Origin of the sequence: Mesorhizobium sp. C416B, assembly GCF_030323165.1 — a bacterium.
Classification (GTDB): domain Bacteria; phylum Pseudomonadota; class Alphaproteobacteria; order Rhizobiales; family Rhizobiaceae; genus Mesorhizobium.
In genome coordinates this window covers 837894-952281 of the sequence record NZ_CP100471.1, presented here as the reverse complement: position 1 = coordinate 952281, position 114388 = coordinate 837894, and the positions used below count along the sequence as shown (strand labels likewise).

106 protein-coding genes and 4 pseudogenes (1 of these 110 running past the window's edge) are annotated in these 114388 nt (G+C 62.2%); 63 read left to right on the top strand and 47 right to left on the bottom strand.

Annotated elements, in window-relative coordinates:
* From epmA to lpxK, 7 genes are all read left to right on the top strand, one after another.
* A protein-coding gene (gene epmA, locus NLY43_RS04855; RefSeq protein ID WP_023712779.1) for an EF-P lysine aminoacylase EpmA crosses the window boundary here: on the top strand, positions 1 to 761 show its 3' portion. The gene continues 286 nt to the left of window position 1, outside the view; the window shows 761 of its 1047 coding nt (coding positions 287–1047); its start codon lies beyond the left edge, outside the window; it ends in the stop codon at positions 759 to 761.
* A 202-nt stretch (positions 762 to 963) separates the two neighbouring features.
* On the top strand, positions 964 to 2307 hold the full coding sequence (locus NLY43_RS04850; protein ID WP_023712780.1) for a TldD/PmbA family protein: 1344 nt from the start codon (positions 964 to 966) through the stop codon (positions 2305 to 2307).
* The gene (locus tag NLY43_RS04845) at positions 2294 to 3100 is read left to right on the top strand and encodes a 3'(2'),5'-bisphosphate nucleotidase CysQ (protein ID WP_023712781.1); all 807 of its coding nucleotides are present in this window, start codon (positions 2294 to 2296) and stop codon (positions 3098 to 3100) included. Before NLY43_RS04850 ends, NLY43_RS04845 begins: the two co-directional genes overlap by 14 nt.
* A gap of 68 nt (positions 3101 to 3168) precedes the next feature.
* Positions 3169 to 3414: a DUF4170 domain-containing protein gene (locus tag NLY43_RS04840; protein WP_023682943.1), complete on the top strand. Its 246-nt coding sequence runs from the start codon at positions 3169 to 3171 to the stop codon at positions 3412 to 3414.
* A 5-nt stretch (positions 3415 to 3419) separates the two neighbouring features.
* Positions 3420 to 4208 (top strand): lysophospholipid acyltransferase family protein, encoded by a 789-nt coding sequence (locus NLY43_RS04835; protein WP_023682942.1) that lies wholly within the window; start codon positions 3420 to 3422, stop codon positions 4206 to 4208.
* Complete coding sequence (gene waaA, locus NLY43_RS04830; RefSeq protein WP_023689593.1) at positions 4205 to 5521, top strand: lipid IV(A) 3-deoxy-D-manno-octulosonic acid transferase; 1317 nt, start codon at positions 4205 to 4207, stop codon at positions 5519 to 5521. The genes NLY43_RS04835 and waaA overlap by 4 nt, the downstream gene beginning before the upstream one ends.
* Entirely contained in the window at positions 5522 to 6550 is a 1029-nt protein-coding gene (lpxK, locus tag NLY43_RS04825) for a tetraacyldisaccharide 4'-kinase (RefSeq protein WP_023712782.1), read from the top strand.
* A gap of 227 nt (positions 6551 to 6777) precedes the next feature.
* On the opposite strand, the gene NLY43_RS04820 is transcribed toward lpxK, so the two are convergent.
* Entirely contained in the window at positions 6778 to 7011 is a 234-nt protein-coding gene (locus tag NLY43_RS04820; protein ID WP_023712783.1) for a DUF2093 domain-containing protein, read from the bottom strand.
* 113 nt (positions 7012 to 7124) lie between these two features.
* Between NLY43_RS04820 and NLY43_RS04815 the strand changes: the two genes are divergently transcribed.
* On the top strand, positions 7125 to 7730 hold the full coding sequence (locus tag NLY43_RS04815) for a hypothetical protein (protein ID WP_286460370.1): 606 nt from the start codon (positions 7125 to 7127) through the stop codon (positions 7728 to 7730).
* Between the two features lie 17 nt (positions 7731 to 7747).
* Here the strand turns inward: NLY43_RS04815 and NLY43_RS04810 are convergent, their stop codons facing one another.
* Positions 7748 to 8674, bottom strand: a complete 927-nt coding sequence (locus NLY43_RS04810) for a LysR substrate-binding domain-containing protein (RefSeq protein ID WP_023723491.1) — start codon at positions 8672 to 8674, stop codon at positions 7748 to 7750.
* Positions 8675 to 8765: 91 nt separating this feature from the next.
* Here NLY43_RS04810 and NLY43_RS04805 point away from each other — a divergent pair, with 91 nt between their 5' ends.
* Positions 8766 to 9659, top strand: coding sequence for a DMT family transporter (locus NLY43_RS04805; protein WP_023723490.1), 894 nt, complete (start codon positions 8766 to 8768; stop codon positions 9657 to 9659).
* A 136-nt stretch (positions 9660 to 9795) separates the two neighbouring features.
* Positions 9796 to 10551 (top strand): hypothetical protein, encoded by a 756-nt coding sequence (locus NLY43_RS04800; protein WP_023713083.1) that lies wholly within the window; start codon positions 9796 to 9798, stop codon positions 10549 to 10551.
* Between the two features lie 200 nt (positions 10552 to 10751).
* Here the strand turns inward: NLY43_RS04800 and mutL are convergent, their stop codons facing one another.
* Together mutL and NLY43_RS04790 are read right to left on the bottom strand one after the other, a co-directional pair.
* Positions 10752 to 12599, bottom strand: coding sequence for a DNA mismatch repair endonuclease MutL (mutL, locus tag NLY43_RS04795; protein ID WP_023713082.1), 1848 nt, complete (start codon positions 12597 to 12599; stop codon positions 10752 to 10754).
* A gap of 258 nt (positions 12600 to 12857) precedes the next feature.
* Positions 12858 to 13760: a LysR substrate-binding domain-containing protein gene (locus NLY43_RS04790; RefSeq protein ID WP_023713081.1), complete on the bottom strand. Its 903-nt coding sequence runs from the start codon at positions 13758 to 13760 to the stop codon at positions 12858 to 12860.
* 92 nt (positions 13761 to 13852) lie between these two features.
* Between NLY43_RS04790 and NLY43_RS04785 the strand changes: the two genes are divergently transcribed.
* The 7 genes from NLY43_RS04785 (at position 13853) to NLY43_RS04755 (ending at position 22130) form a co-directional block, all read left to right on the top strand.
* Positions 13853 to 15403, top strand: coding sequence for a trimethylamine methyltransferase family protein (locus NLY43_RS04785; RefSeq protein ID WP_023713080.1), 1551 nt, complete (start codon positions 13853 to 13855; stop codon positions 15401 to 15403).
* A gap of 61 nt (positions 15404 to 15464) precedes the next feature.
* Entirely contained in the window at positions 15465 to 17114 is a 1650-nt protein-coding gene (locus tag NLY43_RS04780; RefSeq protein WP_023713079.1) for an ABC transporter substrate-binding protein, read from the top strand.
* A 93-nt stretch (positions 17115 to 17207) separates the two neighbouring features.
* Positions 17208 to 17687 (top strand): DUF3828 domain-containing protein, encoded by a 480-nt coding sequence (locus tag NLY43_RS04775; RefSeq protein ID WP_023694426.1) that lies wholly within the window; start codon positions 17208 to 17210, stop codon positions 17685 to 17687.
* Positions 17688 to 18152: 465 nt separating this feature from the next.
* Positions 18153 to 19070, top strand: coding sequence for a right-handed parallel beta-helix repeat-containing protein (locus NLY43_RS04770; protein WP_023713078.1), 918 nt, complete (start codon positions 18153 to 18155; stop codon positions 19068 to 19070).
* A 481-nt stretch (positions 19071 to 19551) separates the two neighbouring features.
* Entirely contained in the window at positions 19552 to 20469 is a 918-nt protein-coding gene (locus NLY43_RS04765) for a right-handed parallel beta-helix repeat-containing protein (protein ID WP_081727438.1), read from the top strand.
* A gap of 160 nt (positions 20470 to 20629) precedes the next feature.
* Positions 20630 to 21232, top strand: a complete 603-nt coding sequence (locus NLY43_RS04760; protein WP_023698008.1) for a YqhG/Tai3 family protein — start codon at positions 20630 to 20632, stop codon at positions 21230 to 21232.
* A 28-nt stretch (positions 21233 to 21260) separates the two neighbouring features.
* Positions 21261 to 22130, top strand: coding sequence for an alpha/beta hydrolase (locus NLY43_RS04755; RefSeq protein ID WP_023713075.1), 870 nt, complete (start codon positions 21261 to 21263; stop codon positions 22128 to 22130).
* A gap of 7 nt (positions 22131 to 22137) precedes the next feature.
* Here NLY43_RS04755 and queF read toward each other — a convergent pair whose 3' ends face one another.
* Entirely contained in the window at positions 22138 to 22599 is a 462-nt protein-coding gene (queF, locus tag NLY43_RS04750; RefSeq protein WP_023713074.1) for a preQ(1) synthase, read from the bottom strand.
* Positions 22600 to 22739: 140 nt separating this feature from the next.
* On the opposite strand from queF, the gene NLY43_RS04745 reads away from it, so the two are divergent.
* Positions 22740 to 24785 (top strand): oxidoreductase, encoded by a 2046-nt coding sequence (locus NLY43_RS04745; RefSeq protein WP_023713073.1) that lies wholly within the window; start codon positions 22740 to 22742, stop codon positions 24783 to 24785.
* 218 nt (positions 24786 to 25003) lie between these two features.
* Here NLY43_RS04745 and NLY43_RS04740 read toward each other — a convergent pair whose 3' ends face one another.
* On the bottom strand, positions 25004 to 25411 hold the full coding sequence (locus NLY43_RS04740) for a hypothetical protein (RefSeq protein ID WP_023713072.1): 408 nt from the start codon (positions 25409 to 25411) through the stop codon (positions 25004 to 25006).
* A 192-nt stretch (positions 25412 to 25603) separates the two neighbouring features.
* Here NLY43_RS04740 and NLY43_RS04735 point away from each other — a divergent pair, with 192 nt between their 5' ends.
* Positions 25604 to 26008: a MarR family winged helix-turn-helix transcriptional regulator gene (locus NLY43_RS04735; RefSeq protein ID WP_023672921.1), complete on the top strand. Its 405-nt coding sequence runs from the start codon at positions 25604 to 25606 to the stop codon at positions 26006 to 26008.
* 21 nt (positions 26009 to 26029) lie between these two features.
* On the opposite strand, the gene NLY43_RS04730 is transcribed toward NLY43_RS04735, so the two are convergent.
* The gene (locus NLY43_RS04730; protein WP_023672920.1) at positions 26030 to 28096 is read right to left on the bottom strand and encodes a putative bifunctional diguanylate cyclase/phosphodiesterase; all 2067 of its coding nucleotides are present in this window, start codon (positions 28094 to 28096) and stop codon (positions 26030 to 26032) included.
* 310 nt (positions 28097 to 28406) lie between these two features.
* On the opposite strand from NLY43_RS04730, the gene NLY43_RS04725 reads away from it, so the two are divergent.
* The 3 genes from NLY43_RS04725 (at position 28407) to NLY43_RS04715 (ending at position 31402) form a co-directional block, all read left to right on the top strand.
* On the top strand, positions 28407 to 29594 hold the full coding sequence (locus NLY43_RS04725; protein ID WP_023694421.1) for a glycine C-acetyltransferase: 1188 nt from the start codon (positions 28407 to 28409) through the stop codon (positions 29592 to 29594).
* 131 nt (positions 29595 to 29725) lie between these two features.
* Positions 29726 to 30760 (top strand): L-threonine 3-dehydrogenase, encoded by a 1035-nt coding sequence (tdh, locus tag NLY43_RS04720; protein WP_023672918.1) that lies wholly within the window; start codon positions 29726 to 29728, stop codon positions 30758 to 30760.
* A gap of 18 nt (positions 30761 to 30778) precedes the next feature.
* On the top strand, positions 30779 to 31402 hold the full coding sequence (locus tag NLY43_RS04715) for a DUF4304 domain-containing protein (protein ID WP_023711623.1): 624 nt from the start codon (positions 30779 to 30781) through the stop codon (positions 31400 to 31402).
* A 31-nt stretch (positions 31403 to 31433) separates the two neighbouring features.
* Here NLY43_RS04715 and NLY43_RS04710 read toward each other — a convergent pair whose 3' ends face one another.
* Positions 31434 to 31877, bottom strand: coding sequence for a MarR family winged helix-turn-helix transcriptional regulator (locus NLY43_RS04710; RefSeq protein ID WP_023711622.1), 444 nt, complete (start codon positions 31875 to 31877; stop codon positions 31434 to 31436).
* Between the two features lie 120 nt (positions 31878 to 31997).
* Here NLY43_RS04710 and hmgA point away from each other — a divergent pair, with 120 nt between their 5' ends.
* From hmgA to NLY43_RS04680, 6 genes are read left to right on the top strand one after another with little or no spacing between them, the layout of a single operon-like run.
* Positions 31998 to 33311 carry a homogentisate 1,2-dioxygenase gene (gene hmgA, locus NLY43_RS04705; RefSeq protein ID WP_023711621.1) on the top strand — a complete coding sequence of 438 codons (1314 nt, stop codon included), beginning with the start codon at positions 31998 to 32000 and terminating at the stop codon, positions 33309 to 33311.
* 10 nt (positions 33312 to 33321) lie between these two features.
* Complete coding sequence (locus NLY43_RS04700) at positions 33322 to 34185, top strand: MBL fold metallo-hydrolase (protein ID WP_023711620.1); 864 nt, start codon at positions 33322 to 33324, stop codon at positions 34183 to 34185.
* Positions 34182 to 34526 (top strand): DUF7660 family protein, encoded by a 345-nt coding sequence (locus NLY43_RS04695; protein ID WP_023713593.1) that lies wholly within the window; start codon positions 34182 to 34184, stop codon positions 34524 to 34526. The genes NLY43_RS04700 and NLY43_RS04695 overlap by 4 nt, the downstream gene beginning before the upstream one ends.
* 15 nt (positions 34527 to 34541) lie before the next feature.
* Positions 34542 to 35555: a fumarylacetoacetate hydrolase family protein gene (locus NLY43_RS04690; protein WP_023711618.1), complete on the top strand. Its 1014-nt coding sequence runs from the start codon at positions 34542 to 34544 to the stop codon at positions 35553 to 35555.
* A gap of 12 nt (positions 35556 to 35567) precedes the next feature.
* Positions 35568 to 35864, top strand: coding sequence for a hypothetical protein (locus NLY43_RS04685; protein ID WP_023694415.1), 297 nt, complete (start codon positions 35568 to 35570; stop codon positions 35862 to 35864).
* Complete coding sequence (locus NLY43_RS04680) at positions 35861 to 36397, top strand: DinB family protein (RefSeq protein ID WP_023711617.1); 537 nt, start codon at positions 35861 to 35863, stop codon at positions 36395 to 36397. The genes NLY43_RS04685 and NLY43_RS04680 overlap by 4 nt, the downstream gene beginning before the upstream one ends.
* Before the next feature lie 3 nt (positions 36398 to 36400).
* Here NLY43_RS04680 and NLY43_RS04675 read toward each other — a convergent pair.
* Positions 36401 to 36559: pseudogene (locus NLY43_RS04675) on the bottom strand (type II toxin-antitoxin system Phd/YefM family antitoxin); the annotation flags it as partial.
* Positions 36560 to 36681: 122 nt separating this feature from the next.
* Entirely contained in the window at positions 36682 to 37797 is a 1116-nt protein-coding gene (gene hppD / locus NLY43_RS04670) for a 4-hydroxyphenylpyruvate dioxygenase (RefSeq protein ID WP_023711616.1), read from the bottom strand.
* Positions 37798 to 37932: 135 nt separating this feature from the next.
* On the opposite strand from hppD, the gene NLY43_RS04665 reads away from it, so the two are divergent.
* Positions 37933 to 38400: an Lrp/AsnC family transcriptional regulator gene (locus tag NLY43_RS04665; RefSeq protein WP_023689628.1), complete on the top strand. Its 468-nt coding sequence runs from the start codon at positions 37933 to 37935 to the stop codon at positions 38398 to 38400.
* 224 nt (positions 38401 to 38624) lie between these two features.
* On the opposite strand, the gene NLY43_RS04660 is transcribed toward NLY43_RS04665, so the two are convergent.
* A complete protein-coding gene (locus NLY43_RS04660) occupies positions 38625 to 38963 on the bottom strand; it encodes a protein tyrosine phosphatase family protein (protein WP_023689629.1) in 339 nt (112 codons plus the stop codon).
* A 207-nt stretch (positions 38964 to 39170) separates the two neighbouring features.
* Between NLY43_RS04660 and NLY43_RS04655 the strand changes: the two genes are divergently transcribed.
* Positions 39171 to 39515, top strand: coding sequence for a RidA family protein (locus NLY43_RS04655; RefSeq protein WP_023682919.1), 345 nt, complete (start codon positions 39171 to 39173; stop codon positions 39513 to 39515).
* 121 nt (positions 39516 to 39636) lie between these two features.
* On the opposite strand, the gene hutC is transcribed toward NLY43_RS04655, so the two are convergent.
* Together hutC and NLY43_RS04645 are read right to left on the bottom strand one after the other, a co-directional pair.
* Complete coding sequence (hutC, locus tag NLY43_RS04650) at positions 39637 to 40377, bottom strand: histidine utilization transcriptional repressor HutC (RefSeq protein WP_023711615.1); 741 nt, start codon at positions 40375 to 40377, stop codon at positions 39637 to 39639.
* The gene (locus NLY43_RS04645) at positions 40374 to 41726 is read right to left on the bottom strand and encodes a formimidoylglutamate deiminase (protein ID WP_023711614.1); all 1353 of its coding nucleotides are present in this window, start codon (positions 41724 to 41726) and stop codon (positions 40374 to 40376) included. The genes hutC and NLY43_RS04645 overlap by 4 nt, the downstream gene beginning before the upstream one ends.
* Positions 41727 to 41814: 88 nt before the next feature.
* Here NLY43_RS04645 and hutI point away from each other — a divergent pair, with 88 nt between their 5' ends.
* The 10 genes from hutI (at position 41815) to NLY43_RS04595 (ending at position 62197) form a co-directional block, all read left to right on the top strand.
* Positions 41815 to 43071 (top strand): imidazolonepropionase, encoded by a 1257-nt coding sequence (hutI, locus tag NLY43_RS04640; protein ID WP_502882152.1) that lies wholly within the window; start codon positions 41815 to 41817, stop codon positions 43069 to 43071.
* Positions 43068 to 44606, top strand: coding sequence for a histidine ammonia-lyase (hutH, locus tag NLY43_RS04635; RefSeq protein WP_023711612.1), 1539 nt, complete (start codon positions 43068 to 43070; stop codon positions 44604 to 44606). The genes hutI and hutH overlap by 4 nt, the downstream gene beginning before the upstream one ends.
* 1 nt (position 44607) lies before the next feature.
* Positions 44608 to 45420, top strand: coding sequence for an N-formylglutamate deformylase (gene hutG, locus NLY43_RS04630; protein WP_023711611.1), 813 nt, complete (start codon positions 44608 to 44610; stop codon positions 45418 to 45420).
* A gap of 28 nt (positions 45421 to 45448) precedes the next feature.
* On the top strand, positions 45449 to 47119 hold the full coding sequence (gene hutU, locus NLY43_RS04625; RefSeq protein ID WP_023705777.1) for a urocanate hydratase: 1671 nt from the start codon (positions 45449 to 45451) through the stop codon (positions 47117 to 47119).
* A 12-nt stretch (positions 47120 to 47131) separates the two neighbouring features.
* Positions 47132 to 47710, top strand: coding sequence for a HutD/Ves family protein (locus tag NLY43_RS04620; protein WP_023711610.1), 579 nt, complete (start codon positions 47132 to 47134; stop codon positions 47708 to 47710).
* Between the two features lie 313 nt (positions 47711 to 48023).
* Positions 48024 to 56603, top strand: coding sequence for a glycoside hydrolase family 94 protein (locus NLY43_RS04615; RefSeq protein ID WP_023723488.1), 8580 nt, complete (start codon positions 48024 to 48026; stop codon positions 56601 to 56603).
* A 343-nt stretch (positions 56604 to 56946) separates the two neighbouring features.
* Complete coding sequence (locus NLY43_RS04610; RefSeq protein WP_023672897.1) at positions 56947 to 58719, top strand: glucan ABC transporter ATP-binding protein/ permease; 1773 nt, start codon at positions 56947 to 56949, stop codon at positions 58717 to 58719.
* Between the two features lie 173 nt (positions 58720 to 58892).
* On the top strand, positions 58893 to 59645 hold the full coding sequence (locus NLY43_RS04605) for a heme ABC transporter permease (RefSeq protein ID WP_023672896.1): 753 nt from the start codon (positions 58893 to 58895) through the stop codon (positions 59643 to 59645).
* 201 nt (positions 59646 to 59846) lie between these two features.
* Positions 59847 to 60530: an outer membrane protein gene (locus tag NLY43_RS04600; protein ID WP_023672895.1), complete on the top strand. Its 684-nt coding sequence runs from the start codon at positions 59847 to 59849 to the stop codon at positions 60528 to 60530.
* A 77-nt stretch (positions 60531 to 60607) separates the two neighbouring features.
* On the top strand, positions 60608 to 62197 hold the full coding sequence (locus NLY43_RS04595; protein WP_023711608.1) for a tetratricopeptide repeat-containing sulfotransferase family protein: 1590 nt from the start codon (positions 60608 to 60610) through the stop codon (positions 62195 to 62197).
* 47 nt (positions 62198 to 62244) lie between these two features.
* Here NLY43_RS04595 and NLY43_RS04590 read toward each other — a convergent pair whose 3' ends face one another.
* The 3 genes and pseudogenes from NLY43_RS04590 to NLY43_RS04580 form a co-directional block, all read right to left on the bottom strand.
* Positions 62245 to 62541 (bottom strand): addiction module antidote protein, encoded by a 297-nt coding sequence (locus NLY43_RS04590; RefSeq protein ID WP_023672893.1) that lies wholly within the window; start codon positions 62539 to 62541, stop codon positions 62245 to 62247.
* Positions 62534 to 62838: pseudogene (locus NLY43_RS04585) on the bottom strand (type II toxin-antitoxin system RelE/ParE family toxin). Before NLY43_RS04585 ends, NLY43_RS04590 begins: the two are co-directional and overlap by 8 nt.
* Positions 62839 to 62907: 69 nt before the next feature.
* Complete coding sequence (locus NLY43_RS04580; protein ID WP_023711607.1) at positions 62908 to 63966, bottom strand: D-TA family PLP-dependent enzyme; 1059 nt, start codon at positions 63964 to 63966, stop codon at positions 62908 to 62910.
* A 150-nt stretch (positions 63967 to 64116) separates the two neighbouring features.
* On the opposite strand from NLY43_RS04580, the gene NLY43_RS04575 reads away from it, so the two are divergent.
* The gene (locus NLY43_RS04575; protein WP_023711606.1) at positions 64117 to 64803 is read left to right on the top strand and encodes a D-lyxose/D-mannose family sugar isomerase; all 687 of its coding nucleotides are present in this window, start codon (positions 64117 to 64119) and stop codon (positions 64801 to 64803) included.
* Between the two features lie 241 nt (positions 64804 to 65044).
* Here NLY43_RS04575 and NLY43_RS04570 read toward each other — a convergent pair whose 3' ends face one another.
* The 6 genes from NLY43_RS04570 to NLY43_RS04545 are packed head-to-tail and all read right to left on the bottom strand — an operon-like array spanning position 65045 to position 71001.
* Positions 65045 to 65911 (bottom strand): RDD family protein, encoded by an 867-nt coding sequence (locus tag NLY43_RS04570; RefSeq protein WP_023698034.1) that lies wholly within the window; start codon positions 65909 to 65911, stop codon positions 65045 to 65047.
* Positions 65898 to 66917 carry a stage II sporulation protein M gene (locus NLY43_RS04565; RefSeq protein ID WP_023711605.1) on the bottom strand — a complete coding sequence of 340 codons (1020 nt, stop codon included), beginning with the start codon at positions 66915 to 66917 and terminating at the stop codon, positions 65898 to 65900. Before NLY43_RS04565 ends, NLY43_RS04570 begins: the two co-directional genes overlap by 14 nt.
* Positions 66914 to 68224: a DUF58 domain-containing protein gene (locus tag NLY43_RS04560; RefSeq protein ID WP_023711604.1), complete on the bottom strand. Its 1311-nt coding sequence runs from the start codon at positions 68222 to 68224 to the stop codon at positions 66914 to 66916. The genes NLY43_RS04565 and NLY43_RS04560 overlap by 4 nt, the downstream gene beginning before the upstream one ends.
* The gene (locus NLY43_RS04555; RefSeq protein ID WP_023711603.1) at positions 68221 to 69177 is read right to left on the bottom strand and encodes an AAA family ATPase; all 957 of its coding nucleotides are present in this window, start codon (positions 69175 to 69177) and stop codon (positions 68221 to 68223) included. Before NLY43_RS04555 ends, NLY43_RS04560 begins: the two co-directional genes overlap by 4 nt.
* On the bottom strand, positions 69164 to 70372 hold the full coding sequence (locus tag NLY43_RS04550; protein WP_023711602.1) for a hypothetical protein: 1209 nt from the start codon (positions 70370 to 70372) through the stop codon (positions 69164 to 69166). The genes NLY43_RS04555 and NLY43_RS04550 overlap by 14 nt, the downstream gene beginning before the upstream one ends.
* On the bottom strand, positions 70369 to 71001 hold the full coding sequence (locus tag NLY43_RS04545) for a DUF4129 domain-containing protein (protein WP_023711601.1): 633 nt from the start codon (positions 70999 to 71001) through the stop codon (positions 70369 to 70371). The genes NLY43_RS04550 and NLY43_RS04545 overlap by 4 nt, the downstream gene beginning before the upstream one ends.
* A gap of 44 nt (positions 71002 to 71045) precedes the next feature.
* Here NLY43_RS04545 and NLY43_RS04540 point away from each other — a divergent pair, with 44 nt between their 5' ends.
* Both NLY43_RS04540 and NLY43_RS04535 read left to right on the top strand, forming a co-directional pair.
* Positions 71046 to 71933 (top strand): hypothetical protein, encoded by an 888-nt coding sequence (locus NLY43_RS04540; protein WP_245264537.1) that lies wholly within the window; start codon positions 71046 to 71048, stop codon positions 71931 to 71933.
* 63 nt (positions 71934 to 71996) lie between these two features.
* Positions 71997 to 72875: a hypothetical protein gene (locus NLY43_RS04535; RefSeq protein ID WP_023711599.1), complete on the top strand. Its 879-nt coding sequence runs from the start codon at positions 71997 to 71999 to the stop codon at positions 72873 to 72875.
* Positions 72876 to 72942: 67 nt separating this feature from the next.
* On the opposite strand, the pseudogene NLY43_RS04530 reads toward NLY43_RS04535, so the two are convergent.
* From NLY43_RS04530 to NLY43_RS04505, 6 genes and pseudogenes are all read right to left on the bottom strand, one after another.
* Positions 72943 to 73175, bottom strand: a pseudogene (locus tag NLY43_RS04530) (hypothetical protein); the annotation flags it as partial.
* A 123-nt stretch (positions 73176 to 73298) separates the two neighbouring features.
* The gene (locus tag NLY43_RS04525) at positions 73299 to 74939 is read right to left on the bottom strand and encodes an ABC transporter substrate-binding protein (protein WP_023711598.1); all 1641 of its coding nucleotides are present in this window, start codon (positions 74937 to 74939) and stop codon (positions 73299 to 73301) included.
* Positions 74940 to 75353: 414 nt separating this feature from the next.
* Positions 75354 to 76340, bottom strand: coding sequence for an alpha/beta hydrolase (locus NLY43_RS04520; RefSeq protein WP_023713599.1), 987 nt, complete (start codon positions 76338 to 76340; stop codon positions 75354 to 75356).
* A 3-nt stretch (positions 76341 to 76343) separates the two neighbouring features.
* Positions 76344 to 77021: an isochorismatase family protein gene (locus tag NLY43_RS04515; protein ID WP_023711596.1), complete on the bottom strand. Its 678-nt coding sequence runs from the start codon at positions 77019 to 77021 to the stop codon at positions 76344 to 76346.
* Between the two features lie 313 nt (positions 77022 to 77334).
* Complete coding sequence (locus tag NLY43_RS04510; protein ID WP_023705794.1) at positions 77335 to 78639, bottom strand: M24 family metallopeptidase; 1305 nt, start codon at positions 78637 to 78639, stop codon at positions 77335 to 77337.
* A gap of 320 nt (positions 78640 to 78959) precedes the next feature.
* Entirely contained in the window at positions 78960 to 79856 is an 897-nt protein-coding gene (locus NLY43_RS04505; protein ID WP_023713600.1) for a GlxA family transcriptional regulator, read from the bottom strand.
* 183 nt (positions 79857 to 80039) lie between these two features.
* On the opposite strand from NLY43_RS04505, the gene msrC reads away from it, so the two are divergent.
* The gene (msrC, locus tag NLY43_RS04500) at positions 80040 to 80537 is read left to right on the top strand and encodes a free L-methionine (R)-S-oxide reductase MsrC (RefSeq protein WP_023711594.1); all 498 of its coding nucleotides are present in this window, start codon (positions 80040 to 80042) and stop codon (positions 80535 to 80537) included.
* On the opposite strand, the gene NLY43_RS04495 is transcribed toward msrC, so the two are convergent.
* Entirely contained in the window at positions 80534 to 81568 is a 1035-nt protein-coding gene (locus NLY43_RS04495; RefSeq protein WP_502882042.1) for a YeiH family protein, read from the bottom strand. The two genes, msrC and NLY43_RS04495, sit on opposite strands and share 4 nt — an antisense overlap.
* Before the next feature lie 245 nt (positions 81569 to 81813).
* Complete coding sequence (locus NLY43_RS04490; RefSeq protein ID WP_023711592.1) at positions 81814 to 84540, bottom strand: autotransporter domain-containing protein; 2727 nt, start codon at positions 84538 to 84540, stop codon at positions 81814 to 81816.
* 743 nt (positions 84541 to 85283) lie between these two features.
* On the opposite strand from NLY43_RS04490, the gene NLY43_RS04485 reads away from it, so the two are divergent.
* The 3 genes from NLY43_RS04485 (at position 85284) to NLY43_RS04475 (ending at position 87705) form a co-directional block, all read left to right on the top strand.
* Positions 85284 to 85754 carry a GNAT family N-acetyltransferase gene (locus NLY43_RS04485; protein WP_023705797.1) on the top strand — a complete coding sequence of 157 codons (471 nt, stop codon included), beginning with the start codon at positions 85284 to 85286 and terminating at the stop codon, positions 85752 to 85754.
* 13 nt (positions 85755 to 85767) lie between these two features.
* Positions 85768 to 86151: an ACT domain-containing protein gene (locus NLY43_RS04480; RefSeq protein WP_023705798.1), complete on the top strand. Its 384-nt coding sequence runs from the start codon at positions 85768 to 85770 to the stop codon at positions 86149 to 86151.
* Between the two features lie 120 nt (positions 86152 to 86271).
* Positions 86272 to 87705, top strand: coding sequence for an aldehyde dehydrogenase family protein (locus tag NLY43_RS04475; protein ID WP_023711590.1), 1434 nt, complete (start codon positions 86272 to 86274; stop codon positions 87703 to 87705).
* Positions 87706 to 87767: 62 nt separating this feature from the next.
* Here the strand turns inward: NLY43_RS04475 and NLY43_RS04470 are convergent, their stop codons facing one another.
* From NLY43_RS04470 to NLY43_RS04430, 9 genes are all read right to left on the bottom strand, one after another.
* On the bottom strand, positions 87768 to 89078 hold the full coding sequence (locus tag NLY43_RS04470; RefSeq protein ID WP_023682885.1) for an HlyD family type I secretion periplasmic adaptor subunit: 1311 nt from the start codon (positions 89076 to 89078) through the stop codon (positions 87768 to 87770).
* Positions 89075 to 90811, bottom strand: coding sequence for a type I secretion system permease/ATPase (locus tag NLY43_RS04465; RefSeq protein ID WP_023672554.1), 1737 nt, complete (start codon positions 90809 to 90811; stop codon positions 89075 to 89077). Before NLY43_RS04465 ends, NLY43_RS04470 begins: the two co-directional genes overlap by 4 nt.
* Positions 90812 to 90845: 34 nt before the next feature.
* Positions 90846 to 91268 (bottom strand): hypothetical protein, encoded by a 423-nt coding sequence (locus NLY43_RS04460; RefSeq protein ID WP_023682883.1) that lies wholly within the window; start codon positions 91266 to 91268, stop codon positions 90846 to 90848.
* A gap of 72 nt (positions 91269 to 91340) precedes the next feature.
* Positions 91341 to 94682 (bottom strand): M10 family metallopeptidase C-terminal domain-containing protein, encoded by a 3342-nt coding sequence (locus NLY43_RS04455; protein ID WP_023672556.1) that lies wholly within the window; start codon positions 94680 to 94682, stop codon positions 91341 to 91343.
* A 291-nt stretch (positions 94683 to 94973) separates the two neighbouring features.
* Positions 94974 to 95477 carry a hypothetical protein gene (locus tag NLY43_RS04450; protein ID WP_023682882.1) on the bottom strand — a complete coding sequence of 168 codons (504 nt, stop codon included), beginning with the start codon at positions 95475 to 95477 and terminating at the stop codon, positions 94974 to 94976.
* A 143-nt stretch (positions 95478 to 95620) separates the two neighbouring features.
* Positions 95621 to 95860, bottom strand: coding sequence for a hypothetical protein (locus NLY43_RS04445; protein ID WP_023682881.1), 240 nt, complete (start codon positions 95858 to 95860; stop codon positions 95621 to 95623).
* Between the two features lie 203 nt (positions 95861 to 96063).
* Positions 96064 to 96696: a hypothetical protein gene (locus NLY43_RS04440; RefSeq protein WP_023682880.1), complete on the bottom strand. Its 633-nt coding sequence runs from the start codon at positions 96694 to 96696 to the stop codon at positions 96064 to 96066.
* Positions 96697 to 96798: 102 nt separating this feature from the next.
* A complete protein-coding gene (locus tag NLY43_RS04435) occupies positions 96799 to 98019 on the bottom strand; it encodes a tyrosine-type recombinase/integrase (protein WP_023711589.1) in 1221 nt (406 codons plus the stop codon).
* Positions 98019 to 98654 (bottom strand): hypothetical protein, encoded by a 636-nt coding sequence (locus tag NLY43_RS04430; RefSeq protein ID WP_023711588.1) that lies wholly within the window; start codon positions 98652 to 98654, stop codon positions 98019 to 98021. The genes NLY43_RS04435 and NLY43_RS04430 overlap by 1 nt, the downstream gene beginning before the upstream one ends.
* 113 nt (positions 98655 to 98767) lie before the next feature.
* On the opposite strand from NLY43_RS04430, the gene NLY43_RS04425 reads away from it, so the two are divergent.
* The 8 genes from NLY43_RS04425 (at position 98768) to NLY43_RS04390 (ending at position 102709) form a co-directional block, all read left to right on the top strand.
* Complete coding sequence (locus NLY43_RS04425) at positions 98768 to 98959, top strand: hypothetical protein (protein ID WP_023711587.1); 192 nt, start codon at positions 98768 to 98770, stop codon at positions 98957 to 98959.
* A complete protein-coding gene (locus NLY43_RS04420; protein ID WP_023713602.1) occupies positions 98959 to 99588 on the top strand; it encodes a YdaU family protein in 630 nt (209 codons plus the stop codon). Before NLY43_RS04425 ends, NLY43_RS04420 begins: the two co-directional genes overlap by 1 nt.
* Complete coding sequence (locus NLY43_RS04415; protein WP_084561145.1) at positions 99588 to 100664, top strand: toprim domain-containing protein; 1077 nt, start codon at positions 99588 to 99590, stop codon at positions 100662 to 100664. The genes NLY43_RS04420 and NLY43_RS04415 overlap by 1 nt, the downstream gene beginning before the upstream one ends.
* Before the next feature lie 371 nt (positions 100665 to 101035).
* Entirely contained in the window at positions 101036 to 101311 is a 276-nt protein-coding gene (locus tag NLY43_RS04410) for a hypothetical protein (RefSeq protein ID WP_023711582.1), read from the top strand.
* Complete coding sequence (locus NLY43_RS04405) at positions 101308 to 101514, top strand: hypothetical protein (protein WP_023711581.1); 207 nt, start codon at positions 101308 to 101310, stop codon at positions 101512 to 101514. The genes NLY43_RS04410 and NLY43_RS04405 overlap by 4 nt, the downstream gene beginning before the upstream one ends.
* Before the next feature lie 209 nt (positions 101515 to 101723).
* Entirely contained in the window at positions 101724 to 102044 is a 321-nt protein-coding gene (locus NLY43_RS04400; RefSeq protein ID WP_023711580.1) for a hypothetical protein, read from the top strand.
* A 154-nt stretch (positions 102045 to 102198) separates the two neighbouring features.
* A complete protein-coding gene (locus NLY43_RS04395) occupies positions 102199 to 102336 on the top strand; it encodes a YHYH domain-containing protein (RefSeq protein WP_198023167.1) in 138 nt (45 codons plus the stop codon).
* A gap of 73 nt (positions 102337 to 102409) precedes the next feature.
* Complete coding sequence (locus NLY43_RS04390; protein WP_348528045.1) at positions 102410 to 102709, top strand: hypothetical protein; 300 nt, start codon at positions 102410 to 102412, stop codon at positions 102707 to 102709.
* Between the two features lie 285 nt (positions 102710 to 102994).
* On the opposite strand, the gene NLY43_RS04385 is transcribed toward NLY43_RS04390, so the two are convergent.
* Entirely contained in the window at positions 102995 to 103318 is a 324-nt protein-coding gene (locus NLY43_RS04385) for a sunset domain-containing protein (protein ID WP_023711578.1), read from the bottom strand.
* 270 nt (positions 103319 to 103588) lie between these two features.
* Positions 103589 to 103882 (bottom strand): hypothetical protein, encoded by a 294-nt coding sequence (locus tag NLY43_RS04375; RefSeq protein WP_023711577.1) that lies wholly within the window; start codon positions 103880 to 103882, stop codon positions 103589 to 103591.
* A 265-nt stretch (positions 103883 to 104147) separates the two neighbouring features.
* Between NLY43_RS04375 and NLY43_RS04370 the strand changes: the two genes are divergently transcribed.
* From NLY43_RS04370 to NLY43_RS04360, 3 genes are all read left to right on the top strand, one after another.
* Positions 104148 to 104441, top strand: coding sequence for a hypothetical protein (locus tag NLY43_RS04370; RefSeq protein ID WP_023711575.1), 294 nt, complete (start codon positions 104148 to 104150; stop codon positions 104439 to 104441).
* Positions 104442 to 104445: 4 nt separating this feature from the next.
* Positions 104446 to 104709 (top strand): hypothetical protein, encoded by a 264-nt coding sequence (locus NLY43_RS04365; protein WP_023711574.1) that lies wholly within the window; start codon positions 104446 to 104448, stop codon positions 104707 to 104709.
* 154 nt (positions 104710 to 104863) lie between these two features.
* Positions 104864 to 106285: a recombinase family protein gene (locus tag NLY43_RS04360; protein WP_156936197.1), complete on the top strand. Its 1422-nt coding sequence runs from the start codon at positions 104864 to 104866 to the stop codon at positions 106283 to 106285.
* Between the two features lie 3 nt (positions 106286 to 106288).
* Here NLY43_RS04360 and NLY43_RS04355 read toward each other — a convergent pair whose 3' ends face one another.
* Together NLY43_RS04355 and NLY43_RS04350 are read right to left on the bottom strand one after the other, a co-directional pair.
* The gene (locus tag NLY43_RS04355; RefSeq protein ID WP_023711572.1) at positions 106289 to 106576 is read right to left on the bottom strand and encodes a helix-turn-helix domain-containing protein; all 288 of its coding nucleotides are present in this window, start codon (positions 106574 to 106576) and stop codon (positions 106289 to 106291) included.
* A gap of 155 nt (positions 106577 to 106731) precedes the next feature.
* A pseudogene (locus tag NLY43_RS04350) lies at positions 106732 to 107583 on the bottom strand (ATP-dependent DNA ligase); the annotation flags it as partial.
* A 123-nt stretch (positions 107584 to 107706) separates the two neighbouring features.
* Here NLY43_RS04350 and NLY43_RS04345 point away from each other — a divergent pair.
* From NLY43_RS04345 to NLY43_RS04335, 3 genes are all read left to right on the top strand, one after another.
* On the top strand, positions 107707 to 107892 hold the full coding sequence (locus NLY43_RS04345) for a DUF3606 domain-containing protein (protein ID WP_023711570.1): 186 nt from the start codon (positions 107707 to 107709) through the stop codon (positions 107890 to 107892).
* A 193-nt stretch (positions 107893 to 108085) separates the two neighbouring features.
* On the top strand, positions 108086 to 108259 hold the full coding sequence (locus tag NLY43_RS04340) for a hypothetical protein (protein WP_023713511.1): 174 nt from the start codon (positions 108086 to 108088) through the stop codon (positions 108257 to 108259).
* The gene (locus tag NLY43_RS04335; RefSeq protein WP_084561149.1) at positions 108225 to 108443 is read left to right on the top strand and encodes a KTSC domain-containing protein; all 219 of its coding nucleotides are present in this window, start codon (positions 108225 to 108227) and stop codon (positions 108441 to 108443) included. The genes NLY43_RS04340 and NLY43_RS04335 overlap by 35 nt, the downstream gene beginning before the upstream one ends.
* Positions 108444 to 108582: 139 nt before the next feature.
* Here NLY43_RS04335 and NLY43_RS04330 read toward each other — a convergent pair whose 3' ends face one another.
* Entirely contained in the window at positions 108583 to 109071 is a 489-nt protein-coding gene (locus tag NLY43_RS04330; RefSeq protein ID WP_023711567.1) for a hypothetical protein, read from the bottom strand.
* 4 nt (positions 109072 to 109075) lie between these two features.
* Positions 109076 to 110074, bottom strand: coding sequence for a hypothetical protein (locus tag NLY43_RS04325; protein ID WP_156935543.1), 999 nt, complete (start codon positions 110072 to 110074; stop codon positions 109076 to 109078).
* Positions 110075 to 110734: 660 nt separating this feature from the next.
* Here NLY43_RS04325 and NLY43_RS04320 point away from each other — a divergent pair.
* Both NLY43_RS04320 and NLY43_RS04315 read left to right on the top strand, forming a co-directional pair.
* The gene (locus NLY43_RS04320; protein ID WP_023711566.1) at positions 110735 to 110992 is read left to right on the top strand and encodes a hypothetical protein; all 258 of its coding nucleotides are present in this window, start codon (positions 110735 to 110737) and stop codon (positions 110990 to 110992) included.
* 150 nt (positions 110993 to 111142) lie between these two features.
* Complete coding sequence (locus tag NLY43_RS04315; RefSeq protein WP_023711565.1) at positions 111143 to 111877, top strand: hypothetical protein; 735 nt, start codon at positions 111143 to 111145, stop codon at positions 111875 to 111877.
* 40 nt (positions 111878 to 111917) lie between these two features.
* Here NLY43_RS04315 and NLY43_RS04310 read toward each other — a convergent pair whose 3' ends face one another.
* Positions 111918 to 112805 carry a DNA adenine methylase gene (locus tag NLY43_RS04310; protein WP_198025508.1) on the bottom strand — a complete coding sequence of 296 codons (888 nt, stop codon included), beginning with the start codon at positions 112803 to 112805 and terminating at the stop codon, positions 111918 to 111920.
* On the bottom strand, positions 112772 to 114079 hold the full coding sequence (locus tag NLY43_RS04305; RefSeq protein ID WP_023711563.1) for a hypothetical protein: 1308 nt from the start codon (positions 114077 to 114079) through the stop codon (positions 112772 to 112774). Before NLY43_RS04305 ends, NLY43_RS04310 begins: the two co-directional genes overlap by 34 nt.
* Positions 114080 to 114388: the final 309 nt, after the last annotated feature.

Here is a 114388-nt window from a genome sequence, read left to right as displayed (position 1 = left end):
TCAGCCTGGGCGCCGTCTGGCGCAACCGCGAGCGCGGCCCCTTGCACCATCCCGAATTCACCATGCTGGAATGGTATCGGGTCGGCGAAACCTATGACAGCCTGATGGCCGATTGCGCCGAACTGCTGAAGCTGGCAGCCGAGCGGGCCGGCGCCAAAACCTTCCGCTTTCGCGGCCGCGAGGCCGATCCGTTCGCCGAGCCGGAACGCGTGAGCGTGGCGGAAGCTTTTGCGCGTTACGCCGGCATCGATCTTCTTGCCACCGTTTCTGCCGATGGCGGCACAGACCGCGCCGCACTCCATGATGCTCTGATCAAGGCCGGCCTGCGCACGGCCGGCGATGACAACTGGGCCGATTTGTTCAGCCGGGTAATGGTCGAGAAGGTCGAACCGGTGCTGGGGCAGGGGCGGGCCACCATCTTGTACGGCTATCCGATCTCGGAAGCGGCGCTCGCCCGGCCGAGCGCGGAGGACCAGCGCGTGGCCGAGCGCTTCGAGCTCTATTGCTGCGGCGTCGAGCTCGCCAATGCTTTTGGCGAACTGACCGATCCGGCCGAGCAGCGCCGGCGCTTTGCCGCCGAGATGGACGAGAAGGAGCGCGTCTATGGCGAGCGCTATCCGCTGGATGAGGATTTTCTCGCCGCCCTCGCCATCATGCCGCAAGCCAGCGGCTCGGCGCTCGGCTTCGACCGGCTGGTGATGCTGGCAACGGGCGCGACGAGGATCGATGACGTGATCTGGACGCCGGCCGCCACTCCTTGACGGAAATCGGCCTCGGTTAAACTCACAAACCGGTCAAGCCGCGCGTCTCTGGCGGCCGCCGCCGCGGATAGCTTTCGCGCTCCGCTCGGGCGCTATGCCGCAGCGGGACAATTGTCCGTGCGCCATTGCACAAGCCGCATTGGGACAATAGATGGTGCAACAGCCGCTACCGCCCGGCGCGGCTTCAGCCAGGACCACGCGCATGACCGATACATCAGAGGCAGCGAAATTGACCGACCGCGTCGCGGCACTGGTCGAGGCTGCCAAGCGGGCCGGCGCCGACGCCGCCGACGCGGTTGCCGTGCGCGGCCGTTCGATCGGCGTGTCGGTGCGGCTGGGAAAGGTCGAGAACACCGAAGCGTCCGAGGGCGACGATGTCTCGCTGCGCGTCTTCGTCGGCAACCGGGTGGCGAGCGTCTCGGCGACGGCGGCATCGGACCCCAAGGCGCTGGCTGAGCGCGCCGTGGCCATGGCCAAAGTCTCGCCCGAGGACCCCTATCAGGGTCTCGCCGATCCGGCTTTGCTGGTTGGCAAGGTGCGCGACCTCGATCTGTTCGACGCCACCGAGGTTTCGGCCGATCAGTTGAAGGAAGCGGCCCTTGCCGCCGAGGAAGCGGCCCTTGCAGTCAAGGGTGTCACCAATTCGGCCGGCAGCGGCGCCAGCGCAGGCCTCGGCGGGCTGGTGCTTGCCACGTCGGACGGCTTCGTCGGCCACTATGTCGCGTCGCGCTTTTCGCGTTCGGCCAGCGTGATTGCGGGTGAGGGCACCGGCATGGAGCGCGACTACGAATACTCCTCGAACCAGCATTTTTCCGATCTCGACGCGCCGGAGCTGATCGGCCGCAAGGCCGGCGAGCGCGCCGTGCGCCGCCTCGGCGCCCGCAAGGCGGCGACCGGTCCGGTCAACGTGGTGTTCGATCCGCGCGTTGCGCGCGGCATTGCCGGCCATCTCGCCGGCGCCATCAACGGCGCTTCGGTGGCGCGCAAGACCAGTTTTTTGCGCGAGATGATGGGCAAGCAGGTTGCGTCGGCTGCCATCACCGTCACCGACGAACCGCTGCGGCGTCGCGGTCAGGCCTCGCGCCCGTTCGACGGCGAAGGCGTCGAGGGCGAAAAGCTGTTGATGGTCGAGAACGGCGTGCTGAAGCACTGGTTCCTGTCGACGTCCGCCGCGCGGGAATTGGGGCTGACCACCAACGGACGCGGCGCGCGCAGCGGCTCGTCGGTATCGCCGTCTTCGACCAATCTCGCCATCGAGCCGGGCGACAGGACGCCGGAAGACCTGATCAGGTCGCTAAAATCCGGCTTTTATGTCACTGAAGTGTTCGGCCAGGGCGTCGACATGGTGACCGGCGAATACAGCCGTGGCGCATCCGGCTTCTGGATCGACAATGGTGAGCTTGCCTATCCGGTGGCCGAGGTGACCATCGCCTCGAATTTGAAGACGATGTTCCTCAACATGGTTCCGGCGAGCGATCTTGACCGCGATTTCGGCACTGCCGCACCGACGCTGCTGATCGAAGGAATGACCCTTGCCGGAGCGTGACCCGGTCATATCGGCCGGGGCCTCGGAAGACCTCGATCTGCTGCGCGACGCCGCCCGCGAGGCGGGCGCGATCGCCATGCGCTATTTCGGCAAAAACCCGCAAGTGTGGATGAAGGGCGGCACCTCGCCGGTCAGCGAAGCCGACCACGCGGCGGACGCCTATCTGCGCGATACCCTGCTGGCGGCCCGGCCGGACTATGGCTGGCTGTCGGAGGAAACGACTGACGATCCGGCGCGGCTTCTGGCGCGGCGCACCTTTGTCGTCGACCCCATAGACGGCACCCGCGGCTTCCTCGAAGGTCTGCGCTCGTGGTGCGTCAGCGTCGCGGTGGTCGAGAATGGCCGCACGCTCACCGGTGTGCTCGAATGTCCGGCCAAGGGCGAAACCTATTGGGCGCTGCCTGGCCATGGAGCTTTCCGCAACGGCAAGCCGATTGCCGTGCGCGGCCTGGGCAAGACGGTCGAGATCGGCGGGCTGAAGCAGTTGATCGACCTGATGCCGGCGCAATGGCAGGGCCGGGTGCGGCGGGCGGCGCACATTCCCTCTCTCGCCTACCGGCTGGCGATGGTCGCCAACGGCACGCTCGACGCAACCTTCGTCAAGCCCAACGCGCATGACTGGGATATCGCCGCCGCCGATCTCATCTTGCGCGAGGCTGGCGGCGCCGTGCTCGACGGCCATGGCCGCGCGCCGCTTTATGCCGGGGAGATCATCCGTCACGGCGCGCTGGTCGCCGGCAGCGGCCAGTTGCTGACCGTGCTTGCCGGCGTCATTGCCGATACGGAAGCGTGATCGAAGGTTCCAAAGTCGGCAGCTTTGGGCTAGACCTGTCGCAAACTCACAATATGTGAAGGACCGAAATGGCCGCGGAAGACGGAAAGAAACAGCTTTTGCACCTGGTGTTCGGCGGCGAGCTGAAGAAGCTGGGAGGCACCGAGTTCCGCGATCTCGACGCGCTCGACATCGTTGGCGTTTATCCGGACTATCAAACCGCGCACACCGCGTGGAAGGCAAAGGCGCAAGCCAGCGTGGACAATGCCCATATGCGCTATTTCGTCGTCCATCTGCACCGGCTGCTCGACCCTGAAAGCAAGGCCGCCGGTTGACAGCGATGGAGCATGAAGCGGTGAAAGGGCAGCCCACCGGCGCCGCGGTCCGAAGAAGACGCGGCGGCAGTTCGAAGACATTCTGGCGCAAGATCCGCGAGCCGTTGGCGCAGTCGCGAATCGTCAAGAGCATGATCGTCAGCCTGCTCGCCCAGTTCGTCCGCCTGGTGCGCCTGACCAACCGCGTGGTCGAAGGCTCGGCTAAATTTTCAGGCGGCGACTACGCCGAATTCGAACCCGGCATCATCGCGCTCTGGCATGGCCAGCATCTGCTGACCCCAGCCTATTATCCCAAGGGACGGCCGCTGGTCGCCATGGTCTCGCGCAGCGCCGATGCCGAACTCAACGCGCTGATGATCGAAAAATTCGGCATCGAGGCGGTGCGCGGCTCCGGCGGGCGTGAAAGCACGAAGCATCTCGACAAGGGCGGCGCCAAGGCGCTCATCGCCCTGAAAAAGTCACTCGTGGCCGGCAAGAACGTCGCCATGATCGCCGACATTCCCCACGGCACGCCGCGCGACGCGGGGCTTGGTATCGTTCTGCTGGCACGCCTTTCCGGCCGGCCGATCATGCCTGCCGCCATCGCCACCAGCCGCCGCAAGGTGCTGGAAAGGAGCTGGGACAAAACCACCATCAACCTGCCGTTCGGCCGCTCCTCGATCGTCATCGGAACGCCGGTTTTCGTGCCGGCCAATGCCGACGAGGCCGAAATGGAGCGCAAGCGCCAGGAAGTCACGGCCGCGCTCAATGCCGCAACCGCCGAGGCCTATCGGCTCGTGGACGGCAGGCCATGAGCGTCGGCTGGGCGCGCGCCTTCCTGGCGGCCTACCGCCTTGCCGGTGCAGCCGCCTATCCGCTGATGGGTCCCTATGTCGCCTGGCGCACATCGCAGGGCAAGGAAGACCGCAGCCGCAGCCGTGAGCGCTACGGCGTTGCCGGGCGGCCGCGCCCCGAAGGGCCGGTGATCTGGATCCATGCGGCAAGCGTCGGCGAGACCCTTGCGGTCGTGCCGCTGGTGCAAAGCATCCTCGACTACGGTGTCAACATCGTGCTGACGACGGGAACAGTGACCTCGGCGCAGGTTGCCGACGAACGGCTGGGCGACCGCATCATCCACCAATATGTTCCGCTCGACCTCAAGCCGGCCGTCAGCCGCTTTCTCGATCACTGGCGGCCGGACCTGGCTATCATCGCCGAATCCGAGATATGGCCGATGACGATCCTCGAGCTCGGCGCCCGCCACGTGCCGCAGGTGCTGGTCAACGGCCGGCTCTCCGACCGTTCGTTCAAATCCTGGAAGAAGCGCGCCAACATCGCCGAGGCGCTGTTCGAGAACCTTGCACATGTCGTTGCCCAGTCGGATGTCGACGGCGAACGGTTTCGCGCGCTTGGCGCCCGGCCGGTCACCGTGTCCGGCAACCTCAAGGTCGACACCTTGCCGCCGCCCGTCGACGAACGGGCGCTGGCGACGCTGAAGCGCCAGATCGCCGGCCGCCCGACCTGGGCGGCAATTTCGACCCATGACGGCGAGGAGGTGGTCGCGGCGGAAGTCCACGCCACGCTCTACAAGCGCCACCATGGCCTGCTGACGATCATCGTCCCGCGCCATCCCGACCGCGCCGAAGCGCTGGCCGCACAGATTTCCGGCATGGGCCTGAAGCTGGCGCGGCGCAGCAAGGGCGACCGGATCACCGCCGACAGCGATATCCTGCTCGGCGATACGATCGGCGAGATGGGGCTTTATCTCCGGCTGACGGAAATCGCCTTTGTCGGCCGCTCGCTGACCTCGGAAGGCGGCCAGAATCCGCTGGAGCCGGCCATGCTCGACACCGCTGTGCTGGCCGGCCGCAACGTCCAGAATTTTCGCGAGGCCTATCAGCGCCTGCTCGACAGCGGCGGCGCCAAGCTGGTGCGCGACCGCGACATGCTGGCAGGCGCCGTCAATTTCCTGCTGAGCAATGAAGTTGCGCGCCACGAGATGATGGCGGCCGGTGCCGCCACAGTCGACCAGATGCGCGGTGCGCTGGCGCACACGCTGAAGTCGCTCGAGCCTTATATCCAGCCATTGATCGTCAAGTCGCGCCTGAAGGGCGCCGACGGGCGATAGGTGGCGTCGGAAGCACCACCTTTCTGGTGGGAAGCGCCGGACTGGCGGGTCTTTGCGCTGTCGCCGCTATCAGCCGTCTATGGCATCGTCGCCGGCCGCCGCATGCATCGGGCGGTACGTGAAAAGATCGACGCGCCAGTGCTTTGCGTCGGCAACTTCACCGTCGGCGGCAGCGGCAAGACGCCGGTCGCCATCGCGCTGGCCAAGCAGGTCAGGCGCATGCAGCTCAATCCCGGATTCCTGTCGCGCGGCCACGGCGGCTCGTTTGCGCAGCCGCATGTTGTCGATGCCAGTCACGACGCCGCCAAGCATGTCGGCGACGAGCCGCTGCTTCTGGCCGAGCATGCGCCGGTTGCGGTAAGCCCGAACCGCGCCGCCGGCGCCAAGCTGCTCATGGAAGCCCATGGCTGCGATTTCCTGATCATGGATGACGGTTTTCAGAGCGCGCGCATCCATATTGATTATGCGCTGGTCGTCGTCGACGCCCGCTACGGCATCGGCAATGGCCGCGTCATTCCGGGTGGGCCGCTGCGCGCCAACGTCGTCGACCAACTGGTGTTCACCGATGGGCTGTTGAAGATGGGCGAGGGCACCGCCGCCGACCAGGTCGTGCGCCAGGCGGCGCGCGCCGGCCGGCCGATCTTCGAGGCGCATGCTGAACCGGGCGGCAAGGAGCGGTTCGCCGGCCGGCGGTTCCTCGCCTTTGCCGGCATCGGCCATCCCGAAAAATTCTTCGAGACGCTGCGCGGCACGGGCGCGGAAGTGGCGCTGAGCCGGTCGTTTCCGGACCATCATTTTTATGCCCCCGACGAACTCGCCGAACTGGCGGCAACCGCGCGCCGTGAGGGACTGGGCCTCGTAACCACCGCCAAGGACGCAGCCCGGCTGCGCCATGGCGCTGCCCCGGCCGATTTCCTCGCTGAACTCGCCGTGCTGGAGATCGACGCCACGTTCGAACTCGACACTGTGCCGGAGCGCATCATCGACGAGACGCTGGATGCCTGGAGACAGCGCAAGCTGCGAGGGTAGGGCGTGCAGCGTCACGCGGAGATGCTGGCGGACAGCACCCCCCTCTGGCCTGCCGGCCATCTCCCCCGCAAGGAGGGAGATCAGCAGCTTTGCCAATGCGCTCATTCTGCAACGCTGGTGATTTGGCGAAAGCAAAGATGATCATCCAATCTCCCCCGTTGCGGGGGAGATGCCCGGCAGGACAGAGGGGGGTGTGAAGGAACGCGACCAACGGCTCTGTGCGCGCTTTAACCCCGGCTGCGCAGGTCCGGATGCATCTCGATCTCGCGGCGCAGCGAGGCGGCGGCGCTGACATAGGGCTCCTGCCTGGCGACGCTCCAATATTTGAGTTCGTCCAGCGGAATGCTCTCGCCGGTCACCGCGCAGCGCACGAACGCGCCGGGGTTGGTGACCTGGAAGTCGCCGTCGAGATAGCGAATCCGGGCTTCCTTGCCGCCAGGGCCTTCGAAGCGGTTCATCATGGGGTGGTGCCAGAGTTCATGCTGATTTCATCGCCATAAATTGCCGGCAAGGTCAAGCTTGACGCAATGCTGAGGCGCTATTGTCGGCTCCAAACCATTCTTTTGGGACCGGCATGGACATTTCATCCGCCCGCCTGACCGCGCTGCTACGCGAGGCCATGATATTGGCAGCGGTGCCGTCGGCGAAGGCCGATCCGGCGAAAGCAGCGCTGATCAAGGCGCTGGTTCAGCCGTCGGCGCCATCCGGCGCGCCTTTGCCGCCGGCAGCGGCGCCGGCGCTGCAGGCGCTGTTGTCCGCGGCCGCCGCAAACGGGCAGCAGGCAGGATCCGCCGAGATCCTGCAGGCCTATCTGGCAATTGCCGAACCGGGCGGCGAGACACCCGGCGAGCCCGCGCCAGCAGGGGCTGCCGCCGGCAAGGCGCCGCCAGCCAACGACGATGCACAGCGCGGTCTGCCGGTGCCGCCGGCCAGGGCCGATGATGGCGCTGCCGTAAAGCCCGCGGGACCGCCCTGGTTTGCGCTTCTCGCACCCGGGGTTTCGCCGCTGCGCCGCGCCTCCGCCACCGACGCGGCGGCGAAGCGGGGGCAGGCGATGCCTGGATCGAATGACCCGGTCCAGCCCGAAGGCCGGCAGCAGATGCGTGTCGGCCTGATGGCGCTGGCAGCCGGGTTTCTGGCCGTCGCCATTGTCGGGCTAGCCTTGCTGGTGCTTCGCTGAGCACCCAACGATCGCCGCTACCGCTCGGCTTCGAGGAACGCTTCCATCTTGTCCATCGCCAGCCCCGCCTCGACGGCGATGCGGCGAGAAAGTTCGGCGGCAGCCGTGCGCGGCCGCCCCAGCGGCCGGTCGAGCCAGTACGACACCGGGTTCAGCGCTGTGCGCTCATCGACGGCAACGATGCGGCCCGACTCCAGCTGATGCCCGGTCAGCGGCGGCCGCGCCAGCGCGATGCCGAGCCCATAGGCGGCAGCGTCCAGCACCAGATTATAGTCCTCGAAGCGGCGATCCTGCGGGCGCGGGCGGTAGTCCATGCCTTGCGCGGCAAACCAGGCACGCCAACCCGAAGCGTCGGAATCGTTGATCAGCGGAAATCTAAGCAGCCGGGCCGGGTCGCCACGACCGATCTCGCGGGCAAGGCCAGGCGCGGCGACCGGAAAGACGTGCTCCTCGAAGAGCTTCACCGAGATCCGGCCCGGAATGCCGCCGCGGCCGCAGCGGACCGACAGGTCGATGCCTTCATCGGCAAGGTCGGCCTGGCGGATGTCGACGTCGAGCACGATGCGCAGCTTGGTGGGATTGTTCTCCAGCGCCGCCATGCGCGGCATCAGCCACAGCCCGCTGACGGAGGGTATCGACGTCAGCCGCACGACGGCGGTGCCGCGCGGCTCGACCCAGCGGTCGGAATGGCTGGAGATCAGCGCAAAGGCTTCCGCCGTGCGCAGGTGCAGGCGGTTGCCCTCGATGGTCAGCGAGACGCCGCGCGCACCACGGTCGAACACTTTCAGGCCCAGCCAGTCCTCCAGCTTGGCGATCTGCCGGCTGACGGCGCCATGGGTGATGTTGAGCTTCTCGGCCGCGGCCGAAAAGCTCCCCGTTCGTGCCGCCGCATCGAAGGCGCGCAGTGTCTCGAGCGGCACCATTGTGTCTGAGCTGTGATCCATAGTCACAGGTGATCCTCGATTTGATCGTTTGTCAACGGCGCCGAAAAGGCGCTTTCTGCGGTTCATGACTGAAAAACGCGAGGACAGTGGGATGAGCGCAGTAACCGGCACATCGAATCAGACACAGCGGATGGACACCACAGCAGCCATCGCCGTGGCGCTGACGGTGGTCGGCTGGGCGTCTGCCTTTCCCGCGATCCGTGCCGGTCTTGCCGCTTTCGGGCCGCTGGAACTTGGTGCGCTGCGCTTTGCCATTGCCGCGGTGCCGGCGGCGATATTTCTTGCCGTCAAGCGCCCGGCGCTGCCGAGGCTCGATGAAGTGTGGCGCCTCGTCTTTGGCGGCGCCATCTTCGTCGCACTTTACACCGTCATGCTCAACTACGGCGAACTGACGGTGTCGGCTGGTGCCGCCGGCTTCATCATCAATGTCAGCCCGATCTTTACCGCCATCATGGCAATGGCCTTGCTGGGCGAGCGCTTCTCAAGCTGGGCCTGGTTTGGCACGGCGATTTCTTTCGCCGGCATCGGCATCATTGCGGTGGCCGACGGGAATGGCCTGCATTTCGACACCGGCGCGCTTTTGGTTCTCGGCTCCGCGCTGTGCTCGGCCGTCAACACGATTGTCCAGAAGCCGCTCTTTGCCCGTCATCACCCGCTGACCATCTCGGCCTCGAACATGATCCTTGGCGCTCTTTGCCTGGCACCCTTTCTTCCAAGCGGCTTTGCGCAGGCAGCGGTCGCCAACACGGCCGGGATCGGCGCCGTGATCTTTCTGGGCATCGTGCCCAGCCTGATCGCCTATGCCGCCTGGGCAACCGCGCTGTCGCGTCTGCCGGCCGCACGTGCCTCGAACTTCCTCTACCTGGTCTCGCCCATGTCGGCCTTGATCGGCTTCTTCTGGCTGGGCGAAGTGCCGACGCTGCTCGGCATCCTCGGCGGTGCGTTGGCCCTCGGCGGCGTGATCGTGGTGAATTTGAAGCGCTAGATCAGCGGGTTGGGCGCCTTTCCCGAATCAACGTGAGAGCCGTACAGGAATTCTCGGCGCAAGCGACTGCCGCTGCGGTGCAGACACGACCCCACCCGGTGGCTATGGTGAGTTGAATACACGGGGGGGGGTCGGGATGGTCAGGCAGTTCGTATCGGCCGTATTTTGCTTGCTGCTGCTCAGCGGCAAAGCCACGGCGGGTTGGTATCACGTGGAAAACTACGAAGGTTCCATTGGTCCCAACCCCGCCCATCTCTCCTTGCAGACCTACACGTTCGGCAGCAGCCTCACGGTCGAGGGCAGCTACTTCTACGACGACAAGCAAAGCCCGATCCCGCTCTACGGCAAAATCAGCGGCACCAGCATCGCACTGTGCGAGATTGCCGATGACGAGGAGTTTCAGCGCGTCATCGTCATGGGGTCCAAGACGCCAGCCGACACCACCGGCTGCCCGTTTTCCCTCGAGCTCGCCGACGGTGTCTTGACGGGCAGTTGGAGCAAAGGCGCGGACAAATTTCCGGTAAATCTCAAGAAGGTTGCGGGCCTGGACGACACCGGGGAGGGGAAGATCGACGGAAGCGTCGAAATCCCGTTCTGGGCGCAGACGGCCACCGACAGGTTTGCCGGGGTCTACACGAAAACCGACAACGGGATCTGCATGACGAAAATGCAGGTCATCAACAAGAAGCGGCAGAAGGTCGTACAGACCATCAAATTCGGCGGCGACCTCTGCAATGCGGGCATGCTGATGACACCCATCTACTTCAATGTGCAGAAGAGTGTTGAGCGAGGCAAGGACATCATATCCGTGAGTTTCTACGATGGCCGCGCCGGCTATGAGGAGGACTATGTCTTTGACCGCAAGACCAGGAAGTACCGCCTGAGGAAGTGAGGCTTGGGCTTGCGAAGGGACCGTTCCTGGCTCGAAAAGTGCCGCTGAGCGGCTCTTTTCGGACCCCCACCCCGCTGCTTCGCAGCGACCCTCCCCACAAGGGGGAGGGTGGGCGCGGCGTCTGCGGTTCAGCTCCTTACCTCCCCCTTGTGGGGAGGTCGGACCGCAGGTCCGGGTGGGGGTCTGCGCCCTGCAGTCTTTTACCGCCGCCCGAACAACCGCTCGATATCGGCGAGCTTGAGCTCGATATAAGTCGGGCGCCCGTGGTTGCAGGTGCCGGATCCCGGCGTCGCCTCCATCTGGCGCAGCAGCGCGTTCATCTCTTCGGGTTTGAGCAGGCGGCCTGAACGCACCGAGCCGTGGCAGGCCATTGTTGCCGCGATTTTGTCCAGGCGCTCTTTCAGCGTCTCGACCGTGTCGTTGTCGGCGATCTCGTCGGCAAGATCGCGCACCAATTGCTGGACATTGGTTTCGCCCAGCATTGACGGCGTCTCGCGCACCGCCACCGCGCCGGGGCCGAAGCGCTCTATGCCGAGGCCGAAACGGGCCAGCGTCTCGGAATGCATGGCCAGCCGCTCGGCATCCTCCTCCGGCAGGTCGACGATCTCAGGCAAAAGCAGCATCTGCGAGGGCACCGCGCGCGAATGCAGCGCATTCTTCAAGGCTTCATAGACCAGCCGCTCATGCGCGGCATGCTGGTCGACGATGACAAGCGAATCCCGGGTTTGCGCAACGATATAGTTGTCATGCACCTGCGCGCGGGCAGCACCCAGTGCGGTGCCAAGCAGCGTCTCGGCCGGCTCGGCTGTGCCGGCACGCGCATCGGCGCTGGCCAGCGGACCGGCATCGAAGGCCGTCTGATCGTTCTCGCGAAAGCCGTCAAAGCCCATATCCAGCGGCCGCTGCGGCGAGCGGTCGAAACCGGCAAAGCCCGACGCGCGGTGGGCGGCGTCGTAGTTGCGATGGCCGTTGGCCGGGCCGGCATGGGCGTAGGAAGCGGCCCCCGGTCGGAACGCCGCCATCATGCCGGCGGCCCCGCTAGTGGCGGCGCGGATGCCGGCATTGGCCAGCGCCTCGCGGATGGCGCCGACGATCAGCCCGCGCACCAGGCCGGGGTCGCGGAAGCGCACATCGGCCTTGGCCGGGTGGACGTTGACGTCCACGGTCGCCGGATCGAGCGTCAGGAACAGCACGGTCACCGCATGCCGGTCGCGTGGCAGCACATCGGCGAAGGCGCCGCGGATGGCGCCGGCGATCAGCTTGTCGCGCACCGGACGGCCGTTGACATAGGCATATTGCTGCAGCGCATTGGCGCGGGTGAAGGACGGGATCGAGACATGGCCGGCCAGGTGCACGCCGTCCCGGCTGGCATCGATGGCAATGGAATTGTCGGGGAACTCGGCGCCCATCACCTGCGCGACGCGGCGCAGGCTGCCCCCCGTGCTGTCGTCAGTCGCCGGCAATTCCAGCGTCGAACGGTCCGAGCCGGCGAGCGTGAAGCGCACGGCGGGGAAGGCGATGGCGATGCGCTTGATCACGTCGCTGGTGGCCGAGCTTTCCGCCCGCTCGCCCTTCATGAATTTCAGCCTTGCCGGCGTGGCGAAGAACAGATCGCGCACCTCGACCGTGGTGCCGCGGTTTGCAGCCGCCGGTTTGACCGCCGAAACCCGCCCGCCCTCGATGCCGATCTCGGCGGCTGCGTCGGCGGCGGCCGTGCGCGAGCGGATCGACAGCCGCGACACCGAGCCGATCGAGGGCAGAGCCTCGCCGCGAAAACCGAGCGAGCGGATGTCGTGAATGTTGTCGGCAAGCTTGGACGTGCAATGGCGGGCGATCGCCAGCGCAAGTTCCGGTTCGGGAATGCCCGAACCGTCATCGGTAACGCGGATCAGATTGAGTCCGCCGCCGGCAGTAACCACCTCGACGCGCGACGCGCCGGCATCGAGCGCATTCTCGACCAGTTCCTTCACCACGCTCGCCGGACGCTCGATGACTTCGCCGGCGGCGATCTGGTTGATCATCGTTTCGGAAAGCTGGCGAATGGGCATGGCGGCACTATAGGCGGATTCGAAGGGTGTGCGGAAGGCTTCAATGGAGATGCCAGCGGGACAGCACCCCCTCTGGCCTGCCGGCCATCTCCCCCTCAAGGGGGGAGATTAGCAGCTTTGGCGCTGGCTCTTCTTTTTGAACGTAGAAAATTGGCGAAAGCCGTTGTGACATCCAATCTCCCCCCTTGAGGGGGAGATGCCCGGCAGGGCAGAGGGGGGTGCTGTCCCGCCGACATCGAGGAGTTGCGCACACCAACCTCAAGCCTGCGCCGCCAGCCAATCCCTTACCTTGCGCGCATTCTCGCTCAACTCCCTGTTCTTCGGCCAAACCACATAAAACGCCTTGCCCGTCTTCAGCACATGATCGGTCACCGGCACCAGCAACCCCGTCGCCAGCAGCCGTTCGGCCAGATGCCGCCAGCCGAGCGCGATGCCTTGTCCTTCCATGACGCCCTGGATCACCAGGCCATAATCGTTGATGCGCAGGCCGCGCGCGGTGTTGTCGAGGCTGCCGCCGGCCGACCGGAACCATTCGTCCCAGCTTGCCGCCTCGCGGTAGGGCTCCTCGAGATGGATCAGACGGTGCGTCGCCAGCTCCGCGACGGTTTTTGGCATGCCGAATTTCGCGAGATAGCTGGCGCCAACGACCGGGAAAATCTCCTCGTCGGCCAGCGGCAGCGAATGATAATCGGCCCAGTCGCTCGGTTCGCCGCCGCGCACAGCGAGCGGGATGCCCTCGGCAATGATGTCGAGGTCGCGGTCGGCGGTCTGGATGCGCAGGTCGATGCCCGGCAGTTCGTCGCGGAACTGCTGCAGGCGCGGCATCATCCAGAACGAGCCGAAGGCGGTCGATGCGGCCAGCGTGACATGGCCGCCAGTCGCCTGCAGGCGCAGATCCTCGGCCGATTTGCGGATGTGCGATAGCCCCAGCGAGACATCGGCATGGAAGCGTTCGCCCGCTTCTGTCAGGATGACCTGGCGGTGACGGCGCTGGAACAACTGGGCGCCGAGCTGTTCCTCCAGTCCGCGCACCGCATAGGAGACGGCGGCCTGCGTCATGCCGAGCTCACGCCCGGCAGCGGTGAAGCTCGACAGCCGGCCGGCCGCCTCAAAGACGATCAGGCTGCCGGCCGAGGGCAGGAGATGGCGCAGGCTTCGCATAAGCTGAGCTTATACAAGAGATCAGGATTTTCCAGCGTCACATCCACACTTCGTCTCGCTAACTTGACTGGAACGGACGCAAGGGAGGCTCCATGAACGCACCGGCCGCTGAACTGACCGAGCAAACCCACCGCCGCGGCGGCGGTCGCCTCGGACGCAAGGCGCTGAGGAGCGCACCCGTCGCCTCGTTCCCGACGTTGGTCCGCGAGATCCCGACCTATCAGATGGTCCCGGACGAAGCGGTGGAACTGATCCACCAGGAGTCGCTCGCCATCCTCGAAGAGGTCGGTTGCGAGTTCCGCGACGACGAGGCGATCGCCATGTGGAAGGCGGCTGGCGCCGACGTTTCGGAAACACGTGTCCGCATCGACCGCGGCCTGCTGATGGAACTGGTCGCGAAGGTTCCTTCCGAGTTCACCCTCAACGCGCGCAATCCCGAGCGCACCGTTCGCGTCGGCGGCAAGAACTCCATCTTCGTTCCAATGTATGGCGCGCCCTATGTGCGCGACCTCGACAACAACAGGCGCTACGGCTCGCTTGAAGACCTCAACAATTTCCACAAGCTCGCTTACATGGCGCCGGCGCTGCACTCGTCGAGCTCGGTCATCTGCGAGCCGATGGAAATTGCGGTGCCGAAGCGCCACCTCCACATCATCCATTCGGCGCTGAAGCATTCCGACAAGCCGTTCATGGGCATCGTCACCTCGAAGGAACGCGCCGAAGACACGATGGCGATGGCGGGCATCGTCTTCGGCGAGGAGTTCGTCCGCGACAACCCGGTGCTGGTGTCGATCACCAACTGCAATTCGCCGCTGGTCTGGGACGCCACCATGCTGGACGCGATGAAGGTCTATGCACGCAGCAACCAGCCGCTGATCCTGGCGCCCTTTGCGCTGTGCGGCGCATCGACCTCGGCCTCGGCCGTCGGCGCGGTGGCGCAGGTCAATGCCGAAGCACTGGCCGGCGTCGCCTTCACCCAGCTGCTGCGCCCGGGTTCGCCGCAGATCTACGGTCAGTTCATGGTGACGGTCGACATGAAGACCGGCGCGCCGATGGGCGGCACCCCTGAAGCGGCGCAGATGATGTATCTGATGGGCGCGCTGGCGCGGAAGTATAAACTGCCGTGGCGCACCTCCGGCTTCCATGTCGGCTCAAAGCTGAACGACGCCCAGGCCGGCTACGAATCCAACATGCTGATGCATGCCGCCATCCTCGCCGGCGCCAATTACATCTGGCATTCCGCCGGCTGGCTCGAGGCCGGGCTTACCTGCGGCTATTCGAAATTCGCCACCGACTGCGAGCAGCTTGTCGGCTGGTACAAATATGCCGGCGGCCTGCCGTTCGACGACTTCAAGGAGGCCATGGCGGCGATCCGCGAGGTCGGGCCGCAGGGCCATTTCCTCGGCACAAAGCACACGCTCGATCATTACGAGTCGGCATTCTTCATGCCCACCATCATGGATTTCAACTCCTACGAACAATGGAAGGCTGGAGGGGCGAAGGACCACGACACGCGCGGCCGCGAGAAAGCCCGCAACATGCTGGCCGACTATGAAGAGCCGAAGCTCGATGAGGGCATTGCCGAGGGCCTCAGGGACTTTATCGCGCAGCGCGAGGAGAGGCTGCCCGACAGCGTTAGCTAAGAGAACGACGAATGAGTTGATAACGGGCGAAGACCCGATGGGAACCGCAAGGGAGAAAGACATGACACTTTTCAAAAGCAATGGCGATCGCGTGCCAACGGCCATCGAGGCGATGGCGCAAGAGACGCGTGCTGGCCGTATGGACCGGCGCGAGTTTCTTGCATTGGCAAGTGCGTTCGGCGCATCGACGGCGCTGGCCTACGGCATGATCGGCCTTGCCGCGCCGGGACAGGCTTTTGCCGAGGAGCCGAAGAAGGGCGGCACGCTGCACATATCGATGTCGGTCAAGGCCCAAAAAGATCCGCGCACCTATGACTGGGTGGAACTCGCCAACATCTCGCGCTGCTGGCTGGAGCCGCTGGTCCGCTACACCAGGGAATTCACCTTCGAGCCAGTGCTGCTCGAAAGCTGGGACATCAATGACGACGCCACGGAATACACGTTGCATGTGCGCAAGGGCATCACCTGGAACAATGGCGATGCTTTCAACGCCGATGACGTGGTCTTCAATGTTACCCGCTGGTGCGAGAAGAAGGTCGCCGGCAACTCCATGGCCGCTCGCGTCGGCGGGTTGATCGACGAAAAGTCGGGCAAGGCCAGGGAAGGCGCGATCGCCAAGGTCGACGACAATACGGTCAAGCTGACGCTCAGCGCGCCCGACATTTCGCTGATCCCGAACCTCACCGATTATCCCGCGCTCGTCGTCCACCGCAATTTCGACGCCGAAGGCGCCGACCCGGTCAAGAAGCCGATCGGCACGGGCCCGTTCGAACTGGTCTCCTACGATGTCGGCCAGAAGGCGGTGGTCAAGCGTCGTGAAAACGGCAAGTGGTGGGGTGGTGAAGCGCCGCTCGACAGCGTCGAGTTCATCGACTACGGCACCGACTTCAACGCTTCGATCAACGCCTTCGAATCCGGCGAGATAGACCTCAATTTCGAGACGCCGGCCGACTTCATCGACATCCTGGATAAGATGGGGCTGGAGAAGTCCGAGGTTGCGACGGCAACCACGCTGGTTGCCCGCACGAACGTTACCCACAAGCCCTATGACGACCAGCGGGTGCGCAACGCGCTGCAGATGGCGGTCGACAACAATGCGGTGCTGGAACTCGGCTATGCCGGGCGAGGGACGGTCGGTGAAAACCACCATGTCAGCCCTATCCATCCTGAATATTTCGCGCTGCCCAAGAAGACGCGCGACGCGGTCGGCGCCAAGAAGCTGATGGCGGATGCCGGCCAGGCCGATTTCGAGCACGAGCTGATCACCGTCGAGGACGACTGGCAAAAGAACACCGGCGACGCGATTGCCGGCCAGTTGCGCGACGCCGGCATCAAGGTGAAGCGCACGGTGCTGCCGGGCTCGACCTTCTGGAACGACTGGACGAAGTATCCGTACTCGATGACCATCTGGTACATGCGCCCGCTCGGCGTCCAGGTGCTGGCGCTGGGCTATCGCACCGGCGAGGCCTGGAATGAATCGGCCTATTCCAACCCGGACTTCGACGCCAAGCTGAAGCAGGCGCTGTCGCTGATCGACGTGGAGAAACGGCGTGAGGTGATGAAGGATGTCGAGCAGATCCTGCAGGATTCCGGCGTCATCATTCAACCCTTCTGGCAGAAGCTCTACAGCCACATGAACAAGAAGGTGAAAAACTACGGCGTCCACCAGACCTTCGAGATGGACCTGCAGAACGTCTGGCTGGATGGCTGAGACGGTGCAGCCGGGGCTTCATGAGCCGCAAAAAAGCCGATATGCAGGATGTCTGGTATTGCCGCCTTGCCGCCAAACTTCCGGAGATCCTGCATGAAACCGATAGTGCTTGCCGCTGTCTTTTCGATTGCCTTGCCAGCGACGGTGCTGGCCGGGCCGGCTTCCAACGCCGTGAAGTTCTTTTATGTGCCCGAGGTGAAATTCGAGGGAGATGCAAAGTACCGCGACCGCTTCACCGAGCCGGTGACCAAGCTGTTCGATCTCAACGACCAGGCAACGAAGAACAAGCCCGACGAAGTCGCCTGCCTAGACTTCGATCCCGGCCTCGACGCCCAGGATTTCGACCAGAAGTCGATTGCCAAGACATTGAAGCTGGCCGAGACCGTCAATGGCGATACGGCCGAAGTCACCGCCACCTTCAGCCTTTTTGCGGAAGGCGATGATTCCAAACGCGAAATGCTGTGGTCGCTGAAGAAAATCGACGGCAAATGGAAGGTCGCCGACATTACCTCCAAGACCAGCAGCTGGACGCTGAGCGCGCTGGAATGCATGCCCGACAAAGCGCCGGAGTGATCCCGACGCGCTGTTCCGGCGTCGCGGCTCGCCAGCATATTGGCAGCATTCAGACGTAATCGCCGCCGCCGGGTCCAGGCGAGGGTGTATTCGGCCCATTACAGCCGCAATTGTCGCGGCTTGCCGAATCGTGCAACGGTCAGCACCCTGGGTCAGTGATTGTTTTCATGCTGTAACGGCGGTCTCTCAGCGCGACAGCCATAAAATTGCTAAGCAAAATATCGTAACATCTTTTGTGATGGTCGCTATATTTTACGGCGATTCAGCATTATTTTGCGGTTGCAGAAAAGCCGGATCCAGAAACAGTTGCATCCGCACGGCCGGTCACATCAGTAGTTGCTTTTTTAGGGGTGGCGGGGTACGTTTCCTTGCTCGGCTGCAAGTATTAACTTGCTCAAAATTTGGAGGGTGGGGCATATGAAATCGATCACATATCTATTGTCATCAATTCTAGTTGCAATTGTAGTGGCTTGTCTTGCCACGCCGGCGTCCGCACAGGCGACCCGGACATGGGTTTCCGGTGTTGGCGACGACGCCAATCCGTGCAGCCGTACCGCACCTTGCAAGACCTTCGCCGGTGCGATCTCGAAAACCGCCGCCGGCGGCGAAATCAATTGCATCGATCCAGGCGGCTTCGGCGGGGTGACCATCACCAAATCCATGACGATCGCCTGCGAGGACGTTGAGGCGGGCGTGTTGAATGCGTCGGTGAATGGCATCATCGTCAACGCGTTGGCGACCGACATCATCGTTCTGCGCGGTCTCGATATCGACAGCGCGACGGCTGGGCCAGGTCTCAATGGAATCCGGTTTCTTGCCGGCGCCGCCTTGCATGTCGAGGATTGCGTCATTCGCGACAACACGGCTGCGGCGCCGAACGGCAACGGCATTTTGTTCGCACCGTCGGGCACAGCCGAACTTTATGTCAGCAACTCGTTCATCACCGGCAACAATGACGGCATTCATATCCAGCCGACCGCCGGCGGCGTTGCCAAGGTCATCATTGAGAACTCGACCATTGACAACAACAACCTGGCCGGTGTGAAGGCTGACGGCACAAGCAACACGGGCGGCTCCAACACGACGATCGTGAACAGCAGCGTGTCGGGCAACACCAACGCCGGCATCAGCATATTCAATCCGGCTGGTGGGCCGGTGATCAGCATGATGGTTGACGGCGTTGCCGTCGCCAATAACGGCGTGGTCGGCGGGCTGCGTGTCGATGGCGCCAACGCAACCATCCGCGTCGGCCGCTCGACGATCTCCGGCAATGGCACCGGCACGGTCATCGTCAACGGCGGGTTGATCTCGTCTTACGGCACCAACCAGCTCAACGGCAACACTGCTGACGGCCCCAATCCGCCAACCATCGCGCTGAAATAGCTGCAGGGGTTAACTGTTGATAGCAACGCTTGGCGCGGCAACACCGCGCCAAGTGCATTTTATGGCTGGACGCGCAACCAGTTTGAATGACCGGGCGGGTCCCGGAGTACTGCCACCAGTCCTCTCTGTCGTTGTCGACTGCCAGTCCTGATGACATGATCTCGAGGCAGGACCACGCGAAGTAGGGCGTGGCTGACAGCCAGATTACAAGACGACCGAAATCGATGTCTTGCCAAGGGCGCCCGATTTGTCGGTCCGCTCCACCGGGCTGTCAGTGAGACCATCGCAATCTTCGCGGGGATCGCTTTTGCCGGCCGAGAAACAGAGCCGATTTCAGATTGAATTGTGGTCTAGTTGCTCTTTTGGCTGTGGTGTGTTAGATTTCTATTACATATCTGCAATAGTAGTTGTTTTCCATTGAGGGGGTGAGAAGATGAATAAAATTGTATACATGGTATCTTCTATTTTAATCGCTATGGTGATGGCTTGTCTTGCCACGCCGGCGTCCGCGCAGGCGCCCCGGACGTGGGTTTCCGGCGTTGGCGACGACGTCAATCCGTGCAGCCGCACCGCACCTTGCAAGACTTTCGCCGGCGCGATTTCGAAAACGGCTGCCGGCGGCGAAATCAATTGCGTCGACCCGGGCGGCTTTGGCGCGGTGACGATCACCAAGTCGATAACGATCGCTTGCGAGGACGTCGAGGCAGGCATATCGAATGCGGGGACGCAAGTGACCATCAACGCGTTGGCGACCGACGTCGTCGTTCTGCGCGGTCTCGATATTGACACAGCGACGGCATCGCCTGGAATCAATGGCGTCCGCTTTCTCGTCGGCGCCGCCTTGCACATCGAGGATTGCGTCATTCGTGGCAACAGCTCTGCGGCGCCGAACGGCAACGGCATCCTGTTCGCACCGTCGGGCGCGTCCGAACTCTATATCACCAACAGCTTCATCACCGGCAACGGCGCGGACGGCGTTCATATCCAGCCGACCGCAGCCGGCGTTGCCAAGGTCATCATCGAGAACTCGACGATCGAGAACAACAACCTGGCCGGCGTGAAGGCTGACGGCACCAGCAACACGGGCGGCTCCAACACGACGATCGTGGATAGCAGCGTGTCGGGCAACACGAATGCCGGCATCAGCATCCTGAATCCGGTCGGCGGGCCTGCGATCAACATCATGGTTGACGGCGTTGCCGTGGCCAACAACGGAGCGGCAGGCGGCCTGCGTGCCGACGGCGCCAACGCGACCATCCGGGTCGGCAGATCGACGATCTCCGGTAATACGACGGGCACGGCCATCGTTAATGGCGGTGTCATATCGTCCTATGGCACCAATCAGCTCAACGGCAACACGGCTGACGGTCCGAACCCGCCAACCATTGCGCAGAAATAGGTTTGCGGATTGCAGCGCTTCGCGCGGGAACCACCCGGGCGAAGCAAGCAATCGAGGGCTTGTTAGCTTCCTCAAAGTCTGCATCTTTGCCGCCAGGCGCCGATGACATGGCTGAACGTTTCGGCCGGTATGTGACTGATCGGGCCTGGAGTGATGCGTGATGGCCCATAGCCGTCTTCCGACTTTGTTGACTGTATGCCTGCTGGCAGGATTGAACACGGCTGCCGCTCAAGGGCTGCTCGGTCCGCCACCTGCAAATGCCCCGGCCGAGACAGTGCCGGGCGGCGCAGCACCGCCCGCAAATCCACCCGGGACAGCGGTGGAACCGGCGACACCGCCGGTTGGGTGGCCGCCGGCCGAGCCGGCCGCGCCCGTCCTGGCGGGCTCGCCGACGGCTGTGGTCAAGCCGTTCTACGAACATCTCGGACTGGAGCTCGATCCGACCCAGCGCAAGAACTTCGTCGACCCGGCCAAGACCGTACTCGACAAGAGCGACGCGTTGCGCAAATCCGGGCAGGGCGAATGCCTCGACCCCAACATGGCGCTCGACAATGCCGATTACGACAAGCTTGCGATCGACAAGAGCCTGAAGAGCATCGAGGCCGTCAATGGTGATCAGGCCAAGGTGGTGGTCGCCTTCGTCGTCGAAGGCAACCAGCACCGGCTGGAGTGGAAGCTGAAGAAGGTCGACGGCGACTGGAAGATATCCGATCTGCTTTCGGTGACCGGTGAATGGGCGCTCAGCCAGTATCAGTGCGAATAAGCCGCCGATTGTTTCCGGGTGGTCGGCAATGAAGCTTCGCGTTTTGCTCGCGATCGCGTTGGTCGGGTTGGGCGCTGCCGGCTGCGGCCTCGACTGGCACATCGGCACGATGCTGATCGCCCGCGCGCCTTGGCAAGCTTTGGCGGCTCCCGGCGATTTGCCCGTCGAGCGCGTCGTGCTCGACCAGCCCGGCGCTCCTGATCTGGTCGGCTGGGCGGCTGATCGAAAGGGCAGCTGCGGCGCGGTCGTGCTGCTGCATGGGCGCGGCGCCAACAGGCTGGCCCTGGTTCAAAGAGCGAAACTTTTGTTCGACGCCGGCTATTCCGTCGTCCTGTTCGACCTGTCCGGGCACGGCGAGAGCGGCGGTGCCATTCAAGGTTTCGGCTACACGGAAGCGCAGGACGCCGCCCGCATCATTGCCTATGCCAGGCAACGTTTTCCTGGCCAGAAGCTTGGCGCTGTCGGCTCTTCGCTAGGCGCCGCTGCTTTCGTCTTTGCGGCACAGCAAGCGCCCGCCGACGCCTATGTTCTGGAGCAGCTTTACGCGAGTTTGCGCGAGACCACGGCATGGCGCATGCCTTTCAACTTCTGGCGCGGTTTTCAGGCCGATGTGCTTTTGGCGCAGATGCCGCTTCGTCTGGGGTTGAGCGCCGGCAATGTCAGGCCGATCGATCGCCTCGGCCAGATCGGTGAACCGCTGATGCTGCTTGCGGGAAGCACCGATCCCTTCATCGATCGCAGCCAGGTGCAGGCGCTGCACAGCGCTGCTGCCGGCTCACAACTGGTCTGGTTCGAAGGAGCGGGCCATGTGGACCTGCTGCGGTATGACCAGCCGCGCTATCGCGATGCCGTCCTTCCCTTTCTGGCGACAAAGCTCTGCCGAGCCGCCTATGGCTGACGTCAGTTCAGCCACGGCCGCGATAGGGGGCAACGCCGGTGTCGGGCAACCAGGCGCCTTCGGGCGGAGCGCCGGTCTGCCAGAAGACATCGATCGGAATGCCGCCGCGCGGATACCAATAGCCGCCTATGCGCAACCACAGCGGCTTCGTTGCCGCCACAATGCGGCGGCCGATCATCACCGTGCAGTCTTCATGGAAAGCGCCATGGTTGCGAAACGAAGTCAAAAACAGTTTGAGCGACTTCGATTCCACAAGGGTGGCATCGGGTGCGTAGTCGATGACGATATGAGCGAAATCCGGCTGTCCGGTTACCGGGCAGAGCGAGGTGAATTCCGGGCAGGTGAAGCGCACGATCGCCGGCGGTCCGTCGCCGCGCTGGAACGGCACGGTCTCCAGGACCGCAGTCTCCGGGCTCTGTGGCGTCTCGACGTGGGCGCCGAGCTGGGTGAGGGTTTTGGTATCGATCATCGTGGTTTTCCTGGGGATTTTCCGCGCTCATTAGCATCGGATCAAAAAGTGTGCAGCGATTTTCGGATAAATTCGATGCTTAAGACAAGAACTGGAGCAGCGCGCGCTGCTCCGACACAAACTGGAATGGCAGGAAGATGATGACCAGCAACGACCCGCTTCTCCAGCCTTACCAGCTCAAACACCTGACGCTGAAGAACAGGGTGATGTCGACCAGCCACGAGCCGGCCTATTCCGAGGACGGCATGCCGAAACAGCGCTACCGGCTCTACCACGCCGAAAAGGCCAAGGGCGGCATGGCGCTGACCATGACGGCGGGCTCGGCGATCGTCTCGCGCGACAGCCCGGCCGCCTTTGGCAATCTGCATGTCTATGACGACCGCATCGTGCCGTGGCTGGCCGAACTGGCGGACGCCTGCCACGAGCATGACTGCAAGGTGATGATCCAGATCACCCATCTTGGTCGCCGCACCGGCTGGAACAAGGCCGACTGGCTGCCGGTGCTGTCGGCTTCGCCGGTGCGTGAGCCGGCGCACCGCGCGTTCCCCAAAACCATCGAGGACTGGGACATCGAGCGCATCGTCGCCGACTATGCGTCGGCTGCGCAGCGCTGCCAGGCCGCCGGCCTCGACGGCATCGAGTTCGAATCCTACGGCCATCTGATGGACGGCTTCTGGTCGCCCGCCACAAACCATCGCGACGACGAGTTCGGCGGTTCGCTCGACAACCGGCTGCGCTTCACCGACATGGTGCTGGATGCCGTGCGGGCGGCGGTCGGCGAAAAATTCGTCGTCGGCATCCGTATGGTCGCCGATGAGGATTTTGACAAAGGCCTGTCGAAGGAGGAGGGCGTCGAGATCGCCAGACGGCTCGCGAATTCCGGCAAGGTCGATTTCCTGAACATCATCCGCGGCTCGATCGAAAGCGACGCGGCGCTCACCAAGGTTATCCCGGTGACCGGCATGCGCTCTTCCCCGCATCTCGATTTCGCCGGCGAGGTGAGGGCGGCAACGAAATTTCCGACCTTCCATGCGGCGCGGATTTCCGATGTGGCCACGGCGCGCCACGCCATCGCGACCGGCAAGCTCGACATGGTCGGCATGACCCGCGCCCATATCGCCGACCCGCACATCATCAAGAAGGTCATGGAAGGCCGCGAGCACGAGATCCGGCCTTGCGTCGGCGCCACCTATTGCCTCGATCGTATCTATGAAGGCGGCGAGGCGCTGTGCGTCCACAATGCCGCGACCGGCCGCGAGGCCGAGATTCCGCATATCATCCTGAAGACCGAAGGGCCCAGGCGGAACGTCGTCGTCGTTGGCGCTGGCGCTGGCGGGCTCGAGGCAGCTCGCGTCATGGCCGAACGTGGCCATCATGTCACGGTGCTTGAAGCCTCCGGTCAGGCCGGCGGCCAGGTTCGGCTCGCGACGCAGAACCCGCGCCGCAAGGAACTGATCGGCATCATCGACTGGCGGCTGGCCGAACTCGACCGGCTCGGCGTCGGGATCCGCTACGATACATGGGCCGAGCAGGACGATGTGCTGGCGCTGTCGCCCGATGTGGTGGTGATCGCCACCGGCGGCCTGCCGCAGAACCCGCCGCTGACATCAGGCGACAATCTCGTCACGTCGAGCTGGGACATCATGGCCGGCAGCGTCAAGCCGGCGGAGAACGTGCTGCTCTTCGACGACAATGGTGGCCACCAGGGCATGGGCGCGGCGGAGCTGATCGCCAATGCAGGGTCAAAACTGGAGCTGGTTTCGCCGGAGCGCTTCTTCGCCCCCGAAATGGGCGGCATGAACCACGTGCCCTATATGCGCGCCTTCCAGGAGAAGGGCGTCACCATCACCATCAACACCAGGCTGCGCTCGGTACGGCGCGAGGGCAACCAACTGGTCGCCGAACTCGCCTCCGACTTTGCCGATGGCTGGCGTGGCGAAAGGCGGGTCGACCAGGTGGTGGTCGAGCACGGCACGGCGCCGCTCGACGATCTCTATCTCCAGCTGAAACCGCTGTCGAAGAATGGTGGCGCGGTCGATTACGAGCGGCTGGTCGGCGGCGGCGATATTTTTCCTTCACGCAACCCCGAAGGCGGCTTCGTGCTGTTGCGCATCGGCGATGCGGTCGCCTCGCGCAACATCCACGCGGCCATCTATGATGGCATCAGGTTCGGCTTGCGGGTGTGAGCTTTACAAGCGGCCTACGGCTTGTTCCAAAACTCGATCTCACCCTTCCGGCGGGCGCAACTCGATCGATCAAAGTGATGGGTGGCGCGCAGCCAAACCTCTGTGCGGAGAGCCACCTTGCACATCCGTCCGAACTGCGCGCCGCGTACGCCACCGCCCGGGAGCCAGGCGGCGTACGACGCGGAATGCTTCAACCGGGAGGCAACGCGCGGCAGGGCTCAAATCATCCTGGCCGTCGCCATGCAAAGCACGGTGAGTACCAGCAGCCAGGCGGCGATGCGCTCGCCGCGGGCCATTTTGCTGCGCAGCGCCGCTTCCGTTGCGGCGTCCGCGCCGGCAAGCTGCCGGCTGGTCTTGCGGACGACGACGCTGAGAACGCCGGCAGCGGCGAAGGCGGCCAGGATGCCTAGCGCCAGCACCATTTCCATCGAGCCGAAATAGGCGCCGTGGAAGAAATACCAGAGCAGGGCGCCGGTCACGAACACCATGCCGGCCGAGCCCATTTGCGGTCCGATAAAGCGCTCCGCCCTGATCTCGGGGTCGCGGGCAAGCGTGATGGTGGTGCCGGCCCAGAACACACCGGCCATGACGTGAAGGCCGATAACGACGATGTAGACATATTGCATGACCGCTTCCTCCTTGCCCGCCGCCCGTCCTCGGATCCCTGTCGAATGCAGGATGATACGAACTGGGTAGATCGACACGCATGATAGTTAGGTATCAAATGGTTCGATGTCAATGTATAATGCCGCGTTCCATCGCTCGGCGCCTTGTTCTACTGTCGGCGCATGACTCCCTTTGACCGTCCGCCAATCGGCATGAATCTCGCGCGCACCTCCAAGCTGGTGGCGCAGGCCTTTGACGCCGCTTTGGTCGAGGCCGGCGGCACGCTGCCGGTGTGGCTGACCTTGCTTTCGGTCAAGTCGAGCGAGCTTGCCAACCAACGCGAACTTGCCGGCATGATCGGCATCCAGGGCGCCACGCTCACCCACCATCTCAACGCCATGGAGGCGCAAGGCTTGCTGACGCGCCGCCGCGATCCGGACAACCGCCGGGTTCATCTGGTCGAACTGACGCAGGCGGGCGAAACGATGTTCCTGAAGCTGCGGGCGGCGGCTCTCATCTTCGACAAGCGGCTGCGCGCGGGATTGCCGGACGACAGGCTGGCGGAGTTCGCCGAGGTGCTGGCGGCATTGCGGGCGAATGTCGCGCCGGCCAAATGACCGGCACCGGTGGGCAATAGTCTAGGCTAAATTGCCCTGAAGCACCTTCAGCTTGGCTTTCTTCGGGCTGCGCGCCAGCAGCCATTCGCGCGCTTTGTCCTGCGGCATCGGGAAGGCGATGGAATAGCCCTGCACCTGATCGCAGCCGATTGCCATCAGCGAATCGAGCTCGGCTTCGGTTTCCGCGCCCTCGGCGACGATCGAAATGCCGAGACCGCGCGCCAGCTCGGTGATGGCGCGCACGATCTTGGTGTTGTCGCCATTCTCGTTGATGTTCTGGACGAAGCGGCGGTCGATCTTCAGCCGGTCGATCTCGTTGGGATTGACGTGGCTGAGCGAGGCATAGCCGGTGCCGAAATCGTCGAGCTCAAGATGGACGCCGGCAGCGCGGATGTGGCGCAGCTTCGCCGCGATGCCCGTCTTCTCGTCGTCGAGAATGACGGATTCGACGATTTCCAGCGACAGTTTCTGCGGAGCAAGGCCGGCCTTTTCCAGCGTCGCGAACAGGAAGCGGTCGAAGTCGGGTTCGCGCAGCTCGGTGCCGGACACGTTGACGGCAAGCCGGCCGAAAGCGATGCCGGCGCGATCCCATTCGGCTGCTTGCTCGATCGCCTTGGTAAAGACGATGCGGCCGATCTCGGGCATGAAGCCGCATTTTTCGGCGACCGGAATGAACTCGCCCGGCGCAATCATGCCGCGCTCGGCATGCTTCCAGCGCACCAGCGCCTCGATGCCGCTGATGGCGCCGTTGCTCAGCGACACCTGCGGCTGGAAATAGACTTGGAAGGCGTTCTCCGAAATCGCGACCTTGATGTCGTGCTCGAGCTGCTTGCGGTAGTCTAGCTCGCGCCTGAGTTCCTCGGAGAAGAACGAGAAGCTGCCGCCGCCGAGCTTTTTGGCGGAATAGAGCGCGAGGTCGGCGTGGACGAGCAGATCCTCGGCATTGTCGGCGTCGATGGGATAGACGGCAATGCCGGCGCTGGCCCCTGGAAGGATGGTCGTGCCCTGGAAGGTAATCGGCTCGTTGATCTCCTCCAGGATGCGCCGGGCCAGCATGTTGATGTCCTCGGGGCCGCCGGCGCCATTGAGGATCATCACGAATTCGTCGCCGCCAAGGCGCGCGCAGAGATCCGACGCACGGCAGGAATCGCGCATGCGCTGCGCGGTGACGACCAGCACATAGTCGCCGGCGGCGTGGCCGAGTGTGTCGTTGATCTGCTTGAACCGGTCGAGGTCGAGCTGGATGACCGCCAGCCTCTCGCGCCGGCGATGCGCGCCCTTGATCAGCGTTTCGAAGTGGTCGGTCAGGAAGGTGCGGTTGTGCAGGCCGGTCAGCCCGTCATGTACGGCGATGAAGGCCATCGAGTTGCGGGCATCGACAAGCTCGTGCGTCTTGCGCAGGATCGCCTTCGACATCGGCCGGAAGATGAAAAGCGCCACCAGGACGATGACGCCGATGGTGGCGTAGAACAAGGTGCGATGGAGATCGAGGAGCTTTTCCGACCGCTCGTCTGCGAATGCGGCGATGCGTTGGCCGAGCGCGGCATAACCCGACAGCGTCGCATTGGCGACGGAAGCATCGAGATTGACGCGCTCGCCGCCGCCCTTGTAGGCGGCATTGCCGGAGAGCTGGGATTCGAAGGACGAGATCAGCCTTTCGCCATTGGCGACCAGCCCGACCGAGAAATAGTCGAGGTGGAACGGCTTGCCGTAAAGCACGCTCTCGATCGACTTTGGATCGGACAATGCCGGTGACAGTGGGTCGGCTCCCGTCTGTTTGAGCAGCAGGTCGTAGTTCGTCTCGAACTCGGCGGTCGCCTGTTTCAGCGCGGCAACCAGGGCCGGCTGCTTGTCACGCGCGGCGGAGCCGGTTGCGCTGGTCAAAAAGACAATACGCTGCGACAGCGCCTTCTGGGTGCTGACGATGTCGAGCAGAGTATGGTTGTGCTGTTGCGCCGCCATCATCTGCTGCAGCAGGATGAAGGAGGCCATCACCATGGCGGCGATGATCAGCAGCGCCAGCCAGTAGCCGCTCTTGATCAGCAGGATGAGTTTGCCCGAGACGGTTTGCGCCGGCTGCTGCGACATATTCTAGGTGACCCCTCGGTCGACGGATTTCTGCCACTGATTCGTGGCGAGAAGACCATTGGCTTGAAAGGGTTAACAGGTCTGGAAGCCGGCGGAACTGTTGCTTCGGCAGTAAACGAAAGCTGCCGAGATGGTTATCATGTTCTTTCGCGGCATAGCCGTATTCGCGTGCCTGCTACTCCAGCATGCGGGCCATGCGATCGGGTCGCGCCAGGGTTGAGCCCGCCGTGCCACCGAAACGGTCGCTTTTGCGATGGATTTTTAGTGCGCGTAGCGCGACAGTCGCGCCAATCTCAACAGGACCTGATCCATGAGCGCGGCATTCCTCTCCCATATCGACAACGAACTGCAAGGGCTGAAATCCGCCGGGCTCTACAAATCCGAGCGGGTGATCACCTCGACCCAGTCGGCTGAGATCGAAGTCGGCGGCGACAAGGTGCTGAATTTCTGCGCCAACAACTATCTCGGCCTCGCCGACAGCTCAGAATTGCGCGATGCAGCCAAAGGCGCGCTCGACCGCTACGGCTACGGCATGGCCTCGGTGCGCTTCATCTGCGGCACGCAGGAAGAGCACAAGCAGCTTGAATCAACGATTTCATCATTCCTCGGCATGGACGACACCATCCTCTACGGCTCCTGCTTCGACGCCAATGGCGGCCTGTTCGAGACACTGCTCGGCGAGGATGATGCGATCATTTCCGATGCGCTGAACCATGCCTCGATCATCGACGGTGTGCGGCTGTCGAAGGCCAAGCGTTTCCGCTACGCCAACAACGACATGGCCGATCTCGAAGCCCGGCTGAAGGAGGCGAAAGACTGCCGCTTCCGCCTGATCGCCACCGACGGTGTGTTCTCCATGGATGGCATCATCGCCAATCTTAAAGGCGTCTGCGACCTCGCGGAAAAATACGACGCCATGGTCATGGTCGACGACAGCCATGCCGTCGGCTTCGTCGGCAAGAACGGCCGCGGCTCGGCCGAGCATTGCGGTGTCGAGGGCAGGGTGGATATCATCACCGGCACGCTCGGCAAGGCGCTCGGCGGCGCCTCCGGCGGCTACACCTCCGGCAAAAGCCAGGTCGTCGACTGGCTGCGCCAGCGCTCGCGGCCCTATCTCTTCTCCAACACGCTGATGCCGGCGATCGCCGGCGCCTCGATCAAGGTGTTCGAGCTGATCCGAAATGGCGACGCCCTGCGCCAGCGCCTATATGCCAATGCGGCGCGCTTCCGGTCCGAGATGGGCAAGCTCGGCTTCACGTTGGCCGGCGCCGATCACCCGATCATCCCGGTGATGCTGGGCGATGCCAGCCTAGCGCAGGAAATGGCGGCGCGCATGCTGAAGCGCGGCATTTATGTCATCGGCTTTTCGTTCCCGGTGGTGCCGAAAGGCCAGGCGCGCATCCGCACCCAGATGTCGGCGGCGCACTCCAGCGCCGACATCGATCGCGCCGTGGCGGCATTCGCGGCGGTCGGCAAGGAATTGGGCGTGATTGGCTGAGAGTTTTACCCTCCCCCATGTCGGGAGGCGGGGTGGGGGTCTGCAGGGTCACGACCTCCGCCAGTTTTTTGACCCCCATCCGGCCCTTCGGGCCACCCTCCCCGCAAAGGGGGAGGGTAAGGAGTTGTAGCATGTCGAACATGATGAAGGCGCTGGTGAAGGCCAAGGCCGAACCGGGCATCTGGATGGAAGAGGTGCCGGTGCCGGAGATCGGCCCTAACGACGTGCTGATCAAGGTCAAGAAGACGGCGATCTGCGGCACCGACGTCCACATCTACAATTGGGACCAGTGGGCGCAGAAGACCGTGCCGGTGCCGATGGTGACCGGCCATGAATTCGTCGGCACGGTGGCCGATTTCGGCGCTGCGGTCACCGAATACAAGGTCGGCCAGCGTGTCTCCGGCGAAGGTCACATCGTCTGCGGCCATTGCCGCAATTGCCGCGCCGGCAGGGGGCATCTCTGCCGTAACACGCTCGGCGTCGGCGTCAACCGCCCCGGCGCCTTCGGCGAATATCTGGCGATCCCGCAGCACAATGTCGTGCCGATCCCCGACGATGTGCCCGACGAGATCGCCGCGATCTTCGATCCCCTGGGCAATGCCGTCCACACCGCTCTGTCCTTCGACCTGGTCGGTGAAGACGTTCTGGTCACCGGCGCCGGGCCGATCGGCATCATGGGCGCGCTCGTTGCCCAATGTGTGGGGGCGCGAAAAGTCGTCATCACCGACATCAACCCGGTGCGGCTGGCGCTGGCCAAAAAGCTCGGCGTCCAGCATGTCGTCGATGCCTCGAAGGAAAAACTGCGCGACGTTATGCCGGCGCTGGGCATGACCGAGGGTTTTGACGTCGGCCTCGAAATGTCGGGCGCCGCGCCCGCCTTTCGCGACATGATCGACACCATGAACAATGGCGGCAAGATCGCCATTCTGGGCATCGCGCCGACCGGCTTCGAAATCGACTGGAACAAGGTCATCTTCAAGATGCTGCACTTGAAGGGCATCTACGGCCGCGAAATGTTCGAGACCTGGTACAAGATGATCGCCCTGGTGCAGGGGCCGCTGGATGTGTCGGGTCTGATTACGCACCGCATTGGGATCGACGATTTCCAGACGGGGTTTGACGCGATGCGGAGCGGCAGTTCGGGCAAGGTGGTGATGGATTGGTGAGGCACGTGTGGGTGCAAGATGGCGGACAATGAGCACGGTCGTATCATTGCCTCGCAGGCAAAGTTCGTACTGAAGCCGGCCGGATTTCGACGCAAAGGGCAGTCCCGAATCTGGATCGCCGATCGCGGCTTCTGGCTAAGTGTAGTCGAGTTCCAGCCCAGTTCCTGGTCCAAGGGCACTTACCTTAACGTAGCAGTCCACTGGCTCTGGGGTTCGCTTCCGGAAACGATTACCTTCGATCACGTTGAGCGCATTGGACAGTTCGTTCCGTTCGAGAGCCCGCCTCAGTTTCTTCTCGCGGTTGATCAAATGGCCAAGAAGGTCGTCGAAATCGATCAGGTTCACCGATCGATGTTCCCTTCCGTCCAAACCACAGCGAAAATCCTCGTGAGTGAATTGCAGCCGGGCGCCTACGGCGAGTGGGCGGCCTTCCACGCCGGGGTGGCGGCTGGTTTGGCCGGTGATTTTGAAACGGCAAGGCGACTGTTTGAAAGCGCTCAAAGACACGCGGCTTCGCAAGCGCAGGCGCTTCTAGCCTACATTGATGATCCGGCGGCATTTCGAAGCGGTGTCAGAGGCTTCATTGAAGCCGAACGCGCCTATTACGGTCTAGGGGCGTTGCCTGCCGCATTCGCGATCTGATTTCAGCGACGGTCGAACTTATGGGAAGATCTCAACCCAAGGTGAGTTTTGCCTCCAGCGCCGCCACCCCATTCACAATCGCCGCCCGCTCTTCCGTACCAAGCCTCGCCAGCAACTGCCGTTCAAAGGCTTTCGCCAGCGGCACCATCTCGCGATAGGCGGCCAGTCCCGCCTTGGTCAGCGCCAAATGCTCCACACGCCGATCATTCTCGTCCGGCGTGCGCGTCAGCCAGCGCCGCCGCTCAAGCTCCGCCACCGCCCGCGAAACCTTGGTCTTGTGCATGGCCGACTGCTCGCCGAGCGCCGTCGCGGTCATCGTGCCGCGCTGTCCGAGCCCAGAGAGTGTGCGCCATTCCGGCCGCGTCAGGCCGTGGCGGTCGCGGTAGATTTTTGAAAATTCGCGGCTGACAGCGTCGGCCAGCCGGTAGAGCCGGTAGGGCAGGAAGCTTTCGAGTTCGAGAACTTCAGGTTCCATCTGCGCACCGTGGATGCGTTCGCCGTTGATAGTTACATTTTCAATGGTTACAAATGAAACCAGTTTGGTCAACATCGCTGGCAGCCGCTCTTCAAGGGTGCCGGGATCAGGGAGGATCGGATGGCCTATTCCTACATGCCGGGCTTCGGCAATGATTTTGAGACCGAAACCTTGCCCGGCTCGCTGCCGCAAGGGCGCAACTCGCCGCAACGGCCGGCCTACGGGCTCTATGCCGAGCAGCTTTCCGGCTCGCCCTTCACGGCCCCGCGCGGCACCAATGAGCGCTCCTGGCTTTATCGGATCCGGCCGAGCGTAAAACACACCGGCCGCTTCAAGGCGGTGAACTATCCCTTATGGAAGACCGCCCCCAATGTCGGTGACCACGAGCTGGCGCTTGGCCAATACCGCTGGAACCCGGTGCCGATGCCGAAGGAGCCGACCGATTTCATTCAGGGCATGCGCACCATCACCACCGCTGGCGATGTGCTGGGCCAAAGCGGCATGGCGGCGCATGTCTATGTCGCCAACCGCTCGATGGTCGACGACCATTTCTTCAACGCCGACGGCGAGTTGCTGATTGTCCCCCAGGTCGGTGCCTTGCGCTTTGTCACCGAGATGGGCGTCATCGAGCTTCGGCCCGGCGAGATCGCCGTGCTGCCGCGCGGTCTGGTGTTCAAGGTCGAGCTCGCCGACAAGGAAGTGCGCGGCTATGTCTGCGAGAATTACGGCGCCAAGCTGACGCTGCCCGACCGCGGCCCGATTGGCGCCAACTGCCTGGCCAACCCACGCGACTTCAAGACGCCCAGCGCCTGGTTCGAGGAGAAGGAGACGCCGTGCCGGCTGACGGTGAAATGGTGCGGCAATTTCAACGTCACCGAGATCGGCCATTCGCCGCTCGACGTCGTTGCCTGGCACGGCAACTATGCGCCCTACAAATATGATCTGGCGACGTTTTCGCCGGTCGGCGCCATCCTGTTCGACCATCCCGATCCGTCGATCTTCACCGTGCTGACGGCGCCGAGCGGCGAGGAGGGCACCGCCAATATCGACTTCGTCATCTTCCCGCCGCGCTGGCTGGTGGCGGAAGACACGTTCCGGCCGCCCTGGTACCACCGCAACATCATGAGCGAGTTCATGGGCCTGATCCATGGCCAGTACGACGCCAAGGAAGAAGGCTTCGTGCCCGGCGGCATCAGCCTGCACAATCTGATGCTGGCCCACGGCCCCGACGCACCTGGCTTCGAAAAGGCCTCGCGCTCCGAGCTGAAACCGGTCAAGCTCGACAACACGATGGCCTTCATGTTCGAGACCCGATTCCCGCAAATGCTGACCCGCTACGGCGCCGAGCTTGAAACAAGGCAGGACAATTACATTGACTGCTGGACCGACCTGAAGAAGCGCTTCAACGGCACGCCGGAGGGCGACTGGTCTTGAGATCAGCTCGATGAGCGACCGGCTGGTGCTTCTCGGCTCGAAAGGCGGCCCGGCATTGCGGTCGGGCGGGCCGTGGCCGAGTTCGTCGCTGCTGGAGCTTGGCGGGCGGACCATCGTCGTCGATTGCGGGCTGGGTGTCACGCGTGGCCTGGTCGATGCCGGCGTCAGCCTGAAGGCGCTCGACCTGATCTTCGTCACCCATCTGCATTCCGATCATGTGCTGGAACTGGGGGCGCTGCTCCACACCGCCTGGACCGCCGGTCTGGCCAATCCGGTGACGTTGTTCGGACCGCCCGGCACCGGGCATTACTGGCGGCGCTTCTGCCAGGCGATGGAGTTCGACATCGAGATCCGAATCGTCGACGAAGGCAGGCCGGACATCCGCGAACTGGTTTCGATCGTTGAATTCGGCGAAGGCCAGGTTTTCGCACAACGCGGCCTGAAGGTCTCGGCACTGCGCGTCGACCATCCACCGGTAACCGACTGTTTCGCGCTGCGGTTCGAGCAAGGCGGTAAAAGCGTCGTCTTCTCATCCGACACCGCCTTCTTCCCGCCGCTCGCCGGCTTCGCCAAAAATGCCGACATCCTCGTCCATGAAGCCATGCTGGACGAGGGCATCGAGAGGCTGGTCGCCAGGACCGGCAACGGGGCGCGGCTGAAGGAGCATCTGCTCGCCAGCCACTCATTTGCCGAGGAAGCCGGCCGCATCGCCACCGATGCCGGGGTGAAGAGGCTGGTGCTCAACCACCTTATTCCGGCCGATGATCCCGAGATCGGCGGGGCCGACTGGGAGGTTGCTGTCAGGAAATCGTGGGTAGGTGACTTGACGATTGCCCGCGACGGCTTTGTTGTGGGGCTGGAGGCAAAGACGTGACGGATGAACAACACTGGGAGGATCTGCGGGCATCCGAGGCGCGGTCCTCGGAAAGCCTTCGATTGCTTCTCGACGATGTTCAGGATTTGCAGTCTTTCATCGGGTTCATCGACGGTCTGAGGCGAGATAGCGAGGATGCGGACCGCAAAGAAGCGTTGAAACCGGCGGGACCCTATTCTTCAGGTTGGAATGGATGGGAAAACGGCTCGATCAGCGCCTTTCTCGAGCGGGCTGTCGCTTGGACTGAAGACAATCAGGGTGGCGATCCGGCATTCCTGGCTGATGAAAATCCTTGGAAGGCCGCTGCGAGAATTATCTACGCCGGCAAATATTACGAATAACCATTGGGAGGATGCATGAAGCTTGCCACATTGAAGGACGGGACGCGCGACGGAAAACTCGTCGTCGTCTCGCGCGACCTGACGCGCTTCACCGACGCCTCGTTCCTGGCGCGCACGCTGCAGGCCGCGCTCGACGACTGGCAACGGATTTCGCCGCATCTGGCGACCATCGCCGAATCGCTGGAGAACAATGCGGTGCCGTCGGCACGCTTCCATGAGCATGATGCCCATTCGCCGCTGCCACGCGCCTATCAATGGGCCGATGGTTCGGCCTACGTGAACCATGTCGAGCTGGTGCGCAAAGCCCGCGGCGCCGAGATGCCGGCAAGCTTCTGGACCGATCCGCTGATCTATCAGGGTGGCTCGGATTCCTTTATCGCGCCGCGCGAGCCGATCCGCGCGGCGGACGAAGCCTTCGGCATCGACATGGAGGCGGAGGTCGCCGTCGTCGTCGACGATGTGCCGATGGGCGCCAGCCTCGACCAGGCGCGCGCTGCGATCCGGCTGGTCATGCTGGTCAATGATGTGACGCTGCGCGCGCTCACCGGACCCGAACTCGCCAAGGGGTTTGGCTTCTTCCAGTCGAAGCCGTCCTCGGCTTTTTCGCCGGTGGCGGTGACGCCGGACGAACTCGGCGACGCCTGGGATGGCGGCAAGGTCAACCTGCCTCTGCTCGCCGACGTCAACGGCAAGCCGTTCGGCCGTGCCAATGCCGGCGTCGACATGACCTTCGACTTCCCGGCGCTGATTGCCCATGCCGCAAAGACACGGCCGCTGGTTGCCGGCACCATCATCGGCTCCGGCACCGTCTCCAACAAGCTGGATGGCGGGCCGGGCAAACCGGTGGCGGCCGGCGGCGCCGGCTATTCCTGCATCGCTGAACTGCGCATGATCGAGACCATTGAGTCTGGCGAGCCCAAGACGCCGTTCCTGCGCTTTGGCGATACGGTGCGTATCGAGATGAAGAATAAAAGCGGAAACTCGATCTTCGGCGCCATCGAGCAGAAGGTCGAGAAGTCCCAGGCATAAGAGGGGGCAATAGTGACGGGAGAGGCGTTCTACCTGCTGGCCGGCGTCTGGGCGCTGGCCATTCTGGTGGTCTTCATCCAGGCGATCCGGCTGAGCTACCGAATCGAGGCGCGCTCGCCCGATCTGACCAACCGCAGTGGCTACCCGCGCAAGGCGATGATGTTCCACACCATCACCAACACCAATGTGGCGCGGGACGAGGAGACGCAGGCGATGCGGCGGCGCATGAACCGGCTGCTGCTGATCGTTGTCGCCGGCTTCGCGGTGATGGCGGCTGGCATTGGCCTGATCAGACGAATGAACGCGTGACCCTGCTCGAGCATTTCAGCCGCATGGCCGGCAACAATCTCTGGTCGAACGACCGGCTCTATCGGGCCGTGCTGCAGCTAAAGCCCGGCGAATTCGAAGCCGAACGCACCAGCTTCTTCCCGTCGATCAAGGCAACGCTCAACCACATCCTCGCGGTCGATCATCTCTATCTCGATTTCCTTGAGGAGGGCGGCGTCGGCGCGGCCGCCCATGACGATTACGTGCCGTTCGATGACCCGCAGGCGCTGTTTGCCGCTCAGGTCGCGGCCGACTGGCGCCTGATCGCCTTTTGCGAGAAGCTGTCGGAAGCGGATGTCGACCGTCAGGTCATCACCGACCGGCGCGAGGACGGCATGATCCGCGAAAAGATCGGCGACATTCTCGCCCATGTCTTCCTGCACGACATCCATCATCGCGGCCAGGTGCACGCGATGCTCTCGGGCAGCTCGGTCGCGCCGCCGCAGCTGGACGAGTTTTTGCTCGATTATGATTTGAAGGTGAGGAAAGAAGAGGTCGAGCGGTTGGGCCTCTGACCTTTATCTGGTGTACTCGTTCCATTCAGGGCCGAGTTTGTCGAAATCGTCTGAAATCCAAATCTTCCCCTTCAGGGCACCTATGCGCGACAACAAGTCTTCTCGAACTGGTGGCACGAGCCGCGCCGCGATCTTGCCGTGACGAGTGATGACTATCTCCTCGCCGGCTTCCGCGCGGCCGACGAGTTCCGATAGTTGGCCTTTGCTTCGGTTATGGAGACGTTCACGGCTTGACCCTTTTGATCGAAACTTAGATCAAGGCCGATCGAGCCGCAAACGGGGGTTCACGCCGCCTTGCCATCGACCTTGATTACGCCGCGCTTGATCTGGTCCTGCTCGATCGACTCGAACAGCGCGCGGAAATTGCCTTCGCCAAAACCTTCGTCGCCCTTCCTCTGGATGAATTCGAAGAAGATCGGGCCGATCACGGTTTTGGAGAATATCTGCAGCAGGATCTTGGTCATGCCGCCGTCGACCACGCCTTCGCCGTCGATCAGGATGCCGTGCTTCTTCATCCGCTCGATCGGCTCGTCATGCCCGTTCACCCTGTTGTACGACATGTCGTAGTAGGTCTCCGGCGGACCGGGCATGAACTTCAGCCCGTTGTCGGCAAGCTTGTCGGTGGCGGCGTAGATGTCGTCGGTGCCGACGGCGATATGCTGGATGCCTTCGCCATTGTACTTCTTCAGGTATTCGGCGATCTGGCTGGTGTCGTCCTTGGATTCATTTAGCGGAATGCGGATCTTGCCGCAGGGCGAGGTGATGGCGCGGCTGACCAGGCCGGTGATCTTGCCGTCGATGTCGAAGAAATGGATCTGCTTGAAGCCGAACAGCTCGCGATAAAAGTCCCACCATTTGTCCATCTGGCCGCGATAGACATTGTGGGTGAGGTGGTCGAGGAAATAGAAGCCGACGCCTTGCGGCCGCGGGTCGCGTTCGCCCAGCCACTCGAACTCGGCATCATAGGCCGAGCCCTTCTTGCCATAGGCTTCGATGAAATAGAGCAGCGAGCCGCCAATGCCGACAATGGCCGGCACGTCGAGCGCCTTGTCGTTGCCGTCGTAGGGCGTGGCGCCTTTCGATACCGCATGCTCGAATGCGTGCTTGGCATCGACAACACGCCAGGCCATTGAGGCGGCGCAAGGGCCGTGTTTGTCGACGAACTTCATCGCATGCGAGCCCGGTTCGGCATTGACGACATAGTTGATATCGCCCTGGCGCCAGACGGTGATGTCCTTCGTGCGGTGCTTGGCCATCGCGACATAGCCCATGCGGGTGAACAGTTCTGCTAGCTTCTGCGGCTCCGCATGCGCGAACTCGACGAACTCGAAACCGTCGGTGCCGGCGGGGTTTTCCTTGCTGATCTTTGCGGGCGGGGCGTCGTGCGGGAAGGGACCCATGGCATTGCTCCAAAACTGGCGGTGGCCGCAGCGGACCATGTGCAATCATAACGCGGAGCGGCTGCACGGTGCTTGCATTCAAACGCTTGAAATGATCAGATCGTGCGTGAATTGTGCACAAACGGACCAAAGATCATGAATGAGACGCGCATCGATCAGTTCGACCGCAAGATAATGGCACTTCTGCAGGGCGATGCGCGGCTGACCAACAACGACCTGTCGGAGCGGGTGAACCTCTCCGCCTCCCAATGCTCGCGCCGCCGCCAGCGGTTGGAAGAGGACGGCTATATCAAGGGCTACCGGGCGGTGCTCGACCGCGACAAGCTCGGCTTCTCGCTGGTCAATGTCATCTCGGTGACATTGGCCACCCACAACCGCGACAATGCGCGGCGCTTCGGCGAATTGCTGGCGCGGCTGCCGGAAGTGCAGGAGGCGCACGCGCTGACCGGTGAGATGGACTACATCTTGAAAGTGGTGACCCCCGATCTGAAATCGCTGTCGGAATTCGTCAACGGCGTGCTGTTGCCGCACGACTCCGTGCAGCATGTAAAGACCGCGATCGTGCTGGAGACGCTGAAGGAGACCGGGGCGCTGCCGATCTAGTTTGAGAGAGTTTCAGTTGATACGTCGGCGGGACAGCACCCCCCTCTGGCCTGCCGGCCATCTCTCCCGCAAGGAGGGAGATCAGCAGCTTTGTCGATAGCGCTCATCCTGCAACGTCGGCGATTGGCGAAAAGCGAAGGCGACATCCGATCTCCCCCCTTGCGGGGGAGATGATGTCCGGCAGGACAGAGGGGGGTGTGAGGGATCGCCAGCGCCTCAGATGCTCACCCCTTGGACTGCTGAATCAGCCCGTAGAGATTGGTGCAGCGCGCGCCGGAGCGGCAATAGGCAAACACCGGGCCTTCGAGCGCGTCGAGCGCTTTGGCCTGATCTTCGACATTCTCGGCTGTGATCTGGCCGCTGATTACCGGGATGTAGCGGAAGGCCAGCCCCGCGGCTTCGACCGCCGCCTTGACGCTGTCGGCCGAAGGCTGGTCGGGCTGCTCGTCATCCGGCCGGTTGCAGATCACGCTCTTGAAACCGGCTTCCTTGATGGCGGCGGCATCTTCGGGCTGGATCTGGCCCGAGACCGAATAGTCCTCGCTGATTTCTCGATATTCCATGGCTCTCATCCTCTCAACCTGGTTTGGCGCGAAGTCTTGCCACTCTCACACGAGGTCGGCAATCCGCGCCGGAAAGAAATACCTCGGCGCAGATAGACATTTGCGGTCTAAGATCCAACCCAGGCTCAAGAGGTTTCGCGCTGTTGGCCTTGCCCGAAGCCGGCAGCGACTCTAAACAGGCGCACCGACAAACGAAGGAACCATCCCATGAGCATTCGTCGCATCGATGTTGGCCCGCGCATGAGCCAGATCGTCATCCACGGCAACACCGTCTATCTCGCCGGCCAGGTCGGAACGCCCGGCGCCAGCGTTGGCGAACAGACGAGGTCGATCCTCGCATCTATCGACGAACTGCTGGCCAAGGCCGGCACCGACAAGACCAAGATCCTGCAGGCGATCATCTGGCTGGCCGATATGGGCACCTTCGCCGAGATGAACAAGGAATGGGACAAGTGGGTCCCGCAAGGCAACACGCCCGCCCGCGCCACGGGTGAGGCCAAGCTTGCAGGGCCGGAATATGTGGTCGAGATTATTGTTACGGCGGCGATTTAAAGTGCAGCCTTCTACCTCCCCCTTGTGGGGAGGTCGGACCGAAGGTCCGGGCGGGGGCTGGCGCCGACCCCCACCCCGCTGCTTCGCAGCGACCCTCCCCACAAAGGGGAGGGTAAAGGAGCTACCCCTGCGAAGGCCTGAACCGCGCCACCAGCGTGTGGCTCTCCGCGGCATAAGTGAACCTCACCTGCGTCACCGGGTGCTCCGCGCTCCAGGTCCGGCGTTCGACCACCAGGCACGGTGCGCCGGTTGCGACGTCGAGGGCTTCGGCAATATGCCTGTCGGCCGCCACCGCGCGGATGCGGTGCTCGGCCTCACTCCATGGCACGCGGCCGATCAGCCAAGGGCCGGGGGCGATGTCGAGAAACTCCTCCTCGGCGGCTTCCGCGACGGCGGCGAGATTGATCAGCCGCTGTTCGTGCGCGAACGACCGCTTGCCGGCGAAATGCCGGCATTCAAGCGCCAGCACCTGTCCGGCTGAGTCCAGTTCCAGCAAGGCGCGATCCTCGGCGCTGCTGCGCCTTTTCTGCCGCGCCAAGCGCTCGTAACGATAAGCCAGGCCAAGCGACTCAACCTCGATCCTGATGTCGTGGATTTCCAGCACCGCGGCCTGCGACTGCGGCTGGCGGACAAAGCTGCCCGAACGGCGGCGGCGCTCTATCAGCCCGGCCTTGGCCAGCTGCGACAGCGCCTTGTTCACCGTCATGCGCGAGCAATGATACTGCGCCGTCAGCTCGTGCTCGAACGGGATGCGGTGGCCCGGCGCCCAGGCGCCGGACATTATTTTCTCGCTGATGTCGGACAGGATGCGCTGGTGCAGCGAGCCGCCGCCTTCCGACGCCGCTGTCTCAATCATGCTCATGCCGCAAGCGCCGTCATCACCTGGCGAAAGCGCTCTGCAATCGGCTCGCGCCTGGAATGCCGGCCGCCGCTGACCTGCTTTTTCCCATGCACCCAGACGCAATCGACCTTGCCGCCATTGGCAAAGATCCAGGCGTCGAGGATCGCATCGCCACTTTTTCCGGCCAGCGAAGGATGGTTTTCGTCGAGGGAGACGAAATCAGCCGCGGCGCCGGCGGCGATCCGCGACGGGCCGGCGCCGAGTGCGGTGCTGCCGCCATCGAGGGCGGCGTCGAACAGAGCCCGCCCGGTCGAGCCGCCGGCCACCGCCAGCACATTGCGGGCGCGGTGTGCGAGGCGCTGCGAATATTCGAGCTGGCGCAATTCATCCGGCAGGCCGATCAGCACGTTGGAATCCGAGCCGACGCCGAAGCGGCCGCCATGTTCGATGAACAGAGGTGCTGAAAAGGTGCCGTCGCCGAGATTGGCCTCGGTGATCGGGCAAAGCCCGGCAATGGCGCCGCTTCTGGCCATGCCGGTTGTCTCATCCTCGGTCATGTGGGTGGCGTGGATCAGGCACCAACGCTTGTCGATCCCGGCATTGGCGAGCAGCCATTCGACCGGTCGCGCACCCGACCACGCCAGGCAATCCTCGACCTCCTTCACCTGCTCGGCGACGTGGATGTGGATCGGTCCGTCCGGCGCAATGGCGGCAACAGCGCTGAGTTCCTCCGGCGTCGCGGCGCGCAGGCTGTGCGGGGCGACGCCGACGACAGCCTGATTCAACGCACGAACCGATTCGCGGCATTTCTCAACCAGCAGGGAGAAGCAATTCACATCGTTGATGAATCGCCGCTGGCCTTCATTGGGCGCAGCGCCGCCAAAGGACGAATGCGCATAAAACACCGGCAGCAGCGTCAGGCCGATACCGATCTCGGCGGATGCAGCGGCAATGCGCTCGGCCATTTCGGCAAGGTTGGCATAGGCATTTCCATCGCGGTCATGGTGGAGATAGTGGAATTCGCCGACGCGCGAAAAACCGGCTTCCAGCATCTCGACATAGAGCTGCGCGGCGACCGCCTCGACCTGGTCCGGCGTCATCGACAGCGCGAAGCGGTACATCACCTCGCGCCAGCTCCAGAAGCTGTCGGCGGAGGGACCGCGCAGTTCGGCAAGCCCGGCCATGCCGCGCTGGAAGGCATGGCTGTGCAGGTTCGGCATGCCGGGTACCAGAATGGCGTGGCGTTCGTCGTCGGCCTGCTGCGAAGAGCCCGGCTCGACCGTCGCGATGCGACCATCCGTGACGACGATCCGCACCTTGTCATGCCAGCCATCGGCCAGCAGCGCCTGTTCCGCAAAGATCGCCGTCACGTTTTTCTCCGCATTCCATCAACAATGCACTTGCAGCGCGTTTCGATATGTATATACATAATCGCCATTCAAGCAACGGAAAAAGATGATGGCGGACAAAAGCCGGGCAGGGGGCCTTCAGCTTTGGCGCAATGCGCGCCTGGCAACCATGGCCGACGGCGTTGCCGGACTGGGCATCGTCGAAAAGGGCGCGATCATCGCCCGTGACGGCGTCATCGTCTATGCCGGTCCGGAAGCCGAGATGCCGTCAGCGTTGGCTCAGGGCAGCGAGACTACCGATTGCGAAGGCCGCTGGATTACGCCCGGCCTGATCGACTGCCACACCCATCTCATCCATGCCGGCAACCGTGCCAACGAGTTCGAGATGCGGCTGGCCGGCGCCACCTATGAAGAGGTCGCCAGAGCCGGCGGTGGCATCGTCTCGACGGTCAAAGCCACGCGTGCAGCGCACGAGGATGAATTGGTCAGACAGAGCCTGCCGCGCCTCGACGCTTTGATTGCCGAGGGCGTGACGACCGTCGAAATCAAGTCGGGCTACGGCCTTAGCCATATGCATGAGAGATGGTCGCTACGTGCGGCGCGGCGGCTGGGCACAATGCGGGATGTGTCCGTGGTCACCACTTTTCTCGGCGCACACACACTACCGCAGAATCTGGGCGATCTTTCCGTGCCGTCGGAGCCCTATCGCGACAAGGACGAATACATCGACAATATCGTCGACAATATTCTGCCCGCCATCGCCGTCGAGGGCCTGGCGGATGCCGTTGATGGGTTCTGCGAAGGCATTGCCTTCTCGCCGGAGCAAATCGCCCGCGTGTTCGACAAGGCCAAGGCGCTTGGCCTGCCGGTAAAGCTCCATGCCGACCAGCTGTCCAATTTGCATGGCGCCGAACTCGCCGCCCGCTATGGTGCGCTGTCGGCAGACCATCTCGAATACACCGATGAAGCAGGTGCCGCAGCCATGGCCAAGGCCGGCACCGTGGCGACGATCCTACCCGGCGCCTACTATTTCATCCGCGAAACCAGGAAGCCGCCGATCGGCCTGTTTCGCCAGCACGGCGTCAAGATGGCGGTCGCCACCGACAACAATCCCGGGACGTCGCCGCTGACCTCGCTGTTGCTGACCATGAACATGGCCGCGACGCTTTTCGGCCTGACCGTCGAGGAATGCCTGGCCGGCACCACTCGCGAGGCTGCCCGCGCGCTGGGATTGTTCGGCGAGACCGGCACGCTGGAGGCAGGAAAATCCGCCGACCTGGCGATCTGGGACGTCGAGCGTCCGGCCGAACTCGTCTACCGCATGGGCTTCAACCCGCTCCATGCCCGCATCTGGAGAGGACAATGACCGAACTTAACCTGAAGCCCGGCAATGCGACGCTGGCCGACTGGCGCGCTATCTATCGCGGCGCCGTGCCGAAGCTCGACGCCTCCTGCCGTCCGAAGATCAAGGCCAGCGCCGAGGCAGTCGCCCGCATCGTCGCCAAGGGCGAGCCGGTCTATGGTATCAATACCGGCTTCGGCAAACTGGCCAGCGTCCGCATTCCGGCCGAGGATCTAGAGGCCTTGCAGCGCAACATCGTTTTGTCGCATGCCGCCGGCGTCGGCGAGCCGATGCCGGTCGCTGTGGTTCGGTTGATGATGGCGCTGAAGCTCGCCAGCCTGGCGCAGGGCGCGTCGGGCGTGCGGCCGCAAACGATCGAGTTGCTGGAAGCGATGCTGGCCAACGACGTCATCCCCGTCGTGCCGGCGCAAGGCTCGGTTGGCGCCTCCGGCGATCTCGCGCCGCTGTCGCACATGACGGCAGTGATGATCGGCGTTGGCGAATGCTTTACCCCGCATGGCCGCTTCCCGGCCAAGGTCGCTTTCGTCTCGCACGGCCTGGAGCCGGTGACGCTTGGCGCCAAGGAAGGCCTGGCGCTGCTCAACGGCACGCAGTTCTCCACCGCCTATGCGTTGGCCGCTCTCTTCGAGGCCGAAGTGCTTTACCAGTCGGCGCTGGTCGCCGGCGCGCTGTCGACCGACGCCGCCAAGGGTTCGGACGCGCCCTTCGATCCGCGCATCCATCTCCTCAGAAAACATCCCGGCCAGATCGAGACGGCGGAAGCGCTGCGCAACCTGATGGCCGGCAGCGCCATTCGTGAATCTCACCGCGTCGGCGACGAGCGCGTGCAGGATCCGTACTGCCTGCGCTGCCAGCCGCAGGTGATGGGTGCTGCACTCAGCGTGCTGCGCCAGGCTGCCGATACGCTCGGCACCGAGGCCAATGGCGTCACCGACAATCCGCTGATCTTCGCCGAGGACGATACTGCGCTTTCAGGCGGCAATTTCCACGCCGAGCCCGTGGCTTTCGCTGCCGACATGATCGCGCTTGCCGTCTGCGAGATCGGCTCGCTGTCGGAGCGCCGCATCGCCATGCTGGTAGACCCCGCGCTGTCCGGCATGCCGGCCTTCCTGACGCCGAAGCCCGGCCTGAACTCCGGCTTCATGATCCCGCAGGTGACGGCGGCGGCGCTCGTCTCTGAGAACAAGCAGAAGGCCTATCCGGCAAGTGTCGATTCCATCCCGACCTCGGCCAACCAGGAAGACCATGTATCGATGGCCGCACACGGCGCTCGCCGGCTGATCGGCATGATCGAAAACGCCACGGCCGTCATCGGCATCGAACTCTTGGCCGCCGCGCAGGGCTGCGATTTCCATGCGCCGCTGGCGTCGAGTGCAGCTCTGGAAGCTGTTCGCAAGCTGGTCCGCGCCGAGGTGCCGCATCTCGACAATGACCGGCATTTCCACCCTGACATGGAAAAAGCCATCGCCATGGTGCGCAGCGGCGCTGCCATCAAGGCTGCGAGCGCGGTGACATTGCCTTCGATCTCGGGAGTCTGACATGACCGACTGGCTGACAGTGACCGAAGGCACGGCACCCCTGTTGGTGTCGATCCCGCACACGGGTATCGATCTCGCCGGCATCGACAATCGGCTGGTCTCGCCCTGGCTCGGCCGCCGCGATTGCGACTGGTGGATCGACAATCTCTACGATTTTGCCGCCGGCCTTGGCGCGACTGTCGTGCACACGTCGATCTCGCGCACCGTCATCGACGTCAACCGCGATCCCTCCGGCGCCTCGCTCTATCCCGGGCAGACGACAACGACGCTATGCCCGACCGAGACCTTCGACGGCGATCCGCTGTATCTGCCCGGCGCGGAACCGACGCCGTCGGAGATAGACCAGCGCCGCATAGCGTATTTCGTGCCCTACCATGAAATGCTGGCGGCCCAGGCCGTCAGGCTGCGCGGCCTGCATGAGAAGGTCGTCATTTACGATTGCCACTCGATCCGTTCGGTGCTGCCGCGGCTGTTCTATGGCACGCTGCCGGTGTTCAATCTCGGCACCAATGACGGCCAGACCGCGGACCCAATGCTTCAGGCGCTGGTCGGCCAGATCATGGCCGAAAGCGGTGAAAGCAATGTCATCAACGGTCGTTTCAAGGGCGGCTGGATCACCCGCTATTTCGGCAATCCGCAAGCCGGCTACCATGCGCTGCAGATGGAACTTGCCGATCGCGGCTATTTGCGCGAGCCCGAGGGCAAGGGCGAACCGGACAATTGGCCGGTGCCTTATGATGCCGAGTTCGCCGCGCCGATGCGCGCCACACTGACGAAAATCCTCCAATCCGCCATTGACTGGGCCGGGCGCTGAGACGCCGCCTTACTCCAAAGGGACAATGATGAACAATCCTCGCCACAACATCCGCGAAGTGCGCGCGCCCCGCGGCGACAAGCTCAACGCCAAATACTGGACGACCGAAGCGCCGCTGCGCATGCTGATGAACAACCTCGATCCCGATGTCGCCGAAAACCCCAATGAGCTCGTCGTCTATGGCGGCATCGGCCGGGCCGCGCGCACCTGGAACGATTTCGACAGCATCGTCGCCTCGTTGAAGACCCTCAATGAAGACGAGACGCTGCTGGTCCAGTCCGGCAAGCCGGTCGGCGTCTTCCGGACGCACACCGATGCGCCGCGCGTGCTGATCGCCAACTCCAACATCGTGCCGCATTGGGCGACCTGGGACAAATTCAACGAACTCGATAAAAAAGGCCTGATGATGTACGGCCAGATGACGGCCGGCTCCTGGATCTATATCGGCACGCAAGGCATCGTGCAGGGCACCTACGAGACCTTCGTCGAGGCCGGCCGCCAGCACTACAATGGCAACCTTACGGGCAAATGGATCCTGACCGGCGGCCTCGGCGGCATGGGCGGCGCCCAGCCGCTTGCCGCCGTCATGGCCGGCGCCTGCTGCCTCGCCATCGAATGCAATCCGGACTCGATCGATTTCCGGCTGCGCACCCGCTATGTCGACGAGAAGGCCGAGACGCTCGACGAAGCGATGGAAATGATCGAGCGCTGGACCAAGGCCGGCGAGGCGAAGTCGGTCGGCCTGCTCGGCAATGCGGCCGACATCGTGCCGGAAATGTTCAAGCGGGGCATCCGCCCCGACATGGTCACCGACCAGACCTCGGCGCATGACCCGATTAACGGCTATCTGCCCAAGGGCTGGACGATGGCTGAGTGGCGCGAGAAGCGCGTCTCCGATCCCAAGGCTGTCGAGAAGGCCGCCCGCGCCTCAATGCGCGAGCATGTCGAGGCGATGGTCGCGTTCTGGAATGCCGGCGTGCCGACGCTCGACTATGGCAACAACATCCGCCAGGTCGCCAAGGACGAAGGCTTCGAGAACGCCTTTGCTTTCCCGGGTTTCGTGCCGGCCTATATAAGGCCGCTGTTCTGCCGTGGCATCGGCCCGTTCCGCTGGGCTGCTCTTTCGGGCGATCCCGAGGATATCTACAAGACGGACGCCAAGGTGCGCGAACTCACCCCCGGCAACACCCATCTGCACAACTGGCTGGACATGGCACGTGAGCGCATCGCCTTTCAGGGCCTGCCGGCGCGCATCTGCTGGGTCGGCCTCGGCGACCGCCACAGGCTGGGGCTCGCCTTCAACGAGATGGTGGCCAGGGGCGAACTCAAGGCGCCCGTCGTCATCGGCCGCGACCACCTCGATTCCGGCTCGGTGGCTTCGCCCAACCGCGAGACGGAAGCGATGAAGGACGGCTCCGACGCCGTCTCCGACTGGCCGCTGCTCAATGCGTTGCTCAACACCGCGTCGGGCGCAACCTGGGTGTCGCTGCATCATGGCGGTGGCGTCGGCATGGGCTTCTCGCAGCATGCCGGCATGGTCATCGTCGCCGACGGCACGCCGGACGCCGCAAGGCGCCTGCAGCGCGTGTTGTGGAACGATCCGGCGACAGGCGTCATGCGCCACGCCGATGCCGGCTACGACATCGCCATCGAGTGCGCGAAGGAGCACCAGCTCAATCTGCCCGGTATTTTAGGCTGATTGGCTTAAATGATGCGCATCCTACGGGCCGCCGACTACCGGGTCATGCCGTGGAAGAATGGCGGCGGCACGACCACCGAGATCGCCGTCTCGCCGGACGGCGCCGGCCTGGACGATTTCGACTGGCGCGTTTCGATGGCGCGAGTCGAGGATAGCGGGCCGTTCTCGGGCTTTGCCGGCGTCGACCGCACGCTGGCCGTGCTGGAAGGCGAGGGCATCGTCCTCGACATTGCTGGCCGGCGGCCGGCCGAAGTGACGGCGGCTTCCGCCCCGCTGTCCTTCCCGGCCGATGTGCCGACCTCGGCGGCGCTGATCTCCGGTCCGATCACCGACCTCAACGTCATGACCCGCCGCGGGCGGGCCATGCACACGGTCGAGCGCCTGGTGATCTCGGTTCCGACCGATATCCGGCCGACCAGCGCTATGACCCTGATCCTGCCGTTCGACGGTGAGGTCGGCGTGACCGGCGCGACATCGTCGCGCCTCGGACCTCGCGACACGCTGTTGCTCGGACCGCAGGCCGCGAAACTGCGGCTTGAACCGGTGCGGCCGACGATCGTGTTCGTCGTCCGGATAGCCAGCCTGGGCTAGCCGCACCGCCAGCACAACGATTAACGCCTGTTGCCAAACATGATCGCACGCCGGAGAAATCTGGCGTAAGCTGTTGTCTGGATCACGAAAAAGCCCGAATCCTTCCGTCGTTCCAAGGCGGACGGGAGGGCAGGGGTGCTCGTCCTTAAGTTGTCGAAAGCCCCACTTAAAATATCGAAGGGATAACGCCTCTGGCGTGGTGCGAAGCAAAACTTTCGGCCAGTGTAATCATGCAACCAATTGCATTTGAATCGGTTTTAGGGACATTGCCGTGGCGGTGGCGCCGCATCGCGTCCCCCATGCGGAATTTTCAATGAATATCCAGACAAATCCTGCCCATATCGAAAAGTCCAGCGCCGGCTTCCCGGTCATCACCGAAGAGCCGATACGCTCCAATTTCCTGCCCGAAGAGCGGCTGCGCGCGCTGGGCGAAAGCCTTGCCAAGGGCGACATCAAGGACCTGTTCGGCCTGACGCCGTTCGATTTCCAGGCCCGCATCCGCGACAGCGCCAAGAAAATCCTCGAAGTCTACCGCTCGACCAATGCCGCCCAGGCCAAGGGCGAAACCATCACGCCTGCCGCGCAATGGCTGCTCGACAACAATTATCTCGTCGAGGAGACCATTTTTCAGGTCAAGCGCGACCTGCCGCGCCGTTTCTACCGGCAGTTGCCGACCCTGGAAGTGGCCGATCGCGCCGCGGTGCCGCGCGCGCTGGCCCTGGCCTGGAGCTATGTCGCCCATTCCGACAGTTCGGTTTCGGCGACCATGTTCAAATCCATCGTCGAGGGTTTTCAGTCGGTCGAGCCGCTCAAGATCGGCGAGCTCTGGGCGCTGCCGTCGCTGCTGCGCTTCGTTTTGATCGAGAATCTGCGCCGCATCGCCGTGCGCGTCGACCGCACCAGGCAGATGCGCCATATCGCCAACGAGGTCGCCGACCGCGTGCTGGCGACCGACGACAATGCAGACCGCCGGAAGATCCTGTCGGGCTACGGCGCGCATGCGCAGGACACCACCTTCGCCACCCAGTTGCTCTACCGCCTGCGCGACGGCTCGCAGAATGCCGGCAGGGCGCTGGAATGGCTGGAGGTCGAGCTCGAGAAAACCGGCTCCGACGCCGAGGAATTCATCATTTCCGAGCATCGCACGCTGTCCAGCGGCAATGTCACCACCGGCAACATCATCCGCGGCCTGCGCCTCATCAACGACGTCGACTGGACGGTGTGGTTCGAGGGCGTCAGCCGCATCGACACGCTGTTGCGCGAGCGCACCGATTTCGCCGCGCTCGATTTCTTTTCGCGCGACCAGTACCGCACGTCGATCGAGCAACTGGCGCGCCGTTCCGACCTGTCCGAATTCCGTGTCGCCGAAAAGGCCATCGAGCTGGCCAGCCATGTTCCCGGGGTCACCGATGCCTCCGGCGTGCCGGATGCATCAGCCGATCCGGCCATGCATACCGATGTCGGCTTCTTCCTGGTCGGCCCGCGCCGGCCGGATCTGGAAAAGGCGATCGGCTATCGGCCGCCCTTCCATGTGACCTTCAAGCGCGCCTTCACCGCCACGGGCTGGCTCGGCATCGTTGTGCCGGTCTTCCTGCTGACGGTGCTACTGCTGGTTGTCTCCGGCAATGCGCTTGCCCATCTCGGCCTGTCGGTGGAATCCATCACGCTGATGCTGGCGCTGTTTGCGGTGCCTGCCAGCGAAGGCGCGCTCGCCTTCTTCAACACCGTTGTTTCACTGTTCCTGAAGCCGACGCGGCTCGTCGGCTATGATTACAAGCACGGCATTCCGGCGGCATCACGCACCTTGGTCGTGGTGCCGTCGCTGATCGGCTCGCGCGATGATGTCGAGGAAAACATCCGCAACATCGAGGTGCATCACCTCGCCAACACGGCCGAAGAAATCCATTTCGCGCTGCTGTCCGACTGGCCGGATTCCAAGACCGAGATCGACGCCGCCGACATCGAGATCCTGCAATATGCGCGCGACGAGATCGCCAGGCTCAATGCCCGTTATCCCTCGGAAGGCGCGCCGCGTTTCTATATCCTGCATCGCCGCCGGCTCTACAACCAGGCGCAGGGCGCCTGGATGGGCTGGGAGCGCAAGCGCGGCAAGCTGCATGAGCTGAACCTTCTCTTGCGCGGCGACAGCGACACCACCTTCCTGCCGCTCGACGTGCCGCTGCCGGAAAAGGTCGTCTATGTCATGACGCTCGACGCCGACACGCGCACCACGCGCGACGCCGTGTCGTCACTGGTCGGCAAGCTCGCCCATCCGCTCAACCGCCCGCATTTTGACGCGACAAAGCGCGTCGTTACCGCCGGCTACACCATTCTGCAGCCGCGCATCACAGCCTCGCTCACCAGCGGCGACGACGCTTCTTTCTTCCAGCGCGTCTTCTCGTCCAACAGCGGTCTCGATCCTTACGTCTTTGCCGTCTCGGATCTCTACCAGGACGTCTTCAGCGACGGCTCCTTCACCGGCAAGGGCCTTTATCACGTCGACGCTTTCGAGGCGGCGCTGCAGGGCCGCATCGAGGAAAACACCGTCCTCAGCCACGATCTGCTCGAAGGTGCGCTGGCGCGCGCAGCACTTGTCACCGACGTCGAACTGGTCGAGGACTATCCTACCCGCTACTCGGTCGACGCCTCGCGCCACCACCGCTGGGCGCGCGGCGACTGGCAGCTGCTGCGCTTCATCTTCTCGCCGCGTTCCGGCGTGCCGGCGCTGTCGCGCTGGAAGATGGTCGACAATCTGCGCCGCTCGCTGACCCCGATCTTCTGGGTGATGGCGGCGATCGCCGGCTGGACGCTGCTGCCCTTCACGCAGGCCGCGCAGTGGCAGGCGCTGCTGATCCTGTCGCTGTTCATGGCGCCGACCTTCGATGTCGTCAACGCCATCCTGCCCAAGAGCGGCGACCAGACGCCGCGCGGCCATTTCTCCGCACTGGCGCACGACACCGTCTTCGGCACGGCCCTTGTGGCGCTGAAAGTGCTGTTGATGGCGCACAATGCCTGGATGATGGGCGACGCCATCGTGCGCACGCTCTACCGCCTGTTCGTCAGCCGCCAGAACCTGCTGGAATGGCGCACCGCGTCGCAGGCGCACAAGGGCGGCGACAACGATATCGGCTCCTATTACAGCATGATGTATGGCGCCGTGATCATCGGCGTCGTCGGTCTCGCTATCCCCGTGCTGGCCGATTCCACCGGTGCCTTCGTCGCCTTCTTCTTCGCTCTGTTCTGGATCGGTTCGCCGGCGGTTGCCTGCTGGATCAGCCGCTCGGCCGAGACCGAGGACCGCCTGCGCATATCGCAAGCCGACATCCACGCGCTGCGCACCGTGGCGCGCCGCACCTGGCATTATTTCGAAACCTTCGTCACGGCCGAGCACCACAATCTGCCGCCCGACAATTTCCAGGAAAGCCCGGCGCCGGTTGTGGCGCCGCGGACGTCGCCGACCAATATCGGCGTCTACCTGCTGTCGGTGGTGTCGGCACGCGATTTCGGCTGGATTGCGCTCTCCGACGCCATCACTCGCATCGACGCCACGATGACGACCATCGAGAGCATGCCGCGCAACCGCGGCCACCTCTTCAACTGGTACGACACCACGACGCTCAAGCCGCTCTATCCGCTCTACATCTCGGCCGTCGACAGCGGCAATCTGGCCGGACATCTGGTCGCGGTGGCGGCGGCCTGTGCCGAGTGGGCGGAAGCCCCGTCCGTTCACCTGCAGGGCGATTTCGAAGGCGTCCTCGACACGGTGAGTATCCTCGACGAGAGCCTCGAGGAATTGCCTGACGACCGCCGGCAACTGCGGCCGTTGCGCCAGCGTCTGGCCGATCGCCTCGATGGCATGCGGCGCGCCGTCATGACCATCAAGGCGCAGCCGGAGATGGCCTCGATCCGCACCATTAACCTGGCCGTGCTTGCCGGCGAGATCCGCAAGCTCGCCACCGCCATCCACACCGAGGCCGGATCGCAGCGCAGCGACATTATCGCCGACTGGGCGGCACGGCTGGAAGCGACCTGCGAGGCGCATGTGCATGACTCGCACAGCGACGAAAACGCCGTCGAAGCCTTGCGCGCCAAGCTGCTGGCGCTGCGCGAACGCTGCCGCCGCTATGCCTTCGAGATGGATTTCTCTTTCCTGATGCGTCAGGAGCGCAAACTGCTCTCGATCGGCTACCGGGTCGAGGAGCACCAGCTCGATGAGAGCTGCTACGATCTGCTCGCCTCCGAGGCGCGGCTGACCAGCCTGTTCGCCATCGCCAAGGGTGACCTGCCGACGGAGCATTGGTTCCGGCTTGGAAGGCCGATCGTCGAGATCGGCTTCCAGGGTGCGCTGATGTCCTGGTCGGGCTCGATGTTCGAGTATCTGATGCCGCCACTGGTGATGAAGGAACCGCAGGGCTCGATCCTCAACCAGACCAGCAAGCTGATCATCAAGCGTCAGATCCAGTACGCGCGTTCGAAGAACGTGCCCTGGGGCATTTCGGAAGCGGCCTACAATGCCCGCGACCGCGAACTGACCTACCAGTATACCAATTTCGGCGTGCCCGGACTTGGCCTCAAGCGCGGCCTTGGCCAGAACACGGTGATCGCCCCTTACGCCACGATCCTCGCGGCGCAGTTCACACCGCGCGAATCCGTCCAGAATCTGGCTAGGCTGCGCTCCATCGGCGCTCTCGGCCGGCATGGCTTTTACGACGCCGTCGACTTCACGCCGCAGCGCGTGCCGGAAGGCACCGACCACGCTGTTGTCCTGAACTACATGGCGCATCACTCCGGCATGTCGATCGCCGCCGTTGCCGACGCCATCTTCGAGGGCCGGCTGCGCGACCGCTTCCACAGCGATCCGGTGATCGAGTCTGCCGAACTCCTGCTGCAGGAGAGGGCGCCGCGCGACATCCCGACCGCCACGGTCAGGACCGAAGCCGACGAGCGCTCGAAGGACGAGACCGAGGTCGAGAGCCCGGATTCGCGCATCGTCCTCGACCCGCTGAGGGCGTTGCGCGCCACCAGCGTCATGTCCAATGGCCGCTACTCCGTCATGGTCTCGGCCACCGGTTCCGGTTACAGCCGCTGGGGCGAACTCGCCGTCACCCGTTGGCAGCCCGACCCGACCGAAGACCGGCTCGGCTCCTACATCTTCCTGCGCGACGCCGGCAGCGGCGACTGGTGGTCGGCCACCGCGGAGCCGAAGCAGGCGACCGGCGAGAGAGTGCAGACGCTGTTTTCCGACGACAAGGCGAGCTTCGTCAAAACAGTGGGCTCGCTGCGTTCGGAGGTCGAATGCATCGTCATCTCGGAAGGCAATGGCGAGGGACGGCGCGTCACGCTCTACAACGACGGCGCCACTGACCGGCATATCGAGGTGACCTCCTTTGCCGAGCTGGTGCTGGGCAACGAAGCCTCCGACAATGCCCATCCTGCGTTCTCGAAAATGTTTATCGAGACCGAGATCGCTGCCAATAACGGCGCCATCTTTGCCACCAGGCGCAAGCGCGAGAAGAACGAGCCTGACGTCACCATGGTGCATTTCGTCACCGATCCGTCCGGGTCGGCGCGCGATGCCGAGGCCGAAACCGACCGCCGTGCCTTCATCGGCCGTGGCCGTACCATCGCGGAAGCGGCGGCCTTCGATCCCGGCGCCAAGCTTGGCGGTCACCACGGCTTCACCCTCGATCCGGTAGCGGCCCTGCGCCGCCAGGTGCGGGTGCCGGCCAACAAGAAGATATCGCTGACCTTCTGGACCGCCGTCGGCGCCAACCGCGCCGAACTGGACGAGGCCATCGCCAGGCTCGACCATCCCGAAAGTTTTGCTCGCCAGGCGATGCTTGCCTGGACGCGTTCGCAGGTGCAGACCCGCCATCTTGGTCTCAGCCTGACCGACGCCGCCAACGTGCAGAAGCTGGCGCGCTTCCTGATCTATCCCGATCCGTTCCTGCGCCTGCCCGGCGAATCCATCGCTTCGGGGCTGGGCAAGCAGTCCAGCCTGTGGCCGACCAGCATTTCGGGCGATTTCCCGATCTTCCTGGTCCGCATCGGCGACGTGGCCGACCTCGAAATTGTCGCCCAGGCGCTGCGCTTCCAGGAGTATATGCGCGCCCGCGGCATGATGATCGACTTCGTGGTCGTCAACGAGCAGGCATCGTCCTATGTCCAGGACCTGCAGCGCGCGGTCGAAACGCTGTGCGAAAACAGCCGCCTGCGCGGCAAGGAACTCGGGCCGCGCCAGCACATCTTCGCCGTGCGCCGCGACCTGATGGACGAGGCGACGTACAAGACGCTGCTGGCGGTTGCCCGCGTGGTTCTGCACACGCGCAACGGCACCATCTTCGACCAGATCGAACGCGCCGAGGCGGCAGCCTTGCAAGCACGCGATGGCCTGCAGCCGGCGGCCCCCGCGTCACTGCGCGAGCCGTCTCTGCCGGTGCCGGCGGCGCCTGCATACCATGCCGCGTCCGACAGCAGCGCCGACGGCAGCGGCCTCAGCCAGTGGAACGGCTTCGGCGGTTTCGAAGGCGATGGCCGTCACTATGTCACGCGTCTCACCGGCCGGCGCACGACTCCGCAGCCCTGGATCAACGTCGTCTCGAACGCCTCGTTCGGATTCCATGTCTCGGCCGAAGGCGCTGCCTTCACCTGGAGCCGCAACAGCCGCGATTACCAACTGACGCCATGGTCGAACGATCCGGTCACCAACCGGCCGGGCGAGGGCATCTACATCTACGATCAGGCCAGCGGCAAGGCATTCTCGCCGCTGGCTGCCGTGGTCCGCGATCCCTCGATGACCTATGAGACATGGCACGGCCAGGGCTTCTCGACCTTCCGATCCAAACGCGGCCCGCTGTCAATGGATCTGACGCACGTCGTCGATCCCGTCGATCCAGTGAAGATCACGCGGCTGCGCATCCAGAACTCGGGCTCGGCGCCGGCGCGGCTGCGCATCTATGCCTATGCCGAATGGGTTCTCGGCAGCCATCGCTCGAGCACGGCTGCGACCATCATCCCGTCCAGGGATCCAGCGACCGGCGCGCTTCTGGCGCAAAACCCCTACGGTCTCGATTTCGGCGACCGGGTGGCCTTCCTGGCCGCCACCGGTCCGGTGCATTCGGTGACAGCCGATCGTGGCGAGTTCATCGGCAGGCAGGGCACCAGCGCCTTCCCGCATACTGTCGTCAGCGGCGCCGGCCTGTCGGGCCGCGTCGAGGCCGGCGACGATCCGTGCGCAGCTGTCGCCAGCGACATCGACATCCCTGCCGGCGGCGACGTCACGCTGGTCTGGCTGCTTGGCGACGCCGCTACATCAGCCGAAGCGAGCGCGTTGGTGCAGACCCATTCGGGCAAGGATTTCGACCAGCGGCTGGCCGATAATGAACGCGTCTGGCGCGGCTTCCTCGACACCATCCAGGTCGAGACGCCCGACAAGGCGCTCGACGCCATGGTCAATCACTGGCTGCCCTATCAGAGCCTGGCCTGCCGCATCCGCGCCCGCTCGGCCTTTTATCAGGCAAGCGGCGCCTTCGGCTTCCGCGACCAGCTACAGGACACGCTGGCCCTGCTTGCGCATGATCCGAAACTGGCGCGCAACCAGATCCTCAATGCGGCGCGCCGGCAGTTCCCCGAAGGCGACGTCCAGCATTGGTGGTTGCCGCGCACCGACGCCGGCGTGCGCACTATGATCTCCGACGATGTGGTCTGGCTGGCGCATGCCACCAATCGCTACATCGAGGTGACCGGCGATACAGGGATCCTGAAGGAGCAGCTGCCTTTCATCGACGGGCAGGTGTTGGGCGAGGGCGAGCACGACGCCTTCTTCACGCCGGAAATCTCCAAGACGAGCGCTTCGCTTTACGACCATTGCGCGCGCGCGCTCGACCTTGCGGTCAAGCGCAGCAGCCCGGCCGGGCTGCCGCTGATCCTCGGCGGCGACTGGAACGACGGCATGAACCGCGTCGGCGAAGCCGGCAAGGGGGAGAGTGTCTGGCTCGGCTGGTTCCTTTTGAAGACGCTGGGCGACTTTACCACCGTGGCCAAGGGGCAGGGCGACACCAAGCGGGCGCAGGCCTGGACAAAACACGCCGATGTGCTGAAGCGGGCGCTGGAAAGCACCGCCTGGGACGGCCAGTGGTATCGCCGCGGCAGCTACGATGACGGCACGCCGCTTGGCTCGCACAATTCGGACGAGTGCAAGATCGACTCCATCGCGCAGTCGTGGAGCGTGCTCTCCGGCGAGGGCGACCCCGCGCGCTCGACCACGGCGATGCAGCAGGCGACGAACCTGCTGGTCGACGACAAGCTCAAGATCGTCAAACTGTTTACCCCGGCCTTCCAGAACACGAGAAAGGACCCTGGTTACATCAAGAGTTATCCGCCGGGCGTGCGCGAGAACGGCGGCCAGTACACCCATGCGGCGACCTGGTTCGTGATCGCGCTCGCCGAAATGGGCCGCACCGACGATGCCTATCGCTGCTTCTCGATGCTGAACCCGGTCAACCATGCGCTCGACGATGCATCGGCCGAGCATTATCGCGTCGAGCCGTACGTCGTCGCCGCCGACATCTATTCCGGTGAGGACAAGGGCGGTCGCGGCGGCTGGACCTGGTATACGGGCTCAGCGGGATGGCTCTACCGTGCTGCGGTCGAAGGCATTCTGGGCATTGAGCGGCGGGGCAAGCAGATCACGTTCCGGCCGAAACTGCCCAGCCATTGGGACGGCTATTCTGCCACGCTGAAGATGCTGGGGTCGGAGATCAAGGTTCGCGTCATCCGCGACAAAAAGGCCAAATCAATCTCGCTCGAAGTCAATGGAACCAAGACAAAATCTTCCGGTTTTCAGCCGAAAGCCGGCGACAAGACCGAGGTGGTCGTCAAGATACCCTCGTAAAATCAAAGGCTTCAGGTTATTGACGCGCGCCTTTCGAGGCGCGCGTTTTCTACTTCGGCATGCTCCTGACGCAGAACGGCGTGCCTTCCCGATAACGGCGGTCCAAGCGTGCAGTGACTAAAAATGTGGCAGCGCCAGCTGCTGCCATGATTTTGCCGCAAGACTGACATTTCACCTTTTATCTCAAACCGTTAGGTGATCACGGCAGATTTCGCAACGTCGTCATCTTTTGTTCGCAGAATGGGAACGGAAGAGGTAGACGGGCATTGTTTTGCGACCCGTTAACCGGTACGTGTCAAGAAATGGTGCGGTGCACAATAATGTTTTGGGCGGAGTAGCTGAAGTGTCACTTCTGCAAATCTACTGGAGAGCGCTGGGTTATCTCGCAGCCGACAGGAAGCGCGTTGCGTTTATCTGCGGTGCGAATGTCGCGCTCGCCATTATCGCCATCCTCGAGCCGATCATGTTCGGCCGGGTAATCGACGCCATCTCCGATAAGGGTTCGGTGTTTTCGACGCTGGCGCTGTGGGCCGGTCTCGGCGCCTTTAACATCGTCGCCTTCGTGCTGGTGGCGCGCGGCGCCGACCGTTTTGCCCACAAGCGGCGCAGCGAGGTGCTGTGCCAGTCGTTCGAGCGCGTGATCACCATGCCGCTCGCCTGGCACCACCAGCGCGGCACCTCCAACGCGCTGCACACGCTGCTGCGCGCCGTCGAGACGCTGTTCAGCCTGTGGCTTGAATTCATGCGCCAGCATCTGTCGACGGCGGTTGCGCTGGCTCTGCTGATTCCGACCGCGATAAGCATGGATCTTCGCATGTCGCTGGTGCTAATGGCGCTGGGCGTTCTCTATGTCGGCATCGGCCGGCTTGTGATGAAGCGCACCAAGGCGGGCCAGGCCGCGGTCGAGCGCCACTACCATCAGGTCTTCGCGCATGTGACCGACTCGGTCAGCAATGTCGCCGTGCTGCAGAGCTACAACCGTCTCGGTCACGAGGCCGATACGCTGCGCCGCTATGTCAAGAACCTGCTCGACGCGCAGAACCCGGTGCTCGACTGGTGGGCGATGGCCAATGCGTTGCACCGCCTGTCGTCGACCATTTCGATGATGGTTGTGCTTTTGATCGGCGCCTATCTGGTCACCCATGGCCAGCTCAAGATCGGCGACGTCATCGCCTTCACCGGCTTTGCCACGCTGCTGATTGCCCGCCTCGACCAGATGTCGGCTTTCGCCAACCAGATTTCGGAAGCCCGCGCCAAGCTCGAGGACTTCTATCACCTCGAGGATTCGGCCGCCGACTCCGCCGAGCCGGACGGCTTGCGCGACCTCACCAACGTCACCGGCCACGTCCGCTTCGAGAATGTCGGCTTCGAGTTTGCCAATTCGAGGCAGGGCGTCGACGACGTCTCCTTCGAGGTCCAGGCCGGGCAGACGGTTGCCATCGTCGGCCCGACCGGCGCCGGCAAGACGACGCTGATCAACCTCTTGCAGCGCGTCTTCTCGCCGTCTCATGGCCGTATCCTGATCGACGGCATCGACACCCGCACGGTGACCCGCAAGTCGCTGCGTCATTCGATCGCCACCGTCTTCCAGGATGCCGGCCTGCTCAACCGCTCGATCGAGGACAACATCCGCGTCGGTCGTGCCGAGGCGACTTATGACGAGGTTCACGCCGCCGCCAATGCGGCTGCCGCGCAGGATTTTATCCTTGCCAAGAGCGCCGGCTATGACACCGTCGTTGGCGAGCGCGGCGGCCAGCTTTCGGGCGGCGAGCGTCAGCGCATCGCCATTGCCCGCGCCGTGCTCAAGGACGCACCGATTCTGGTGCTCGACGAGGCGACCAGCGCGCTCGATGTCGAGACCGAGGACCGCGTCAAGGAAGCCATCGACGAACTGAGGCGCAACCGCACCACCTTCATCATCGCCCACCGCCTGACCACCGTCCGCGACGCCGACCTGGTCGTGTTCATGGACAAGGGCAAGGTGGTCGAGATGGGCGGCTTCGCCGAACTGTCGCTGCGCAATGGCCGTTTCGCCAGCCTGCTGCGCGCCGGCGGTCTGCTCAACGACGAGGAAGTCCGCCGTCTCAGCCGCACGGTGAATATCGAAGCGGCGTAGCTTTTTTACCTCCCCCTTGTGGGGAGGTCGGACCCGTAGGGTCCGGGTGGGGGTAGTGCCCCACCACCCCCACCCCGCTGCTTCGCAGCGACCCTCCCCACGAGGGGGAGGGTAAATAAGACTGCGACACTCCCTCGATTGCCCCGAACGCGCCGCCGGTCTATCTAGACCTTATGAGCGACACCTCCTCACGCCTCGCCGGCTGGACCGACCTCGCCAACCCGACGCGCTTTGTCGGGCTGGCCGACAGGCTGGTGCCGTGGCTGGCGTCGATCGCCGCGATCCTGCTCGCCATCGGTCTCTATATGAGCTTTGCCGCGCCTGAGGATTTCCAGCAAGGCATCACGGTGCGCATCATGTATATCCACGTGCCTTTCGCCTGGCTCGCCATGATGTGCTACACGGTGATGGCGGTCGCCGCGCTCGGTACGCTGGTCTGGCGCCATCCCTTGGCCGATGTCGCCCTGAAATCGGCAGCCCCGATCGGCGCCACCTTCACCGCGCTTGCGCTGGTCACCGGCTCCATCTGGGGCAAGCCGATGTGGGGCACCTGGTGGGTCTGGGACGCGCGTCTGACCTCGGTCTTCATCCTCTTTCTTATGTATCTCGGCATCATCGCGCTGACGCGTGCGCTCGACGACGCCAGCCGTGCCGCCTGGGCCGCCGCCATCATCACGCTCGTCGGCTTCATCAATATCCCGATCATCAAATTCTCGGTCGACTGGTGGAACACGCTGCACCAGCCGGCCTCGGTGTTCCGGCTCGGCGGACCGACGATCGATCCCAGCCTGCTATGGCCGCTGCTGGTGATGGCGCTCGGCTTCACCGTGCTGTTCTTCGCGCTGCACCTGACGGTGATGCGCACCGAGATCCGCCGCCGGCGGGTGATCTCCATGCGCAGGGTGGCGGCAAGGCAGGCCGACTAGCGCGATCTCAAACGGAAGGGACAGCCATGCGCCTGCCGCCAGAAACATTAGCATGTGCTGCTATGTTGCGGTGCGGCAACAAGAATTCTCAAAAGATCGTTCCCGACCTCGCTTTGCTCCTTGATCTCGTTTGCGTTCTTGACAGCTCGGCCGCCAAGCAAGAGTGATATTAGTCACTAGTTGTTGCGAGGGGATTCGACGATGAAACTGTGCCTGCTGGCTGGCGTTTCGACATTTGCATTGGCGCTTGGCTGGAGTTCGGCCTACGCCGCAGACGCGCTTGTCGACGTGCCGAGGGCGGAGGATCTCTGGTACGTCACGCTCTTCGGCGGCGCCAGCTTTGCCAACAATGTGAAGACGGACTACGATAGTGGTCGGTATTCCGTGGATCTTGACAGTGGGTTCGTGATCGGCGGCGCTGTCGGTCGGCGGATCAACGACACGTTCCGCGTGGAAGGCGAACTGTCCTACGCGCGCTACAAGGCAAGCGAGTACAGCTTCAGCTTCCCTCCTGCCGACCAAGGTTCCGGCCCAGCTTCCGGCAATCTGTCGGCCACCTATCTTCTCGCCAACGTCTGGGCCGATGTTGCGCATTTTGGTGATGCCAAACTCTATGTCGGCGGCGGTCTCGGCGCGGCCTATGTTACCGCCGATACTCATTTTGATGGCCACGCCTATGGATACGGGCCTGGCGGCTGGGGTTTCGCCGGCCAGGTGGGCGCCGGTGTTACCTACGCGGTAACGCAGAATGTCGACCTCGATTTCGGTTACCGCTTCAAGGCCGTGACAAGCGTGGATCTAGACGACAATGATGGCGGCGGCACATACGAGAACGCCAAATTGTACTCCCACAATCTCCAGCTTGGCGTTACCCTGAAGTTCTGATTGGTTCGTCGCAGGTCGCGACCGGGATCTGACGGATGCCGCTCTTGCCACGCCGGCAACCCCTGGGTCTGCCGGCAATGATCTCAGCCTCGCTGCCGACCGCCGGTGAGCCGGCGGAAAAGACATTGCAGCGCGGCATCGACCTGCAACGGCGCAAGCGTTTTCGCGAGGCCGAGTTCTGCTACCAGACGGTGCTTCGCACGCAGCCCAAAAATGCCATGGCGCTGAACCTGATGGGCACGCTCGCCATCGAGGCCGAGCATCATGACGCCGCCATTGCCTATATGGAAAGGGCGGTCAAGCTCGAACCGGACAACGCCATCTTCCGCAACAATCTCGGCAATGCCTACAATGTCACCGGCAACGTCGACAAGGCGCGCAGACATCTGAGAAAGGCGATCGAGCTCGACGGAGGGCTCATCGAAGCGCTGTGCAATCTCGGCCGCTCCTATCGTAGCCAGCTCGAGGGCGACATTGCCGAAGGGTTCTATCGCCAGGCGCTGGCTATCGACGGCCAGTCGGTGATGGCACTTGCCGGTATGGGCGATTTGCTCACCGACATTGGCCGGCCGGCCGAGGCGGTCGAATGCTTCAGCAAGGCCCTTGCCATCGACCCGGGCCATGTCGAGGCGCTGGCTGGAATGGCGCTTGCGCGCCGGGCGGTCAAGGACGATCCGACGTTGCCTTTGGTGCTGAAACGCCTGGAATTGCCGACAGCCACCGATCGCGAGCGGGTAGTGCTGCACCACGCCGCCGGCAAGATGCTCAACGATCAGCGCGAGTATGGCCCGGCCATCCGCCATTTCGCGAGGGCCAAGGCGATTTCCGGCAATGATTTCGACATCGACCGGCACACCCAGCTTTACGACAGCTTCATCGACACTTTCGACGCTGGCTTCTTCAAGACGCGAGCCAGTTTGGGAAATCCATCCAGGCGCCCGGTCTTCATCGTCGGCATGCCCCGGTCGGGAACGACGCTGACCGAGCAGATATGCGCCAGCCATCGCGATATCTATGGCGCCGGCGAGTTGTCGACCATTCGTTCACTTGCCGGCGAACTTGGGTTCGACAAGCTCGACCCAGCCATTTTCACCAAGGGCATGGCGGCGCTCACTGCGGCCAAGGCCAAGGAGCTTGGATCGAAGTATCTCGACGATCTCAGCAGACGCAACAGCAAGGCGCGGCTTGTCGTCGACAAGATGCCGCATAATTTCGAGCTGCTGGCCTTCATCAGCCTGATCTTGCCGAACGCCCGCATCATCCATTGCCGGCGTGACCCGATGGACAATTGCGCGTCCTGTTTCATGCATAATTTTTCCGAGGCGCACGGCTATAATGCCGATCTTACCAAGCTTGGGCAGTATTACCGGCAGTATGACCGCCTGATGCGCCATTGGACCAAGGTCATCCCGCTGAATATCCACGACATGCCCTACGAAGAAACGGTCGCCGATTTCGAAAATCGCGCCCGTGGATTGATCGGATTCCTCGGCATCGAGTGGGACGATGCCTGCCTGCGTTTCAACGAGACCGAGCGCACCGTGCGGACGCCGAGCCGCTGGCAGGTGCGCCAGCCGATCTATTCATCCTCGGTCGAGCGCTGGAAGCTGTATGGCGACGCGCTGGATCCGCTGAAGGCGGCGCTGGGTCCGGTTTATCCGTCCTGATTTCAGTTGGCCCGAACAACCTCGCGCTCGACGCGCGCTGGCGTAGATTAGACCTGAGTTGCATCGTGCTTTGGGGCCAAATGAAAGCCGAATGCTTTCATGACCGCCAGTGTGGTTTCCAGCGTAGGATTACCGTTTTCGCTGAGCGAGGTATAAAGATGCTCGCGAGCCAAGCCGGTCTTTCTGGCAATGTTGCTCATCCCCTTGGCGCGGGCAACGACACCGAGGGCGGACGCGACGAATTTGGCGTCTCCGGTTTCCATTGCCTCTGCCAGAAACGCCTCGATTGCCGTATCGGAATCGAGCATTTCGGCGGGATCGAAATCATAGATTTTTTCAACCATTGTCGTCACTCCATTCTACGGCCAGGCGCTTTGCTGTCCGTATGTCGGTTTCTTGTGAACTTTTATCCCCGCCGCACAGGAGCAGGATGACCGTTTCACCGCGCTTATGAAATAAACGCGATAGCCGGGCCCATAGTGAATGCGCAATTCACTGATGCCTTCACCCACTGGGGCCACGTCGCCGGGATTTCCTACAATCAAACATTGCAGCCGAACGGCAATTGCCGCCTTGGCTCTTCCGTCTTTCAGCTTTTGGTGCCACCTCCGAAAGGTGGCTGTCTGCTTCAGGATTGCCATGGTGGCTAGTAAGTTATAAATTACAATTCGTCAATGTCGAAATAGGGCGAGCCTCCAAAACGAAAAGCCTCACTCCATCCGCCCACGCGCTTCCACCTTCAGCGTTTCCAGCACCTTGTCACCGTCGATCAGATGCACCTGGTCGAACAGGTTGGTCACGACGCAGCAATGATCAGGCACCACGCGCACGCGCTCGCCAATGCGAAGCTTCGCACCATTTCCAAGCGTGACCGTGCCATGTTCCTCGCTCAAGCTGGTGACGCGGGCGCCGGGCATGCCGAGCAGCTCGCCAAAATCGGGGAGCCCCAGCGTGTCGCTGGACAGCGCCTTGCTGCCGCTGTCGAGGATGGCGCGGGCCGGCGTCGGATGGCTGACCACGGTGGCGAGCACCGTCAGCGCACAATCGTCGAGCGTGCCGACGCCTTTGGCGACCTGGTAGCGGTCGAGATAGATGTAGGTGCCGGGGCGGTATTCGGTAACGACGCTGTCCTCGCCGGAGCGCCACATATCAGGCGTGCCGCCGCTTGAAATGCGATCACAGGCGAGACCCGAGGCCGCGAGCGTTTGCTTGGCGCCGGCCAGCCAGGATTCAGCCTCGGCGGCGCGGCCGGCCGCGGGGTAGGTCATCAGCCCGCCGAAGGTGAGCCCCTTGGCTTGGTCGATCAACTTCGCCAGTGCCAGCGCCTCGGCGGCGCTCTGCACGCCGCAACGGCCCATGCCGGTGTCGCATTCGACCAGGACGGGCAGGGGGTGCCCGGTATCGGTGAAGGTGGCGGCGAGCCCCTCCAGCGTTTCGAGGCTGTCGGCCGTCACTGACAGTGTCACGCGGCCATGCAGCGCCTTGAGGCGCTCCAGCTTGGCGCGGCCAAGGATGTTGTAGGGCAGGAAAATATCGGTCAGCCCGGCATCGGCCATCACTTCGGCCTCGCCGATCTTCTGGCAGGTGATGCCGACCGCGCCGGCCGCCATCTGCTTCTTCGCCCAATAAGGCAGTTTGTGCGTCTTGATGTGCGGCCTGAGTTTCAGCCCGTGGCGGTCGGCATGCGCCTGCGCTCGTGCGATGTTGGCTTCGGCGCGGGCCGCGTCGATGAGGATCGCCGGCGTGTCGAGGTCGTCTATGCCTTGCATGAATGTCACCCTGGGAAATCTGGCTGGACTTATGGCCCCGATCCGCATGGATGTCATGGGGCCAGCATGCAGTTTGCGTCGACACCGCAGCGCTGTTCGGCTATGCGCTTCAGATAACTCCAGGGAACGCGACGCGAAGGGATCACGATCATGAAACGCTCCACCGTCAACGACATCATCCGCGATGCAGACGCCTTCATCCGCTCGTTCGGCTACATCATGCCGCCCTTCGCCTACTGGAGCCCGGAAGAGATGAAGGCGCGCAAGGCCGACTCCGCCGCCATTTTCACCTCGCGGCTCGGTTGGGACATCACCGATTACGGCCAGGAAAAATTCGACGAACTCGGCCTGTTCCTGTTCACCGTTCGCAACGGCGTCTACGCCGACATGAAGAAGGGCATGGGCATGCTCTATGCCGAGAAGATCATGATCTCGCGCAAGGATCAGCTGTCGCCGATGCACCGCCACAACATCAAGGCCGAGGACATCATCAACCGCGGCGGCGGGAAGCTGGTGCTCGAACTGTTCATGCACGATCGCGACGGCGGCATCGATCCGAAGGCCGAAGTGTCGGTGCCGGTCGACGGCACCATCCACAGGCTGCCGGCAGGCGGGCTGCTGAAGCTCGACCCGGGCCAGAGCGTGACGCTGATGCCCGGCGTCTGGCACGCCTTCTGGGCCGAGGGCAAGGATGTGCTGATCGGCGAGGTCTCGACCGTCAATGACGACCTTACCGACAACGTCTTCCGCGAGCCGATCGGCCGCTTCTCCAACATCGACGAGGACGTCGCCCCGTTGCACCTGCTGGTGTCCGACTACGAGAAGTGGGTGGGGTAGGCGAGAGGCACTCCATATCCATCGGCTGGTGCTGCCCCTCATCTGCCTGCCGGCATCTTCTCCCCGTATAGTGACGGGGAGAAGGGGCTGACCGCAAACCTCGGCGTCCATTCTGCCGAGCTGGCAAAATCCTCGGCAACAGCCTCTTTCTCCCCGTCACTACGGGGCGAAATGCCCGGCAGGGCAATGAGGGGCGGCGCCGACGGTTGGACTCACCCATCGCAGCAGTGGGCCTCTCTTTCTACCGCTGGTACTTATCCGCCTTGCGCGTCCCCAGCAAAAGCTTGCGCTCAAGCTGTGCCCGCAGCTCGCCATAATAGGCGGTGAGGAAGGCCCTGGAATCGACCGGCTCGATTGTCATGCCGATCTTGCGCCCGATCGTTTCGGCCACGGCTTTCAGCGCGAAATAGTCGTCGCGGCGCAGCACCTCTTCCAGCTTGTGCAGTTCGGCGATGCCATAGGCATCGAGCTGCGCCTGGGTGAAGCGGAAGGCGCGGGTGGTGGTATCCTGGCGTTGCGACAGGTCTTCGACCAGCGCCAGCTTGGGCGCCTCCACCACCCAGGTTCCGGCCAGCAGGTCGCCGATGCGCATGCGGTCGCGGTTGAACAGCGGGAAGAGCGCAAACAGCAGCGTCCACACCAGCCCGAAGATCGTCGACAGCGTGTCGGCGAGCCCCATCTGGCTGCGGCCTAGGATGATCGACAGCGGCAGGAAGATCTCGATCTCGCGCATCAGGTTGCGGGCGATGACCTGATCCACCGACAGGCCGGCGCCGCTGCGCGAAGCCACCCGGATGCCGAGCATCCGTTTGCCGGGCGTGGCGGCGCGGCGGCCGGCCTCGAAGACGATGAAATAGGCGTTGCGCAGGAAGAAGATCAGGATGATCCAGACGATGAACAGCGGCTGCGCGCCTTCGCCTTTGAGGCCGGCCAGCCCGAACAGTGCAACGATCGAGATCACGATCGCCGTGACGATGATGATGACAAAGTCGAGCAAGAAGGCGGCGGCGCGAGTGCCGGCATCGGCGAGCTTGATCCGGAGATCGACCCCTTCCGGCGTGATCAGCGGCCGTATCGTCGAGACGGCAGCACGCCTAGCGGTCGCCATGCCGCACCACCCTGAACACATAGAAATAACAGAGCCACAGCGTCAGCATGCCGCCGCCAATGGCGTAGCGTGTCACGTCGCTGGTGATCACCTGCCTGCCGATGCCTTCGAGCAGGCCGGCAAACAAAAGCATGATCGTCACCCCGACCATGGTGGTTGCGGCCACGCGCCCGGCATCGGCTGCCGCCGTCATCCGCGTCAGTTCGCCGGGGAAGGCGATGCGCGTGCCGATGCGCATGCCGGCGGCGCCCGCCAAGGCGATCGCGAACATCTCGGTGGTGCCGTGGATGGACAGCCAGCCGCCCAGCTCCAGCCCGAGCCTCTTGGCGATGTAGATCTGGAACATCGCGCCAAGCAGGCAGCCATTCATCAGGATCAGGAGCACGCTCGGCACCGCGAAAGCAAAGCCGAGCGCGAAGGCAAGGATCGCCACCTGGACATTGTGCGTGAACAGATAGGCGGCGAAGCCCGACAGGAAATTGCTGTCGGCGCCGTCATAAAGCACCTGTCGCAGGACTTCGACTGAGGCATCCGGGTTGCGCCCGCCGGCCAGGCTCGGCGGAATGATGGCGTCGAACCAGCCCTTGTCTTTGGCCACCAGCCAGTAGCCGGCGCCGGCGCCGACAAAGGTCAGGACGACCGACAGCAAGGTCTCGCGCCACAAATCGCGAATGGCATGCGGCCAGTCATGCAGAAAGAAATCGCCGATGCGCTGCCGCAAGCCGCGACGCGCGCCATAGAGGTAGAAGTAGCCGCGCAGGCACAGCGCTTCGAGATAGCTGACCAGCGCATTGTCGAGCGACGTCGCCCGCGCCACCGAAAGCGAGGACAGCGCCGAGCGGTAGAGCAGCGGCAGCGACAAAAGCTCGTCTTCCGACAGCGTGCGCGGCGCACGTTTCTCGACCCGGGCAAGCAGCGCCTCGAACGCCTTCCAGTCGGCCTCGCGCTCCGAACGGAAGCTCGCCAGCGACTGGCGCACCGCATCCTTGCCGACCAGCGCGTTCACAACAGATCCTCCCGCTTTAGCTCGAGATAGCGCTCGACCAGCGCCGGTCCGAGCCTCTGATGGTCGGCTTCGATGACATGCGCGCCGAGCAGCCTGAGCCTGCCGATGACGACCTGCCTTTCGCGCAGCAGCCCGCCGGCAACGACCGAGCGCGCCACATCCTCCGGTGCGTCCGGCGGCATGTCGGCCAGTGTCTCCAGTTCGACATCCTTCATCATCATGAACAGCACCAGATGCCGTTCGGTGAGCCGACCGACGGTGCGCAGCATCAGTTCGGCGCTGATCGGATCGACGAAGTCGGTGAAGATGATCACCAGCGAACGCCGGTCGAGCTTTGCTGCAAGGGTCGTCAGCGCCAGGGTGAAATTGGTCTCTTCGGTGGAATAGTCGATCTCCGCCGCCCGCTTCTGGATCATGGCGAAGCTGGCGGAGCCGCGCACGGCGCCGCTGGAGACGCGCGGCCGCGCATCGAAGCCGAACAGGGAGACCATGTCGCCGCCCTTCAGCGCAATGAACGCCGACAGCAAGGCGGCGGTGACCGCGCGGTCGACCTTCGGCACGCCGTCGACGGGCTCGCACATCAGCCGGCCGCTATCGATGGCTAGCACGATGTTGTTGTTCTCCTCGATACGGAATTCGCGCGCCAGAAGCCTGCCGTGGCGGGCGCTGCGCTTCCAGTCGATCATGCGCCGGCCCATGCCGGGCTGGTAGTCCTTGAGCGCCTCGAATTCGCGGCCCTGGCCGGCGCGGCGCTGCGCATGTCCGTCGGGCAGCGCCTGGCGCTGCAGAAGCGTGATCGCCTCGTCGCGGGCGCTGCTGACGTTGGGCAGCACCGCCACCTTGCCGTCCATCGGCAGAACCACCTGGTTCCAGACCAGCCCGAACGGCCCGCGCCAGCGCACCCACAGGCGATCGAACCTGGCAATGCCGCGCCGCAGCGCCTGAAATCTGAGATCGAGCGATGCGCTGCCGGCCTCGGCGGTCGATGCGCCGCCGGTGCCGCCCAGCGGTTGCAGCCGCTCGTCATGGCCAAGACGCGCCTGCACGGCGCGCGGCCGTCCGCCGAGCCTGGCGGTGACATTGACGGTGAGCTGGCCGCCGACGCTGACCTGCGGCGGGGCGTGGATGCTGGCGTTCAGAGAAGCCCGTCCGCGCCCGGCGGCCGCGTCCACGGCCAGGAAAGCAAGCAGCGCGCAGATCCACAAAAGGCCGAGATACCACAGCGACGGCAGCGCGAGCGCGATCAGGAAGGCCGGTATTGCACCGGCCGCACCTGCCCAGACTGCCCGGCCGCTCGGATAAATCAACGTGGCGCTTCCGTCTGGTCTACAAGGTCGGTCACGATCTGTTCGACCAGGCGGCCGTCGATCTGCGCCGCCGGCGACAGGATAACGCGATGGCGCAGCGCCGGCACGGCAAGCGCCTTGACGTCGTCGGGGATGACATAGGCGCGCCCGTCGAGCGCTGCCCGGGCGCGTGCGGCTCTCGCCAGCATGGCGCCCGCACGCGGGCTGGCGCCGACTTCCAGATCGGGGCTGGCGCGCGTGGCCCGCACCAGCCTTGCGATATAGTCCACGACGTCGTCGACAAGCGTGACCCCGCCGACGGTCGCCAACGCCTTTTCCAGCGTCTTGCGGTTGGCCTGGGCGGTGATGCCGTATTGCTTGATATCGTGCGAGGCGGTGCCGCCGCCATGGTGGATGATGATCGCCTTTTCCTCTTGCGCGCCGGGGTAGCTCACCCGGTGCTTGAACAGGAAACGGTCGAGCTGGGCTTCGGGCAGAGGATAGACGCCCTGATGTTCGATAGGGTTCTGCGTCGCCACCACCATGAAGTTCGGGCCGAGCGCATGCGTGGTGCCGTCGAAGGTGACGGCATGCTCCTGCATCGCCTCCAAAAGGGCAGCCTGGGTCTTGGGCGGCGTGCGGTTGATCTCGTCGGCGAGCAAAAGGTCGCAGAAGATCGGGCCGCGCGTCAGCGTGAATTGCCCGGTCTGGAAATTGTAGATGTTGGAACCGACGATATCGCCGGGCATCAGGTCGGGTGTGAACTGGATGCGGCCATAGGCGACGCCCAGCGCCTGGGCAAAGCAGCGCGCCGTCATCGTCTTGGCCGTACCCGGCGGTCCTTCGAGCAATATATGCCCGCCGGCGAACAATGCCGTCAGCATCAGATCGACCGTATCGTGTTGCCCGGTGATGGCCTTGGCCACCTCTTCCCTGATCTGTGTCGCCAGGGCCTTCACATCATCGACGTTCACCGAGCCTCCTTGCCGTCCAGTCGTGCAGCTTTTCGGCTGCATCATGCATTTGTGTCAGGGTCTTTGCCGCGTTCGCAGCTTGCAGGCGGGTCGTGAACCCGCCGGCTTCGTCCTTATCGCGGGAATCGAGCCAGCGGTCGAGCGCTTCGCCCTGCAAACCGTGCGGCGCGCCGAGCAGCGCGCCGGCGCGCACCCGCGCCAGGGTTCCATAGCGGTCGCCCAGTTCCTCCAGCCGGCCCGCGCGGCGCAACAGCATCGCCGTGGTGTCGACCAGCGCGCGTTTGCCGAAGGCGATGGCGCGCTGATCGGCCCGTGGCGGCCCGAACCGGCCAAGGCCATGCAGGAAGGCAAGTGCCGCCGCCGCCAGGATGGTCAGCGTCAGCGCCAGGAAGGGCGGCTCGACCAGAAGCTTGGCGAGATCGTATTTTCGCCCGACGCCATGCAGCGTCAGGTCGAACATGACGGCACCCTCTTCGGGCTGCAGGAGCTCGATCAGCTTGAGCGCCGCCGCCGCCTTGTCGGGATCTTTCAAGCCGGCGTTATTGATGAGATCGGGGTCCGTCAGAATGTAGAACCGCTCGTCTTCGACCTCGGTCAGCACGGCCTTACCGTTGCCGGCGGCAATCAGCGGGTGTTCGTCGGCCACCCATTGCAGCTGGTCGGGAACGCTGACCATTTGCCCTGAGACGTCGAGTTGCTTGACCGTGGTCTCACCTTCGCCGAGCTTGGCCTTGGCGATCCGGGCGAGCCAGTCGTTGACCACGACGTCAGGCAGCCGCTGGATCTTCATCTCCCACCCCTCGTGCTCGAACAGCGGCAAGGTCGCCCATTTGGGCAGCACGAACAGCGTATCCAGGCCCTTGCGAAGCTTGACGATGTTGGCAAGCGCATCCGGGTCGCTGTCGGGCGAAATCGTGACGATCAGGAGGTTCGTGTCGATCTGGAGATCGCTGTCGGACCGCGCCATGTCGGGCGCTTCGCCGGTCAGCTCCAGCCATTCCGCCAAGCCGGCATAGCCGATGCCGCTCTTCGAGAGCGGCGTTGCGCCACCGACGCTCGGCTGGCGAAAGTCGGGCGCATAGGTGGACAAAAGGAAGAAGCCCGCTGCCGCGAGCAGGCTGGCGAAAATGCCCCAGAACAGCGTCCTTCGGCTGAACGGTTCCTGCTGGGCGATGTCGGCTGTCGCGTCGCTCACGTCCAGGCATCCCTGAAGACGAATCGCTCATAGGCGCTGCGCGCCTCCTGCCAGCCCTCGGGCCCGACCGGCCGGCGCGCGAACAGAGCGGCCTCGACGATGCGCGCGATCTGGGTAAAGGCGCCACGCGCCCGCGTTGGCAGCGACGCCGCTCCCGCGATATCGCGCGCGGTCAGCGACGGGCGCAGGAAGTCGGGCAGGCGGCCGGCAATGTCGGCAACGCTGCGGCGCAGCAGGAGATGCACCGCCTCGTCATACTCGCCCCGGGCGGCGAGCGCATCGGCTTCCGACAGCAGGACCTGCGCGGCGCCAACGTCGGGGTGCCATGTCGCTTCCGCCTCGGTCACGCTCTTTTTGCGCCACCAGGGCAGGCGCCAGGCGACGCCTTTCACCTCAAGGAAAATCAGCATGAGGATGATGGCGGCACCTGTGATCACCGCTCCCCAGAACAGGTAGATCATATAGGGGCCGAGCCACTTGAGGAACTCGCCCAGCGGCTTCAGCCACTCCGGCGTCTCCGGCGGCCTGAAGGCCGGCAGGTCGAACTGGATCGAATCGTCCGACAGCAACTGCTTGTGCAGTTTGGCCAGCCATTCGGCTTGCGCAGCGTCCGGCTGTGCAGCAGTCACCTTCTCGCCCCCATGAACCTGCGGTCCCCGAGCCGACACTGGCAATGCAGCGTAACTTTTGCAAGTGGGCTAGACGCCAGTCGTTAATCTTGGCAAATTTACTACTGCGGCTGCCGGACAATATTCGGCGGTGGAACAGGGGGCGCATCATGACTTCGGCAACATTTGCACGGCCTGAGAAATTTCAGATCGGCAGGGTCTTCAACAACAGCTTCTCCGTCATCGGCCGCAACGTCGTACTTTTCGTGGGGCTTTCGGTGCTGTTTGCGGGGGTGCCGGCAGTTATTCTTCGGCTATGGACCGAATCGCGCATGCAGGCGCTCCTAACGGCCAATCCCGGCGCTGCGGCCGACCCCGCCCTGGTGTTTAGCAACATTTGGGTGACGCTCCCGGCCAGTTTCATTGCCTCCCTTTTCGTATTGGTGCTGCAGTCGGCGCTCGTGCGAGCCACAATCGAGGATTTGAACGGCAAGCGGCCGACCTTGGGCGATTGCCTGCAGATAGCCATCCGATATTTTCTGCCGACATTGGCGATCGGCCTGCTCGTCGGCCTGGGCGCAGGCCTAGCCGCGCTTGCGTTGCTGGTGCCCGGCATCATCTTGTGGCTGGGCTGGTCGGTTGCGATACCGGTTCAGATCCAGGAGCGGCTCGGCGTGTTCGGCTCGATGTCGCGCAGCCGCGCCCTGACCAAGGGCAGCCGCTGGTCGCTCTTCGGCTTGTTCCTTGTCCTGATCATCATCGGCATGGTCATCCAGGGCGCGGTGGGCGTGTTTGTCTACCTGTTTCACGACATTGTCGCTACTGTCGTGGCGGCACTGGTGCAGAGCGTGATGTCGATGTTGCTGTCGGTCGCCGCCGCCGTCAGCTATGTCGAGCTGCGCCAGGTCAGGGAAGGCACCAGCATCGACGAACTGGCCGAGATTTTCTCGTAAGCCGACGGGTTTGCACCGCCTTGACCCGGTCAGGTCAAGGCGGGTGCCAGGGCAGGAGGCATCGTGACGTCACTGGCGCAGGACCGACCGGAAAAATTCCGCATCGGCAGGGTCTTCAGCAACAGCTTCGCGGTTATTGGCCGCAATCTGGGTTTCCTTGCTGTGGTTGTCGGACTTTTCTCGACACTGCCCGCACTGCTGTACAACCTCTGGAACCTGTCCCGGGCGGCTACATCTGTGAACGTCGACAGCGCCGGGAACGCCGCCGCTTTCGAAACGTCGGCCATGGGAGACTACTCGGCCTTGTCGATAATCGCTTCCTTGATCATTTTCGTGCTGGCCTTGTTGGTGCAAGCGGCGCTTGTCAGGGCGGCGATCGAGGATTTGAACGGCAAGCGGCCGGTCATCGGCGACTGCATCCAGATAGCATTGCGCAGCTTCTTGCCCACGCTGGGCATAGGCATTCTGGTCATTGTCACTGTGGTGGTGGCTGTTTTTGTGATGGTTTTCATCGCCTGGGTCATCCCCCCTATCGGCTGGCTGATCGGGCTTGCCCTGGCGTTGATCCCAGCTTTTATGTGGCTGATTTCCGTGTCGGTTTCCGTGCCCATTGCGGTTCAGGAGCGGCTTGGCGTATTCGGCTCGATATCGCGTAGCCGTGCCCTGACCAAGGGCAGCCGCTGGTCGATATTCTGGCTGCTGCTGATCATTGGCGTGGCGGCGATGCTCATCCAGGCGGTGTTCACTTTGTTTTTCGGACTGGCGGTCGCCACCACCGGCGGCATTACCGGCGTCGGTGTCCTGGTCGGAGCGCTCGGCAGCACTCTGGTGTCGACGATCTTTTCGACGATGCTGTCGGTGACCATTGCCGTCACCTATGTCGAACTGCGCCAGGTCAAGGAAGGCACCAGCGTCGACGAACTGGCGGAGATTTTCTCGTAGGAGGCGAAAGCTGACTCGGCTGGTCGGACGGCGGGATCTCAGTGACAACAAGCGTGTTTCGCCTGCACGCTCGTCCGTGCTCCTTCCAGGTGAGGTTATAAAAAGGCCCGGCGGCATAGGCGATGCCCCAATGCACGAAGGCGCAATCAGGATCTGTCTCCAGCGCCTTCTCGAAGCACTTTATGCCTTCCTCATGGTTGAAGCCGTAGCACCAGTTCAGCCCGATATCGAACCAGCGCTGCGTCTCGGCCGAGGTGGTGGAATGGGGTGGCGATAGGTGCCGAGGTCGAAATGATCCATGCCTGATTCGCTCTGAGCCGAGAGTCGGTCAGGCGCAATCTGTGCCAAAATTCTTGCGCATGGCAAATGGCATTCGGCTGGCGTGGTCCTCCGAACCCCCAGCCGTTTTCGTTCTGGAAAGGATCACCCCTCCAGCCACACCTTCTCAAAATGCTGCTCCAGCGACTGGTGCTGTTCGCAGCCCTGCACGCCTTTGCGATAGGTGCGGTAGACCGAGCGCCAGTAGGGCTGGATGATGATGCCGGCATCGCGCAGATTCTGCTCGACCCTGGCCATGATCTCCTTGCGCTGGGCGGCGTCCGGCGTTGCCAGCGCCTTGTCGAGAAGCGTGTCGAATTCCTTGTCGGCATAGGCGCTTTCGTTCCAGGCGGCGCCCGATTTGTAGGCGAGCGCCAACACCTGGACGCCGAGCGGGCGGCCCAGCCATTCGGTTGTGGAGAAGGGGTATTTGCTCCAGTCGTTCCAGAAGGTCGCGGCGGGCAGCACGGTTCGCTTGATCTTCAGGCCGGCCTCACGCATCTGCGCGGCGATCGCATCGCCGGTGCTCTTTTGCCATTCGACGTCGACCGAGATCAGCTCGAATTCGTGGTCCGTCTTGCCGGCCTCGGCGAGTAATTTCTTGGCCTGTTCCGTGTCGCGCTTGGCCGGGCCGATATCGGCAAATTCCGGGTGCATCGGGCCGACATGGTGATTGTCGGCAGGCTTCCCGCGGCCGCCGAGGCCGAGCGCCAGCACGGCCGAATTGTCGACCGCAAGCTGGGCGGCGCGGCGCACCTTGACGTCGTCATAGGGCGCGTTGCCGACATTGAAGCGGGCAACGATAGTCGAGCCGGTGGCGATCTCGGAATTCAACAAGCCCATTTGCTCGGTCTGCGACACGGCGTCGGACGCGGTCTCGTGGTCGGTGTCGATTTCGCCGGATTCGAACGCCGACAGCATGGCGTTGGGGTCGGAGCCGTAATCGACCCATTTGATGCCGTCGAGGTAGAAGTCGCCCTTCCACCAGGGCTTGTCCTTGCGCTTCACCTCCGCACTGGTCTCGGCATTCCAGCTGACCAGTTCGCAGGGGCCGGTGGTGATCGCCAGCGCCTTCATCGGGTCGTCGCCGCCCTCATAGGAGCGGTGCATGATCAGCGCGGGATAGTCGGCCATGCCGGCGATCAGCGAAATGTCGGGTTTCGGCAGATTGAGCTTTACGGTGAAGTCGTCGACCTTCTGGATGCCGCCATCGACCGGCTTCTTGGTGTCGGCATTGACCAGCGCGCCCATGCGTGCGGCGACCGAATTGCCGGCGACGGAAGCATCGCACCAGCGGCTGAGATTGTGGATGACGTCATCGGCGTTGAAGGCGTCGCCATTCGACCAGGCGATGCCCTTGCGCACATGAAGCGTCAGCGTCTTGGCGTCGTCGCTGGTTTCCCAGCTTTCGAGCAGCCACGGCTCGAAGGTGAAGTCGCGGTTCCAGCGCACCAAATATTCGTTGCAATGGCGCGCTACATTGGACATTTCGACGCCGTCGAAAGTACGTGGATCCTTGAAGCCCTTGACGTTCATGGCGACGCGCAAGGTGCCGCCGCGTTTCGGCTCTTCGGCCCGGGCAGGCGAAGGGGAAAGGCCGCCCAGCGCCAGCGCGCCGGCGGCGCTGACGCCGAAGCCGGCCATGATGGCGAGATATTCGCGCCGGTTGACGCCGCCTTTCCTGAAATCATCGGCAACGGGCTTCGCCTGCGGGTGCAAATTGCGGTCGGTCAGCATGAATTTCATCGTTGTTCCCTCTTTTGTCGGGCGCCCCGACGGTCCGCCTCCGCTGGGGGGCGGATGCGATCATCGGGCGCCGTTGCCTGAGCAGGTGATGATAAAGCGGGCCGATCCCGGGAAATGTTCTCATTTCCGCAATTCTTGTGCGCCACTCCGCAGAGGTAGACGGCCAATCTCCCCCCTTGTGGGGGAGATGTCCGGCAGGACAGAGGGGGGCGCTGTCCCGCCATCCCGTCTGCCGACTGGAGTATCTTCACAGATAATCGTTGCGTTGATTTAGGATACTGAAGGGCCGCGATCCTTCGCGCCCCCCTCTGGCCTGCCGGCTTTCGTCGTTCGGAAAGCCAAGCAATTGGCTTTCCATCCGCTACGCGGACCACTCCTCAACCCCCATGAGGGGGAGATCAGCGCTTCGCCGCCTCAATATGGCCAGTCGTTCTTGCCGAGCACGGCGACGGCGGCGATGGCTGCAAGCGTGCACACGAACGCCTCGCCGGCGCGCGGAACACTTTTGCGGGCGCGCAGAAAACTGTGCACCAGCCGCGGCTCCTCATACCACCAGGCGCGGCCGCCGGCGGCAACGACGCGGTCGCGATAGGTCTCGCCGTCCGACGACAGCGGATCGCACTGGGCAGTGATGATGACAGTCGGCGGCAGGCCGGAGAAGTCGTTGTCTTTCAGCGGAGAAAAAGTCGGGTCGTCGGGCGACTGTGCCGGGGCAGCGCGAATGGTGCGGTAGAACGCGATGTCGCGCAGCGTCAGCAACGGTGCCTCGGCATGTTCGACATAGGAGCCGGCACTCTCGTCGCCGCCGAGGCCGGGGTAGATCAGCACCTGGCCGGCCGCCCGGCGCAGGTGGCGGCGAGACGCGTGCGCGACCGCGGCGGCAAGGTTGCCGCCGGCGCTTTCGCCGACGAGCACGATCGGCAGGTCCGTTGTCACCGCCGCCCATTCGAACACGGTCAGCGCGTCGTCGAAGGCGGCCGGGTGGGGATGTTCCGGCGCCAACCGGTAGTCGGCCGAGACAACGTCGAAACCGGTGCCGGCGCAGATCTCGGCGCAGATGTCGTCATGGCTGTCGAGCCCGCCAAGCACAAAGCCGCCGCCATGATAGTAGACGATGACGGCGCGCACGGGCTTGCCCGCCATCCGATAGTAGCGGATCGGGATGGCGTGCCCTGCATCGGCGGCGATGATGCCGCCGCTGGCCGAAACCCCTTTGGGATAACCCTGATGGAAGGCGCGGCACATCGCATCATAGACCGACCTTTGCTCGGCGATCGGAAGTTCGGCGATTTCTGGCGGGAACCAGTCATTGACCAGGTCGATATACTCCCACAGCGCCGGATCGAGCAGGGTGGCGTATTTCCCCCGCCTGGCGGTCTTGAGCTTGTGGACCGTGCCCATCTCTCAGAGCTCGCCGTAGAGCCGTTCGGCGTTTTCAAAGGTGAAGCGCAGCGGTACCGAGCCTTCGACCTGCCATGCATCGATGGTGTCGCCCGCCATCAGCCGGCACGCGTCTATCGTGTTGGTGACGGCGCCGCCATAGAGCCGGTTGGCAAGGTTGAGGATGGCGGTCTGGTGCATGGCGGCACTGCCGCTGCCGCAGGCATCCTTGACCAGAAGCACGCGAAAGCCGGATGCCACCGCGTCCTTCACGGTGGCGTCGATGCAGGCCTCGGTCCAGACGCCGGCGACGATCAGCCATTCGATGCCGCGCGCCTTGAGTTCGGTTGCGGCAGGCCCGGCGCCGAAGGCGCTGGCCTGCGTCTTGAGCAGCATCGTCTCGCCGGCCGCGGGCGCCACTTCCGGGCAGATTTCCGTCAGAGGATCGCTCTTGTCGGAAAAGGCGGACTTGCCGTCGGCGTCGAGCGGATGGAAGGGATGCGCCTTGGCGGCATCGACGATATAGGCCCAGTGGCAAAGCGGCACGAAGTTGCGCCGCGCCGCCGCCTGCAGGCGCTGGACGTTGGCCAGCACCTCGCCATAACCTTCGACCAGATAGCGCTTGTCCTGCCGATGCTCTTCCTGGAGGTCGATGAACGCCGCGGCGACCGCGCCGCGTTTGATCGAGATGGGGCTTTTCATGCGGATGGGCCTATGCCTGTCGTCGCCAACGCCGCTCGGGTCGTGTCGACGCAAACGGTGGCGATTAGCGGGTGCCTCCCCACCTTCGTCATCCACGGGCGAAGCAGGAGCGAAGCTCCGTCGCGAAGACCCGAGGATCCATTCCGTGAGGTTGGCCGTGGGGTGCGGCGGAGCAGAACTTGCACCGTTGCGGCGCGGATGAGTCCCGGCATGGATCCTAGGGTCTGCGCCGCGTCGCTGCGCTCCTTGCTTCGCCCTAGGATGACGACGGGATTGGCGTTCGCGCTGGTTGCCAAGGGATGCGAAACGACCATCAAACCTGTTTCTCCAGAAACTCATCCTCGTAGGGAAAGCGTGACAGAAGCTCGGTGCCGGTGTCGGTGATCAGGATTTCGTCCTCCAGCTTGACGCCCTCGCGGCCACCTTTCTCGCCGATATAGCTTTCCACGCTCACCACCATGCCGGGCACGACAACACCGTCGCGGCCATAGGTCTCATAGTCCATGGCATGCGCGATGAACGGCGTCTCGCCATGCATGCCGACGCCATGCATCACCGAGGTATAGCGCTGGTCGACGAAACGGTCCGGGATTTTCCACGCTCTTTCGGCGATCTCGCGAAACGCCATGCCAGGTTTGACAATCGAAATGTTGTGCTGAACCTGGTCGTGCGCCATGCGGTAGAGCGATTTCTGATAGTCGGTCGGCTTGCCAGGCCCGCAGCGGAAGGTGCGCGAAAAATCGGAATAATAGCCATAGCAGCCGATCGTGTCGGTATCGAGCGCCAGAAGCTCGCCCGGCCGGATCTTGCGGCCGCTGGCCTCGTTGAACCACGGATTGGTGCGCTGTCCCGAGGTGAGCAACCGCGTCTCGATAAACTCGCCGCCCTGGCGGATCACCTCGCCATACATGATGGCGAACAGCTCGTTTTCGGAGACGCCGGGCTTGATCGCCTCGCGCACGGCATAAACAGCGGCTTCCGCGCCAGCCATCGATACCTGCAGGCATTTGACTTCCTCGGGTGTTTTCACCGCGCGCACCGCCAGGATCTCGCCCTGACAATCCCTGACGTCGCAGCCGCGCTTTTCCAGCGCCAGCGCCTGCAAATGGCTGCAGCGGTCGAGCCCGAGCTTCATCGAGCCGCCGCCATGTTTCTTCAAAAGCTCGGCGATCTCGTCGGCGAAGGGGCCGGCGGTTTCGTCGTCGCGGCCCGACACCGAAGACCATACCAGCTTGGACGGGCGCGCCTCGTCGATCGTGTCGAGCACCATCGAGACATGGTAGCTCTGCGGGTACTCGAACAGCACGATCGGCCCGTCGGTGGGGATGAAGAAATACCGCGTCGAGTTGCGCAGGAAATAGCCGAACATGTTGCGCGAGCCGGTGGCGTAGCGCTGGTTGTAGGGGTCGAACAAAACGACGCCGCCATAGCCCGCCTCGCGCATCCAGCCGCGCAGTTTCGCCAGCCGCCCTTTGCGCAAGGCGTCGGCATCGATGAAGGACGGCTCGGTATCCGACAGCCACATGCCGCCGGCGGAGTCGGCCGCGACCGGGTGGCGCATGCGGTCCTTGAAATCCACATCCTCGGTGCTGTCCGGGTCGAAAACGACGATGCTCATGGTGCGCCTCCTGAAGGCCTGAACATAGCTACGAACTGCAGAATGTCTGTGCGAGAATCCGCAGATGTCGTGCGAAATGCCGCAAGAGGGCATGGATACAAAGGGCAATGTTGCGATCCTTCGCGCCCCCCTCTGTCCTGCCGGACATCTCCCCCACAAGGAGGGAGATTAGCAGCTTTCGCGTCCCGCTCGCCCTGCAACGATGGTGATTGGCGAAAGCCGAGGCGACATCTGATCTCCCCCCGTGTGGGGAGATGTCCGGCAGGACAGAGGGGGGCGCTGTCCCGCCAGCATCTCACCGCGTTAGCGCGCAGCGCCCTCTAATGCCGCCGCATCGCCTTCGGCGCGTGCCCATGCTCCTCGCGAAACGCTCGGGCAAAACTTGACATGGACGCGAAGCCGCAGGCCAGCGCCACGTCTCGCACCATCAGCGTCGAATGGGCCAACAGGTCGGCGGCGCGCCGCAGCCGGAGCCGCCGGTAATATCCATTGGGCGAAATGCTGAGCTCAGTGCGGAAATTGCGCTCCAGCTTGTCGGAGGAGACGCCGAGCCTTGCCGCCAGTTCCGTCATCCCAAGCCGCGCCTCGACCGCATCCTCCATGAGGGCGATGGCCGACAGCACCAGTTCGTTCTGGACGCCGGTGCGCAGGCGCAGCGGCATCAGCTTGCGGTCGACGCTCGAACGCAAGGGGCTGTGCACGAACCATTCGGCAACGCCCGCCGCGAGCTCGCCGCCATAATCGTTGGTGATGATCTCCAGCATCATGTCCAGGCTGCCGACGCCGCCGGCCGAGGTGAAGCGCTTGCGGTCGATGACGTAGAGATCGCGCCGAAGCTCGATATCCGGGAACGCCTCGGTGAAGGCGGCCTGGCTGGTCCAGTGCAAGGTGCAGGCATGGCCGTCGAGCAAGCCGGCCCTGGCGAGGAAGAAGGCGGCGTCGGCCACCGCGCCGATATGGGCGCCGGCGCGCAGGCTCCTGCGGATCCAGGCAACCGCATCGTCCGCGACAAGCAAGTCCGCGTTGCCGCCGGAGCAGACGACGATGCGGTCGACCTTCGGTGCGCTCGAGGCTGAGAATCCCGGTTGTATGACAACCCCATTGGACGCCTCGACCGTGCCCTGGTCGGCGCCGACGATCACCCAGCGGTAACAATCGCGCTTGGCCAGCACGTTGGCGGCGCGCAATGGCTCGATCACCGAACTGAACGCCATCATCGGAAAGCCGGGAAAGACCAGAACGGCGAAGGTGAGGGGACCTTCGCTCGCTGCGGGTTGCGCCCGGTCGTGTGTTTGGCTGGCACGGTCGGTATTCACAATTGTGTATTTCCTGGGAGCGTCATTGGTGGCAGACAGGAAATGTAACGGGCTTTTTGGCCCGCCGGCAATGGAGACGACGCCATGTTTGCGGCCCAAACCATCGACAGCACCGACAAGCCGGCCTTCTACCGCGAACTGGCCACCCACTTGAAGGCGCTGCTGGAAGGCGAGAGCGACTCCGTCGCTAACGCCGCCAACACATCGGCGCTGATCTTCCAGATGGTGCCCGATCTCAACTGGGCCGGCTTCTATTTCCTGGCGTCGGACGAGGAGCTGGTGCTTGGACCGTTCCAGGGCAAGCCGGCCTGCGTGCGCATCGCCGTCGGCAAGGGCGTGTGCGGCACCGCCATCGATCTCGAAATGTCGATGCTGGTCAAGGATGTGCATGAATTTGCCGGCCACATCGCTTGCGACGCCGACTCGCGCTCGGAACTCGTCGTGCTGCTGAGGGACAATGACGGCGTCTTCGGCCTGATCGACCTCGACAGCCCGACGCCCGGCCGCTTCGACAAGGACGACCAGGCCGGCATCGAGGCGCTTGCCGCGATCTATGTCGCGGCGAGTTCGTTCGAGGATTAAGCGAACTTCACCAGCATCAGGCTGAAGCAGCCGATGAACAGGAAGGCGCAGGAGGCGAGCGCCAGCGGGCGAAGGCCGCGCGAGCGCAGCTGCGAAATGTTGGCCTGCAGACCCATGGCGGCGAGCCCCATGGTCAGCATGATGGTGGTGGCGAACGCCATGGCCGACTTCACTTCGGCCGGCACGGCAACCAGGCTGTTCAGCGCCACGACGGCGATGAAAGCGGCGACGAACCACGGCATCGGCGGCCGCGCACCGGATTGGTCGCTTGGGCGATCGCCATTGCTCTTGCGGCGCGCCATCAGGCCGAGCGCGATGACCATCGGCGCCAGCATGGCGACGCGGGTCAGCTTGGCGACGGTGGCGATCTCGCCGGACTGGGCGCCGTTCTGGAAGCCGGCGCCGATGACCTGTGCCACCTCGTGGATCGAGGCGCCGGCCCACAGGCCGAATGCGTGCTGGTCGAGGCCGAGCACCGGCGCCAGCAGCGGAAAGCCGAGCATGGCGACGGTGCCGAACAGCGTGATCGAGGCGACGGCATAAGTGACGTCCTCGTCACGCGCATCGGTGACGATGTTGGTGGCAACGATCGCCGAAGCGCCGCAGATCGAGGTGCCGGCGGCAATCAGCTGCGCCAGCTTGGCGTCGACGCCGATCAGCCGGCCAAGCGTGATGGTGAAGACGAAGGTCGCTCCAAGGGTCAGCGCCACGATGCCGACGCCGCCGGCGCCGATGGAGACGACCTGGCCGAGCGTCAGCTGAAAGCCGAGCAGCACGATGGCAAAGCGCAGCAGGCGCTTCTGCGAGAAGGCGATGCCGGCCTTGGCGTGGGCGGGGGTGCCGAGCACGTTGGAATAGATCAGGCCGGCGACGACGGCGAGGATCATCGGGCTGAACAGCGCGAAGCCGGAGACATTATGAGCCGAGAAGGCCACCCCCGTGATCATCGCCACCAGCACGATACCGGGGATGACGCCATTCCACACGGAATCGAGCCGCTTCCGGCCCACGGCCAGGTCGGCGGAAATCATGCTGATCGGAATATCGTTCGCTAGCTGGGCGGCGGCAGACAATGCAATTCTCCAGGCAAGTACCTCAGGAGAATGTCATTCCAGAATCGATCTTTCCAACGAATTGTTCTTGTTGGAATGATCGATTTTTGTGAACGTTTAGGGCGGCCGAGGTCAGAATGAGAGAGCGGCCGGGCGAAACCTGGAGCCGCCCTAGATCATGATGAATTCCCATCACGATCTAACCCCACTTTTTGGATCATGCCCTAGTATTTCATCCCAATTCGCGCGGCGATCGTATGGTCCTGGCTGTCGCCGTTGCTGCCGACCGCGGTGCTGTAGTTCAGCCCGAAGGCAATACCGCCGATTTGCGCATCGACGCCGAGCCCGATTGACAAATAGTCGTTGGAAAAGGCATCTGCGTCCAGCGCGTAGGGCGTGGTGCCGATATCGGCATAGCCGAGGCTGACGCGGCTGGAGCCGGCAAAGTCGTGCGTATACTCAAAGCGCGCGCGCGGTGTGAGCAGACCCCAGCTGGTAGGAATGTTGTTCTCGATGCGCAGGCCAAGGGTGCCCGACAGCGTGTCGACGGTCTGCTTGCCGAAGGTCAGATTATAGATGTCGCCACCCGTCTCGGTGAAGCCGCCAAGCGTGGAGTGGGACCCCGACAGACGTCCATAGGGTGATATCAGAGAGTCCGGCCGGCGAAATTCGTAGCCCGCCGTCAGCGACCCGAAGACCTGGCTTCCGTCGCGCGTTCCAGACGCGAAATCGCCGGTATCGGTCACATAGCGCTCACTGTCGAAATTGAGGGCGCCATAGCCGGCAAGGCCATCGACAAAAAAACCTGGCGCCGGGCGGTAGCTGCTATAGGCGGCGACCGAGATGGCATGGGCGCGGCTTTCGGTGCCGTTGCTCCCGACGTCGGTGACGTCATGGCCATAGCCAAACCCGAGACCGGCGGTGAAGGTCGGGGAAAAGCGGTAGTCGGCACCGACGCTCACGCCGACCAGCGTATGGTCGAGCTTGATGGCTCCATCGTCATCGGTGCCGAAATTGACGTAGCCGCCGCTCCAGAAGGCCAGTTCGCCAAATGGGTTCTCGGCCGGCAGTGACGACGTCTGGGTGTCCACGTCCGTGCCAGTTGAAGACTGTCCGGTCTTGATCGGCGACGCGCCGGTCGAAGTCCTGTCCTGCTTTGCGTTGGCGTTGGGCTGAATGCGCTCCGGATTGGGCGCTCCGTAAGTGGACTGCGACGATGCCGTGGCGATTGCGGCGAGCGCCGGATCGTTCGCCGCATTCTGCTGCTGAGCGTATGCGTCGGGATTGTCCGACGATTGCTGGACGGCAACGCTGAGGCCTATCGAATTGTGGCGCTGGTCGCCCTCATTGTGGAGCTGTTCCAGCCTCTGTCCAAATCCCTGGATCTGAATGTCGGCGAAGTGCTTTGCCGCCTCCACCTGTGCCCGAATCAGGCCGATCACTTCCGGATCGCGGGAGGGGTCGGGCCGTGCCGTGACGTTGATGGTCACGGTTACCGGAGGTGACGTTCCGTCGGCATTCGAGAGCGTGTAGGTCAGGCTGGTTGTGCCGGCAAAGGTGGCTGCCGCGGCAAACTGCAGGATATAAGCGCCGCCATCGGGCACAATGGAAGCCGTGCCCGCTTCGCCCGGCGGCGGCGAGGCAATCGTGGCGCTGGTAAACGGCCCATTCGTCGCCCCTTGCGTCAGGTCGAGGGACCCGGTCGTTCCGGCCATCACGTCCAGCGTGTGGTCCTGTGCCGACGGCAAGTGGATCTCGACGGCCACAGTGTAGTCACGTTGGCCCGTAACGCCGTTGCTGTCCGTGGCCCGCACCGTAAAATCGTAATTGGCCGCGACAGTGGGTGTGCCAGCCAGCGTACCTCCAGGCGAGAGCGCGAGGCCGGGAGGCACTGAGCCGGAAATCACGGTGAAGGTGTAGGGTGCGGCGCCGCCATTGGGGCTGCTTGCCGTGATGGTCTGGCTGTACGGCGTGCCAATATGCGCATTCGGCAATGTTGCCGGCGACAGCTCCACCGTGACCGTGGTGCAGGACAGGACAAGATTGGTCACGTCGGCTCCCGCCACCGTGCCCGAGGCCGTCGTGACCGTGCATGTCTGGTCGGCCGGCTTGGCAGTAACCTCAACGCTCCAGTTGGAGCCGGTCAGCAGGCCATCCGCAAAGGCAAAGGTGGTATCGCCGACATTCACGTCCCTGGTTTGCGTCCCTGCCGGCGAGCTTGATGTCAATTTCAAACTCACCGTCCCGGTCTGACCGCTCGCCGTGCCGCTGATCACATAGAGCGGCTCATCAAAACAGATCAATGCGGACCCATCGCCTGAATTGACGCCTTCCGCCACCGCAGCCGATTGCAGCGAGCCGGCATCCGATGATCCGCCGCCGCCGCCGCCGCCGGCGCCGTTCCAGTTCTGCTGGCACGAGGTCGTGCCGACGCCTGCGCCGCCACCACCGCCGCCGACAGTAGCCCCGCCACCGCCGCCACCAGCATATCCGGCGCCCAGGAAAGACCCTGAGAAATTTCGTGCAGTTCCGCCTTGGCCATTTGTCTGACCGGCCGTGCCAGGAAAACTATCGCACCCAGCCCCGATCGCGCCACCGGCACCTACAGTGCCACCTTCACCGCCAAAGGGGCCAAGGCCGCCCGAAACATCGGTTCCTGCCGAGCCGGATCCCCCGCTCTTGCCACCGACGCCACCAGCTATCGAATTTGTAGTGTGCCAGCCCCCGTTGCCACCGCCGCCACCGCCGCCAGCAATTGCCAGGCGGGTTCCGCCCAGCCGCAGGTCGGTCGCCCCGCCACCATTGCCGCCGTCGGGAGTACCGCTCGCGCCACCGGGATTGACCGCGAGCGAGCCACGGCCGCCAACGCCGACAGAAAGGATGTCACCCGGCGCGACAGTCAAGGAACCGCTCACCTGGCCGCCGAGCCCGCCGGCGCCGCCTGGGCTCAATGGGCTGCCCCCGATGGTGCCGGCGCCGCTCTTGCCAACCCCGCCTTGCGCTCCCTTGAGGTATACTGTGGCGGAATGGGTGTTGCCAGGAACCGAGATGGACTGGTCGCCGCCAGTAAAGCTAAAAGCATGAGCTGTCTGTGTGGGACTACAAGACTGCCCGAGCGCTGACGTCGTGCCCGCGAGCGCGTAGACGACCGTCATCGCGCCTAACAAACGTGAGATTGTACGCTTTGCCGGCCCTCGATGCATGGCGCCCCCCCCCGTCAGCCCGTCCAGTGCTTCTCCGCTTATATTATGATGCCAAGATTAGATCAAATAGAAATTTGAACCAATGGTAGGTTGAATGTCCAACAATATTAGCTGTTGCTGTTTTTTTGTACGCGTACGAGAGCCCTACTCGACGGCGCAGCAGTTTAGGCGAGCAACCACCGCGCAAGGTGAAGACTGGCGTTGCCTGGCAGTACACTTATGGCCTTGCCGGCGCCGCCCGCTCTAGCCGCGCGGGTCAACTCGGAGGCTGGGCCAACGCCAAAATCTTGACAGCGCCGCGCTGCCTGCTCCAGCGTGGCGTCATGTTCGTTTTCTCGTTCGCCATCGCCAAGCGACGCCGTTCCTGCACCACGCAGCGCGGCAAGCTGTTTGCGCGACGAAAAGGACCGGCCCAATAAAATTCCGGTTCGTTCGTTCCAGCCCCGCCCTCGACGTCTGCCGGCGGGGTTTTCATGTCTGGAGCCTTTGCCATGTCCAATTCTTCCATCCTGTTTCGGCCGGCCCAACCGGCGGACGCTGCCGCCATCAGGGACATTGTGCGTGCCGCCTATGCCAAATGGGTGCCTCTGATCGGCCGCGAGCCGCTGCCGATGCGCGCCGACTATGACAAGGCGGTCGCCGAACATCCGTTCGATCTCGCCATCGAAAATGGCCGCATCGTCGGCATGATCGAGACCATCCTGGCCGACGATCATCTCTGGATCGAGAATGTCTGCGTCGCGCCACAGGCGCAGGGCAGGGGCATCGGCCGGCTGTTGCTGGAACGGGCGGAGCAGAAGGCGCTGGAGGCCAGCTGCTTCGAGCTGCGCCTGCTGACCAACGGCGCCTTCATGGCCAATGTGTTGTTGTACAAACGGCATGGCTATACGATCGACCGGGAGGAGCCGTTCATGAACGGCATGACGGTCTATATGAGCAAGAAACTGGGTGATGGCCGATAACAGGGAGGATCGGATGGCAGTCAGGGTCCGGTTGAAGCCGCTCACGGGGCGGTATGCGGTTTCGCGCCTCGAAGCAAAAGACAGCATTCCCGGCTGGGCGGACGGGCCGGGCTTCGTCAGCATCACCAGGACAGAGGACGAGCTTTCGGTCGTCTGCCTGCAGGATCGGGTGCCGGACGGGGTGAAGCATGACAGGGACTGGGTCGCCCTGAAACTCCAAGGTCCCTTTGCCTTCGACGAAACCGGCATCGTCCTGTCGGTGATAAAGCCATTGTCGGAAAGCGAACTCGGCATTTTTCTGGTATCCACCTTCGATGGTGACCATCTGCTCGTCAAAGCCAAGGATGAAGCCGCGGCAAGGGGGCTTCTGGTCGCGGCGGGGCACACGCTTCTGTAGCCGTAGGCTCAATCGCCCGCCCTTGCGTTTGACATCGCTCTTGCCCCATCGTTATCCCTGAACCGATACGACGATCTGGCGATCGCCCCCATCAATTCAGAATCCCCCGAGGAGAAGCCCGTGTCACACAATCTGCAGTTCTATATCGACAGCGTGTGGGTCGATCCTGTCGTGCCCAGCACACTCGACGTCATCGACCCGTCAAACGAAGATGCTTTCGCGCAGATTTCGCTCGGCTCAAAGGCCGATGTCGACAAGGCGGTTGCGGCCGCCAAGCGCGCCTTCGAGACATTCGGCTTCACTTCGGTCGAGGAGCGCCTCGATATCCTCAACCGCATAATCGAGGTCTACAAGAAGCGCAGCGCCGATCTGGCGCTGGCCGTATCGCGCGAGATGGGCGCGCCGCGCCAGATGGCACTCGACAGCCAGGTCGGCATTGGCCTGGCACATCTGCGGAAGATGGCCGAGGTGCTGAAGTCGTTCGAATTCCGCCACGTCAAGGGCTCGTCGCTGATCGTCAAGGAGCCGATCGGGGTCGTCGGCCTGATCACGCCGTGGAACTGGCCGCTGAACCAGATCACCTGCAAGGTCGGTCCCGCCCTTGCCGCCGGCTGCACCATGGTTCTGAAGCCCTCGGAAATCGCCCCGCTCGACGCCATCATCTTTGCCGAAATCATCGACGAGGCAGGCGTTCCCAAGGGCGTCTTCAACCTCGTCAACGGCGACGGCCCGGGCGTCGGCCAGGCGCTGTCCAGCCATCCCGATGTCGACATGATGTCGTTCACCGGGTCGACCCGCGCCGGCATCCTGGTCGCCAAGGCGGCCGCCGACACGGTCAAGCGCGTGCATCAGGAACTCGGCGGCAAGTCGGCCAACATCCTGTTTCCCGATGTCGATCTCGAAAAGGCCGTCAGCAAGGGCGTCGCCGGCTGCTTCAGCAACTCGGGCCAGTCCTGCAACGCGCCGACCCGCATGTTCGTGCCGCGCGACCGCCATGACGAGGCGACCGGCTACGCCAAGACGGCGGCCGAAAAATTGACCGTCGGCCCGGCCGATGCGGCCGGCACCAAGCTCGGCCCGGTGGTCAGCCAGATCCAGTTCGACAAGATCCAGGACCTGATCCAGGCCGGCATAGATGAAGGCGCCACGCTGGTCGCGGGTGGACCGGGGCGTCCGGCCGAGCTCAACCGCGGCTACTATGTCCGCCCCACCGTGTTCGCCGACGTCACATCAGACATGCGCATCGCGCGCGAGGAAATCTTCGGGCCGGTGCTGGCGATCATGCCTTACGACACAGTGGAAGAGGCGATCGGCACCGCCAACGACACTGTCTATGGGCTGGCGTCCTACATCCAGGCCAAGGATATCGAGAAGGCCCGCGAAGTCGCCGCCCGCATGCGCACCGGCAATGTCTACATCAACTATCCGCAATGGGACGCCGGCCTGCCATTCGGCGGCTACAAGCAATCCGGCAACGGCCGCGAATACGCCGAATACGGGCTGGAGGATTTCCTCGAGATCAAGGGCATCGCCGGCTATGAGGCGGCGGAGTAGGCCTAACCCTTGGGGACCGGCAACCAGCCGGTCTCGAGGCTTCAGCTCTTAAAGGTGCGGCTTCATTCTTCGCGGAAGGCTTTCTGGATCTGATCCGACAGCGGCTTCACCAGATAGGAAAGCATCGTCCGGTCGCCCGTCGGGAAGAACACCTCGGCCGGCATGCCCGGCGCCAGCGCCAGCCCCCGCAGCTTGGCGACCTCGGTTTTCGGAAGCGCCACCCGCGCCACATAGAAGGCTGCTCCGGTACGCTCTTCGATGGTGAGATCCGCCGAGATCCGCGACAGCGTCCCGGTCAGCTCCGGCGTGGTTTGCCGATTGAACGCCGACAGGCGCAAAATCGCATTCTGGCCCATCGTCACCTGGTCGATATCCTGCGGTGCGATATGCGCTTCAACGGTCAGGTCGTCCGTCACCGGTACGATCTGCATCACCTGTTCGCCGGGGGTGATGACCCCGCCGATCGTATGCACCGCCAACTGCAGCACCACGCCATCCTGCGGGCTGCGCAGATCGATGCGCTTCAACTGGTCCTCGGCCGCTACCTTGCGTTCGACGAACTCGGAGATCTTTCCCTGGGTATCGCGTAAATCGGTCGCGACCTCGCTGCGAAGATCCTGGTCGATCTGGATGATCTGCAGTTCGATCTCGGACGCCTTGCCTTTCACCTGGGCAATTCCCGCGGTCAACTGGCCATGCTCGCCTTCGAGCCGCACCGCGTCCCGTTCCAGCGACGTCATGCGGTCGATTCCTATCAGCTTGCGATGCCAGAGCGACCGCACACCTTCCAGCTCGATCCCTATCAGCTCGATCTCGCGGCGTTTCGCCTGCAGCTGCTCGGTCAGGCCGGCACTCTCCTGCTTCAACTGCGCGATCCGTTCGCGCAATTGCGATCGCTGGCCAGACCGCGCCTGGTGCCGGAAATCGAACAGCGATTGTTCTCCGGCCATCGATGCGGCGACACCGGCTTCGTCGCGCCGCGATGTCAAAACGTCCGGAAAGCTGATCGTGTCCTTGCCGTCACGCTCCGCCTCCAGGCGCGCCAACCGTGCATAAAACTCATCCAGACCTTTTGAGACGATCGCCAGATTGGCGCGCGTTGTCGTCTCGTCCAGCCGCACCAGAATATCGCCCGCCTTGACCCGGTCGCCTTCACGCACCCTGATCTCGCCGACCACGCCGCCCGTCGGATGCTGAACCTTCTTTACATTGGAATCGACCACCAGCCGGCCAGCTGCGATCACCGCACCCGACATCTTGGTCACCGCCGCCAGGCCGCCAACACCTCCGACAAGCAGCAGACAGGTAGCAACGCCAGCCACGAGATAGCGGCGGACCTGCCGGTGATGCAAAGCGCTTCTGTCCTCGCTCATGCCGGAACGCCTCGCTCCGTGGCGGCAACGACCTTGAGCGGCGCTGCCGATCGGAAGACCTTGTTCAGCACCTCGTCCTTCGGACCGAAGGCCTGCACATGGCCATTGGCCATCACCAGCACCGTATCGACATTGGCCAGCACACTGGACCGGTGCGCGACGACGATAACGATGCCGCCGCGGTCCCTGATGCCCTGGATCGCTGCGGACAAGGCCACTTCACCCTCCGAGTCGAGATTGGAATTCGGCTCGTCCAGGATGACCATGAACGGATCGCCATAAAGAGAGCGCGCCAGCGCGACACGCTGGCGTTGCCCCGCCGACAGCGAGGCGCCGGCTTCGCCAACCTTCGTGTCGTAACCGTCGGCCAGATGCACGACGAGATCATGCACGCCGGCGGCCTTGGCTGCCGCAAGCACCATGTCGGATGACGCATCCGGGTCGAAGCGGGCGATGTTCTGCGCAATCGTGCCGTCGAACAACTGCACATCCTGCGGCAGATAGCCGATATGTTTACCCAGCTCGTCGGCCGGCCACTGGTCAAGCGTCGCGCCGTCCAGCCGCACGGCGCCGCGCGCCGGAAGCCAGACACCTGCAAGCGTACGCACCAGCGATGATTTGCCGGAAGCACTCGGGCCGATGACCCCCAGGCCTGCTCCCCTGGCCAGTGAAAAACTTGCATCCCACACCACCGGCGTGCGTTCGCCCGGCGGCGCGACACTGACATTCTCGACCGCCAGCGCGCTGACAGGCGCGGGCAGGGTCACGCCGGTTGCGCCTTCCGGCAGCGCGGACAGAAGCTGCTTCAGGCGTGCCCAGCTTTGCCGCGCCGAAATGAAACCCTTCCAATGCGCTATCGCCAGTTCGATCGGAGCCAGCGCCCTGCCCATCATGATCGAGCTTGCGATCATGATGCCGCCGGTCGCCTCTTGCTTGATGACCAGATAAGCGCCGATCGCCAGCATTGCCGATTGCAGCATCAATCGCAGGATCTTGGAAATCGTGCCAAGCGTTCCCGCGACATCGCTGGCCGCCGCATGGGCGTTCAGGTACTCGGCATTGACGGCAGACCACCGCTCGGCGATACGCCCGCCAAAACCCATGGCCTGCATGGCTTCGGCATTGCGCCTTGTCGCCTCGGCCAACGTGCTGCGGACGGCTGCGTGCTGTCCGGCGATCCTTGTCGGGCCGCGGGTCCGGAATTCGGCCAGAAGCGTCAGTGCAAACAGGACAACGGCGCCGGCAAGCGCGGTAACGCCGATCCAGAAATGAAAAATGAAACAGATGCCGATATAGAGCGGCATCCATGGCAGGTCGAACAAAGCGGTCGGTCCGGCACTGCCGATAAAGGATCGGACCTGATCGAGATCCCGTAGGGGTTGCAGCCCGTCGCCGGAAGGCTTGGCGCGCAGCGGCAGGCGCATCAGCGCCGAATAGACCGACGGGCTCAGCTTTGCGTCCAGCTCCTGTCCCAGCCGCACCATGAGGCGGGAGCGGATCAGCTCCAGCACTCCCTGAAACACGAACAATGTTCCCGCAAGCACCGCCAGGCCGACCAGCGTCGGCACGCTGCGACCCGGAACGACGCGGTCATAGACTTGCAACATGAAGAACGAGCCGGTCAGGGTCAGCACGTTGACGACCCCGCTCATCAGGACGATGCCCGAAAACGCACGTCGAAACGACGCCAGGATTCCGACCAGCGTAAGCGGCGTCGATGGCGTCAGCTGCATGCAGGCTCGCAATCAGGATATGGCATCTCGTCCTTCAATAGATAACTGCCTTGAGTGTGACATGGACGGGCAAGCCGGCCTGGAACTGCGCGCTGCCCCGCGCCACCAGCCAGCCGTCCGCACGCTCCAGGCGCGCAACGACCTGCAGCGTTGGTGAAGCGGTCGAGCTTGCGGGCAGGGGCAAGGAAAATTCTATCGTCTTTGAGCCGCCCTCGCTCTTGAGGCTGGTTTTGGCGGCGCGGCGTCGCCCACTGTCCTGAATGGCGGGATCCTCAAGATAGATCTCGAGATGACCTTCCGGGATAGCCTTGCCGCCCACAAAGGTGACGGCGCCGCGAATATCTGTTGCGCGAATATCTGGCGCGCGAATATCTGGCGATTGCGCTGCCGCTGCCCCGGTGGCCGCGGCGACTGCCGCAACTCCGGCGGCCATTAACACTGTGCGGCGGTCAGTCATCGCGTCCTCTCCCTTTTCACTGCGCTGGGGTATGCGGGAGGGCAGCCTGACGGCACCCCTCCCGGCAACGCGTTAGATGACAATGAAGTCTGCAGCCGAAAGATCCAGATTTGTGTTCAGGTGTGCAAACTGAACGGCCGCTCCCTGTCCGGAACCATCGGCGTCGTAAGACAATATTCCACTGTCGGTGTCGTAGATGATGCGGTCGTCGGCATCATGAGCAGCGCCGGCTGCGCTCTTGTAGAATGAGCCCAGGGCGAGGGCGCCGTCGCCGCCAACGCTGGCAAAGATGAGGTTGTCCAGCAGGATCGTATCGTCGGCGACCTTGAAGTCCTTGATCCAGTCGATATTGCCGTTCCCGAGTTCTGTCGAAAAGCGGAAATAGTCGTCGCCGGCGCCGCCGGTCAGCGTATCGGCAGCCAGCCCGCCATCCAAAAGGTCGCTGCCGCCGCCGCCATTGAGCGTATCGGCGCCCGCAACGCCCGGCTGAGCTGGTACCGGCGGGAATTCGACCGATACGTTCAGCTTGTAAGTCGAGCCCTCCGGCACGGATTCGACCCAGCCATCGCCAGGAGCGGAGTCCGACCATTCGCCCTCCACAATATAGTAGGTTCCGGTTTCCTGAACGATGAAGCTGGTGCTCGAATCGCGGCCGTTGTTGGAGCCGGGGTCGTTGCCGCCATCGTCGTTCTGGGCGACGATATTGCCATCGCTGTCCAGAACCCTGACGATGCTGTCATGGACATTGGGGTCGGCAATGCCATCGATGTCGATGGTGATGATCGTGCCGGCCGCCAGGTTGATGCTGTAATATCCGCCCAAGCCGTTTCCGGTGGCATTGACGGTGGTGTGAAGGGTGGTCGTCGAATCGAAGATGTCGGGGTCAGCCGTCAGCGAGAAGTTGTTCGAGATGTCGAAGGCGGTCGAGACCGAATTGTTGGTCGCGTCCGGTCCGAGCGTGGCGTAGCCGGTGCCCATGCCCGGGCGTGGCGGAGCATCGCCCTGATAGGCGAAATCGCCGAGCAGGGTGTCATCGCCGCCGCCGCCGTCGATCTTGTCGGCGCCGCCCTGGCCGGTCAGCACATTGGCCGCGCCATCGCCGGTCAGGTGATCGTTGAAGCCCGAGCCAGCCAGATTTTCGATCGAGATATAGGTGTCGCCGCCGGATTTGCCGCCACCCAGTTTGAGGTTTTGCCCGCTGGCCGCGTCGGCGTAGTCCGCCGTGTCGCTGCCGGCGCCGCCATTCAATATATCGGCGCCGCCACCGCCGGTCAGCGTGTCGTTGCCGGCGCCGCCGGAAAGTTTGTTGGCCTGGGCGTTGCCGATGAGATGGTCGTCGAAGAACGACCCGACAGCGTTTTCGAAGCCGACCAGGATGTCGTGCCGGATAACGGTGCCGCGCCCGACGATCTGCACCGGGCCATCGCCGTCGCCGCCATTGGCCGTGCCATTGGCGAGGTCGATCGTCACACCGGCGGAGCTGCCTTCGTAGACGACCGTATCAATGCCGGCGCCGCCATCCAGATAGTCCTGGCCGGCGCCGCCGATGATCGTGTCGTTGCCGGCTTCACCGTACAGGATGTCGCCGTCATTGCCGCCATCCAGTATGTCGTTGCCGCCGCCGCCGTTGAAATAGTCGCCGCCGCCCCGGCCCCAGAAATGATTTGCCGCCGACGTACCGATGAAACGGTCGATGCGGTCATCGGAGCCGATCAGGTTCTCGATGCTGTAGAAGGTGTCGCCCGTGGCGGTTCCGCCGCTGGCCACGTTCGTCTCGAGGTTGACGAGCAGTTGGAAGGGGCTCTCCTTGCTGAAGTCTACCGTGTCGACGCCGGCGCCGCCCCGGAATATATCGACGCCATCCTGGCCGCTCAGCGTATCGTCGCCGTCGCCGCCGTCGAGGATGTCGTTGCCTTGGCCGCCGAGGATCGTATCGTTGCCGCGGCCGCCATAGAGCGTGTCATTGCCGTCGTCGCTCTCGGTCTGGTCTGGAAGGTCGGCGACATCGATGGTGTTGTTGATGTCGCGGCTGGCGAGCGAGTCGCGGCCGCCGATGATGAGGTCATCGCCGCCCTGGCCGAAGATCGTGTCGTCGCCGGCGCCGCCGTCGAGCGTATTGTTGCCATTGTCGCCGAAGATGACGCTGGTCATCGTGTTGTCGCCGATGGTCGGTGCGGTTTCGGTGCCGCCGTCTCCAGGCTGGAGTGTCGACTCGTCGGCGTAGATGATGTGTTCGACGTTGGCGATTTTCCGGATATTCAAGTTCCGGTTCAGCAGAACGACCGTGTCATTCCCGCCATTCGCTTCCTCGCGCACGATGTCGTCGAGGGAATCGACGAAGTAGGTGTCGTCGCCGCCATTGCCGGCCATGCGGTCGCCGCCGCCGCGGCCATCCAGCACGTTGGCTCCGTCATTGCCAATCAGGACGTCGTCATAGCTGCTGCCGATGCCGTTCTCGATGTAATAGTCGGTGCCATCGGCGTTGTGCCCGGCAAAGATCGACACATTGTTGCTGTGGCCGTTGACGCTGGAGAACTGTCCGGCGCGCAAATCGAGGATCGTGCCGGCCGTCGAGCCGGAGAAGTCGATCGTGTCGGTTCCGCCGGTGTCATGGATGACAAAACCGATATCGTGCTGCATGCCCGAGGAGGTCAGCCGGTAGCCGTCCACGGCACTGCCGAAGCCGTAGACGTTGTCGCCCATGTTGAGATCGATATGCTGATAGGTGCGCACGCCGTTCTCGTCGACGGTGGAGAAAAAGCGGCGGATGACAGCCTCGATGTCGGCCATCATCGGCGTTGACGCCGACCAGCGGCTGGTTTCACCGACATCGATCCCGTCGAAATAGGACATGACGCTGTATTGCTGACGGTCGTAGGTCCAGGTCGCATTGTTCAGATAATTGATCTGTACGCCGCCGGGGCCGCTGTAATTGTAGAGCCCGGGGTGGTTCAGCCCGAACTCATGACCGAATTCATGGATGAAGGAATCGAAGACATAGCCGCCAATATCTGTCTTGTTGACCTCGGTGTCGTGGAAACGCTGGCCGATGCTGACATAGCGGTCGTTGGAATAGGCGCTGCCGTCGTCCTCTTCGCCCAGTTCGGGGCTGACAACCTGCATCCAGTCCGTTGCACTGTTGTAAGGTGCATTGTCGACGATTTCGAACTTCAACGGGGTGACACTGGCCCACATCTGCAAGGCGCCGATCGCGGCGGCCTTGTATTCGGGATGGTCATTGAGCTCGGAGACATTTATCCTCAGCGTTCCCGCCGCGATCGCCGGCGTTATCGACCGGTCCAGCGCTCCAAGGTAGGTGAGGAAGGCCCCGTAATCTTCGCTTTTGCCGTACGGGTTGTCCGGCGTCTGGTCGTTGACCCACCATTGATCGCTGGTTTGGCTTGAGTTCGGCATCCTTGGGACTCCTTGGTCTCGCAGCCGTGGCAATTACGGCTGTACGGTTTAGCAGTTGCCAACCACCGACAAGCATCGTTTGCGTTTGCCGGTCGAGCCCCGTCCCAGTGCCAACAATGCTATTGGAATCTTCACTTGTCTAGCCTCAGTTCGCGCTCGGTACATATGAAGGTTCTTGGGCGCGCTTGTACCGGCGGGTTTTGAGATACTGGTTTGGTGTTAATTGAGCTATCGCTAATCTATGGTCGTACCTCGCCCGTAGGCACGAGGGGCTGAATGCGCAAGCGTGCTTCAGGAACCCGTCCGGCGCGCGAAATGTTCATATGTCACGCGCCAGGGGTCGCTCTCCGCTCGTCTCTCCTCACCGATCCAGTGAAAGCTGGCGGCGGTGATCTCGGTGAACCGCCACCGCGCCTGCAGGCCGCGCGAGTCGGCGCCCATCTGGACGATGTCCTTGCCTTCGGCCCGCCCGATCTGGCGCGAGTAATCCTGGTTGAGCGGATCGCTCCAGATAATGTGCCAGCCACCGATCCCGGGATCGAAGACGCGCAAGGTCGTGCCATACATGGTGGACGGGGCAGGGCGCCTGGGCCTGATCCAGATGTCCTGAATGGCGCGGCCTTCGAGCACCCAGCCAAAGTGACACTCGCCATCCGATTTCTGGATTGTGCCGTCGTTGCGGTGGTGAACCGTCTCCATGTCCCAGCTGCCAATCAACCATCCATAGAGGTCCATGTCTTTCGCCCGGTCGGCTGGCGGACCTTCGGATGCGAGAGCGGTGAGAAACGTCGTCATGATTGTCTCCAGGGCAAGCCTCGCGGAAACGCTGGGCGCCACAACCCTTGCAGCGTTGCGGGCCCGGGTCTTGGGAAAAATTGCTGTAGTGCCGCGGCTGCCGACCTTCCGCGTTCGCGCCATATCGCATCTATGCACCAATGCTAATGTAGCGTCGGCGGGTACCCCAATGCCCGCCTGGCCGGCGCCTCCTCAGGCAATCTCTTGGATGAGCGGCGCCGGCCGCTGGCTTGGGCGCAACCAAACTCCTGCCGGAGAACGCCAGCTGCCCAATCGCGCAGTTCTGGAGAAGCATCGCCCGATTTCATGATCGACACGGCCAGCGCCGCCATGTCTGCAGGCGGCTTGTTGTGCGAGGTCACATAGGTGAAATAGCCGGCCATGATGAAATGACCGGCGGGACGATCTGGAGTGCCGCCAAAGCTATTGCGCGCCAGCGTTTGGGCGGGCCGGGTGCTGGAACGTCATCCTTGTCCACGAAATCGACCATTCTGCTCTGTCCAAAAGCCGGGAGAACACAATCCGAAAGGATGATCTACATTAGTTAAAATGCGGATAAATCCTTATGGGAGATGCTGTCGCTGCCCTAGTCGGTCCCTTCCGGCGGCGCCTCATCTTGCCAGCCGGCCAGCTCCGGCAGGTCGTCCAGCCAGCTTTTCTCCGTCATCAAGATTTCGCCGGCCTGTGGTGCCGCCTCAGTGGCGTTTTGAATAAGCCAGTCCATCCACTTTCGATAAGCGGCTGGGGCCAGTTCGGGCGGCAGCACCTTGGCCTTGGCCAGCATGCGTTTACGGAAGCTGAGCTGCCTGCGCAGTTTGGTCGTCGTGAATTTTGTCGCCTTGCCCTGGTATTCCACCGTCCAGCGCCCATCGCCGTGGCTGGTCAGCCTGTCGATGGCAAAACCGGCATCGACCGGCCTGTCCCGCCAGGGAAGCTCGATGGCGTTCCGCCTCAGATCGAGAGCCCATCGCCTATAGTCCGCCCCGGCACGCTGCGGCGGCAGAACGCCGGCCTGTTCGAGGATTTTCCTGCGAAAGGTAGGCTGCTTCTTGATCTGGCCGGTTGTCAGCTCGATGCGATGCCCACGGAACTCGACATGCCAGCGGATTCTCCCGTTGCCGACATATTTTGCCAGCCTGTCGATGGCGAACTCGTCGTCGGACAACTCCACGCATCCCTGGCGGATGCGTTCGAGGATGTACTGGCTGTCAGTGGGCATGACGTGCCTTGGCTGGGGAACCTGGATTCGAACCAGGACTAACGGAGTCAGAGTGTTTCCGCCCGGCTTGTTTCCATTGTTGTTTTTCGGTCCATGTCGCGGTCATGTCGCGCCCACCGCGATCATAAGTTGGTTCTGAGCCGCTGCTAGCGCCTGGGCGTCATCGGTGCTCGGAAACAAATGCGAATAGGTGTCGGCGGTCATGCTGATCGATCCATGGCCCAACCTTTCCTGTACCGACTTCATGGGCAATTCGAGGCCGCCATCGACGCGGCGATTTATCAGCCAACTTGCATGCCAATGCCGAAGGGCATGCATGCCGGGATATTTCGCGACCATGATCGCGGCGCCCTCGCTATCCCGTTTTCCAGAATCGACTACAACCCCAGCCGCAATCTGGACGGGCCAAAGACCTCGCTTTATAATATTGGCGTGCCATTCGATGTTGCCTTCCCCGTTAGGGAACACAAGATGCAGGTCTCCCTTAGGGCACGCCAGTTTCCATTCCCTCAACACGCTCACTGCCATCGGGGGCAGGGGAATTGTGCGCTGGCCCGCCTCTGTCTTGGTCGCCCCGATGGAATGGAATTTGTCGGCTCGCTGATGGACGTGAAGCAACGCCTTGGCAAGATCGACATGATCCCATCTGAGGCCTCGAAGCTCGGAAGCGCGAAGCCCGGTGAAGACAGCGGTGACGAGCAACGGCTTGTAGCGCCCAGCGACGTGTTCGAGGATTGCCCTGATTTCCGGATTGGTCGGAATGTCCTTGCCGACACGGAGCTTTGCCTTCTGGCGGCGCTCAACCTTTCTAGCCTTGCCATTCAGGCGACGCTTCGAGGCGTCATAAACGGCGTTGCCAATAATGTGGCCACGGCCCTGGGCATCGGCGATCAACCCGCCAAGGCTGACTACTATACGTTTGATCATAGCGGCTGACCTGCCAGCCTCCCGAAGCCGATCCTGGAAATTGCGGACGAAAGGAACGGTGATCCGCGTCAACTTCTCTGCACCGATCATCGGAACGATGTGAATTCGATAATGCTGCTCGTACTGCTCGACGGTGCTTCTTTCCAACCCGGCCTCATCGCAAGCCTTCAACCAGTTCTTGCCAGCCTCGGTAACGGTAACGGTCTGGGCGTCAGGAACATGGACGCCAGCGCGGATTTCAACTGCGGCCGAGGATGCGAATGCCCCAGCTTCTTTTTTCTTTCCCATTGGAAAGGTCTTCAGTCTGCGGATGCCAGCTTGGTCAGTGTACCTGACCACCCAGACCTCTTTCGTTTCGCCCTTCGGCGTTGTCCACGTTCGCTTAGCTATAGACATCAGACTCCGCTCCCCTTCTGATTGATTGTTTTTGCATGCTTGAAACCTTCGACCCTGCATCGGTCGGAACAATAGACCGCATCCGTCCGGCGACGCGTCATTGGGCCGGCGAGGAACGCCTTCGAACAATGCTTGCAACGGATAAGCGTGGCGCCAACCTCGAGAGCCATTGCAATCTCCATTCGCATAAGCCCTTCGAGATTGGTCACAGACAGCACAAGCCGATATCGGTCAGTGGATTCGCTGTAGGCGAACGACGGCGTTAGGGTGACGCGTTGGAGTAGGTATTCTGAGTCGACGATCCGGTTGAGGGATGGGTCGGTACAAAACTCCAGGTCTTGCGTCAGATCATCGCGAAGGACTTCCATGGCGCGCAAATACGCAATGTCACCAAAATCAGTGCGTGGGGTGCCAAATCTGGAGACAAAGCGTTTGAAGTCGTCGTCGTTGCGGGCGTTTACCAGATGCAAGACTATGGGGTTCTCCAAGCTTTCGAGACGGTAGGTTTTCGGCTCAAACCTGCCAGATCGACTCTTGATAGCTAGCTGAGGATCGGCGTCACCCTGACCGAACGGGACGTGCTCTAGCTCAACACCATCGGCAGGCTTTTTCCAATCAAGGTGCAACGGGATCATGCGGGCTCTCAATAACGGATAAAATTCAACAAACGTTGTATGATCGATACAACCGTTCCAATTCCTTTGCAAATGGCTATTTTACGCTCCCATACATTCCTAGGGAGTCAGACGTGAAAGCCGAGACTGAACACCATGACATCGTTTGGGGCGCCGGCCCCATTGGGGAGGTTGTCGGCCTGACTGCGAAACAGGCTTATCACCTCCTGGAGGGAGGCAGATTGCCGGCACGAAAGATCGGGGAACGTTGGGTTGCCAGCCGCCGCCAGCTGCTTGCAGTCGTGACGGGCGAGGAAAGCAAGTGATGGCCAAGCTTTATTGGATGCCGATCGCTATCGGTGATACCCTTTCGGAGACGGGTGATCTGAGTGCCGAGGAATTTGGCGCCTATATCCTGCTGCTCATGCGCCTCTGGGAAAGCGGCGCGCTTCCCCAAGAGGATGCGAGGCTTTCGCGCATTGCCCGCCTATCAACTGAGCGTTGGCAGGAAATCCAGCCAAGCATGTGCAAGTTGTTTGAAGATGGATGGCGTCATCCGCGCCTGGAACAAGAGCGCGTCAGATCGGAGGAGCTCTACAGATTGCGCTCTGAAGCAGGCAAGAAGGGCGCCCTAGTGAAGGCTAAGAACAAGAGCCAGGGTAACGCGCAACATGAGCAACGCCATCAGCGGGGCCAGCAGCCACGCCAGGACCCGGGCTTTCAGCCGGATACCAAGCCGAGCCCTCAGCCGGGTACCAAGCCGAGCCATCAGCAGAACCATGCCGAAGGCCACAAGCCCGGTATGAGGCAAGGCGAGGGGCCGAGAAAGAAGCCCGGCACAAGCAATTACAGCCACCCAGACTCTACCACCCAAGAGGAAACTCTGTTCTCACGGTCAGGCACGCGTGACGAAGCCCGGGCACAGAATGCCTATGCCAAAAGTAAAGGTGTGTGATGAGCAAAGTTGTAGAACTTGCTCAAGGCAAGTGGGTTGAGATCCTCACAGCCCTTGGGATATCAGAGCACTATCTGAATGGACGACACGGGCCATGTCCGCTGTGTGGCGGAAAGGATCGCTACCGTTTCGACAACAAAGCCGGGACCGGAAGCTACTTCTGCAGCCAATGCGGTCCTGGGTACGGTTTTCACCTATTGAGAAACTTTCACGGCTGGGATTTTCCCACCGCCGCGAAAGCTGTCGAGTCTATCTTGGGTTTGGGGGGATATGATTTCGCACCCACCAACGCTGCCGTTTGTGAAAAACCAAAAATCGATAATGACGAAAATATTCGCCGCTGTTTCCTGCTTTGGCGTGACGCCCGCATCATCAACGACGGTGATCTCGCATTTGAATATTTTAAAAATCGCGGAATTATCCTCGCCCCTGAATTCGGCGCGCATCTCCGCTTCCATCCTCGCGTGAACTATTTTGAAAACGGGGAAGTCACTCAGTTCCCAGCTGTTGTCGCAGCAGTCACCGATGCCGATGGAAGCGGTGTCGCGATCTTAAGAACGTACATTCTCGACGGGAGAAAGGCGCCTGTGGCGAACCCTCGCAAACTCACTGCCGGCGGGATTCCGGCCGGTTCGGCAGTCCGCCTCCGCCAAGCCGCGCGGAAAATGGGCGTCGCCGAGGGTATCGAAAATGCGTTGGCCGCATCGGTTCTCTTCGATGTCCCTGTTTGGGCTGCTCTCACGGCTGCCGGACTAAAGCGTTGGACACCACCATCGGAGGCGGAAGAAATATACATATTCGGCGACAATGATCGCACCGGCATCGGCCAAGGCGCGGCTGAAGCACTGGCTGTAAAATTGAGAGCGCAAGGACTGGCGGTCACCGTTCGCATTCCTGACATGGCTGGCGAGGATTGGAACGATGCGCTTTTGTCCAAGATTAGCGTCGGCTATATCCGCCGCCCGCCAGCGAGGGCAAATCAAGAGCTTGAAGCCCTCAATCTCAGGCCCAGCCACTATAGTCATCAGACCACTGAACTTGGTGGTCCGCGCCATCAGGAGCCACCGCTAAGATGATGCCCTCAGGGTGACACGTGACACCAAACCTGGAAATTTCTGAGCGCTCGTCCCACGTATGTTCGGTCACAGGAAAGGAGCGGCCGACACAAACACGGGGGACTACTGCAATGACGGCAACTGCACGTAAGGCAAGACACCGCTATCGGAAATCGCAGGGGCTATCGGTCCTGGATGTCGAGGTCGATCTCACAGAGCTCACGGACACTCTGGTAGAGGCCGGATACCTGGCAGAATGGGATTCACACGACCGCTCGAAAATAGAGCAAGCCTTGGGTCGTGCTCTGGTAGACCTGACTAAGGTCACGCGTTCCAAGTTGCGGAAACTGGTTGAGGTATAGTGCGACTCAACCTTGTGGAGGTCTCATTGAATGCGCGCACTTACAAAGCTCAGTTCCAGCAATAGCGATCAGCTCGACACCATCATTGCCTTGGCAAAGGTCTTTGCCAAGGCCGATAGCAATGTGACCACTGTCCTCAGCGAAGACGGGCTTCTCGCCGACATCGCAGATGTGGTCTCAGCCCTCGTCGCCAGGGAGACCAAGACGCTGTCAAATCGGCTTACGCTGCTTGAAATCGCAGCGGGTTCCCAAGACAGCCTGAAGCCAGGTGGCGCCAAGAGGCGCACCGCCAAGGTGAAGCTATGATCCCGTCGCAGGTAGTTGCATTAGCCACTGAGGCGCTTGGCAAGGTTCGCGATAAAGTTCTTGTCGACTACGAAGCCACCCTCAAGAAGCAGGACATCAACGAACGCGAAATCAGCGTACGTCTCGCCACCTATCGACGGCAGATGGAGACCTGGTTCCAGCGTTCGATTGAAGGGATCAAGAAGCGTTACCCAGTCCATTGAAACCTGTCGTTAGCCTGGGCGTTTCCCCTTCCTCCCAGGCTCACTGGCCGCCGCGCTGTGACGCCAGCGTGGCGGCGCCTCCATTACCACATGACGTGCGCGGCGGGGGATAGTCGGGTTGTATCATTGATGTGTTCACAACCGCAGATTGCTTCATTCAGGCACTTTTTTTATTGCGAAAGGTGCGATTCCGCGACTTGGAAAGATTAATGACCAAGGCCAATCCCAAAACCCATGAATTTCCGGCACCAAGATGGATGACGCGCACCGAAAAGCTCGAGTTTAAGAGGCTGAATTCGATCCGAAAAGCCGCCGGGAATCCAGTTATGGAAACAGATGTCATACCGATCTGCGATCTGGTCAGCGCCCGTAGCCGCGTCACTGCCCTGCGTGGGCTATTCAAGCGGGCGATGGTGGCCTGCCGGGATAGTGATTTCGAGTCGAGCCAACGTCATCTGCTTGCAATAGCCCGCGACATCGACAGGGCGACGGCAGCCGCGCAAAAGATGGCCTCAAAATTGGGGATCTAAGCCTGTTTCCGACCGTTTGTCTTTGGCAAGCCCTTGCTGGCACGATCGCAATATTGATATCAAAGACGGGCGCACTCAATTGGTATTTGCGAGCTACCAGTTGTGCTGGCTCCGCGATAGTGCTCTTCTGTTCAAATTATTTTGGGAGGGCAATATGAAAACTACGATTCTTGCCGCCGTGGCGGCTTTGACTATGTTGGCTTTTTCGATCGATACCTTCGCGCACGGCGGAGGCACCGATTCCAATGGGTGCCATACCAACCATAAAACTGGTGAGTACCACTGCCATTGATATCAGGGCCAAACTGCGTGATTTGGATGGCGTGCGCGTAGGCATATACGCGGCGCCTAGATAGCAGGCGCTGGTGCTGGTCTTCATGGGGGCGCAGATGAGAATTCGAACGGTGATCCACCTGGGGACATTGATGCTTGCGGCGTCATTGGCCACGCCGTGTTTTGCGCAGGAGACTTTCGGAGGAAATGACTGCACCGAAGATTGTTCCGGCCATAAGGCGGGCTACGACTGGGCAGAGCAAAACCAGATTTCCAACGAAAGCGACTGCAGTTCAAACAGCCAATCATTTAATGAGGGCTGCCAGACCTTCGTCGAAGATCCATCTCGCGGTTCGGACGAAGACGATGAGGGCGAAGAGATCGACGACTGAGGTGGCAGCGCTGATCTGGACAAGGATCCTGCCGGCGGTTTCCCATCGTGTATGCGCGGTCGCTTTTGGTGTGGCATCTTTCATCGGCTGCGCTCATGCCGAAGACGCGTGCGACCAAAACTACACTGGGGCCTGCGTTCCAATAGCCAGCGACGTCGATTGTTCCTCTGGAAAGGGCAACGGCCCCGCATATGTGCGCGGGCCGGTCACCGTCATAGGCACGGATATCTATGATCTCGACCGAGACGGCGACGGGATAGGCTGCGAAAACGGCTAAAGCCGACACTAGCGCATAGCCTTCCGCCACCCAGCCGCGCGCGCTGCATCTTCCGAACAGAACCACCGCTCGCCCTTCGAAAGACTGATGCGGGTCTCGGAATAATGTTCCTGCCCGGGAACGTGATAGATGCGCTCGCCAGTGTTGTAGCTAATATTGCCCTTGATGCCGCAGCCAACAGCAGGGGGACCGAGTTCAAAGGCCAGCAGGCCAGCCATAACCGCACCGAAGGCCCCGATCTTTAGCCATAACGGCGCGTCGCGCGAACGATGGCGCCTGCCATACCTTCGGCGGTTGTATTCATTGTCCGCGTAGTAGCGACGTTTGCCCACGCCCCTCACTCCCCGATGGGAGAATGCGACGCCTAGGTCTTGGAGTCCAGATGGGGCGGCTTTGCTGGCCCTGTCCCGTTCCACAGGATGAACGTTACTTCCTCCCAGGTGACGTCCCGCACCCCCTGCTACAGCACGTCATGCAGGACGCGCGTCTGACGGCAGTGGTCGCAGTGCGGGGATATAAACGGCTTGATGATACTCCAGTGCAGCGCTTCCGCTGCCGCCACAAAGCGCTCAATATTGCGAACCTTTCGATCTTGCCATGGCCTATCCTCGAAATCTCTCTGTGTGCCAGACGACCTTGCCATCGATCTTCATCGGCTTGTGGATCACTAGGCGCTTTGGCAGGTGTTCGGGATGCACCTCCAGCAAGGTGATTTTGATCTGCGGCTTACACCGGTTGCAGTCGAACTTGAGCTTCAAGGGATCGACGCCGCCGCCGTAGACCATCATGAGATCGGCCGATCGGCAGTAGCGGACGTTGCCGCAGCTGCACTCGGCCTTCACAAGCATGTTGTGCCGGGTCGCCTTTCCCAGCGTGTCGATCGGATCGTGCGCCATGAGAACGAATAGAGAACATTCTTCTTGATCGTCAAGCCGATTTGTGGAATCTTTTCAACATGAGCGATGAACCTTCACGGCTTGCCGAAGGCATGACAGGGGCCCCGCGCGATCGACGGCGCGTCGACAACCATGCGTGCGAACATGCCGGCTGCGGCCGGGATGGCGGGTTCGGCTTTGCGAAGCCGCGTCTGGAGTCGCACTGGTTCTGCATGGAGCACCGCGGCGAAGGCGAGCGATATCTCGCTGGAGCAGGACGGCACCAATGACCCGCTCATCCTTCGCAGGGGAGTTGCAGTCTGCATCGGACCACATTGCGGACCTATCTCGCGCCGATCTTCAGGTCATGCTCCGACGGGCCGCCCTGGTGATCCGAAACACGGACCGTGTGGAACTCGATGCGAGGGTTGAGGATTCTCTGTCCGACATTGCAGCCGAGATGAAAATGTCGAAGTCCGACCTTGTAAAAACCATCGTCGGAGATTGGCTGATTGCCAATGCCTACCTCCCGGTGCCGTACGCGCTCGATGATGACAGCGCCACCGACGGAAGTGCATAGTTCAATGTCCGACAACGTCTTGCCCGAACAGAAGAAACCCAAGCTGATCGTTGTCGTGGCCTTCGACCGCGGAGAAGACGGCGATCTCTTCACTGCGTACGGCCCGACCGACCAGCCAAGCGAGGATCGGGCGATCCGCACCGCCAAGGGACTGGCTTCCAATCATGTCGGCGTTATCGCCTGGAGCCGCGATGCCGATCCCGCGCTTGGCGACTATGGCCCGCCAAGCGTGCTCTTCACGACTGGCGACGTCCCCGACATGGAATAATTAAACGTCGCAAAGGCCGCTCGGTCTAACAGCGAGCACGCCGGGAGTTGGCGGCTCAGAATGTTTGCTCAAGCTTATTGGTGGTGTAGTATGCGCTTGTCGTCATAAGCGTCGTTCCTGCCGCATTAGAGACAGTTCGCGCAGAGGCACTGTAGTGACTGAGCTTTCAAGCGATCTCCGTGTTCCGGCTGCGCAGTACATTCGCATGTCGACGGAACATCAGCGGTATTCTTTAGAGAACCAGACGGCAGCCATCGCCGAGTATGCCGAAAGACGAGGGTTCGCTATCGTTGACACCTACGCGGATGCCGGCAAAAGCGGCTTAACCTTGAAGGGAAGAGATGGCCTGAAACAGTTGTTGGCTGACGTTGTGACGGGCCAACACACCTATTCTGCCGTTCTCGTTTTAGACGTCAGCCGATGGGGTCGCTTTCAGGACACGGATCAATCCGCCCACTACGAATTCCTGTGTCGTAACTCAGGTGTCGCGGTGCTGTACTGCGCCGAGCCCTTTGAGAATGACGGTAGCATTGTCTCGACCATCCTAAAAAATATGAAACGCGCGATGGCTAGCGAGTTCAGCCGTGAACTTTCTTTCAAGGTCGCAAGGGCACACCGGCAGCAAGCCCTGCTTGGTTTCAGTCAAGGAGGCGTTCTACAGTATGGCGTGAGACGCCTCTTGGTGAACAAAGACCGGGAGCCGCTGTTTCTACTTAAGTCCGGCGAGCGAAAAGCGCTGAGTTCCGACCGAATATTGCTTGTCCCCGGACCACCAAACGAAATTAGTGTTGTGCAGCGAATATTCGACATGTTCGTGAATCAAAAGAAGAGCATGAGCCGCATCGCAAACAGTCTGAACCAAGAGGGGCTCCCTTCCACGAATGGTCGGGTCTGGAACCACCGGCGGGTCAAAGCCGTGCTGAGCAATGAATTGATGATAGGTTACTACGTATACAATCGCAGATCCTATTTGCTGAAGACCAGACCGAAACGGAATCCGCCTGAGCAATGGACTAGAGCACGGGTGATGGACGCGATTGTGGACTTAAGGCTGTTTGACAAAGCTCAACGAGAACTCCGTTTTAAGCGGGGCTACGGTTATGAGAGACCCCATATGGTCAAATGCCTCCAGCGCCTGTTCAAGGAAAAGAAGAAGCTTACCGTCTCGATTATCAACGCTTGCCCATATACGCCTGCTGCCCAAGCGTATGCCGCGCACTTTGGAAGCCTAAAAGCCGCTTATGCAGTTGTCGGTTATAAGCAGTGTTCCGCAGGTCCCAAGGCAGATCGACACTACTCAGACGAAGAGCTTCTGGAGTGCCTTCGTCGCCTGCAAAAGGCATACGGATATGTCACGGTCGCGCATATAAATGCTGACCATGAGCTACCTAGGTATCAGGCTTTCCTGGACCGATTTGGCACTATGCGGACAGCTTACTCGCTGGCAGGCCTGCCCGGCACCAACTCGGAGTTGATCTCGGCGGGGCTTCTACGGGCAACCCTTCGACGGGAGAAAGATCAACAGAGAAGCTCCGGACTTCGCCGCGGTTCAACCAAGAAAGGGCGTCGGAGTTGATGTCTATTTGTCCGCCGCGTCGCCCTTTTCAAGCTCGATGAGCGATTCGAGACAGCGAACCAGCCTGTCCATTGAAAACGTACCCGTTCGCCCGGTGGCGATCGCGGAGACGTCGGGCTGCTTCATCCCGAGCAGTTCAGCCGACTTCGCCTGGGTCAGGCGCCGGCGCTTGATAATGGCGCGAATCTCGCGGGCCAGCTTGGCCTTGAGCAATTCCTCTTCGGGATTGTCAAAGCCGAGGTCCGCAAACACGTTGCCGCTGCTTGTTTCTGCGGCGATTTCTTCGTTCATGAGTTCGGTCCTTTCCCCATAGTTTTTGCGGCAGTGCTCCTTGGGGACCTATCGACCGAGCGGCTGCTTCGAGAGCGAGACGAGCTCGGCTTCATTGGTGACGCCGGCCCTGCAGAATTCCCGCTTCGGCTGCCTTTCGTCGAATTGGCATGATCTTCCTCTCGAAAGTCCTGGAGCGAAGCATGGCGCAGCTCCTCCTCGCCGCGCAAGTGCTTCACTCGTCCGATGATGCCGGGCTTAACCCACTGTGTCGCCGGCCGCTTCATCCCCTTCGGTGCCGGCCCGGCGTGCTCCTGGACGCGCTTCCATAGCCGTTCGCGGATTGCCCGGCTGGAGTTGATGAACGCTGAGCCGACATACTCCCCGGTCTTCCGATCGGCCATCAGCGCAAAGGCCGGCTTACCGGGTTCCCGCTCGACTCCGAGCAAGTCGTATTCTTCCACCATGTAGCTCTTGATCTTCAGCCAGGCTGTCGACCGGCCGCTGCGGTATTTGCTGTCACGTCGCTTCGATACCATGCCCTCAAGGCCGGCTTCATCGATCAGGTGGAATATGGCTTTAGCGTCTCCGGGCAGCGCTTGGCTGAACTGGATGCGGTCATCAGGCAAGATGAGGCCTTCCAGGATTTCGCGTCGGTCTTCGAGATCCATGTCCCGCAGATCGTGACCATTGAGGTGCAGCAGATCGAAGGCGACGAAGTAGAGATCATGCTGGCGGCTGGTGATGGCTTTGCGCAGCGCCTGATAGTCCGAAAGGCCGGCTTCGTTGAGTACGACTATTTCGCCGTCAATGATGGCATTCTCGACGCCAAGGCGTTTTGCGGCACCGGCCAGATCCCTGTATTTTGCCGTCCAATTGTGGCCGTTGCGCGTGAAGATGCGCACGTCATGATCGATGATGATTTGACTGCGATAGCCGTCGAACTTGACTTCGTGAATCCATTCGTCGCCTTCGGGAGGCTTCTCGACCAGGGTCGGCAGCAAAGGCTCGACGAACTTTAGACGCATGAACTCACCCGCACCCCGCGATTCAATTAGCTTGTGCTGAAATGGTTCCGAAACCGGAAACCGGCTTTTGGTGCAACAAACACGCTAACTGAACGTTGCTCGATATTCGCAGGAGGAACCGATATGGCCGACGACAAGAGCAAACGGGATTTTCGTGATCGGGACCGTGTTTCAGCCGATGAGGATTATGAGGTCGAGTATTTCGCCACCAAGGCCGGCATCACACCCCAGCAGGTCAGGGAGTTGATCGCGAAGCACGGCAACCAACGCGAGACACTAGAGCGGGAAGCGAAGGCTCTGCGGAAATAATGACCAGGCTTTCGGATCTCGGCAGACCAATAATCGGGCACCGACATGACGGCGCGCCCGCGAGCGAGCTCGATCATTTCATGCCTTGCCCTGTTTGCGGCCAACAGATCGACATGCGCGACTTTCGCCAAGTCGCTTATCATGCCGATCCGGATCACGATCAGCCTATCGAACTAGACGCTTAGGAACACAAGTGCCGAAATACCACGTTGAGGAAATGGATGGCGATACCGTGACGGCTACCCACATCGTCCACGCGACAACGCCGATCAGGGCGGCGCGGGACGCGACAGAGCGCGACGTCACTCTGCGCACCAGCGAGGATGGCTACCATGCCGTCGACTTCGATACGCAAGTTCGCCTATGACCCGCACACCAAGGTTCTCTCCGTCTGGTTTGTGGCTAGCGGGAGGCACTACGAGTTCCTGGACGTGCCGCCTGAGCAGTTTGTCGCGTTCAGATCTGCCTTTGCCAAAGGCCGCTATTTTAACAGCCACATCCGCAACCGCTACGCATTTCGGCTGCCAGCAAGCTCATCCGACCATTTATGAATGTTCGTTGGCTGCGGAACGGCGCGCGTGTTACAGACAAACAAAAAGCCCGCCGGCATTAGCCAGCGGGCTAATTGGGTGGCCCGCGCGTTCGGTCAAGGTCGCGCGAGCTGGCCATGATGGGGGCATTAACAAAACGCTATGACTCGGTTTTTAAGCCTACTTGGCTATAGAGCTGCTTGCTCAAAACGCCCTTTGTCGCCAGCACCTTGTCGAAACCGTTGATCCACGGCCCTATGTCAGTTGGGCCGGAATATCTATCGATTGCGCGATCAAACATTGCAATTGCATCCAAATAGTCTTCGGATTCTTCCCCAATGCTTCTTCCGAATACCGCCTTTAAGCTTTCTGTATCGGCAATCTGCTTCGCCAAGCCGCTTCGCAACATCGTTTTAGAGCTATTAACGTCACTTTTACCGTTAACCGATTGTATGAAATTGCCACTTAGGGAAATTATGTCGCCAGACGACTTATCGAACTCAGAAATCTGGGTAAGCTTAAGATTCCTATCCTGCCCTGCATCATTCGTATACTGAACTGTCACATAACTCACGATTGCTGACACCAGAACGCTTACCACCGTATTGGTCAGTGGATGCACAATTATTGAGTGAAAGCTCTTATTCATCTACCTACCGCAACGGGCGAGGTGTTGGAATTGGCACAGCAGTCGGCTCAAGGCCCGCCCGCTTGTCTGCCTCTTTAGCAGCTTCGCACATTTGGATCGCAGTGTCAACATCTATTGTATCTAAAATCCTCTTTGTAGCTTCTCTCACAAATCTCGTGCAATCCGGATCTGCTCCCGGAAGTAAATTCACAATCTCTACCTGAGATTTTCTTCGGTCAATATTAGTGTAATCTCCTTCCTTTGACAAAGCGACCAGTGCCGCAATTGTACACGCTACTACCAGTGGCGTCATCGCGCCGCTGATAAACCTAGTAAATCCACTGGAATGGATGTCCGATTCTTGCGCACAAGTGAACTCAATATCCGGGCTTGAGACGAGGGCTGCGAGAACTTCCTTGCCTAAACCTTCGACATCTCCCGCTATCGCGGCGCAGGCGCTCGCTGCAAGCCTCGAAACATTGCCAATTAGCGCGGCATCCATATCGAGAAAGTCGTCAAGTCGGTTATATATGGTCGCAACGCGCCGATCCTTAAAGACAAAAGATCCGTGCGCCAAGGAAAATACCTCTATGAACAATGATTGCCCCAGCAAGGTAAAAGGATGTTGACTTCGCAGAGAGTCCGATAGAGCCGTAGATATCTTATTTTCCCGTATACGACCTAACCACTCGATTGATCTCACAGGCACAGGAATCTGGTAAAATATCTCTGGGAATGTGCGATACAATATGTGGTTGGACTTTATGCGGCCTACAATAACATGGCTGTTTGACAGCGGCTCTGGCGTTATAACGTAATCGTTAGTCGAGGCTTCGTAGTAAAAATTTGATATAGAGCGCAGTAGCCTTCCTCGTGCTTTAGAGTTACGCGCGCTCTTGAATGCCTTCCAGTTTGTCTCCGCCACTGCATCGTGTTTAAGGTCACCTATTCTTTCACTGGTTACCCCAGCCGCTAGCATACGTGGGAATAGCTCCGACGATGCTGCATCGTCGGGCAGCGACAAGGACGGGACATCTAAGAAGCCAACGCTAGATTTTTGGAACCGTTCTAGAAATTTGTATCCGCTACCTGGAAAACACCGCCAAACGCGCGTATTTGCTCGTATGGTACGAGCATTGATGTTTACATAGATCACGTTGACTACCGCCCCCAACCCTATTTGACACTGTATTCATACCATATCTACTCCGTTCCGCCATGTGGATTTGCCAATGTGGTCTCGGCCCTCAAGGGCGGGAAAGTCCTTTCATATTACCTCGGACCCGGTGGGTATTTGCGCTGTGAGAACGAGGATTCATGGAGCGACTCCTCGATGATGGCCAGGATAGTCCCTTTTCATGGTGGAGGTAGACGCACCTAAGAGTGAAATGGTCGAAGTGGTCGGCAAGTGGTCGCTAGCTCGAACAGCCCTTTGGCGACGACGAAGCGCAATTCTTCTCAAGGGCGCATTGGCATCGACGGTTCTGATCTTTATAGAACCGCTTGGGCGACAGCTCAGGGGCGTCAGAACCCTTTCACGCAGCGGCGCAAGAGCAGCCGTAACCTGCTCTCTCCGACTTGGTCGGGGAGGCCGCGGCGCATGTCCAGGGCGAAAGCCTAAAGGCTGCGGCGCATCTCCTGCGTGAGATGTTCTGAACTCCCCGATCAAGGTCAGGGGAGTAGTATGAAGAATCTTGTTTTCGCACTGCTTGGCCTAGCGGCCGCAATTTTCATCGGCGGATTTGTCTGGGCATCGGTCTCAGGCGTTTACCAAAGGTCGGTGTCGGAAAAGCAGGCCAAGCAAGACGAGTTTGATCATATCGTCTTGGAGCGGACGATCCGACTATGCAAACAGGCGGGATACGATCCGGCGGCGTCTTTCTGCCAATCTGCAAGGGCTGCATGCACCAAGGATGGGGCGCGATTTCCCGATCTCTGTTAATTGCTGTCAGCGCTCAAAATCCGGCATTGTTAATTTGTAGATTCGGGCCACAGGCCCCCGGCGACGCCGCGCTGATCCTGAGCATGCCCAACGCCATTCGTCTAAGCGACGCTCGGAGCCTTCCGATCCATTCAGCGCAGAGGAGAACCAATGTCGTTCACTGTGAAGGAAGCCTTGCAAGCACTGAACTCGGTCCTGCCTGCCTCGCATCAGGAGGTACCGAACAATTTTGTTTATAACTACCAAAGTTTGATAGGCGCCGGGCTGTCGGTGGCGGCTGCCGCAGTTGGCATTTTCTACTTGTACCGTCAGATCAATCAAACCGAGGCGCTGGCGACACGGGAACGTCTTGCGAAGAGGACGGCGGCAAGGGCGGTGCTCGTACTTACGCTGAGCCTAATCAATCGCTACGCCACGCAGTCAGTTTCGATATACCTGTTACTTCTCGATAAGTTGGTGGATAACACCTTGCCGAGAAGCATTCCGTTTCCCGCATTTCCAGAGTTACCTGCAGGGGTGATCGCCGATCTAAAAGAAGCGATCACTTACGGCGACGACATCGAGAAAGAGGCTTATGCTGAGATCATTCGGGCGTTGCAGGTTTTCATCGCCCGGCAGTTGGGAAACTCGGATGCCAATCGAGAACATCACATAATTGCTCGTGAAAACATCGAAGAAGAGATCATCGATGGAGCAGAAATCTATGCGAGGGGCAGCAGCCTTTTCGATTTTGCGCGTGGCAACGATACAGCACAGATTGAGATCGCCGTGTCCCCTGCGGGTATCTCGAACGCCCTTGCGATCATGGGAATCCTGCCCGGTGCACATTATCGAATTTGGTCAACGGTCAGACGCCGATACAAAATAAAGGCAGAGAAGGATTGACCTTCGGCCACCCCTGGCCAGGGCCCTTCCATCGTCGTCCTCAATGCGCATACGCAAGCTCGGAAACTGGCAGCGAAACTCCTGGGGATACCACCATGAGTTCCGATCCCCGACGCTTTGTCTGAACCGAGTATCCAATATCTAGCTCAACGCTCTCGAATCCCCGATATAGATCACGAATTTCTGGAACGTTGTCGTAAGTTAGGAACCAAGGGCTAGATAAGCTTGTCAGACGCGATGCGATACGCTGGTGATCCTTCGCGCGGTACGAATTCTTGTAAAGCTGGGAGCCTTTCTCGAAGTAGGGTGGGTCTATATAAAGCACGCTTGTCGACGGGATCGATTGGCCAAGCCGTTCCATGAAATGTTCGGCGTCTTCATTGTAGATATGAATCCGGTTTCGGTATCGTTGGATACGCTGGATCCGGGCAACCAGATCAGGCTTATTGAACCGGCAATCGAGTTTCCAGGCTCCGGCCTGATCCTTGCCGCCAATGATGCCTCCGCTGTGAATGATCCCGGAGCGGTTGGTGCGATTGAGGAAAAAGGTTGAGAAGCCCAGGTCAACCGCGTCGGCACTGGACTTGTTGCTCTGATGCAGTCGCTGCCTTCCCCATTCATCAACGGTGACAGGCGTTTCCATTATACGCTGCGTCAGCTCTTCAGTGTGGTCCAAAACGGATTTCCAGAAGGCCCATACCGAACGGTCCAGATCATTCAGATGAACCTGCGAGACGTGGCCCGAAAAAAGTAGGCTGAGGGCAAGGCCGCAACCGCCGGAGTAAGGTTCGGCATAGCTGCGTTGGTTCAGTCCATTTACCGAAAGAAACGCTGTTGCAAGGTCAAATAGGCAGGCTTTTCCGCCGGGGTACCGCAGTGGAGACGCGGAGCGGCTCACTTCTTTGCTGCCCGCTTCGCGGCGACGCAATCCTGAGTCAACCGGATCAGAACATCGTCAATTACTTGAAAATGAACGCTTAGGTTCTGAGCATCTACGGCCGCGAAAATAGCACTATGCTTTTGAGCGTTTCCATGAAGTTGGATATAGTCCATGCTCGCCCTGAAATCCCTTATACGATCCTTGCCCAGCCCCCACAGACCGTATTTGGGCTGAAGGTATCCGACGAATTCCACGCTGTCGTTTCGACCGTGCAGCGCCGTCAGTGTTTCCATAAACATCCAGGCACCGGTTGTCAGCAACGCGGGGTGTTCATCTAGGGCCAAGGTTGTCAGCGATTTGTACAGGCTGGAAAGTTTGTAGGACTCAAGTTCATTGAGTGCTGCAATCAATGGCGCTGATTTGTTTATAAAACGTGTCTGTGGCGACACCAATCTCGCCCTGGGGACGCGCACTGCTGCTGCGGATTTTGATTGAGAAGATCCGACCGCCGCCGGGGCGCCGACCTCGATCGGAGGAACGCTATCGGTTGGCTTTCCCAGCCGGGTTTCCAACTCCCCGGCGTACTCTGTCCAATCCTTCGACACCGAACGGGAATGGAGTTCGTTCGATCTGATGCCTCCGACAAAATTCTCCAGAGCTTTATCAAACCTGAACAGGTCAGTTGTGATAAGAATCTTGTCGCTCGTTGCCGTCGAAGCTATGCCCATCGCTTTTCGGACCGAGGGATTCGCTAGATATCGTGTGGCGGTGGACACGCGAACTTTCTGGCGCGCTCCCTTGTCGATGATGCCTTTTTCCTCTGCATAATCCAGGAGGGCAACGGCAAGCGCGTCAGTGCTTTTGTTAGTCGTCGCCCGCGCTTTCTGATCGGGCTTCCAACGCTTCCGACCGACACCGTCCTGCTCCCCGTCATGAAGAACCTGCAGCCATGGTTGAGCAGCCTTGTAGGTCTTGAACAGAGCCACATTCACTTGAGAGACATCGATGGCCTTCGAAGCGAGCGTCTTGAAGCGCTTTCTTTCTTTATCCGGAGCCTTATCCGGGTCCGTGAGCAGTTGAGCAGCACAGATGCGACGATTGCCTTCAGCAACGATCAGGTTCCCGTCATCGTCTGGAAAAACCGCCACCACCTCAAGTGGATTGATGCCGTTTAGGCTCATATGCCGGGCTAGATTGTAAACCTCTTCGTCCGCCAAAAGGTACGCGATAACATCCCCCTGGGTATCTTTGCTGACATGCCGAGGATTGTCGCGATTGAGTAACAGATCTAAAACTGCACAACTCTCGAATTTCGGTTCCATATCTACCCTCCCAGCCCTTTACCAAAAGGAATAGGACGGACTCTCTTCTCGGGCAAGCAACCTTGAACGTTGTCCAATGTTTAGGCGCGGTATTCGTTGATCTATGGGTAGCCGATTCTCGTAGTAGGCAGCTCTCTAGACGTCGCCGCGCAGCCGCAAGCGATGCTGAGGCCAAGCAGCAGGGGTGGCGACGGTCCATTTTTGAGCGCGCTAAGGGGCACAGCGGGCGCAGGCAGACATCTCCGCTCGGTCTAGACCTGCGGCGACGTGGAACGCCTGCTCGCGATCGTTGTAAGGACCGTGCCATTC

Excerpts from the sequence above, each read along its gene's own strand:
- NLY43_RS04470 (WP_023682885.1), bottom strand. The coding sequence starts at position 89,078 with ATGAGCGAGGACAGAAGCGCTTTGCATCACCGGCAGGTCCGCCGCTAT.
- NLY43_RS04370 (WP_023711575.1), top strand. The coding sequence starts at position 104,148 with ATGACCCGCTCATCCTTCGCAGGGGAGTTGCAGTCTGCATCGGACCAC.
- NLY43_RS04435 (WP_023711589.1), bottom strand. The coding sequence starts at position 98,019 with ATGTCTATAGCTAAGCGAACGTGGACAACGCCGAAGGGCGAAACGAAA.
- NLY43_RS04335 (WP_084561149.1), top strand. The coding sequence starts at position 108,225 with ATGCCGTCGACTTCGATACGCAAGTTCGCCTATGACCCGCACACCAAG.
- NLY43_RS04480 (WP_023705798.1), top strand. The coding sequence starts at position 85,768 with ATGGCAGTCAGGGTCCGGTTGAAGCCGCTCACGGGGCGGTATGCGGTT.
- NLY43_RS04400 (WP_023711580.1), top strand. The coding sequence starts at position 101,724 with ATGACCAAGGCCAATCCCAAAACCCATGAATTTCCGGCACCAAGATGG.
- NLY43_RS04785 (WP_023713080.1), top strand. The coding sequence starts at position 13,853 with ATGAACGCACCGGCCGCTGAACTGACCGAGCAAACCCACCGCCGCGGC.
- NLY43_RS04305 (WP_023711563.1), bottom strand. The coding sequence starts at position 114,079 with ATGGAACCGAAATTCGAGAGTTGTGCAGTTTTAGATCTGTTACTCAAT.
- NLY43_RS04505 (WP_023713600.1), bottom strand. The coding sequence starts at position 79,856 with ATGATGGCGTTCAGTTCGGTGATCGAGCCATTGCGCGCCGCCAACGTG.
- NLY43_RS04375 (WP_023711577.1), bottom strand. The coding sequence starts at position 103,882 with ATGGCGCACGATCCGATCGACACGCTGGGAAAGGCGACCCGGCACAAC.
- NLY43_RS04665 (WP_023689628.1), top strand. The coding sequence starts at position 37,933 with ATGAATGAGACGCGCATCGATCAGTTCGACCGCAAGATAATGGCACTT.
- NLY43_RS04840 (WP_023682943.1), top strand. The coding sequence starts at position 3,169 with ATGGCCGCGGAAGACGGAAAGAAACAGCTTTTGCACCTGGTGTTCGGC.
- NLY43_RS04620 (WP_023711610.1), top strand. The coding sequence starts at position 47,132 with ATGCGCATCCTACGGGCCGCCGACTACCGGGTCATGCCGTGGAAGAAT.
- NLY43_RS04725 (WP_023694421.1), top strand. The coding sequence starts at position 28,407 with ATGAGCGCGGCATTCCTCTCCCATATCGACAACGAACTGCAAGGGCTG.
- NLY43_RS04735 (WP_023672921.1), top strand. The coding sequence starts at position 25,604 with ATGAATCTCGCGCGCACCTCCAAGCTGGTGGCGCAGGCCTTTGACGCC.
- NLY43_RS04700 (WP_023711620.1), top strand. The coding sequence starts at position 33,322 with ATGAGCGACCGGCTGGTGCTTCTCGGCTCGAAAGGCGGCCCGGCATTG.
- mutL (WP_023713082.1), bottom strand. The coding sequence starts at position 12,599 with ATGCCCATTCGCCAGCTTTCCGAAACGATGATCAACCAGATCGCCGCC.
- NLY43_RS04495 (WP_502882042.1), bottom strand. The coding sequence starts at position 81,568 with ATGATTTCCGCCGACCTGGCCGTGGGCCGGAAGCGGCTCGATTCCGTG.
- NLY43_RS04715 (WP_023711623.1), top strand. The coding sequence starts at position 30,779 with ATGGCGGACAATGAGCACGGTCGTATCATTGCCTCGCAGGCAAAGTTC.
- NLY43_RS04330 (WP_023711567.1), bottom strand. The coding sequence starts at position 109,071 with ATGAATAAGAGCTTTCACTCAATAATTGTGCATCCACTGACCAATACG.
- NLY43_RS04460 (WP_023682883.1), bottom strand. The coding sequence starts at position 91,268 with ATGACTGACCGCCGCACAGTGTTAATGGCCGCCGGAGTTGCGGCAGTC.
- NLY43_RS04810 (WP_023723491.1), bottom strand. The coding sequence starts at position 8,674 with ATGGATCACAGCTCAGACACAATGGTGCCGCTCGAGACACTGCGCGCC.
- NLY43_RS04440 (WP_023682880.1), bottom strand. The coding sequence starts at position 96,696 with ATGCCCACTGACAGCCAGTACATCCTCGAACGCATCCGCCAGGGATGC.
- NLY43_RS04660 (WP_023689629.1), bottom strand. The coding sequence starts at position 38,963 with ATGGAATATCGAGAAATCAGCGAGGACTATTCGGTCTCGGGCCAGATC.
- hppD (WP_023711616.1), bottom strand. The coding sequence starts at position 37,797 with ATGGGTCCCTTCCCGCACGACGCCCCGCCCGCAAAGATCAGCAAGGAA.
- NLY43_RS04395 (WP_198023167.1), top strand. The coding sequence starts at position 102,199 with ATGAAAACTACGATTCTTGCCGCCGTGGCGGCTTTGACTATGTTGGCT.
- NLY43_RS04525 (WP_023711598.1), bottom strand. The coding sequence starts at position 74,939 with ATGAAATTCATGCTGACCGACCGCAATTTGCACCCGCAGGCGAAGCCC.
- NLY43_RS04730 (WP_023672920.1), bottom strand. The coding sequence starts at position 28,096 with ATGTCGCAGCAGCCGGCGCAAACCGTCTCGGGCAAACTCATCCTGCTG.
- hutG (WP_023711611.1), top strand. The coding sequence starts at position 44,608 with ATGACCGACTGGCTGACAGTGACCGAAGGCACGGCACCCCTGTTGGTG.
- NLY43_RS04445 (WP_023682881.1), bottom strand. The coding sequence starts at position 95,860 with ATGGCCGGCTATTTCACCTATGTGACCTCGCACAACAAGCCGCCTGCA.
- NLY43_RS04615 (WP_023723488.1), top strand. The coding sequence starts at position 48,024 with ATGAATATCCAGACAAATCCTGCCCATATCGAAAAGTCCAGCGCCGGC.
- waaA (WP_023689593.1), top strand. The coding sequence starts at position 4,205 with ATGAGCGTCGGCTGGGCGCGCGCCTTCCTGGCGGCCTACCGCCTTGCC.
- NLY43_RS04455 (WP_023672556.1), bottom strand. The coding sequence starts at position 94,682 with ATGCCGAACTCAAGCCAAACCAGCGATCAATGGTGGGTCAACGACCAG.
- tdh (WP_023672918.1), top strand. The coding sequence starts at position 29,726 with ATGTCGAACATGATGAAGGCGCTGGTGAAGGCCAAGGCCGAACCGGGC.
- NLY43_RS04780 (WP_023713079.1), top strand. The coding sequence starts at position 15,465 with ATGACACTTTTCAAAAGCAATGGCGATCGCGTGCCAACGGCCATCGAG.
- msrC (WP_023711594.1), top strand. The coding sequence starts at position 80,040 with ATGTTTGCGGCCCAAACCATCGACAGCACCGACAAGCCGGCCTTCTAC.
- NLY43_RS04605 (WP_023672896.1), top strand. The coding sequence starts at position 58,893 with ATGAGCGACACCTCCTCACGCCTCGCCGGCTGGACCGACCTCGCCAAC.
- NLY43_RS04775 (WP_023694426.1), top strand. The coding sequence starts at position 17,208 with ATGAAACCGATAGTGCTTGCCGCTGTCTTTTCGATTGCCTTGCCAGCG.
- NLY43_RS04410 (WP_023711582.1), top strand. The coding sequence starts at position 101,036 with ATGCGCGCACTTACAAAGCTCAGTTCCAGCAATAGCGATCAGCTCGAC.
- NLY43_RS04430 (WP_023711588.1), bottom strand. The coding sequence starts at position 98,654 with ATGATCCCGTTGCACCTTGATTGGAAAAAGCCTGCCGATGGTGTTGAG.
- NLY43_RS04520 (WP_023713599.1), bottom strand. The coding sequence starts at position 76,340 with ATGGGCACGGTCCACAAGCTCAAGACCGCCAGGCGGGGGAAATACGCC.
- NLY43_RS04835 (WP_023682942.1), top strand. The coding sequence starts at position 3,420 with ATGGAGCATGAAGCGGTGAAAGGGCAGCCCACCGGCGCCGCGGTCCGA.
- NLY43_RS04485 (WP_023705797.1), top strand. The coding sequence starts at position 85,284 with ATGTCCAATTCTTCCATCCTGTTTCGGCCGGCCCAACCGGCGGACGCT.
- NLY43_RS04465 (WP_023672554.1), bottom strand. The coding sequence starts at position 90,811 with ATGCAGCTGACGCCATCGACGCCGCTTACGCTGGTCGGAATCCTGGCG.
- NLY43_RS04405 (WP_023711581.1), top strand. The coding sequence starts at position 101,308 with ATGATCCCGTCGCAGGTAGTTGCATTAGCCACTGAGGCGCTTGGCAAG.
- NLY43_RS04655 (WP_023682919.1), top strand. The coding sequence starts at position 39,171 with ATGAGCATTCGTCGCATCGATGTTGGCCCGCGCATGAGCCAGATCGTC.
- NLY43_RS04790 (WP_023713081.1), bottom strand. The coding sequence starts at position 13,760 with ATGCGAAGCCTGCGCCATCTCCTGCCCTCGGCCGGCAGCCTGATCGTC.
- hutU (WP_023705777.1), top strand. The coding sequence starts at position 45,449 with ATGAACAATCCTCGCCACAACATCCGCGAAGTGCGCGCGCCCCGCGGC.
- NLY43_RS04755 (WP_023713075.1), top strand. The coding sequence starts at position 21,261 with ATGAAGCTTCGCGTTTTGCTCGCGATCGCGTTGGTCGGGTTGGGCGCT.
- NLY43_RS04580 (WP_023711607.1), bottom strand. The coding sequence starts at position 63,966 with ATGCAAGGCATAGACGACCTCGACACGCCGGCGATCCTCATCGACGCG.
- NLY43_RS04760 (WP_023698008.1), top strand. The coding sequence starts at position 20,630 with ATGGCCCATAGCCGTCTTCCGACTTTGTTGACTGTATGCCTGCTGGCA.
- NLY43_RS04745 (WP_023713073.1), top strand. The coding sequence starts at position 22,740 with ATGACCAGCAACGACCCGCTTCTCCAGCCTTACCAGCTCAAACACCTG.
- hutC (WP_023711615.1), bottom strand. The coding sequence starts at position 40,377 with ATGAGCATGATTGAGACAGCGGCGTCGGAAGGCGGCGGCTCGCTGCAC.
- NLY43_RS04690 (WP_023711618.1), top strand. The coding sequence starts at position 34,542 with ATGAAGCTTGCCACATTGAAGGACGGGACGCGCGACGGAAAACTCGTC.
- hmgA (WP_023711621.1), top strand. The coding sequence starts at position 31,998 with ATGGCCTATTCCTACATGCCGGGCTTCGGCAATGATTTTGAGACCGAA.
- NLY43_RS04765 (WP_081727438.1), top strand. The coding sequence starts at position 19,552 with ATGGCTTGTCTTGCCACGCCGGCGTCCGCGCAGGCGCCCCGGACGTGG.
- NLY43_RS04600 (WP_023672895.1), top strand. The coding sequence starts at position 59,847 with ATGAAACTGTGCCTGCTGGCTGGCGTTTCGACATTTGCATTGGCGCTT.
- NLY43_RS04355 (WP_023711572.1), bottom strand. The coding sequence starts at position 106,576 with ATGAACGAAGAAATCGCCGCAGAAACAAGCAGCGGCAACGTGTTTGCG.
- NLY43_RS04540 (WP_245264537.1), top strand. The coding sequence starts at position 71,046 with ATGCAGCGTAACTTTTGCAAGTGGGCTAGACGCCAGTCGTTAATCTTG.
- NLY43_RS04415 (WP_084561145.1), top strand. The coding sequence starts at position 99,588 with ATGAGCAAAGTTGTAGAACTTGCTCAAGGCAAGTGGGTTGAGATCCTC.
- NLY43_RS04345 (WP_023711570.1), top strand. The coding sequence starts at position 107,707 with ATGGCCGACGACAAGAGCAAACGGGATTTTCGTGATCGGGACCGTGTT.
- NLY43_RS04515 (WP_023711596.1), bottom strand. The coding sequence starts at position 77,021 with ATGAAAAGCCCCATCTCGATCAAACGCGGCGCGGTCGCCGCGGCGTTC.
- NLY43_RS04800 (WP_023713083.1), top strand. The coding sequence starts at position 9,796 with ATGGTCAGGCAGTTCGTATCGGCCGTATTTTGCTTGCTGCTGCTCAGC.
- hutI (WP_502882152.1), top strand. The coding sequence starts at position 41,815 with ATGGCGGACAAAAGCCGGGCAGGGGGCCTTCAGCTTTGGCGCAATGCG.
- NLY43_RS04820 (WP_023712783.1), bottom strand. The coding sequence starts at position 7,011 with ATGATGAACCGCTTCGAAGGCCCTGGCGGCAAGGAAGCCCGGATTCGC.
- NLY43_RS04805 (WP_023723490.1), top strand. The coding sequence starts at position 8,766 with ATGAGCGCAGTAACCGGCACATCGAATCAGACACAGCGGATGGACACC.
- NLY43_RS04710 (WP_023711622.1), bottom strand. The coding sequence starts at position 31,877 with ATGGAACCTGAAGTTCTCGAACTCGAAAGCTTCCTGCCCTACCGGCTC.
- NLY43_RS04575 (WP_023711606.1), top strand. The coding sequence starts at position 64,117 with ATGAAACGCTCCACCGTCAACGACATCATCCGCGATGCAGACGCCTTC.
- NLY43_RS04450 (WP_023682882.1), bottom strand. The coding sequence starts at position 95,477 with ATGACGACGTTTCTCACCGCTCTCGCATCCGAAGGTCCGCCAGCCGAC.
- NLY43_RS04595 (WP_023711608.1), top strand. The coding sequence starts at position 60,608 with ATGATCTCAGCCTCGCTGCCGACCGCCGGTGAGCCGGCGGAAAAGACA.
- queF (WP_023713074.1), bottom strand. The coding sequence starts at position 22,599 with ATGATCGATACCAAAACCCTCACCCAGCTCGGCGCCCACGTCGAGACG.
- NLY43_RS04365 (WP_023711574.1), top strand. The coding sequence starts at position 104,446 with ATGTCCGACAACGTCTTGCCCGAACAGAAGAAACCCAAGCTGATCGTT.
- NLY43_RS04510 (WP_023705794.1), bottom strand. The coding sequence starts at position 78,639 with ATGAGCATCGTCGTTTTCGACCCGGACAGCACCGAGGATGTGGATTTC.
- NLY43_RS04570 (WP_023698034.1), bottom strand. The coding sequence starts at position 65,911 with ATGGCGACCGCTAGGCGTGCTGCCGTCTCGACGATACGGCCGCTGATC.
- NLY43_RS04320 (WP_023711566.1), top strand. The coding sequence starts at position 110,735 with ATGAAGAATCTTGTTTTCGCACTGCTTGGCCTAGCGGCCGCAATTTTC.
- NLY43_RS04815 (WP_286460370.1), top strand. The coding sequence starts at position 7,125 with ATGGACATTTCATCCGCCCGCCTGACCGCGCTGCTACGCGAGGCCATG.
- NLY43_RS04740 (WP_023713072.1), bottom strand. The coding sequence starts at position 25,411 with ATGCAATATGTCTACATCGTCGTTATCGGCCTTCACGTCATGGCCGGT.
- NLY43_RS04420 (WP_023713602.1), top strand. The coding sequence starts at position 98,959 with ATGGCCAAGCTTTATTGGATGCCGATCGCTATCGGTGATACCCTTTCG.
- NLY43_RS04315 (WP_023711565.1), top strand. The coding sequence starts at position 111,143 with ATGTCGTTCACTGTGAAGGAAGCCTTGCAAGCACTGAACTCGGTCCTG.
- hutH (WP_023711612.1), top strand. The coding sequence starts at position 43,068 with ATGACCGAACTTAACCTGAAGCCCGGCAATGCGACGCTGGCCGACTGG.
- NLY43_RS04590 (WP_023672893.1), bottom strand. The coding sequence starts at position 62,541 with ATGGTTGAAAAAATCTATGATTTCGATCCCGCCGAAATGCTCGATTCC.
- NLY43_RS04850 (WP_023712780.1), top strand. The coding sequence starts at position 964 with ATGACCGATACATCAGAGGCAGCGAAATTGACCGACCGCGTCGCGGCA.